Below are 113,983 nucleotides of genomic sequence, written 5' to 3'. Positions count from 1 at the left end.
CTCGGTCCCCGCGGCGTCGCGATCGGCGGGCTCGCCGCACTCGGCCTCTGCGAAGTAGCCCTGACCGGGGTGCACTCCATGGCCGGGTTCCTGCTGGTCGCCGCGCCGATGGCCGTGCTCGACGCGGCGCAACGCGCGGCCCGGGGAGCCATCATCGGCGGTGCCGTGCCGCAGGACCGGCGGGTCTACACCCGCGCGTACCTGCGATCGGTCACCAACGTGGGCATCACGGTCGGCGCCGCGGTCGCCGGCATCGGGCTCACCGTGGACACCCGGACCGCGTACCTGTCCCTGATCGTCGCGGACTCGGCGACGTTCCTGCTCGCCGCGGCCGTCCTCACGCGGCTCGCCCCGGTCGCGCGGACTCCCCGGGCCGAATCCGGGCCGCGCCTGATCGCGCTGCGCGACCGGCCGTTCCTCGCCTTCGTCGTACTGGACGGGCTGCTCGCCACGAACTTCGGCCTCTTCGAGGTGGCCCTGCCGCTGTGGATCGCCGGACGCACCGACGCGCCCCGCTGGATGATCTCGGTGGTGTTCGCGGTGAACACCGTCACCGTGGTGCTGCTCCAGGTCCGCGCGGCCCGCGGCACCGACACCCTCGCCGGGGCCGCCCACGCGTCCCGCCGGGCCGGATTCGCACTGCTCACCGCGTGCCTGATCTTTCCACTGACCGCGGGCACCCAGCACGCCCTGACCATCACGTTGCTGATCGTCGCCGCGCTGGCTCATGTCGCCGGCGAGCTGTGGTACTCGGCGGGCGGCTGGGGCATCTCGTTCGGCCTGGCACCGGACCATGCGCACGGGCAATATCAGGGAACCTACGCGATGGGCCACCAGTTCGGTCAGATGATCGCCCCCGCGGTGGTCACCACGCTCACGCTCGGCTGGGGGACGCCCGGCTGGCTGCTGCTCGGCGCCGCGTTCGCCACCGTGGGGTGCCTGGTACCTCCGGTGGTCCGGCGGGCCGTCGCGCGGGCGTCCCGGCGCTCCCCCGCCTCGGAGGAGCCGGCGCGGGTCTGACGAGACCGGATCAGGCGTTCAGCGCGCGGCGGGCTGCCAGTGTGGATCCCGTCCGGCGAAGCCGAGCGCCCGCTCGAAGTCGGAGGCGTCCTCCGGCACGGCAACGACGGGACCGAACAAACCCTCGCGCTGCGCGGCGTTCTTCGGCCGCGCCGACGCCTCCGTGAACCTCAGCACCGCCGCGGCGCTCGTCGCGTCCGGCTCGAACGGCTGGCTGGTCGCCTTGGCCAGATCCCAGCCGTGCATGACCAGTTCGTCCAGCGCGACCAGACCCGCCACGTCGCCGGGCAACGTGAAGCCACCCGCCTGTGTGAAGCCGTCCCACGCCGACTCGTCCCGCCACGCGGCGACCAGCTCATCGAGGCGCTGCGGGATCGCGGCCCGCCAGTTCGGGTCGAGCGCGGCGGCGTCCGCGCGAGGGGCCGCGCCCTCGGGCGGGGGTGTCTTACGGGCCGCCCAGGTGAACGCCAGGGACAACCCCTGCAGGTGGGCCAGCAGCGCCGCCACCGAGGTGTCCTCGCACGGCGTGGGATCGTCGAGCTGATCGTCTGCGACGCCGTCGAGCAGCGTCGCCACCTCACGTGCGGCCGGTGCCAGGTCGAGCATCGGTGCTCCCCTCCTCTGCCAGGCTGTGGTGTTCATACTGCTACACCGCCCGGGTCAGGCGATGCGGTCCGGCCGGTGTGCCCCACCGCAGTCGCATGACGAGGGCGCCGGCACGGGCGCCCTCGTCGCGTCGAACCCGTACGGGGATCTATGCCCGCTCGCAGGGGCCAGGGGCCGTGAATTCCGTGGTGCTCATATAGCTGCCGCCCGGATAGTCGGTCCACACGGCGATGTAGGAGAGACGGGCTCCCGGGCTGTCGCCGGGGATGCGCTGGATGGCGTGTGTGGTGGCGCCCCCCGCTGTCGCCGGGAGGGATTCGAGGCGGGAGGCCGTCGGGGTCGACTCCACCACGATGAGCAGCGCGGTGGTGTCCGACTGGTTGGTGATCGCCCAGTCGACGATCCACTCCGCGGTGCTGGTGTCGCAGACGGCAGAGACCGACGTGGCGAACGTCCTGGATGTGGCGGCCAGGGCCGGCGCGGCGGGCAGAACCGCCAAGGCGCCGACGGCCACGGCCGCGACGATGCGGGACCTCATCATGCTCCTTCCGAGGAGTTTGCGGCGAAAAGTGCCGCCCTCCACACAAGACGATCGGCGGCCGAAATCCAAGCCGTGCCCACGTCGTGGGCACCGCGATTGGCATCACCGAACGTCGCGACATTGGCCGTCTCACGGCCCGGCCTGCAGACGTACGGTCCGGCGTGGAAGCACCAGACCTTTGAGGAGTCCCATGCCACAGCCGACCGACCCGGGCCGTACGCGGTTCACCATCGACGACCGCGTGCTGCAGCGGGTGCCGGACTACGTGCTCGGCGTCATCGCGGTGCCCGCACTCGACGTGCCGCCCGGCCACCCGGTGTCGGAATTGCTGCTCGCCGCCGCCGAGGACGCCTTTCAGGCACGGCGCCTCGACAAGGCCGGCGTCGCGGCGCTGCCCGGGATCGCGGCCTGGCGCGACGCGTACCGGGCGGTCGGGTTGAACCCGAACCGGTTCCCCTGCGCCGCCGAGGCGATCGCCCGGCGGGTCGCGAAGGGCGACCGGCTGCCTCGGATCAACGCGCTGGTGGACCTGTGCAACGCGGTGTCGCTGGCCACCGGCCTGCCGGTCGCGAGCTGCCACGTCGGCGACGTTGCCGAGGAGCTGACGGTACGCCCTGCCGACGGCTCGGAGACGTTTCTGCCGCTCGGCCGGCCGGACGCCCCGGAGCACCCGGAGCCCGGCGAGGTGATCTTTGCCGACCGCCGTGGGCAGGCCCACTCGCGGCGCTGGAACTGGAGGCAGAGCCACGGCGTCGCCACCGGCGTCGGGCCGCATCGGCTCCTGCTCACCGTGGAGGCGGCGGATCACGCCGATGCCGCGGAGGTGGACGCGGCACTGGACTGGCTCCGCGACGCCCTGACAGCGATGGATGGCCCGCGCGTGCACCGCCTGCGCCTCGACCGCACCGTCCGCACCGGATTCCCGTTCGCCGCCGCGACCGTGGCCGCGGGCACCCTCCCGTGAGGCGGGGCGGCGCGGCGGCACCTCCGATCGGCGCGTATCTCACCGAGGGCCGGAAACCGCGCGCACCGCCGCGGCGAACGCCGCCACACCCTCACTGATCCGTTCGGCCGGCACCGCCCCGTAGCCGAGCAGGAAGGTCGGATCATCCGGCGCCGGGCCGAGGAAGAAGTCCGCCGCCGGGTGGACCAGCACCCCGCGCGCCTGCGCCTGGCGGGCGATCTCGGCGGGGTCGGCGCCACGCACCCCGCCGATGGTGGCGAGCACATGCAGGCCCGCGTCCGCTCCGCTCACCCGGACGGCGCCGCCGAACTGCCCGTGCAGGGCGTCCAGCAGGCGGCGCCGGCGTTGCCGGTACAGCCGGTCCATCCGGCCGATGTGCCAGGCGTACGAGCCGGAGGAGATGAACGTGGCCAGGGCTTCCTGGGTGACCGTGGCCGTCAGCCGATCGGTGATCCACTTCAACCCGAGGAACGGCTGCACGAGATGCGGCGGCAGGACCGCGTAACCGATCCGGATCGATGGGAACAGCGTCTTGCTGAAACTCCCCACGTACGCCACGTCGGCGTCGCCGGGGTCGGCCGCGATCGCCGGGATCCGCTCGCCGGTACGCGTGAACTCGTGGTGATAGTCGTCCTCCAGCACGGTGGCGCCGTGCGCGACCGCCCACCTCAGCAGGTCACGCCGACGCCGCGGCGACATGATGCAGCCGGTCGGGAACTGGTGCGACGGCGTCACGTAGATCAGCCGCACCCGGCCGGGTTCGTGTCCGGCCGCGCGTACGTGCCGGTCGATGTCGTCCACCCGCAGGCCCTGCTCGTCCACCGGGACGGCCACCACGGCCGCGCGGGCGTACCCGAAGATCTGCCGCAACACCATGTGGCTCGGATCCTCGATGACGATGACGTCCTCGGGCTTGACGAACAGCCGTACCAGGATGTCTATCGCCTGGGTGGCGCCGCTGGTGATCAGGATGCGGTCGGCCGGGGCGAGCAGCGCCCGGCTGCGCCGCAGCAGTGCCGTCAGCTGCGCGCGCAGCGCCGGTGAACCTTCCGCCGGGCCGTAGCCGAGCAGCGCCGCGTCGGCCCGGGTGAACGCCTCGTCCACGGATCGTCGCCACCGGGAGATCGGGAACTGCGCCAGCGCCGGTGTGCTGTGCCGGAAGTCGACCGCGTTGTCCGCCGCCCGTTGCCACGGCTGCCAGAGTGGATGGTCGGCCGGCGCGGCCACGGGTGGTTCGGGGGCCAGTGTGGACGTCCGGGTAGAGCCGGCAGGCGCCTGCCCGCCGGGCAGAGTGCTGCTGATCCGGGTGCCCGAGCCGCGCCGGCCGTCCAGCACGCCGTTGGCGCGCAGCAGCTCGTACGCGCGCAGCACCACGGTCCGGGACACATCGAGTTCGTGCGCCAGCTGCCGGCTCGGCGGCACCGGATCCCCGGGCTGCAGCTTGCCGGTGCGCACCGCGTCGACGATGTGGTCGCACAGCTGGGTCTGGAGGGGTACGGCGCTGCCACGGTCCAGGCCGATCAGGATCTGCGACGTGCCCACCGCGCAACCCTACGCATCAGGGAGCCGGGCTGGATCCCCCGCTCCCCCGGTCCGCGGTGTGCCAGTACAGCAACGGGCCGTCCGTGCCGTCGGCCACCAGAGCCCGTACGGCCGCCGCCGCTTTCGCGGTGTAGACCGGTTCGGCCGCCAGTCCGGCGTGCTCGGCCAGCCAGCCGACCGCGGCAGTCGAGTCGGTGGTGGCCACGCCGTAGCCGGGACCGAGCCAGTCGCGGCGCACGCTCAACGGTGCCAGCGGCGTACCGTCGGGCAGGTCCGCTCCGGCCCGGCGCAGCAGCCGCGCCGCGGCGGCGCCGAGCCGCCGGACCTGCGCCTGCCCCATCGGCGTCTTGTCGTTGACCAGTACGCCGACCACCTCGGTGGGCAGGCCCGCCAGGGCCAGCCCGAGCGCGAGCCCGGCCGCCGTGCCGCCGGAGCCGACCGGCAGCAGCACCCGCCGGGGCGCCGGCAGTTCGCCCTGCGCCACCTGGTCGGCGAGCTCGAACACCGCCTCGACGTAGCCGAGGCAGCCGCGCGGGCTGGAGCCGCCGATCGGGAGCAGGGCCGGCCGCCGGCCGGTCACCGCGGCCTCGGCCAGGAATCGGGCCGCGGCGACGTACCCGCCGGGAACCGTGCGGACGCGGCGGACCCGGGCGCCGGCCGCGAGCACCGCGGCGAGCTGGCGGGCGACATGCTCGTCATACGGCTGCTCCACGGCGACGACGGCCACCCGGAGATCGGCCGCGGCGGCGTACCGGGCCACGGCGACGGCGTGGTGGCTGCCCGTCCCGCCGGCGGTGACGACCGTACGCCGGCCGCGGCCGAGCAGGTCCGCGAGGGTCCACTCCAGCTTGCGGACCTTGTTGCCGCCGTAGATCGTCCCGTACCCGCTGTCGTCCTTGATCCACACCTGGGGTGCACCGGCGAGCCGCCGTACCGGGGTGGGGCCGCAGCCCAGCCGGCGAAACGGCAGCCGGGCCGCCGCGGTCGGATACCGGACGTGCAGGTACGGCGCGGTCATCCGCTCAGGGTACGGCGACCCGCGGCCCGCCGGGGTCTACGATTCGTGGGAGTGGTGCCGGCACACCCGCCACCGCTCCCGCACGGCGGTCGCCGTCGTGCCCGGTCCGGCTCGACGTCCAGCGGCATCCGCGGGAGGGCGTGGTGACCAAGCACAGTACGACACAGACCAGGGTGTGGCCGCGGCTTCGGATCGACGACTGGGCCGACACCAAGGACACAGTGCACATGTGGACCCAGATCGTCGGGAAGATCCGCATGGCGCACACACCGCCGGTCAACCACTGGTGGCACGTCACGCTCTACGTCAGCCCGCGTGGCCTGACGACCTCCACGATCCCGTACCGGGACGCGGCGTTCGACATCGAATTCGACTTCCTCGACCACCAGTTGCACCTGCGGACGACCGACGGTCGCCGCCGGCAGGTGAGGCTGGCGCCGAAGCCGGTGGCCCGCTTCTACACCGAGACCATGGACGCGCTCGCCGATCTGGGCATCCAGACCCGCATCCACGCCGCGCCCAACGAGGTGGAGCCCGCCGTACCGTTCGCCGACGACGAGCAGCACGCCTCGTACGATCCGCGCGCGGTCCAGCTGTACTGGAATCAGCTGCTGCAGGCCGGGCGCGTCATCGGGCAGTTCCGGTCCGGGTTCGTGGGCAAATCCAGCCCGGTGCACTTCTTCTGGGGTGCCATGGATCTGGCCTGCACCCGGTTCTCGGGGCGCACGGCACCGCCGCACCCCGGCGGGGTGCCGAACTGCCCCGCTCGCGTCATGCGCGAGGGCTATTCGCACGAGCTGGCGAGTTGCGGATTCTGGCCCGGCGGCGAGGAGGGCGCGTTCTACGCGTACGCCTATCCCGAGCCGCCCGGGTACGCCACCCACGCGGTCCACCCGGGCGCCGCGCGCTACCAGGGCGACGTCCGCGAGTTCCTGCTGCCGTACGAAGCCGTCGCCACGGCACGCGACCCGGACGCGACGCTCACCGACTTCCTCGACACGACGTACGGGGCCGCCGCCGACCTTGGCGGCTGGGACCGCGCCGCCCTGGAGGCCGGGCCGCCGCCGCGCGACGATCATCCCGGGTGATCGTTCCCGACGCCGGGTGATGGAGCTCGCGGCGAGCCCGAAGGCATTCGTGGCTCCGGTGGGAGAACGGCAGGGGGCGGGCCGACGGCGGCCCGGGACCGCGCCGCGCGCACCAACGGGCGCAGCACGGCACCCGATGCCGCGGCGCAGACGCCCAGCACGATCACCTCGGCGGGCCGGTGATGGCGGACGATCTGGGCCGACGTCACGAGCAGCGCCGCAAGGCAGGCGACCGCGCCGACCGCACTGTGCAGCCGGCCGGAGTCGCGGTGCGGGAAGGCGTCCGGTGGGGCGGCCGGCACGGGGTCCGGATGTTGTGCCCGGTAACCGGCCAGCATCCGGCTGGACCAGGCGCTGGGGTCGCGGCGGCCCAGGCGGTGCAGGCCGACCGCCCCGGCGGTCAGCAGCAGGGCGTACACGGCGGCGAACGTGACCTCGAACGGCATGCCGGTCACCGCCCGGACAGCTTGCCGGCGGCGGTGGCCTCGTCCGGCTCCGGCCGCTCCACCTCGGTGAACAGCATCAGTTCCGCAGCCTCTCCGTCCCGGGTGGACGGCACCGCGGCGCCGTCGGGCGCCTCCGCGCGGCCACCGCGCAGCCCTTGGAAGGCCAGCCAGAGCAGGGGCAGCACGCCACCGACGATGAACACCACGTCGCCGGGCAGGCGCAGCCACTCGAACAGCGTGTTGGTGTCGTTGGTGAGGAACTCCATCGAACGGGCCTCGAAGTAGCCGGCGTCCACGGAGTGGTAGAGCTGCAGGATGCCCAGCGGCAGCAACGTCACGAACGCCATCCAGGCCAGGCCGATGTTCAGGCTCCAGAAGCTGACCTTGACGAGCTTGTCGTTCCACCGCTGGGCGGGCACCAGGTAGCGCAGGGCGAACACGGCGAACCCGAGGGCCAGCATGCCGTAGACGCCCATCATGGCGGCGTGGCCGTGGTTGGCGGTCAGCGCCGTGCCGATCTCGTAGTAGGAGACGATCGGCAGGTTGATGAGGAAACCGAAGACGCCCGCGCCGAGGAAGTTCCAGAAGCCGACCGCGACCAGGAACATGACCGCCCAGCGGTGGGGGAACGCCGCGGCGCTGCGGGCTTCCTGGCGGGCGCCGAGGCGGATGAAGCTCCACGCCTCGACGGTCAGGAACGTCAGCGGAATCACCTCGAAGGCGGAGAAGAACGCCCCGAGCGCCAGCGTCTGGGCGGGCGCACCGCTGAAGTACCAGTGGTGGGCGGTGCCGATGACCCCGCCCGCGCTGTACAGCACGATGTCGAGGAAGATCACCGTCAGGGCGATCCGCTCGCGGACGACGCCGAGCAGGACGAAGACGTACGCGACCATGACCGTGGTGAACAGCTCCAGGAAGTCCTCCACCCACAGGTGGACGACCATGAACCGCCAGTAGTCGGTGATGACGAAGTTGTCGCTCTGGTTGGCCATGAGTCCGGTGGCGTACACCAGCGGCAGCGCGAGCGCCGCGAAGAAGAACAGCCACGGCATGTTGGCCCGGCTCTCGGTGGCCAGCCGGCCGCGCAGTCCACGCCAGAGGATCGCCACCCAGAAGACCATGCCGATGGTGAGCAGGATCTGCCACAGCTTGCCCAGGTCGAGGTACTCGAAACCCTGCATGCCCAGCCAGTGCCACGCGCCCTGCAGTCCACCGTGGATGCCGATCGCCTCGCCCGCCAGCGAGCCCACCACCACGATGGCCAGCGCGCCGAGCAGCGCGTAGGCCAGGAACGCCTGGCCTTTGGGGTCCGGCTTGCGGGTGATCATGGGTACGAGGAAGATCCCGGCGGCCAGGAACGAGGTCGACACCCACAGCAGGGCGAGCTGCACGTGCCAGGTACGCACCAGGTTGTAGGGCAGCCAGTGGTCCAACGGGATACCGAAGAAGCTGGACAGGTCGGCCCGGTAGTGCTCGGAGGCGGCCCCGACGAGTGTCTGCACCAGGAACAGCGCGGCCATGGTGAAGAAGAACCACGCGGTGGCCCGCTGGGCGCCGGTGAGCCGCACCTTCAGCGGATCGCGGAAGCGCAGTTCCTGCTGGTCACGGCCGTGCCAGCCGAGCCAGTTCCACCGGCCGAACGCGGCGAACAGCGCCCCCGTACCGCCGAGCAGCGCGATCAGGCTGAGCACGCTCCACACGACCGCGTCGGCGGTGGGCTTGTTGCCGACCAGCGGTTCCGGCGGCCAGTTGTTCGTGTAGCTGTGGTTGGTTCCGTGCCGCTGCGTGGACGCCGACCATGCGCTCCACGCGAAGTACGCGGTGAGCTGCCGTACCTGCACAGGGTTGGTGATCGCGTTGGGGCGCAGTCCGGTCTTGCCGGCCGGGTTGCCCAGCGTCTGCGCGTAATGGTCGATCAGCGTGTGGAACGCCGCCGCCTGCGCCGCGGAGATGGTCAGCGTGCCGGTGCTCGTGTCGTACCGGTTGGATTTGAAGTCGTCGCGGGTCCGCTGCGCTGCGGTGTCCGAGGCGGGTCCGCCGTAGCTGTCGCGCACCGCCAGAGCCGAGCGGCGCAGATAGTCGGCAGTGAAGTCCGGGCCGAGGTAGGCGCCGTGGCCGAAGATCGAGCCGTATTCCATCAGCCCGTTGCGCAGGAAGACCTCCTGGCCGGCCCGCACGTCGGATTCGGTGAAGACGACCTGGCCGTTGTCCGCGACGACCCGTTGCGGCACCGGCGGCCCCTGCCGGTACGCCTGGAAGCCCATGAGGACCAGGACGAAGAACCCGCACATCGAGATGAGCGCGGCGGCCTGGACCCAGCCCTTGCCGATGAGCAGCCGCCGCCGTGTCGCAGGCGCTGTCGTCGCCTCCACAGATCCCCCCGGCAAATTAGGCATATCTACATGGACCGTGCGGCACCTTCCACACCGTACATACATCATGTTCGCCGGAAACGCGATCAACTCGACCGCGTGTCGTCGATCGGATGCGCGGGGGCACCTAAGATGCGCGGATGCTCACCCGCCGCACGTCCGACTGCGCCCGGTTCGGTCACCCCGAGATCACGTTCCATCTGACCCGGGAGTCGCCGATCCCCGACATCCATCGGGTCCTCGTCGACTACTTCGAGGGCCGGGTCGCCGGCGGAACCCGATTCCGGGCCGGCGAGGGCGTCCGGCTCGGATGGGCGACGTTGCTCCTGTTCGACCGGGGCGACGGAACGCTCGGCGTCAAGGAGCGGGTCATCGCGCCCGACGTGGAGTGGACCGACTCGGTCGATCGCGCGTTGCGGGACCTGTGGTGCCAGCGCGAGATCAACGACAGTGTCGGGCTGCTCGACGAGCTCGACTTCCCGACCCAGGACGAGCTGGTGATGGCTGCCGACTGCGCGCTGGAGGCCGGGCCGGTCTTCATGGTGCGCCTCGATGACGCGTCCGAGGGCTTCTCCGGGTGGTCACTCACGTGCCCGGAGGACCACGACCACGGCCGGCGGAGCCTCGTGCCACTGATGGCGGTCGCCGCGAACCTGCCGGGCCTTGTCCAGCTGCTCGCACTGCCGCGAGGGGTGAGCGTGCTCGTGCAGTGGATCGCCAAGGCCGACATGCCGTCCGGCCAGCTGCACATCGAGCCGCACGTGTTCCGCGAGGGCCAGGTGCTGCCCGCACGGCCGGGGTCGTACCTGGCCGCGCTGCAGGCACAACCGTCGGAGTAACAGTTCCCGCGCTCGTACAGCAACAACCGGCGCACTCAACGCGTTCGGCAGCACCGGACAGCGCGCGGTCAGCGCCGCGGGTGCCGGAATGGACGACGGCTCGATCAACTCAGGTTTCGCGCAGTGTGCGCAGGGCGCTGGTGAATGCGGGCAGGTTGTCGCCGAGGCCGGCGAAGAACGCGGCGTCGCAGGCTTCGACCGCGACGACCGCCTGGTTGGCGAGGTCGCGACCGGCTTGCGTGACGGCCACCGCCCGGGCCCGCCGGTCGGTGGGATGAGCGGGCCGATGCACGAGGTCGCGGCTCTCCAACGCGCGGAGCACCTGCGAGGTCATCATCGGGTCGGTGGCGGCCATGCCGGCGAGGGTCTTCTGGGTGACCGGCCCGGACGCTTGCAGGTACGTGAGCGTAGCCAGCAGCACGAACTGCACGTGGGTGATGTCGAACGGTTTCAGGGCCGCCCGCTGTGCGGCCTGCCACCGGTTGGTGACCTGCCACATCAGCAGACCAGGGCTGTCGTCGGGGCTGTCATGCCGGGTGGCCAGACTCATGCCGGAACCGGCTGGGCCTGCATCGCGGTGTGAATACGTCGGAAGTCGTCGTCGGTGAGCCGCACGAGGCCGCGACGCAGCTGGGTGCCCCACCCGGGCTGGGCGGTCAGGCCCAGACCCAGAGTCCGGATCGGCGTCTCGATGGCGCCCGGCAGGTAGTTGACCCGGCGCCGCCACGGGTGGAACGTGCCCTCGTCCGCCTGCCAGATCTCGTCGTCGGCGACCACGCCGATCGCGGTGAACGCCTGCAGCGGTACGCCGCCGCGCAGACTCGTCCGGGGCGAGTAGTAGACGAGCCAGTCACCGGCGGCGAGCCGGGCGAGCCCGTCCCGCTTGCCGTGACCGAGCTGGGCGATACCCAACTGCGTGCCGCGCCGGACGTGGTCACGGCAGACCACACCGAGCCAGTGACTCATGCCGACACTCCCGCCGTGCGCGCTGCCGCCTCGAGCCGCGCCAGGTCGCCGCCGAGCCCGGCCGCGATGCCCTTGCCGAGCACGGCGGTCCAGAGGAACGCGAGCGGACCGGTGATCGTGACCTGCACCGCGACGACGGTGCGGCCGCGGGAATCCTCGGTCACGAGGTGCTGGAACGTCAGTCGCGCGCCCAACAGCAGGGAGACGTCGGTGAATTCACGCTCCGCAACGAGCGACGTGATGACGAACTTGGTGGCCGGGCCGCCCTTCGGCTTGAGCCGCCCGGTGGTGCCGGTCCGGAACGGTCCGTCGAGGCGCACCCACTCGGTGTCGGTGTTCCACTGCGGCCAGGTGGCGACGTCGGCCCAGCGCTCGAAGAAGGCGGCAGCGGGGACGTCGGTGGTGATTTCTGCGGTGGCGATCGTCTTCATGCCATTAGTATGCGCGCTTAGTATCTGCGCGTCAAGTCGGCTGCCCGGTGGATCCGCGGACGGGCGCGGATCCACCACGGCAGGAACACTCACTCGGCGCCGAGGCGGTCACTGTGCTTGTCGAAACCGATGTAGAGGCGCGCCGACGCATTCGACCCGAGCGAGCCCAGGGTCTCCAGCTCACGCAGCCGAAGCAGCGCCGGGTGCTGCGCGTACGCCTCAGCGGCAGCGGCCAGCCGGCGCAGCGCGTCCACCTCGGCGTCGGCCCGGATCCGCTGCGCCTCGGCATCGGCCTCGGCGGCCAGGCGGGTCGACTCGACCCGGGCCTGAGCGGCGACCCGCTCGGCGTCCGCCTTGGAGCTCGCCTCCAGCGCCTCACGCTCCGCACGGGTACGAGCCTCAACCATCTGGGCCTCCGCCATGCGCTGCGCCGTGAGAACCCGGTTCATGATCTCCTGCAGATTGCCCGGGAAGGCCAGGTCCTTCACGTCGGCCCGGATGATCCGTACGCCGTAGCCGGTGGAGATGCCCTCGACGTCTCGCAGGATGTCCTCGCTGAGCTGGTTGCGGTTGGTCAGGATCGCCTCGAGCGTCATCGACGCCAGCGAACGCCGGGCGGCGAGCTGGACGTCGCTGTAGATCCGGTCCTGATAGTCGGCGACCTGCTCCACGGCCGCCTGCGCATCGATCACCCGGAACTGCGTGATGATGTTGACCCGCACGGCGACCTTGTCGGCCGTGAGGATCTCCTGGCCCTTGATGTTCAGTTCCCGCTCGCGCACATCGATCGGCACGATCACGACACGCGGCACACGCGTACCCGGAAAGCGGCGGCGGGGAAGCTCGTAGCGGCCCGGCTCGAGCACCTGATCGAAGCGGCCGTCGACGTACCGCAGGCCACGGAATCCGCTGTGGACGATCATCTCTTCAGCTTGGGACATGATTCACCTCTGCACCGGGGTCACACCCCCCGGGATAGGACGTTGGGGCGGCCCCGGAGCGGTTCCGATGTGAAGGATCGGTCGCCGGGAGGACAACGGATCAGCGTGGTTTGATCGCCAATGCATCCGCTGCGGAAGCGCGTACTTCTGAAGCCGCCGGGGCCGCGATCAGAATCGCAAGCCCGGCCGTCGGCCGACAACCCAATATCACCGGCGGCGCTCGTCGTCCAGCTCACGAGTGGCCCACTGTGCCCAGTCCCGCTGGAGCTGATGCCACCGCAGGCCGAACTCGGCGGCGAAGCGGCCGAACGGCGGCCGGTCGCCCGGCCCGGCTTCCGACTCGGTGCGCTCGATCGCGTCGGTCAGATCGGCGATGCCCGCTTCCGCGCGTTCCACCACGTCGTCGAGCAGCGCGCGCATGTCGTCGGTGTTCAGCGCGGACAGCATGAACAGCCGCAGGATCTCCTCGCTACGCGTCGGCGAGTCCTTGCGCGCGAACATCCACTCGCGGAACTCGTCGGCACCGCGCGCGGTGATGCCGTACGTCCGGCTGCCGCGCGCACCCTCGCCGACCACCTCGATCAGCCCGTCGGCCGTCATCTTGCGCAGTTCCGGATAGATGTGGCTGTGACTGGCGTGCCACGCGTACCGGGAGAGGACCCGCTCGAACCGTTTGCTCAGGTCGTAGCCGGTCTGCGGGCGCTCGACGAGCAACCCGAGCAACGCATGGCGAAGGGACATACGCGGAGTGTATCCAGTCCACTTTCACATGTACGGATTGGCATGTCGGCTCGTACATGTCAACGTTCGGAGCATGAGCGAACAAACCCCGAGCTACCTGCAAGGAAGCCTCGCCCCGGTGCCCGACGAGATCGACGCCGTCGACCTGACCGTCGTCGGTGCGCTGCCCCGCGAGCTGACCGGCCGCTACGTCCGTAACGGCCCCAACCCCAAGCCCGGCGAGGACAGCGGGCACTGGTTCACCGGCCACGGCATGCTGCACGGCGTACGGCTGCGCGACGGCCGCGCGGAGTGGTACCGCAACCGCTGGGTGCGCACGCGGCGGCTGGAAGGCGGCCAGCCGTTCCGCGAGGACGGCAGCCGCGACCTGACGGTCGGATACGCGAACACGTCCGTCGTCGCGCACAGCAACAAGCTCTTCGCCCTGGTCGAGAGCTCCTTTCCGTACGAGGTGACGCGCGAGCTGGACACGGTCGGGCCGTGCGACTTCGAGGGCCGGCTGACGACCGCGATGACCGCCCACCCCAAGGAGGACTCGGTCACCGGCGAGCTGCACCTGTTCGGGTACGGCATCCGGCCGCCGTTCCTGACGTACCACCGGCTCTGCGCCGACGGGCAGCTGATCACGAGTTTCCCGGTCGAGGTCGGCGGGCCGACGATGATGCACGACTTCGCGATCACCGCCCACCACGTCGTCTGGCTGGACCTGCCCGTGGTGTTCCAGCCGGAACGGATCGGCATGGGCCTGCCGTTCGAATGGAGCGACGGCTATCGGCCGCGGATCGGCGTGATGTCCAAGGACGGTGGACCGGTGCGGTGGTTCGAGGTCTCGCCGTGCTACGTCTTCCACGTCGGCAACGCCCACGAGGACGCGCAGGGCCGCATCGTGCTCGACGCCGTCCGCTACAGCCGGGCCGCGTGGATGTCGGCGTGGACGACCATCGGCGGTGCGCCCGACGCCAGGCAGGCCGCCCAGTCCGGCAACAGCGTGCTGCACCGGTGGACGCTCGACCCCGCGAGCGGCCGGGTGAGCGAACAGCAGCTGGACGACCAGAACGTCGAGTTCCCCACGGTCGACGACCGGACTGTCGGCCGCCCCCACCGCTACCTGTACGCGGTCGACCGCCACACGATCGTCAAGTACGACAATGTGTCCGGCGCCGTGCAACGGCACGGGATCGGCGACGACTGGTGGGCCGGCGAGGCCGTGTTCGTGCCGGCCGATGCGGGCAGCGGCGAGGACGAGGGCTGGCTGATCTCGATCGCCACCCACACCGATCCCGCCGTGCCGTCACGGCTGCTCGTGCACGATGCCAGGGACCTGACCGCCGCGCCGGTGGCCGAGGTGCAGCTGCCCAGGCGGGTGCCCGCGGGCTTCCACGGGTCGTGGATCCCGGACGGCGAGCCGGCCTGACCGGTCAGTCCGGCGGCGCAGGAACGTCGCGATCGAACGCCCACATGCGCGTCTTCGTCTCCTCCAGAATGAGGTGCGCGATGTGCAGCACGGTCAGATCCTGGCTCGGGTCGTCGGTCGCATACCGCGGGAACACCACGGTGAACCGGTCACCCGGCCGGTAGTCGTTCGCTGCCAGATACGCGTCGAGCTGCGCGAACCCGTCCGGGACGCTTTCGCAGTCGGCGACCGTCGGGTAGCTCATCCCGTCGCCGGTGCGGACCATCAGCAGGATCGTGTACCGCGGGCGCGCCGCCTGGAGATCAACCCGGATCTGCGCGGCGAAGGCCTCACCCGCGGCGGGCCGGTCATCGGCGCGGCGCAGCGCCTGGGCCCACGCGAACGTCAGCTCGTCCTCGGCGGTCCCGGCCGGCGCGTCACCCGTCGGCCGGATCGCAGCATTGTGGCAACGTCCGTCGTCGGTGAGTTGCTTCGCTTCCGTGCCATCGGTGGGAAGCAGCCAGAGCTCGCGCAATGAGTAGTCGCAGGTCTCCGGGTCGTGCCACCACACCTTGGTGACGACGACCCATGTTCCGTCCGGCGACCACCCGCTGACGTGGTGGTTCGGCCACCCGGCGGCTCGATCGCCACGCCCCGGGGACACGCGGCGATGCGCGCCGGTGCGCAGGTCGATCACATAGACGCCGGCGTCCTCACACCCGGCCAGATCCACGGCGAGTCTCGTCCCGCACGGGGACCAGTACGCCTGGGCGGCGAGATAGAAGAACGGGAGTTTCAGCGCGAACACGTCCGACCCATCCGCGCGAGCCACGCAGAGCATGGAGGTTTCGTGCCGGTAGACGATCCATCGTCCGCCCGGGGAGACGGAGGCGAGGTCGTAGAACCCGGGCAGCGCCGTACCGTCCGGCGCGTCGGATTCGACCTCGTGCACGGTGCCCGTGTCGACGTCCACCTCGCGCCACACGAACCCGATGCCGGGCAGCCGCATCTCGAATCGCACCCTCCGGCCATCCGGGGACCAGCGAGGCGTGCCCCAGAAAACACCGTCGACGAGCTGCCGACGACGACCCGTCACGGTGTCGAGCAGGACCAGGTCGTGTACGTCGTCATCGGAGAGCTGTCCCTCGTCGTTGCGGACCGCGCGTTGGGAGACGAATTGCATCGCCAGCTCCACGGAACCCCCACCATCTGTTGGTGCTTGTCATCCCTCGTGGACGGTGATGGTAGCTTTCGCGCGCGGGTGCTGGACGCTGGCACACGTGTACCGGCCGGGCTTGTCGATCGCGAGGAGCTGGGTTTCGCCGGCGTCCAGCCGCGAGTTGTCCCCGTTCCCGCCCGGGTCCGGCGTACACATCACGGTCTGCGCGGTGCCCGACTCGTTGACGACCGTGAAGTTTTCGGTGGCAATCAGCGACAGTTTCGCCGGGGCGACCGTGGAATTGCCGGTGAAGGTCAGGGTGGGCTTCGGTGTCCCGCACCCGCTCTCACCGGCGACGGTCACCCGGAGCGCCGCGCCGTCGGCGCTCTGCACGGTGAACGTGCCGGTCTTCGGGAACTGGATGACCTGGCGTTCCTTCACGTCGAGCACGCTGGTGACGATCCCGGCGTCCGGCGTGGTCGCCAGTGCGTGGACCTCGTCGGACTTGTTGGTGACGGCCAGGAAGCCGCCGCGGCGCACGGTCAGCTTGCGGGGGCTGAACGCGTACGGTTCGGTGGACGCCTTCCCCACGATCGTCACCTTGGTGGCTTTTGTGCACTCCGGGTCGATGCCGCCGCTTTCGGAGGAGCCGTCTCGCTGCGTACCCGAGGATCCTGTCGCGGTCGTCTCGCGCGGCGTGGCCGCGCCGCTCGCCGTGGTCGGCGCGCACGCCGTGAGGGCGAGCAGGACGGCGACGGCCACGCAGCCGGTCGCCGACCACTGACCTGCCTCGAGTCTCCGGGGCACGGAAGCTCCTCTCCGTCGGGTGCCGGGCGGACCGGGCCACCGGCACGCACAAGCGTGAACCATTCGGAGCTACGGCCCGCGCCGCGCAGCGGTTCAAACCGACGGGTGGCTGTGCTGCTCCTCCTCCTCGATCCGGCCGCCGAGCTCGGTGATTCCGTACGCTCCGGCCAGCCGCTTCGCGGCGAACAGGTCGGCGGCGGCCTCAGCCCGGCGGCCCTGGAGCCGGCGCACCCGGCTGCGGTGGAGGTGGCTGACGGCCCGGCCGCTCGGATTGCCGATGTCCACCTGCGTGTCGAGGCTCCGGCCGTACCAGTCCTCGGCGCCGGTGAGTTCGCCGCGCCGCTCCCACGCCTGGCCCAGGTGGTCGTACGCCGAGGCGAGCAGGTGGGCGTCGCCGATCTTCTTGGCGATGTCCACGGCGGCCCACAGGTCGTCGATCGCCGCGTCGATGTCACCCCATTGCACCTCGAGGTAGCCGAGCGTGGTGTGGACGGCACCGAGTTCCTTGACGTCGTGGTGACGCTCGCTGATCGCCTTCGCCTGGGCGAGGTGCTGCCGTGCGTCGTCCTCCCGGTGGAAGCGGGTCCAGGCGAGATACCCCAGTTCGCGATGGGCCGACGCCTCGACCTGGGGATCGGTGTCGCGGGCTCGCGCGAGCGCCTGCGCGCACCGCCGCTCGACCGCGTCGTCCGGCGCGCCCTGCTGCCGTTCGACCCAGCCGAGGCTGAGCAGGGCGCCGGCCCATCCGTCGGTCACTGCGTGCTGCTCACACAGGGCGATGCACCGGGTCAGCAGCTCCGCGGCTTCGGCCAGGCGGCCCCGAGCGGAGGCGATGCGTCCGAGCCGGTACGCCGAGAGGGTGACGATCGGCCAGAGACCGGCCGCGGTGCCGGTCTGCCGGCTGTCCGAGAACTGTGCGGCGGCCGTGTCGTACCGGCCTGCCAGGTCGGCGACCTCGCCGAGCAGGAACGCGGCGCGGGCGTGGGCGGCAGGGTCGGTCGACGTCGCGATGCGCCGGGCCTCCCGCTCGACGACATCGGCGTATCCCCAGGTGAGCAGCGCATGCCCGGCCCACCACAGCGCCTGTGACGCGGGCTCGGTCTCGCCCGCCTCGTTCCGGTGGAAGACCTCCTCCAGGGCGGCCTCCGCGGCGGCCAGGTCGCCGGGGCGGGGCGGGCGAGGGTCCCGCGCGTAGAAGTGGGCCGCCGTACGGTGCAGCCGCGTGACGGTGTCCGCCGGGATCGCGCCCAGCACCGCACTGCGGGCGGCTTCCGCGATCCGGACGGTGTCGTTGCCGATGTCCACCTCGACCAGGAACCGCTGCGCCAGCAGGGGCACCGCGTCCTGCATCGTGCCGCCCAGTCGCGGCAGGTCGGCCCGGCGGACCGCGCGGCGCAGCACGGCGAGACGCTCCAGCGCCTCGCGCGCGCCCGGCGGCAGGTCGGCCAGCGACTGGCTGATCAGGTCGTCCACGGCCGCTTCCACCTCCGTCGAACCCAGAACCTGGTCCAGCGGGCGGTGACCGCGCACGACGAGGTCGGCGACGGTGCGCAGCGCGGCCGGCATCCCGCCGTACCGTGCTGCTGCCCGCCGCAGCAGCTGCTCGTCGGCCGACCGCAGCCCGCAGGCCTGTAACAGGTGCACAGCCGCCTCGTCGTCGAGTCCGCCGACCTTGCGTTCGACCATGGCACCGAGCGGCACCTCGATCCCGCTCGGATCGAATCGCGGGAACACGTCGCTGGTCGCCAGGATCTTCGCGGCGTTGACGCGGGTCAGCAGCCGCAGCAGGACGGTCCGCAGTGCCTCGTCGCGGATCGCGCCGTCGGCGTCCAGCCATCGCTCGACGCGATGGAGTACGACCAGGTACCGCTTGCGGTTGAGCGCGGCCATCAGCCGCTGGACGATCGCGGGCAGCGATTCGGGGTCGCGGTGGTGCCAGTGGCCTTCCAGCGCGCTGTCGCCCTGCTCGCTCAGCATGGCGTGCAGCTGGCCCAGGAACGCGCTCACCGTGTCGCGTCCCTCGGTGCAGTCGATCCAGAGGACGTCGTCGAACGTTGCCCGGTGCTCGTCGACCACTTTCGCCGCGATGGTGCGTTTGCCCCAGCCCGGCGGGCCGGTGAGCAGGAACAGGCGCTGGTGGCGGTCCGCGACGAACGACGCCAGTTCCGCGCGCAGCTCCCGCCGGTCGAGAAAGACGCCGACGCCGGGTACGCCGTCCCGGCGGGGCAGTTCCGGCGCGGAGGTGGCGGCCGCGCTGCCCGGCCCGACGAGCTGCCGGACGCGGTCGGCGACGAAACGGTACGCGTCGGCGTCACGCGTCGCGGGCTTCACGATGGACGTGTGGCTGCCGCGTACCCGGCGGGTGCGGTTCATCGGCAGCCCGAGGCTCGCGCTCAGGGTGTCGACCCAGAAGTCCGACGCGCCCAGCACCCCCCACGTCGGCAGGGACTCACGATCAGGGCCCGGCTCGGAGCCGTCGAGCACCACCCGGGTCGTGAAGAACGTGTTGAGCTGGGTGACCAGCGCACCGTGCGCGACGATGGCCCGGCCGTCCTTGGTCAGCCGGCCGGCCAGGCGCGGCACCCGCAGAGATCCGGCCTGCGGGGTCGCCATCATGATCAGGCCGGACACATACGGTGGGTGCCGGAACTCCCCGGAGTCGATCAGGAAGCGGACGGCCGCCTTGCACAACAGGCCGCCCATGCTGTGCCCGATGAGGATGATCCGCTGGTACGTGCTCGCCTGCCGCAGGACTCCGGCCAGCACCTCGGCCTCGACCGCCAGGTCGACCGAGCGCCATAACTTCACCCGGCCCCGCAGGGACACGTACTCGTAGAGTCCGACGTCGACGTCGGGGAGTTCCTGGAAGAGCAGGCGGGGGAATTCTCCCCAGGTCGGACGCGTGCCGTACCGGCGGCCGCCGAGGCCGTGGACGAACACCACAAGGGTCGCGCAGTCGGTGAGCCCGGCGTGGCGGTGCACGACGAGCGGCTCGTCGTGCAGTGCCCGGTCGGCGGGCGGCTCCGCGAATTCGTCCTGGATCAGGTCACGCATGGCGACGAGGCCCGCTATCGGCCGCTGTACGCGGGCGCCGGCCGGTTTCCAGGGGCCCACCGCGGCGCGAGCCGGGCGTACGTGTCCAGGTGGGCGCGTGCGACCACGGGCCACGCCGTACGCCGGGCAAGTCGCCGCAGTGGCGCGCGCACCGCGGCGCGGAACCCGTCGTCGTCGAGGATCCGCTCGGCCAGCCTCGCGAGTTCCACCGGCCGTCCAGGGTCGACGAGCAGTTCGTCACACACCTCCGCCAGCTCCTGAAACTTGGGCCGCCGGGACGCGACCACGATCGCACCGGCCCCGAGGGCGCGGTGCAGAATGCCGCTGGCCGAGCGGGTGTCCTCGTCGTACACGCAGAACACCACGTCGGCGGCGGCCAGAGCCGCACTCAGCACGGGCTCGGGGACCGGTTCCCGTGTCACCACGAGCTGATCGCCCACCCCGGCCCGGTGCGCCTTGTCGACGCAGGAGTCGAGGTACGCGAGCGCCTCCGGGCCGGGTTCGCGCAGGTACCCGCCGACCCACAGCCGGGCGTCCGGGCGCTCGGCGGCAATGAGGGCGAAGGCGTCGATGACCACGTCGAGGTTCTTGGAACGCCGGAGATATCCGGGAGCGACCAGCAGTGGGCGTCCGGCCGGGGCCGAGGCGACCGGGAACGTCCCCGGCGCCGGGTGCAGCGTCCCGTGCGGGATCGTCACCACCGCGTCGTCCGGCACCCCCTGCCGGACGAGGGCCTGGCGCATCGACCGGTCGTGGTGCACGACGACCAGACCCGCCCGCTCCCCGATCGCCCGCTGGTGGGCTTCGATGGATACGCCCCGCAGCGAGAACCCGCGGGACCATCCACAGCCGAGGTCGACGCTGAGGTCGGTGTGGACGGTGTGCATCGTGACCACCGTCGGTGATCCGGCGCGCGCCAGTGCGCTCAGGAGCCGGGGAAACCGCTCGTCGGCGCCGAAGATGCCGAACTCGTGCTGGATGTGGACGACGTCGGGCCGAGTCGCCGCCACCGCCCGGGCGATCTCCGACGGGTAGTCGGTGCCGTCGACCACGGCCGGGACCACCCGGAACCGCCCGTCGTCGTACGGCGCGGCCGGGCTCGGCGTGACGACGGTGACCTCGGCGTCGCCGTCCTCGGCCAGCAGTGCCGCACCGAGGTAGCTCGTGTAGCCGGCGATGCCGCAATGATCGGGGGCGAACGTCGACACCAGGGTGATGCGTGTGGCCACCACTGCAGGAGCCTCCTCGCCGACGACGGAGCGGAACAAGGCGCGCACGCAGAGTCTAAACAGGTCGCCCGAGGTCCCGCACGTAACGCGCGCGCGGGGACCGGCCGCGGCGAGCGGGATCTGCGCCAATCCGCCCGGTTGTCGAATCCGAAGAATTCTCGTTCATTTACTTGTATGGATTTAATAGCTCCGTAATGCTTCGTGCGAGAGGGCTCCCACCCCCCGAGCCCTTCCGGCAAGGAGGCCGTCATGCCCCACCTGTTCCGCATCCCCCTCGCCAGTTGCGCCCTCGGCGTTGTCGCGGCCCTGAGCATCAGCGCCCCCGCATCGGCCGACCCGGTGCCTGTGACCTGGGACTGCCAGGCCCAGCCGCCGATCGGCGGCGCGCAGCAGCTCAACCTGGACACCCCGATCACCGGCTCCGCGCCCGCGAGTGTCCCGGCCGGGTCGGACTTCGAGATCGCCGCCGAATCCTCCCCCCTGACGATCCCCACGTCGGCCGGCGGGAACACGATCCGCTACCTCAAGAACCTCCAGGTCAGGACGCCCGTACCGGCCGGGACGGCGCTGCGCGGCGTGACCCTGACCGGTGGATCCAACCTCGGCACGGGCACCCCCACGACATCCGTGAGCAACGGCGTGGTCACGGTCACCGTGCCGGGCCAGCTCGCGGCCGGCTCCACCATCCAGCTCCCGACCATCCACCTCGCCGTCACCGCGACCGCCGCGGCCGGGACCACGATCACCTCGACGCTGGCGGGCACCTCGTACGCCGATCCGGGCCTCACCTTCACCGCGAACGTGAAGATCCTCTTCAGCGGGGTCGACGTACCGGCGCGCTGCTTCACCGCACCCAGCCCGGTACTGACCACCACCACGGTCACCGGGTAGGCGCACCGGTCCGGCCGGAGCCGTCGGCGGACGCAGGACGCCGACGGCTCCGGTGCCCGGAGACGTTCGATGGTTTCGACGCGCCAGATGCGGGTAAGGCGCAGCCATGGAGCCGGTACGGGGCACGGCCGGCGCAGCGGTGACGGCGCAGAGTGGGCTGGAGATGTGGTCCGGCGCGCTGTCTCAGGACGCGGCGGACCGGCTGGCGGCCTTGATCGCGCGCGCTGCCGGCGCGCAGATCGCCATGATCCACCTGGCGGAGGGCCTGCAGCTGCGGGTGATCGGCCGGTGTGGCCTCCCGGCGGGCTTCCAGCAGATGGGATCGGCGCCGCTGGGCTCGACGCTGGCGGGTCTCGTCGTGCAGTACGACCACCCGGTGGTGATCGGCGACGTCGCCCACGACCGCCGGGTGCCGCCGGACGCACCGGCGCACACGGTCGGCATCCGCGCCTACGCCGGCTTCCCGGTACGCGACCCCGGCGGTGAGCTGGTCGGCGTGTGCGGGGTGGGCGACTTCCGGCCACGGGAATGGGCCGCCAACGAGCTGGCCGGGGTCGACGCGGGGGCGCAGGCATGCACCACGCTCGTGAACGAGCAACGCGGCCGGCGGACCAGCGAACTGCAACGCGTGTTCCTGGATGCGCTGCTGAACAGCCTCGACACCGGGGTCGCCGCCTGCGACCGGCAGGGCCGGCTGGTGGTGGTCAACCGGTCCCTGCGCGCCACCCTCGGCGTGCAACCGGGCGAGGACCTGCGCGAGCAGTGGGTGCCCCGGCTTCCGATCTCGCACCCGGACGGACGGCCGGTGTCCGCCGAGGAACTGCCGCTGCTGCGTGCCACGGCCGGCGGGCATGTCCGCGGCGTGGAACAGGTCGTCGACCTGCCCGGCGACGGCCGGCGGTTGTACCGGGTAAACGCCCACCCCATCCACACCGGCGACGGCGAGCTCCTCGGCGCGGTGTCGGCGTTCCACGACATCACCGCGCAGCGCCGCGGCGAACGCCTGCACGACGCCGAACTCACCGTGGCCCGGGTACTCGCGAACGCCGCCGATCTCGAACAGGCCGCTCCCCGGGTGCTCGAAGCGGTCACCAACGGGCTGGGGTGGCCGTACGCCGAACTCTGGCAGGTCGACGTGCGCAAGCAGGAACTGCGGGCCGCGGCAACGCACCGCGCACCGGGCTTCACCGAACCGCTGCCGGTGCCGGACCGCCTGTACCGGAATCAAGGGCTGGCGGGGGCAGCCTGGCAGCGCGGCGAACCGATCGTCGTCACCGACGTGCACGCCCCCGGCAGCCCGGTCGCCGCCCGTACCGTCGCGGCCGGGAGGCTGCGCGCCGCCCTCGCCGTGCCGGTGCTCAGCGGCGAGACGGTGCTGGCCGTGATGAACCTGTTCACCGACGCCGCCGAGGACCCCGAGACAGACCTGCTGGCCCTGCTGACCGGCGTCGCCGCCCAGATGGGCCAGTTCCTCGAACGCCACCGCGCGGAGCGGCTCCAACGGGCACTGGCCGACAGCAAGGACGAGTACCTCAACCTCGTCGGCCACGAACTGCGCAGCCCCGTGACCATCATCGCGTCCTACCTCGACCTGATCGCCGACACCGAACCCGACGCCAAGCTCACCGACATCCTGCCCATGATCGACGCGATGCGGCGTGGCAGCGACCGGCTCCGCCGGCTCGTCGGCGCGTTGCTGGATCTGTCCGCGCTGGACTCCGGACACGCCCGGATCCAGCCGGTGGACACCGACGTCACCGCGCTGGTCTCCGCCGCCATCCGCGAAACCGAGCCCACCGCCACCGCCAAGCAGCTCACGCTGACCACCGACATCCCCGAGCGGCTACCGGCGTACGCGGATCCCGCCCGGCTGACCCAGCTCGTACGCATCCTGCTCGACAATGCGGTGACCTACACCCCGGCCGGCGGGCGGATCGACGTCCGCGCCAACGCCACCGATGGCGACACGAACATCGAGGTCAGCGACACCGGCGTCGGTGTGCCCGTCCATGAACGGCCGCGCATCTTCGACCGCTTCCACCGCGGCGCCATCACCCTCGAACAATCGATTCCCGGGGCCGGCCTCGGCCCGTCGCTCGCCCAGATGATCGCCGAACGCCACCACGGCCACATCACGGTGGCCCCCAATCACCACCGTCCGGGCACCACGTTCCACGTCCGCCTCCCCCGGCAGCCCTCCCCCTAACCCGCGTAGCCCCGCCTGGTCAGTGATCGGAGCGGCGGTGGTGGGACAGTGCGGCGTGATGGTGGCCGCCGGGATGAGTGGCCGGGTCGGTGTGCACGGTGACCCCGGTCAGCCGGGGTACCGCGTGGACGAGCTGGTGCTCGGCGTCCGCGGCGATCTCGTGTGCCTCGATCAGGGTCAGGCCGGCGTCGACCACGAGTTCCGCCTCGGCGTGCAGCCGATGCCCGATCCAGCGCATCCGGACGGCGGTGACGTCGCGTACGCCCGGGACGGCGCGCAGGGTCGTTTCGGCCTGGTCGATCAGGTCGGGGTCGACCGCGTCCATCAGCCGCCGGTACACCTGCCGGGCCGCGTCCTTGAGCACGACAGCGATCGCGACGGTGATGCCGAGCCCGACGACGGGATCGGCCCACCACCAGCCCAGCGCCGCACCCCCGGCGCCGGCCAGCACGGCCAGGGAGGTGAACCCGTCGGTACGTGCGTGCAGCCCGTCGGCGACCAGCGCGGCCGAGCCGATCCGCCGGCCCACAGTGATGCGGTACCGCGCGACCAGCTCGTTCCCGGCGAATCCGACGAGCGCGGCCGCGGCGACCCAGCCGAGCCCGTCGACCGGTTGCGGGTGCAGCAGCCGCCGCACGGCTTCCCACCCGGCCAGTGCGGCGGACACGGCGATCGTGACCACGATGACGATGCCCGCCAGGTCCTCCGCGCGGCCGTACCCGTACGTGTAGCGGCGATCTGCCGTGCGGCGCCCGAGCAGGAACGCGATGCCCAGCGGCACCGCGGTCAGCGCGTCCGCCACGTTGTGCAGGGTGTCCCCGAGCAGCGCCACCGACCCCGACCACACCGCCACGACCCCCTGGACGGCCGCGGTCGCGCCCAGTACGAGCAAGGAGATCCACAACGCGCGCAGTCCCGCGGCGGACGTCTCCAACGCCGTATCGATCTTGTCGGCGGTGTCGTGCGAATGCGGTCGCAGCACGTGCGCCACCCGCCCCCACCGGCCGTGCGAGTGGTGGTGCCCGTCGTCGTGCTCGTGGTGTGGCTGCACCCGACCACGGTAGGCGACAACAGGCGTGTGCCTCTACGTTGTAGATGCCGCTGACCTGCAACAACACCTCTGCCGCAGCCCACGCGGGCCCCTGCCGCACGGCTGTGCCACCCCCCGCGCGACCCGCCGTGGCCAGGGTCAGCCGCCGGTGATGACCCCGTCGAACTCGAAGACGGGATTGGGTACGTCGTGTCCGTGCGCATCGGTGATCGTGGCCAGGCCGATGATCTTGGAGGGGCCACCGGCGACGTACGTGGCGTCGGTGTGGACCGTGACCTCGAACTTGGCGGCGTCCTGGTGATGGCCGTGGTTGTCGGTGAAGCTCATCATGCAGATCCAGTTCGGTCCGGCGCCGGTGTCGGCGATCTTCGGGCCGCCCTTGTCGCAGCCGGTGGTGGCGCCGATCGACGCCGTGGTGACGCCGGGGATGCCGAGGATGCCGGCCTGCTGCACGTACAGGTTGGCGAAGGTCGGCGCGAGCGCCTGCTCCAGGCCGGCCTTGGTGATCTCGGGGTGGCCGGCGGCGATGGTGCCGACAATGCCGGCGGCGGCCGCGGACACCAGGGCGGTCCGGGTGATGATCGGTCGCATGTCAGCCTCCGGTGATGTCGCGGCGGCGCAGGGACAGGTACGCCCCGGCGAGGCAGATGAGGGTCCAGGCGGCGCTGACAGCGAGCCCGGTGGTCAGCGGCCCGGTGAACGGGTGCTGGGCGAACAGGCCGTGCCACGCCTCGAACGGCGTGGTCAGCAGCAGCTTGCGGGTCAGGTCGAGGCCGCTGACGCTGCCCAGCAGCTGCATGGCGAAGCCGATCACGACCGGCGCGGCGATGCCGAAGGCGGAATTGCGGGTACGCGCGGACAGCAGCAGCGCGAGAGCGGTGAACCCGACCATCGGCGGGATGGCGGTGGCCCAGGCGGCCAGGACCAGCCGCAGCGCGGAGGCGGCGGCGATGCGCTGTCCGGACAGGCCGGTCAACGGCTGGCTGCCGATGATGAGCAGGCTGGAGACGACGGTGCTCGCCGCGAAGACGGCCAGCAGCAGCAGGTTGTAACCGAGCGCGGTGAGTGTCTTGGCCCAGAAGACCTGGGTACGGCTGACCGAGCGGGTCAGGATCGTCTTCCAGGTGCCGTGCTGGTCCTCGCTGGCGAAGACGTCACCGGCGACGACCGCGGCCAGCAGCGGCAGCACCCACTGCGCGGCCCAGGCGAGCATGAGCAGCGGCATCGCGTAGCCGCTGAGGTGGATGAGCCGCCCGTAGATGGTGTCGGACGGCGGCTGCTCCTGGCCGTTGAGCACGGCCACCACCGCGGGCGGGATGACCAGGGCAGCGGCGAGCAGGGCGCGGCTGCGGATCTGGGCGGCAAGTTTGACCAGTTCCCAGCGCAGCGCGGCACCGAGTCCCGGGCGGCGGGTCGTCGGTTCGAGGGCGGTCGCCGCCGCGGTGGTGGTGGTGGTGACGGTCATGGGCGGGCTCCGGTGGTGGCCAATTCGGCGGCGGGCTGGTCGGTGTCGGGTTCGGTGAGCATGAAGAACAGCGCTTCCAAGGGGGTCTCCCGGCGGGCGAGGGCCCGCAGCGCGATGCCGCCGCCGACGACCTCGGCGACCAGCGCATCGATCTCGGCCTGCGGGCCACGCACGGCCAGGCCGGCATCGGCCGGGTTGACCTCCAGCCCGCGGGCGGTGGCCAGCTGCGCGGTCCGGTCGTCGTCGGTGGTGTGCAGGTGGTGGGCCTGTTCGGGGGCGCGTTCCCGCAGCGCGGTGATGGAGCCGTGGTAGACCACACTGCCGGTTCGCATGATGGTGACGTCGTCGCAGACGTCCTCGACCTCGGCCATGTCGTGACTGGACAGCAGCACGGTCAGGCCGCTCGTCGCGAGCCGCTTGATCAGGGCGCGCATGTCACGGATGCCTGCCGGGTCCAGGCCGTTTGCGGGTTCGTCGAGTACGAGCAGCCGCGGGTCGCGCAGCAGTGCGGCGGCGACACCGAGACGCTGACGCATCCCGAACGAGTAGCCACCGACCTTGTCGTACCGGCGTGCGGTCAGGTCGACGGTTTCCAGGACCTCGTCGATGCGGCTCCCGCTGACCCCGCCGTCGAGGCCCGCGAGGAGCTGGAGGTTCTTGCGGCCGGTCAGTCCGGGGTAGAACTTCGGGCTCTCGATGAACCCGGCGACCCCGTCCAGGGTGCGGATGCCGTCGCGCGACCAGCTACGGCCGAGGATGCTCAGGGTGCCGGAGTCGGGGCGGATCAGCCCGAACAGCATCCGCAGGAACGTGGTCTTGCCGGCCCCGTTCGGGCCCAGCACCCCGTACACCTCACCCTGGCCGACCTGAAGGCTGAGCCGGTCGACCGCGGTGAGCGTGCCGTACGTCTTCGTCAGGCCGACCGCGTCGACCGCCAGCGCATCGCTCATGTCCGGCGACGCTAAAGATCGCGCATGAAAGCCACATGAAGGCTCACCCGCCGGTGTCCGGGGTCCGGCCTCGGGTCAGGGCGAGTGCCGCGCCCGCGGCCAGGAGCACGGCGAGCGCCGCGAAACCGTACGCGAGCCCGGCGAGCGACGCGACCGCGGCGACCAGCAGCGGGCCGCCGGCGTCGCCCAGTTCGCGGCCCAGCTCGGCGGCGCCCATCGTCTGACCCAGACGCGCGGGCGGGGTGCGCGACGCCAGCGCCGCGAAGCCCAGCGGGGTGACGAGACCGGTGCCCACCCCGATGAGGGCCGCCCCGGCGAGCACCCCTGCCAGTCCCGGCAGGGTCGCGGCGGCCAGGCCCGCGGCGGCGATCGCCAGGCCCGCGGTGAGGCCGGCGCGGGCCGTCAGCCGCCCGTCGTCCAGGGCGCGCCCGGCGCGGGGCTGCACGAGCGCGGCGCACGCGGCCAGGACGGACACGGCGGCGCCGGTGGCGATCGTGCCCAGCCCGGCCGCCCGCCCGGAGACGGGCAGGAACCCCACGCCGACCGACAAGGCCGCAGTCGCGCCGGCCAGCGCCGCGGTGGGTCCGAGGAAGGCCGGATCGGCCAGCCGCCGGGCCAGGTCGAGGACCGTCTGGCGGGATCTGGGCAGCGGCGGCACGACGGGTACGGCCAGCAGCGCCCAGCCGGCCACCGCCGCGCCGAGCAGCGTGAGCACCACGAACAGCAGCCGCAGCCCACCGGCCCACGCCAGCACCCCGCCGAGCAGCGGCCCGAGCGTGTAGCCGATCGACTTCCAGAAGCCGTACGAGCCGAACGCCCGGCCGTGTTTGGCGGCCGGGTTCAGCCGGGCGAGCAGCGCCGACGCCGCGGGCGAGAACGCCGAGGCGGCGGCACCCTGGCCGAGCCGGGCCGCCCACAGCCAACCGGGACTGTCCGCCAGCACGTACGCGGCGGAGGCGAGCGCGAACGCGACGAGCCCGCCGAGCATGACCGGGCGGGCGCCGACCCGGTCGGCGAGGCTGCCGAAGACCGGCTTGAGCAGCACCTCGGCTCCGTCGTACAGGGCGAGCAGGCCGCCGAGCATCAGCAGTGAGGTGACCGCGTCGCCGGTGTGCCCGCCGAGGTTCGCCGCGACGGCGTGCGCGCCGAAGGCCGTGGTGAACCCGGCCGCGTAGAGCGGCCACATCTGCCGGCGCGACGCCGGTGCGATGTCGTTCACCGCCGCGGTGCGGAGACGGCGGTCCCGCGGCGGTGCCGCAGCCGCAGCCACAGCAGGGCGAGCACGGCCACGGCCGCGGCGGCGAGAACGTACGGCTGGTAGCGGTGCACGACGGCGGTGATCTCCTGCCAGTGGTCGCCGGCCGCGTAGCCGACCGTGGCCCAGACACCGACCCAGGCGGCCGCGCCGATCGCATTGAACAACAGGAACCGGGGCCACGGCATCCCGGTGGCGCCGGCGACGATGCCGTTGAGCTGGCGTAACCCTTCCACGAAGCGGGCACCCGCGACGACTTTGGGGCCGTGTCGGCCCATGAAGTCCTCCACCCGGGCGAACCGGGCCGGCGTCAGGCCCACCAGCCGGCCCCAGCGCAGCACGAGGCGCCGCCCACCGGCGAGGCCGATCAGGTAGCCGAGGCTGTCACCGATCACCGCGGCCGCGAACGCCACGACCGCGACCACGACGATGTTGAGCTGGCCGTGGCCGGCCGCGCCCGCACCCGCGATGATCGCTGTTTCGCCGGGCGCCGGGATCCCGAAGCCCTCCACGAACACCGCCGCGGCCACCCCCGGGTAGCCGTACCGGGTCGCCAGCGCGGACACGGCCAGAAGCGACGACACACCCACACGTTCCCCCCGGCGACGACGGGCAATCCCGCGCGGCCCGATCAGTCACCCCCGCACGGTAGGTGCGCCACCATGAAAGGCAGATGAACGTCGCAGACCGGCATGATGCACTGACCGGACAACGCCGGATCCGGGGAGGGAGCTGCGGTGCGGGTGCTGGTGGTCGAGGACGAACCCCGCCTGGCCGACCTGCTCGCCCGCGGGCTGCGCGAGGCCGGCCACACCACCGACGTACGCCACACCGGCGGCGAGGGGCTGCTGGCCGCGACCGGCGGCGACTACGACACCGTGGTGCTCGACGTGATGCTGCCCGGCCTCGACGGGCACACGGTCTGCCGGAAACTGCGTGACCGGGGCGTACGCGTACCGGTGCTCATGCTCACCGCCCGCGGCCAGATACCGGACCGGGTGGCCGGCCTGGACGCGGGCGCGGACGACTACCTGCCGAAGCCGTTCTCGTTCGACGAACTGCTCGCCCGGCTGCGTGCGCTGCACCGCCGCGCCGCCGACCGGGCCGCCCCCGTCCTGCAGGCCGGTGATCTGCGCCTGGACATCGTGGCCCGACGGGCGTTGCGCAACGACACCGAGATCGACCTGTCGGCCCGCGAGTTCGACATCCTCGCCCTGCTCATGAGCCGGGCCGGGCAGTGCGTCACCCGGTACCAGATCCTCGACGAGGTCTGGGACGGCGAGACCGACCTGCGCTCCAACGTCATCGACGTGTACATCGCCAGCCTGCGCGCCAAGGTCGACAAGCCGTTCGCCCGGCACGCCATCACCACCCTGCGCGGCGCCGGTTACCGGCTCGAACCCGACGGCGGCTGACCCATGACCCACCCCGCCCGCCCGTACGGGCTGCGCCGCCTCCCACTGCGGGTCCGGCTGGTCGCCGGGTTCGCCACCGCCATGCTCGTCGTGCTCGCCGCCGCCGGCGCATTCGTCTACCTGCGCGTGCGCTACGCCCTCGACCTTCGCCTCAACGAAGACCTCACCGCCCAGGCCGACCAGCTGGCGGACTCGGTCGCGCGCGGCGGCCCGCCGGCGGTCACACCCGGCACGGAATTCCAGCTGCTGGATGCCACGAACCACATCGTCGCGGCCAGCACCGGCCTCACCGGGGCCTCGCTGCTGAGCGCCGGCCAGGCCAACGCCGCCCGCGCCCACGCGGTACGCGCCGACCGCGGACCCCTGTTCCCCATCCGCCCGAAGACCCTGCGCCTGTACGCCGTTCCCCTCCCGTCCGCTCCCGCCCACGGCGCGGTCGTCGGCGTCGTCGCCGTACGCCGCGACCAACGCGACGAGGCCCTGCGCGAACTCATCGGGCAGCTCGCCCTGGCCAACCTCGCCGCCCTGGCGATCGCGTCCGTGGTCGGCTACCGGCTCACCCGGGCCGCCCTCGCACCGGTCGAGCGGTACCGCACCGAGGCCGCCCGGATCGCCGCCGGAGCCACGGGGCTGCGTCTCGACGTACCCGAACGCACCGACGACGAGATCACCCGGCTCGGCCGGACCCTCAACCAGATGCTTGCCGCGCTCGAAACGGCCCTCGACCGCGAACGCCGGTTCGTCCACGACGCCAGTCACGAGCTGCGCACCCCGGTCACGCTCATCAGCGCCGAGATCGAACTGGCGCTGCGCCGGGAGCGCACCGCCGACGAGCTCGAGGAGACCCTGCGCCACGTGGCCACCGATGCCGCCCGGCTCCGCGACCTCGCGGAAAATCTGCTCACGGTCGGTGTCCAGCCACCGCCCTCGGCCGATGACAGCGCCGATCTGGCGGCCCTGGCCGACAGCCTCGCCGCGCGCTACCCGCACACCCGCACCGAGCACCACGAACCCGCAGTCGCGGTCGGCGACCCGACGCGCGTGCGGCAGGTGCTGACCAATCTGCTCGACAACGCCGCCCGCCACGGGCGGCCGCCGGTCACCGTCGCGACCGGACGGCTCGGCGCTGTGGCGTACCTCAGCGTGCACGACCAGGGGCCCGGCATGGAGGCGGCGTTCCTGGCCCGGGCCACCGACCGGTTCGCCCGCGCCGACAACGCCCGCACCACGCCGGGTACCGGTCTCGGCCTGGCAGTCGTGGACGCCATCGTCACCGCCCATCACGGCCGGCTGCGCCTGTGCAGCAACGGCGTCCACCAGCACGGCAACGACGAGGCACAGTTCCCGGCGACCTGTGCGCACGACGGTGACGGCACCACCATCACCGTGCTCCTGCCCGCGCGCTGAGACGGCCGGCGCGATCAGGCTTCAGCCTGCAACGCTCGAACCGATGCTGTCGTCTTCCAGGTCGAGTACTTTATCTGATACAGTACCGGCCGTGGTTGAGAACAATCGAGGCGACACCGCCGACGTGCTCGGGGCCGACCTGCTACGCGGTCACACCGACACGATCGTCCTGTCGGTACTGCACCGCGACGACAGCTACGGGTTCGAGATCTTCAAACGGATCCGGGACGCCACCGGCGGGCGGCACGAGATCAAGGAAGCAACGCTGTACGCGACGTACCGGCGGCTCACGAAGGACGGCCTCATCGAGGCCTACTGGGGCGACGAGAGCCAAGGCGGCCGGCGCAAGTACTACCGCATCACCGACGCCGGCCGCGCGGTGTACCGCCGCAACGTGGCGGCGTGGGCACTCACCCGCGACCTCATCGACTCCCTGCTCGACCTGGACCGGCCCGCCGGTCTCGCCGACGCGGCAACCGGAAGGCGGTCATCGTGACAACTCTCCCCACCGACACCACGGGCGGCTCCGACATGGACGTCCACCGGCTGCTCGACCAGGCGTTCGCGGGCGTCGAGATGACCCCCGAACACCAGGACCTGAAGGAGGAGGTGCGGGCCAACCTGGTCGCCCGCGTCGCCGAGCTCCAGGAAGGTGGCCTGCCCGGGGGCCGGGCCGCGCACCTGGCCGTCGAGGAGCTCGGCGACGTCCGGGCGATCGTCGACGGCGCCGAACCCGCCGGCCGCACCGCGGCGCACACGCCGTGGGGGCAACGGGTCCGGCCACAGCCCGGCTTCGTCCTGCGCACGGTGGCGCTGTCCGTGCTCGGCGTGGCGGGGCTGGCGGTGCTGGCGCTCGCGGCCACGATCGTCGCCGTACCCATCGGCGGGGAAATCGCCGCGGCGTTCGTCGTCGCGGTGGCCGCGGGCGCGCTCACCGCCGACGCGCTGCGCCAGGAGACGACCGGCAACCATCCGATGCCCGCGGGCCGCGCCGCCGCGTACGGAACGGGTGTGCTGCTGGCGACGGCCGGGCTGGGCGGCGGGTGGCTCTACCTGCGCGGCGCCGGCCTTGGCTGGCTGATCGGCGGCGCGGCGCTGATGGCGGTGGCCGTCGGGCTGTTGAGCCACCTGGGCGCCACGCAGACCAACCGGCACAAGGAATGGGTGGTGCGGATGCACGAGTCGCACGCCGCCGTCGGCGACCGGTTCACCGAGGACCCGTCGGCCGCCGCACGCTTCGGCATCTACACCGTCGTCAACTGGCTGCTCGCCATCGCGGGGTTCGTGGTGCTGACGCTGACCGTCGGGTGGGCCTGGTCGTGGCTCGCGATCGTCGGCGGCCTGGTGGTCATGATGCTCATGGTCGCCCGCATGCTGTTCATTCCGAGGGCCTGAGAATTTGTCTCGACATGGTGGACATGACCGTCCTCATTGGAGATAGCGTTGTTCGTCAACAGGTGACCGCTTCGACCTGGGGGAGCCGTGCGCCCGGCCGGGTGCACGGCGTTCCCGTGAGGGGTGAGTTCCATGCCCGTGACGGACAAGGCACCGAGCCTGGCGGATCTGCTGGCCTGGCTGGAGCAGCTGCGCGATTCCGGACAGGTCGTCCACGACGACAAGCAGCAGTGCTGGCATGTACTGGGCCATCCGGAGGTGAGGGAGGTGCTGGCCGAGCCCGGCACCTTCTCCTCGGACCTGAGCAATCTGATGCCGCCGCAGGAGGACTTCGCGGTGTTCGCCCAAGGCAACTTCGTCCGGATGGATCCGCCCCGGCACCGCAAGCTGCGCGGCCTGGTCAGCCAGGCGTTCACGCCGAGGGTGGTGGCCGCGTTGGAGCCCAGGATCGCCGAGGTCACCACCGGGCTGCTCGACGCGACGGACGGCGCCACCCGAGTGGACCTCATCGAGCAGCTTGCGTACCCGTTGCCGGTGATCGTGATTGCGGAGCTGCTCGGGATCCCGACGTCCGACCGGCCGGTGTTCCGCCGGTGGGCGGACGCGCTGTTCGACCGCGCCGACGTCGATCCGGAGCAGTCGCTGCAGGATGCCCGGTCGCAGGCCATGGCGACCGCCGGCCCCGTCATGCGTGACATGAACACCTACCTGCTGGGGCACATCCGCGCGCGGCGGCACCACCTGGGCACCGACCTGACGAGCGAGCTGATCCAGGCCGAGGTCGACGGGGAACGTCTGGACGACGGGGAGATCATCGGCTTCGTCGGCCTGCTTCTGATCGCGGGGCACATCACCACGACCGCGACGCTCGGCAACGCCATACTGTCCTTCGATGAGTGCCCCGACGCGGCCGCCGCGGTGCGGGCCGATCCGGGTCTGCTGCCCGGCGCGATCGAGGAGGTGCTGCGGTACCGGACGCCGTTCCCGCGGCTGGTCCGGCTGACGACCCGCGACGTCCGGGTCGGCGACGTGGAGATTCCCGCGGGCGCGGTGGTGCAGCCGTGGCTCGCGGCGGCCAACCGCGACGCGCGGGTGTTCGCCCGCCCGGACCGGTTCGACATTCACCGCGCCCGGAATCCGCATCTCGCCTTCGGCCAGGGCATCCACTTCTGCATCGGGGCGCCGCTGGCCCGGCTCGAGGCCCGGGTCGCGCTGAGCATCATGCTCCAGCGCTACCGGGACATCACGGTCGCGCCGGACGAGCCGGTCGAGGTACGCAACCCCTGGCTGATGGTGAGCGTGAACCGGCTGCCGGTGGACCTGCGCGCGAGGTGAGCCACCGCGCTCAACCTGTCACAACCCGCCATCTGACGGATCGCCGGCGTTCACATTCATTGACTTCGATGTACCCCAGGACCCCATCCCGGAGGTGAGTGATGCCACCCATCGGACGCCGCGGCCTCGCGCTGGCCCTGCTGGCCGGCGCAGCCCTGGCCGCGCCCGCCGCACCGGCAGCGGGCGCCGCGCCGGTCAAGAAGCTGCTCGTCGTGGGCATGGACGGGCTCAACTGGGACAGTGTCGCCGCGGCGAACGCCCCTAACCTGCACGACCTGGCGGCACAGGGCCTGCTGGGCCGCAGCCTCGTGCAGTGCCCGTCGGTGGCCGACTCGTCCAGCGGGCCCGGCTGGTCCACCATCGCCACCGGGGTGTGGCCGGATCGGCACGGCGTGCGGAACAACACGTTCGTCGGCAAGCAGTACGGCACGTACCCCGACTTCCTGACCCGGCTGGAACGGGCCGACCCGGCGTACGCCACCTATTCGGCGGTCGACTGGGCTCCCCTGCACAACCAGGGGACGTTCTCGTCCGCCATCGACACCCGGGTGACCTTCGACGGCGACGCGAACGGCTACCCGGCCGAGGACGAACGGACCACCGCGGACGCGGCCGCCCGGCTGGCCGCCGGCGGCCCGGACGCTTCGTTCGTCTACCTCGGCAACACCGACGTGGTGGCCCACGCCTCCGGGACCGGCGCGGCGTACCAGGCCGCCATCGAGAAGCAGGATCAGCAGCTGGGACGGATGCTCACCGCGGTGCGCTCCCGGCCCACCTACGGCCAGGAGGACTGGCTGATCATGGTGACCACCGATCACGGTCACCGGGTCCCGCAGGGCGGCCACGGCGGCTGCGGCATCGACGAGCGCGGGACCTTCGTCCTGGCGGCCGGTTCCGGGATCAGCGCCGGGTCGCGTCCGATCGACGTACGCCAGGTGGACGTCGCCGCGTCCGCGCTGGCGCATTTCGGCGTGGCCACCACTCTGGACGGCAAGAGCGTCCGGGTACGCTCCACCGACCCGTTCGACGGCCTCACCCTGCGTACGCGGGTGGACGAGACCGGCATCCCGGCGACGCTGGCGGGCTGGACGCCGACGGCGCCGGCGGGCTGGTCGGTGATCCGCAGCGCCATGCCCGCCGGCGGGGTCACCGAGTGGCGCGGCTGGTCGTTCACTACGGACGAATTCTGGAGCCGTGCACAGAGCGGTCAGGAGCGCGAGAACGCCCTGCGTACCCGGGGCGTGTTCGCCGTCGCCGACAGCGACGAGTTCGCCGACAAGTCGGGCGGCACCAGCTTCGACTCCACTCTCGTCTCCCCGGCGTACCCGGTGACCGCGGGCAGCACGGTCCGGGTGAACTACGTGACGCACTACCGGCAGGAAGGCAGCCAGAAGGGCGACGTCCTCGTCTCGTTCGACGGCGGCCCGGATCAGCTGGTGAAGCGGTACGTCGCGGACAGCCGCGCCACGGTCGAGTCGCTGCCGGTGACGGTCCCCGCTGCCGCCGCCACGATGACCGTGAAGTTCCGCTACTACGACGCCAGCAACAACTGGTACTGGGTCGTCGACGACCTGCGGGTCGGCTGACGGGCCGGCCGCTAGTCGGCCACACCGGTTCGGAAGTAGTGGCCCGCGCCCAGGTCCGCGATGAGTCCGGCGCGGGCCGGGCGCCAGTCCAGCAGCTGCCGCGTCAGCGCGGATGACGTCGGGTTGTCCAGCTGCACGAACGCCGCCAGAAACCCGAAGTACCCGGCGGCGTGCTCGGGGCTGATGCTGCGCACGGGCACGTCGAGGTGCCGGCCGATCGTCGCGGCGATGTCCGCGAACGCGACGCCTTCGTCATCGACCGCGTGCAGGCGGGTACCCGCGGGGGCGTTCTCGAGCGCGAGCCGGTAGAGGCGAGCCGCGTCGAGCGTGTGCACGGCCGGCCAGCGGTTGGCTCCGTCGCCCACGTACGCGGCGTACCCGTGGGTGCGGGCCATGGCGATGACGGCCGGGATGAATCCGTGGTGGTCGAGCGAGCTGTGCACCGTGGGCGTCAGGCGGACGACGGAGGACCGTACGCCGCGCTCAGCGAGGTCGATCACGTAGTTCTCCGCGTCGATGCGGTAGCCGCCCGCGATCACGTCGCGCTCCGTGCCCGCGCGGCCGAGATCGCCCAGGCGGGCCAGCATCGCCGTGCCCGACGTGCCGACGAACGGCTTGCCCGAGCCCTCCAGCGCGCCCGCGATCGCCGTGATCGCGGACAGGTCGGCGTCGGCCGCGCCGGAAAGATCCCCGGACTGCATGAGGTCGTGCCGGAATGCCAGGTGAATGACGCCGTCGGCGGCGCTCGCCTCCTCGTGCAGGCCGTCGACGTCGCTCAGGTCTCCGCGCCGGACCTGGCCGCCGAGCTTCTCGATCGCGGCGGCGGCCGCGTCCGAGCGGGCCAGGCCGACGACCTGGTGCCCGGCGGTGAGCAGTTCCGGCAGCACCGCCGAGCCGAGGTGCCCCGAGGCACCGGTGACGAACACCCGCATGGTGATCCCCTCCAGAAGGACGATGTCATCTTGTGACATCACCTTACCCTCGTGATGTCACCGTGCGACATAGGCGAACGGCGGATGATGTCGCCCTGTGACATCGGCTAGGATCACGCGCATGGCACGGTGGCGACCCGGAGCTCGTGGCCGCCTCGAGGCGGCGGCGTTCGACCTGTTCGCCGAGCGCGGCTTCGACCAGACGACCGTCCTCGACATCGCCACACGCGCCGACCTGGACAAGCGCACCTTCTACCGGCTGTTCGGCGACAAGCGCGAGGTCCTGTTCAGCGGTGGAAAGGACCTGGAGGACCTCCTGGTGCGCGCCGTCGCGGACCATCCGGATGCCGCCGATGATCCGCTCGGTGCCGTTGTCGCCGCTCTCGACCGGGCGGCCCGCGAGATGTTCGCCGACCGGCTGGAGTTCGCCCGCCGACGTCAGACGATCATCGAGGGCAGCCCCGAGCTCGTGGAACGCGAGCTGCTGAAGATGGCCTCGCTGACCGGCGCGCTCACCGACGCCCTCGGCGCCAGGGGCGTGAGCCGGACGCTGGCGGCCCTGGCCGCCGGGTCCGGAGTCACCGTGTTCCGGGTCGCGTTCGCCCGGTGGGTCACACCGGACAACCAGGCGTCCTTGGCCGACCTGATCGCCGCGACCGCGCACGACCTACGCGCCGTCGCCACACACGACTGAAGGTCGCGCCCCGCGTGAGAGCGGAAGTTCCCCAGCGGATGGCAGACGAGGTGGTGCCCGCGGAGGGGTTCGAACCCCGAGCCTCCGGTGTGACGCAGCAACGCTCCGACGAAAGGATTCGAACCTTCACCTGTACGCATTAACAGTGCGCTGCCCTGCCAATTGGGCGACGCCGGAATGGGTCCGGGCGCGGCTCGGTGCGCCGCGTCCCGGCCTGTGCCCTGAGCAGGATTCGAACCTGCGACCCCCTGATTCGTAGTCAGGTGCGCTGTCCACTGCGCCACCAGGGCTTGAGTCCCGCCGGCAGGAGTCGAACCTGCTGTCTCCTCGATATCAGCGAGGCGCCTCTACCACGCAGGCCGCGGCGGGAAGGCTGAGCTGGGAGCCCAGGATTCGAACCTGGACGAGCTGCTTCAGAGGCAACCATGCTGCCGTTACATCAGCTCCCATCGGTGTGAGCGGTACCGGGGACTCGAACCCCGTCTACGCCTGCTTGGAAGGCAGGTGCCTTACCTGTTGGGCGAGTACCGCGAACGCGCCGAAGCGCGAGTAAGTCATACGAGACCGGAGTCCCGTCATGCCATCCACTGTGGAATTCTCAAATTTCGTCACCGCCGGCATGGCCGGGGAATCGCACGGGCGGCAGGAATCGAACCCGCAACACACGGTGTTGGAAGCCGCTGCTCTACCTGGTTGAGCTACACCCATAGGAAGAATGAAAAGAAAGCCGCCCGGTCCCGACTGGGAGGGCGGCGCGGCGGACACTGCGGCTCAGCGTCGCTTACGCCCTGATCCCAGGCGAGATTGAATGCTTGCGTACGGATCGGCAGCCCGCCAGTGTGCGGGCACGGCATTCACGTCGCGCAGCACGGAGTGCTGCTGATCAATCGAGGGGTGCCACGACATCGGAGGCTCCTTTCCGTTTCCCGGCGTTGGTCTTGCTCGGTGATGAAGACAGTAGGGGGATCACGCGGCGGCGGCAATCGCATTTCCGATCTGCGTTCGAATCCAGACGTGCGCGGCGTACTCGTCGTCACCGTCGCCGGCTCGACCGCGGGGTAGTCTCCCCCGACGGCAGCGTGTCCGTCAGCCGGAGCAGAGGAGCACCGTGACCACCTTGACGCGCGGCCGGATCGCCGTGTTCTTCGCCGGGTTCATCGCGCTGTGGGTGATGGCGTGGCTCGTGGCCCAGGCGGCCGGGTGGACCGGTGCCACGGCGTACTGGGCGGCCGCCAAGGTGGCGGTCTGGATGGTGTATCCGGCCGCGTTCTGGAGGGCGCCGCTGCGGGAGCAGCTGGCATTCATCGGCCTGCGCCGACGCGACCTTCGGCGTGGCCTGCTGTGGGGTGCCGGCGCAGCCGCGGTCTGGGTGGGACTGGCGATCGCGGTCGCGCCGTTGCGCGGACAGCACCTCGCCCCCGTGCCACCGGCGGCGGACTTCCTGTACGCGGTCCTGCTCACGCCCGTGTGCGAGGAATGGCTCTACCGCGGTTACCTGCTGCCGACCATCACCGGCACCGGCGTCCTGTTCTGGCGGGCCAATCTGGTGACCTCGGTGCTGTTCGTCGCGGTCCACCTCGTCGGCTGGGCGTTCCAGGGCACGCTGCCGGCGAACGCCCTGTCGGTCTACCCGGTGTCGATCCTCGTGCTCAGCCTGGTGCTCGGCTACCTGCGCCACCGGACCGGATCGTTGCTGGCCCCGATCCTGCTGCATGTGGGCAACAACGCGGTGAACCTCTGGTGGCGGTGACCGGCCCGAACGCCGGTCAGGCCGGGACGGACCGTTTGACCTCGAGGTTGTGGAAACGGGGCCCGCTCGAACACAGCGCCGCCATCTTCTCGGCGAACTCACTGGTCTCGGGCAGTGCGCTGTTGGCCATGGCGTCCTCGTACGAGGCGAACTCCACGATGGTCAGGAAGCGTTTCGGGTTGTCCCGATCCTGGGTGACCGTGAGCCGGAAGCCCTCCGGTGCGTCCCCCAGCCCGGCCATCCGGGAATCCCCGAGAGCGAACATCTCATCCGGCCGGTCGGTCTCGTACTCGATGATCTGAACAAAGCTCATCCAAGCCTCCCGGGCCTCAGAATGGGATGCCTGAAGCTATCAGTCCATCCTGGTCCCTCGACAGCACACGACACCTGATGAACCCGATCGAATGACGGCGCCGCCACGGGACCGAGCAGCACCGCGTCTGCCTATGCTTTGGGCCATGACCATTCAGCGGATGGACAATGTCGGCATCGTCGTCGACGACCTCGACGCCGCCGTCGCGTTCTTCACCGAGCTCGGCATGGAGCTGGAAGGCACGGCACAGATCGAAGGCGGCTTTGCGGACCGCACCGTCGGACTCGACGGCGTCCGCAGCGACATCGCGATGATGCGTACGCCGGATGGCCACGGCAAGCTGGAACTGGCGAAGTACCACTCCCCCGCGGTGCTCGGTACGGGGTTGCCGGGGCCGCCGCCCAACACGCTGGGTCTGCATCGTGTCATGTTCGCCGTCGACGACATCGACGACACCGTCGCCCGTCTCCGCACCCACGGCGCCGAACTGCTCGGCGAGGTGGCGCAGTACGAAAGCATCTTCCGCCTCTGTTACCTCCGTGGCCCCGCGGGCATCATCGTCGCCCTGGCCGAGCAGATCGGCTGACGCGATCGTCCGTTTCGCGTGAGGGTGGTCATATCTGCTGGACGCTTGCGCGCCCCCGGCTGCTAGCGTCGGTGCCAGGTCATGAGCGCCAGCGTGAAGCCCCGGCTTGCTGGCCGGCAACCCTCCTCCGCGGTGGGGTGCCCCGGGTGAGGACCGGGCACGGAGCACGTTCCGTGCAAGCGTGGCCTGGCCCCCAGGTCATCACCGACCCAGGAGAGCCATGTCTTCTCACCGTTGTGCCGCGAGCGTGCGGGTGCTGACCCGCCGCCGCCACGTCGACATGATGCGAATCTGCAGCGCCGCGTGTCGCTCCGGCGCCACGCGATAACGGCACCCGTTTCGCCGCGCATCGTCCGTCGGACGCGCGCGCCACCGAACCACCCCTCATCTCAGGAGACCCCTGTGCGATTTCTGCCTGCCCTCACCCGGGCCGCCGCCCTCGGCGCCGTCGCGATCCTCGGCGCCACCCTGCTCACCGCCTGCGGCGACGACGCGTCGTCCGGCTCGGCCGCCAACCCGTACGGTCTGTTGCAGCCCGGTGTGCTGCGGGCCGGCACCCTCACCGACGCCCCGCCGAACGTCTATCTCAAGGACGGGAAGTTCACCGGCTTCGACAACGACCTGCTCGCCGCGGTCGCCGGAAAGATCGGCCTGAAGGTCGAATTCGTCGGCACCGACTTCTCCGCGCTGCTGTCGCAGGTGAACAACCACAAGTTCGATGTGGGCAGTTCCTCGATCACCGTGACCGAGGCGCGCAAGAAGACGGTGGACTTCGGCAACGGCTACGACTTCGGCTACTTCGGACTCGACGTGCCTTCGGACTCCCCGATCACCGGCTTCGACGGGCTTTCCGGCAAGCGGGTCGTGGTGGTGCAGGGCACAGTCCAGGACGACTACGCCACGGGCAAGGGCCTGAACCCGGTACGGGTGCCCGACTACAACGGCGCCGTCAACCAGCTCAAGGCCGGCACCGCCGACGCCTGGATCGCCCCCGCCGAGATCGGCGAGAAGTCGGCCGCGGACAGCGGATCCAAGATCAAGGTGGCGGCCAAGCAGCTCAGCCCCGCACCGACCGCGTACGCGGTGGCGAAGGGCAACGACGCGCTGCGCGCGGCGTTGAACACCGGGCTGGACCAGGTCATCGCGGACGGCGCGTGGAACCGGTTGCAGGCGCAGTACTACCCCGGCCGCCCGATCCCTGCCGGCTTCACGCCCGGCAGCGGCACGGCACCGCGCGCGTCCGCATCAGCGGCGTCCTGACCGGTGCCGGAGCAGAGGGGGGGCGGTGACCGCCGATGGAATCGGTGAACACGCTGTGGGAGACGTTCTTCGACTGGCCGTCGATGCGGGCCGCGCTGCCCGAGATGGTGACCGTCGGGCTGCGCAACACGCTGATCCTGGCGGTCAGCGCCGCCCTGCTCGGCTCGGTGCTGGGTCTGCTGCTGGCGGTCGCCGGGATCTCGCGGACCCGCTGGCTGCGCTGGCCCGCACGCCTCTACACCGACGTGTTCCGGGGGCTGCCGGCCGCGGCGACGATCCTGCTGATCGGCGTCGGGCTGGCACCGCTGGGCATGCGGATCTGGGGGCCTGACCCGTACCCGCTGGGCATCCTGGCGCTGTCGTTGATCGCGGCGGCGTACATCGGTGAGATCTTCCGGTCCGGCATCCAGTCCGTGGAGGCCGCCCAGCTCGAAGGGGCCCGCGCGCTGGGCTTCTCCTGGGCCGAGTCGATGCGGCTGGTGATCGTCCCGCAGGGGGTCCGCCGCGTGCTGCCGGCGTGGGTGAACCAGCTGATCGCCCTGATCAAGGACTCCAGCCTGGTCTACTTCCTCGGCCTGGTGGCCAGCCAGCGGGAACTGTTCCGGATCGGGCAGGACCACGCGGCCACCACCGGCAACGAGTCCGCGCTGCTGCTGGCGGGCCTGTTCTATCTCGTGCTGACCGTGCCGCTGACGCACGCCGTCAACTGGATCGACCGGCGGCTGCGGCACGGCCGGCCGGCATCCGTGCCCGCCGACCAGGACGACGATTCGGTGCTGTCCGGTGTGGGCGGTGCGCGGTGACCAACCTCGGCGGCGCGACGGGCTCCGTCAGCCTGAGCCTGCGCGACATCCATCTGGCGTTCGGGCCGCACCGGGTCCTGCGGGGCGTGCGTCTCGACGTGGCCTGCGGACAGACCGCGTGTGTCATCGGGCCGTCCGGCTCGGGAAAGTCGACGCTGCTGCGTACGATCAACCGGCTCATCGAACCGGACCGCGGTGACGTGCTGCTCGACGGGCGCAGCGTGCTCCACGACGACCCGGACCACCTGCGCCGGCGCATCGGCATGGTGTTCCAGCAGTTCAACCTGTTCCCGCACATGAGCGTGCAACGCAACATCACGCTCGCGCTGCGCCGTATCCAGGGGCTCTCCGAGGACGAGGCGGCGGCGGTCGCCCGTACGCAGCTTGAGCTCGTCGGGCTCGCGGCCAAGGCGGACGCCCGGCCGGCGCATCTGTCCGGCGGGCAGCAGCAGCGCGTCGCGATCGCCCGCGCGCTGGCGTTGCAGCCGCAGGTGATGCTGTTCGACGAGGCCACCTCCGCGCTCGACCCCGAGCTGGTCAAAGGCGTGCTGGGTCTGATGGCCGAACTGGCGGCCGAAGGAATGACCATGGTCGTGGTCACCCACGAGATGGGGTTCGCCCGCCGGGTCGCGGACACCGTGGCATTCATGGACCGCGGGGTGGTGCGGGAAGCCGGTGCACCCGCCGCGATGTTCGAAAACCCCACGGATGACCGGCTGCGCAGGTTCCTGTCCCAGGTGCTGTGATCAGGAACCGTCGCCCGCCCGCCCGGCCACGGTCACCGCCGCGCAGTCGTGCCGCCTCCGCGGACTCACTGGATCGTGATCGGTACGAGCGCCAGCTCGTCGAGGTTCGCACCGTCACGCCACACCAGGTCGACGAACCAGATGTTGCCGGGCTGGCTCGGAGTCACCGCGGGGGCGATGAAGTCGAGCCGCCCGGCTTTCGGGTCGATCGACGCCTGGAGATACAGCGACGGCGCGTGCCCCATGCCGGTCGAATGACCCATCCACAACTCGATGGATCGGACCTGGTCGGCGTATGCGGTGTCGAAGCACCAGGACACGTGCACCGTGTCGCCCGGCCGGACGACCGACGGGGAGATCTGCGTGTGGGTGAGAACGATGTCTTGCAGCGGCGGTGTGGCGGCGAGCGCCCGGCCCGGGGCGATGAACCCCAGCAGCGTCACGGCGCACAGCACGGCGAAAGCCTTCCGGACGCGAGTCACGGCAAGTCCCCCATTGTCGACGCGATGGGCGCGGCGGTTGCGCGCCTCTGACATCCATCCTGTCGGGTGTGGATGGACTGCGGGCGAACGCCGTTTTACAAGGTTTGTTGCGAGACACCTGCGGTCGCCGCGGCGTCTCGCGAGCCTCCGGAGAGCACCCGCCGGCGGCGGGCCGGCAGCCCGAGCGTCGGGTGGGCGACTCCCCAGGCAGCACCCTTGCAGACAAGCTCCTTGTAGAGGGCGGCGAGCCGCCCGGTCAGCACGGTCGGCACGGCGCGGTCGTCGGCGCTGACGTACTGGATCAGCCCGTTGCTGCGTCCCAGTGAGATGCACTGGTTGACGTAGCGGATGGGGGTGTGGGGAATCTTCGCGCCGGTCAGGCGCGCCGCGATCGCGTCGGCCGCCTGCCATGCCGTCGGAACTCCGGACGCGCAGGACATGCGCAGCGGCTTGTTCCCCGGGCCCATCGCCATGGCCGCGTCGCCGACGGCGTACACGTCCGGGTGGGAGACCGAGCGCATGGTCCGGTCGACCACGATCTGGCCGGTGCCGTTGAGCTCCAGCGTGGTCTCCTGCGCGATCGGGTGGACCTGGAAGCCGGTGGTCCACACCGTGACCGCGGCCGGGATGGCCGCGCCGTCGGCGGTGACGACACGGCCGGCTTCGACGGCCGTGACGGCGGCCTGTTCGCGTACGGTGATCCGGAGCTTGCCGAAGACCGTCCGCAGGTGTCCGCGGCCCTTGGGCGACAGCCAGTCGCCGAGCTCGCCGCGGGCGATGAGGGTGACATCGAGATCGGGACGCGTCTCGGCGATCTCGCTCGCGGCTTCCAATCCGGTGAGACCGGCACCGACGACGGCGACGGTCTGCCCGGCGTCGAGGCGGGCCAGGCGCTCGCGTAGCCGCAGCGCGCCGGGCCGCCCGGCGATCTCGAACGCGTGCGCGGCGGCGCCCGGGACGCCGTGGGTGTGCCAGTGGCTGCCGAGGGCGTACACGAGCGTGTCGTAGCCGAGTTCGTCGGTGCCGTTCGCACCGGCGACCGCGACGGTTTTGCGGTCGACGTCGACGCCGGTGACCGTCGCGCACCTCAGTTCCACGCCGGTGCCCGCGAACATCTCGCTGAACGGACGGGGCCGCAGGTTCCGGCCGGTCGCCAGCTCGTGCATGCGGACCCGTTCGACGAAGTCGGGCTCGGCGTTGACCAGGGTGATGGTCACGTCGTCACGGCGCAGCCGCTTGGCGAGGCGGCCGGCCGCGACGGCTCCGGCGTATCCGGCTCCGAGAACGATGATGCGATGCGGCATGTCGTTGCTCCTGTCTCACGCGGGTGTGCCCCTTGAACCGGGCAGCCGACCGTTTCCTGACAGGGACGTGCGGTGAAGCACGTCACCGACGGTCAGAACGCCCGCAACAGGGGCTCGCCGGGATCGGCGACGGCCCAGTGCGCGGTCGCGCGGACGAGTTTGTCGGGGTTGACCTGGCTGCGGACCGCCGCGATGCCGTCCGCCGTGAGCTCCAGGCAGATGACGCCGACGACCCGCCCGTCGACGACGGCCACGACGGCCGGGTCGCCGTTCGCGGTCCAGGCGTACAACTCGGGTGTGCCGCCGGCCAGGGCGCGCTTGGCCTCGCCGGGTTTGAACAGGCCCCGCAGGAACTTCGCGACCGCGACGGCGCCCTGGAATGCCTTGGCGCGGGCGGGCACCTTCCCGCCGCCGTCGCCGATCGAGACGGCGTCGTCGGTGAGCAGGCGCACGAGCGGTTCGGTCCGGCCGCTGGCGGCCGCCGCCAGGAATTCCTCGACGATCCGCCGGGCCGCGGACTCGTCGATCGCGGTGCGGGCCTTGCCGTCCGACACATGCTGCTTGGCGCGGTGGAAGATCTGCTGGCTGGCCGCTTCGGTGATGTCGAGGATCTCGGCGATCTCCCGGTGCGGGTAGGCGAACGCCTCCCGCAGCACGTACACCGCGCGCTCGGTGGTGGAGAGCCGCTCCATCAGCGTGAGGACCGCGTACGACACCGATTCGCGCTGCTCGGCGGTCTCGGCGGGCCCGAGCATCGGGTCGCCGGCGAGCAACGGTTCGGGCAGCCACTGGCCCACGTAGATCTCGCGGCGCGCCCGCGCGGAGGCGAGCTGGTTGAGGCACAGGTTGGTGAGGACCTTGGCCAGCCAGGCTTCGGGAACCTCGATGCGGTCGACGTCGGTGGCGTGCCAGCGCAGGAATGTCTCCTGTACGACGTCCTCGGCTTCGGCGGCCGAACCGAGCAGTCGGTAGGCGATGGCCTCCAGGCGCGGCCTGGCGGCCTCGAACCGGTCGACGTCGTTCCCGGCCAGCGGCATGGTCCGATACTAGTCAGGACCGGCCCTCCGCCGATCGGCCTTCACCGCACAACGGTCGTATCAATCGTCGCCGCGGAGCAGTTTGCTCAGTCGTCGCGGAGCAGTTTGCTCAGTCGTCGCCGCGGAGCAGTTTGCGGACGCCGACGAGCATCCGGAACACGTCCAGGCGGCCGTCGAGGAACCCCCGGCGATAGTCGACCCCGGTCGCCGGATCCGCCGCCTTGGCCGCGTCCCGTTGCCCTTCGAGAGCGTCGGTGCGGCCGGCGCTGTACGCCAGCAGCGCCTCGTCCATAACCACTCCTCATCGCCGGTCCGCGCGACAATGTCGCACTCCGCGCACACCCGTGGCAGTGGCTGTCCATCCGACCGCACCCCCACCGATCCGTCAGCCGATACACGGTGGGTGAGCGCTCGGGAGGTCTGAGTGACAGTCGACGCGGGAATTGGCCCGTGATGCCGGACAGGCCAGGCTTCGGGTGATATCGCTGGTTTTCCCGGTAACGCACCGCCTCGGATCCGGCAGGACCTGTGCGGTTGCCGGATCCGAGGCGGGCGCCGGACGGGCCGCGGGGGTGGCAGCCCGTCCGGCGTCCTGGGTCAGGGCAGCGGCGGGCCGACCCGGTTGAGCCAGATGCCGTCGTCCATGCCGACGACCACGGCGCGGACCCAACGGCGGCCGGCACCACCACGCGCCTCATGAACCATCAGACCGTCTCTCCTTGTGATCACTCCCGCACACCCGGTGCGGATACGTCGACGCTAATCGATGTCTGACCACTGTGGAGGGACAAAATCACCATCGCGGACCTTGCTGATCCGTACGTTTCAGAGGTTCGCGAACGTCGCCAGGACGGGTGCGTGGTCGGAGGCCGGGGCGTCGTGGCGAGCCGCCGGGTCGCCGGGGTCGATCGATGCCAGCGGCGTGCCGATGATCGCGTGCGCGGTGACCGCGGTGAGCGGGGACACGACGGCGTGGGACACGAGAATGTGGTCGATGAGTTCCTTGCGGCCGCTGTTGATCCGGGAGTAGTCCTGCCCCGGGGGCATCAGCGGGGCGAGGTTCCACATCCGCTGCTGGTCGCCGCGGTCGGGCTGGTCGAAACCGCGGGTGCCGATCTCGGAGCCGGGCGGGCCGAGCAGCAGTTGAGTGGTGGCCGCCTGCGGTGTGTCGTTGAGGTCCCCGGTCAGGACCACCGGATGCTCGCCCGGCCCGTTCAACGCGCCCGTCAGGGCGACGCGCAGGGAGGCGGCCTCCGCGGCCCGGCGGGTGATGGCGTACGCGGCGTAGCGGGCACGTTCGTCCTCGTCGCGGGGGTTGAACCGGCCACCGGGGAACGTCAGCAACTTCGACTTGAGATGGGTGGTGATCAGCCGCACCGGCACCCCGGTGTCGGCCGTGACGGAGATCGCGACCGCCCCTCGGCCCATGTGCCCCAGCGTGGCGCCCTGATCGTCGGCCTGCACCGGCCGCAGCAACGGCGGGAAAGCGGTGATCTCGACGGGGTCGCTGATCGGGCGGGTGCTCAGCCAGGCCACCCGGATCCCCCGGTCGTCGGGGTGGGTGGAGACCTGGGCGTGCCAGGTGCCGTGCAAAAGGGCCGTCAGGTCGTCGAGCGCGGCCGGGTCACCGATCTCCTGGACGGCCACCACGTCCGGCGCCTGACCGTTGATCATCGCTGCCAGTCCGTCGAGCTTCGCCTCGTACGCGGCCGCGGTGCTCGGCCCGCCGGGTTGACCGGCACGGAACAGGTTCTCCACGTTCCATGTCATCACCTTGAACATGAGCACCCCCGACGACCGCTCGGAACCGGAGGCGGACGCCCTCCGCGCCGCTCAGCCGGATACGCCTCCAGTATCGGCGGCACACCCCGGAACACGCTCTGTCACATGGGCGACACGCTTCGGCGTTCCGTACGGGTGACCGGCGCGGACATCAGTGCGCGGATCGGCCGGACAGTGCGGTCTCGATGACGTCCGCGGTGGCGGCGGCGATCTGCTCGTGGCCGGCCGCGTTCGGATGGTCGCCGTCGTCGGAGAGGTAGTGCGTCTCGTCGTAGGCGTAGTCGGGCCCCTTGAACGCCGCCCGCAGGTCGACATAGGCGGAGCCGGTCGCGGTCGCCACCGACCTGATGGCCGCGTTGATCGCGTCGGTCAAGGCCTGAGCCGTCGCGACGTAGGCATCGCCCTGCGCGGCCGCGTAGGTGCCGCCGAGCCAGACGCTCCAGTAGTCCAGCAGCACGACCAGCACCGGCGCACCACCGGTCAGCTCGTGCACCCGGGCGACGATCCTCGTGAGGTTCTCCTCGACCTGCGGGATCTCGGCGGTGTAGCAGGACAGGTCGGTGCCGCAGTTTTCCGTGTACGCCACGTCGTTCGCGCCGACCTCGATCTCCACGGCGTCCGCGTCGCCGACGTGCCGGCCCGCGGCGCCGTCGGCGTCGAGCTGGTGCAGCACGTCGCTGCTGGTGTAGCCGCCGACGGCGTCGTTCGTGGCGGTCACCCGGTAGCCGGACGTGCCGCTGACGGATTCGGCCGTGAGTGGCGGGTACGGGGTGCAGTCGCAGTTCGTGCCGCGCGGCACGGAGTCGCCCAGCGCGACGATCCCGTGGTGCCCGGCCTGGGTCGCGGTCGATGCCGGGCCGCCGGTCGCCCGGCCGCAGCCCGCCACCATCGCGAGCAGAACCGTGACCGCCAACGCCACGCCACCGCGCATCATCGCCCCAGCGTGGCGGGGCGCCGCGGGCCGGGCATCACCCGCGCTGGGTGAAGCTGCCCGCGGGCGCTCACTCCGGCGTTCCGTACTGGCGTGCCAGCCGGTCGATGCGACGGTCAGGGACTATCCACAGGATCGACACGGTGACGTAGCACGCCAGGGCGATCGCCACTCCGACGTGCCCGTTCGGGTCGATCAGCAGGGCGCTCAGGATGCCGGTCACGTACAGCAGCGGGGAGATCTTGCCCTTGAGGTCGACGCCGATGGCCTGCCGCAGCGGCGACTCCGGCCCCTCCTGCCGGATGATGATCCGCTGCAGGACGAAGTACGCAATGGCCGCGCAGAGCAGGTTGAGGCCGTAGATGATCACCGGGGTGCGCGCGAACGTCGACTGGTCGAGCCACGCGGTCGTGAACGGGAACAACGACAGGCAGAACAGCAGGCCCAGGTTCCCCCACATCACGCCGCCGCTGACCTGGCGGACAAGCTGGAACGTGTGGTGGTGGTTGTTCCAGTAGATGCCCACGTACACGAAGCTGAGCAGATAGGTGAGCAAGCCGACGCCCGCGGAGTGGAGGAGGTCGGCCAGCTCGTGCTGCGTCGGCACCTTCAACTCCAGCACCATGATCGTGATAATGATGGCCAGCACGCCATCGCTGAATGCCTCAAGTCGACTGGTCTTCACGATCAGAACCTAGAGCGCCGGCCTCGAATCCGGTGGATGGCCCGGGATGCGTGTCGCGACCCGCGGCCCGGGCAGCACGCGCCGCAGCCGGGCCACTGCCTCGGCAACCGTCGCCGGGTCGGTGGTGTGGCACAGCCGGAACCAGCCGGGCTCCGGACTGTGGAAGACCGCGCCGGGCAACAGGTTGATCCGGCCCGAGGTGAACAGACGCTGCCACAGCCGGTGCTCCGCGTCCGGGGTGGCCTCCTCCAACCAGCCCCGCAGGTCGGTCCAGATCGAGAAACCCGCGTCGGCCGGCCGGAACGGCACACCCGCGCCGGTCAGGTGCGCGGCCGCCGCAGCGTACGAGGCGGCGAGCCGTTCCCGGCCGACGGTCAGGAACTGTTCCACCCAGTCGTCGGCGGCCAGCAGCTCCGTCACCAGCCACTGGGTGTCGGTGGACACCGGCGCGAAGTACGCGAGTTCCCGGGCCGCCGCCCGCGCCTCCGGCTGCCGGGTGTGCAGCACACCGACCTTGAGCCCGGGCAGGCCGAGGTCCTTGGCGAACCCCCACACCGCGTGCACGCGGTGCGGGTCCAGCAGGCCCGACGCGGCGTCGCGGGCGCTGACGAAGGCGGGACCGGTGAACGCGCAGTGTGCGTACACCTCGTCGGCGACCAGGTCGAGGTCGAGTGCCGCGCAGGCCGAGGCGTACGCGCGCAGCTCGGTGTCGCGATACACCAGCCCGAGCGGATTGTGCGGGGAGGTGAGCACCAACGCGCGTACGGTGGCGCCGCCGGCGCGCGCCCGCCGGACCGTGTCGACGACCGCCGCCGCATCCGGCAGCGGCGCCCCGCCGAGCGGCGGCACCGGCAACAACCGCGCGCCGGAACGGCCGGTGAGGTCCGTGTCCAGCGCTCCGTAGTACGGCACCGGCACGGCCAGCGACTCGCCCGGATCGCACAGCACCGACGCGATGACGTCCAGGGCCGCCGTCGCCCCGCTGACCACGATCAGGTCCTCGGGGTCGACCGCGGCGCCGCTGCGGCCCAGGAACCGGGCCACCTGTGAGCGCAGCGCCGCGGTGCCGTGCAGCGGCGCGTACCGGATGTGGGCGGCGCCCACGGCGCGCGCGGCCCGCAGCCGGGGCGCCAGCAGATCCCACACCAGGCGGTTCTCGGCCGTGCCGACGTTGACGTATCCGTCCGGGTTGGACACCGGATCGTACGGGTCGGCCTCGGCGGTGAAGTGGGCGGAGGCGATCACCGGCGACCCGGCCACCAGCCGCGCGGCCTGCCGCGACACCATCAGTGCCCGGCCGGGCCGGGCTGGAACATCCCCGGCGCCAACCCGAGTCCCAGCGAGGCGTCCAGGACCGCGCCGTGCAGGATGGCGGCCGGTTCCGTACACAGCCAGGCGACGAGGGCCGCGACTTCATCGGGTTGAATGAGCCGCCGCTTGGGCAGCGCGGCCAGCAACGCCGCCCGCGCGGCGCCGTCCAGCCGGCCCAGCACGCTCGCCTCGAGCATCGGCGTCTCGACCGCGCCCGGGCAGATGGCGAACACGTCCACCGGGGTGTGTGCCAACTCCACCGCGAGCTGGCGGCTCAGGTGCACCAGCGCCGCCTTGCTCATGCCGTCGGCCGGATCGAAGGTCGGGAAGGACGCCACTCCACCGCCGACGCTGGCCACGTTGACGATCTTCCCGTAGCCGCGTTCCAGCATGCCCGGCACCAGTTGCTGGATGAGCCACAGCGGCCCCACGCTGTTGATCTGGAGCATCGCCGCCGACCGTCGATGCGCCGCCCCGGGCTCGTAGTCGATCACCGTGGCCGAGCCCACCGCGGCGTTGTTGACCAGGACGTCCACCGGGCCCGGCAGGTTCCGCAGCAACCGCTGATGGCTGTCCCAGTCACCCTGGCCGAACGCGAACGCGCTCACCTCGATGCCGTCCGCGGCGAGCTCGTCGACCAGATCCCGGGCCCGGTCCGCGCCGCGCAGGTACGTGAACCAGACGGTGTCCCCGCCGCGGGCGAAGCGGTCGACGATGCGCCGGCCGATCCCGCTGGAACCACCGGTGATCAGAACGCCCCTGCCGCTCATGACCGGCCCGCCCGTCTCCCCCCGAGGTCGCCGAGAACGCATCGACCGCGCCGTACCGCCGGACTACTCGCCGACCAGGCCCTTGACGGCGAACGCCTCCCAGGCGCCCGGTTCGTCCAGAACACCGGTCGAGCGACACAACCGCACCGTGGCCGATGCGGTCTGCCGCATCTGCGGCACGCCGCCATAGCAGTCGTCGACCACGACATCGGCCTCGGCGCCGCTGAGCCCAGCCAGGACCAGCGACCGCCGGACCGGTCCGCCGTCCCAGCGCAGGCAGTCCTCGATCAGCTCGGGCAGGGCGACGGCGGCCCGGGCCCGCGTCGGCGCATCGAGATGGGTCCACAGATGCCGGAAGAACCCCGCGAAATAGCGATGGTGGCGTCCCTCGTCGCGCGCGTGGTCGCGGGCCAGGTCACGGACGGTCGTCATCACGGTCGGGTCGGCGGGCAGCTCGTTGAGCACCGCGGTGATCAGCGTCTCGAACACCACGACCTGCAGCAGCTGAGCGAGCACCGCGGCACCGGGCAACAGGCGGGCCGCGGTCGCGTCGAGCCGGTCGGCGAATCCGCCGAAGTCCCAGTCGGGCACGGTGATCCCGGTGGCCGCCTCGACCTGCCGCGCCAGGTCCAGGCTGTACAGCGAGTGGTACCCCTCGTCGCAGTACACCTTGAACGCGTCCATCCGTAGCTGCGCGTCGACCGGCACACCGATCCGGTCGTTCGCGATCCGTTCGGCGCCGCGGTTGACGACCCGGGTCTCCAGGTGAGTGGTGGCGATCAGGAACTGGTAGAGGTGCCGGACGGTCAGCGTCTCGCACTGCCCCGGGGCCCGCTCCCGCACCAGGTCGTGCTCCAGGTACGGCACGAGCGACGCCGGGAAGAACACCTTCGCGTGGTCGCGTTCGTCGGCGAAGGTGCGGCGTATCCCGGCTCGCACACCGGCGGCGTCGTACCAGTCGGCGAACGGGTCCATCGCATCGCCCCCCTCGTCGACAACGACACAGAGTCGATGCTAGGCGGCAACCGGGCAAGGTCACCACCGCTCCTGTGACGTCCGCGATGCCGTCCCGAACCGGATGACAACCGAAAAAGCCTGACCTTTACCTCGCGGTCCGCCGATCTGTGCATCCGGGGACGCCCGAGGCGGCGTTCCCATCGATCTTCCGACGCGTCACGTCCGGCGTCGTGGTGAGAACAGGGATGGGGAGGTTGTCGTGCCGATCACGGCCGCGACGCGACAGTGGGTTGCCGACCGCAGTGTGCGCGCAAAAGTAGGAACGGCCGTGGCGGTGATCGCCTCGGTCGCGGCCGGGGTCGGCGTGCTGTCCGTGCTGAGCATCGGGGATGTCAACGGCCGGGTGGAGGCGATGCACGCGCGTACCGTGCCGCAGCTGGAGGCCGTCAGCGACATCCGGGGCGCCCAGGCGCAGATCAACGACGGCGCCGTCAAGTCGTTCGTCGCCGCGAGCGACCGCACCCAGGCCGCGGCCGCCCAGCAGCAGGTGACCGCCGGTGAGACCGCGATGAACGCGGCGATCGCCCGGCTGCAGGCTTCAGCGGGTGACGAGGCTGACCGAAACAGATCCGCCAAGCTCGCCGCCGACTGGAAGAGCTTCGACGCCGGGATGCGGGTGTCCCTGCTGGGCCAGTCCGCGTCCGGGGGCACGCCGGTGTCCAGCGCGGAGCTGGGCGCGCTGGCCAAGAGCATCAACGACCTCACCACCCAGATGGCCGCGGACGCGCACGAGCAGGCCCGGTCGGCGGCGGCCGAGGTGAGCGCGGCCTACCACCGTGCGGTGGCCGTGATCGTCGGGCTGCTCGTGATCGGGCTGGTGTGCGGGCTGCTCGTCGCCGAGGCGGTCACCCGCGCAATCAAGCACCGGGTGGGCGCGGTCGGGCGGATCGTACGGGCGATGGCCGACGGTGACCTGACCCAGACCGTGCCGGTGACCTCCCGCGACGAGCTCGGAGTGATGTCCGGCGACGTCAACCGGGCCCTCGGCGAGGTGCGCAAGACCGTGGCGACCATGGCCGCCGGCGCCGACACGCTGGCCGCCGGTTCGGCGCAGCTGTCGGCCAGCAGCGATCAAGTCGTCGCGAACGCCGAGCAGGCCAGCGGCCTGGCACTGGGTGCCGCCGCCACCGCCGAACAGCTCTCGGCCAACGTCACCACCGCGGCGAGCGCCTCCGTGGAGATGAGCGCGTCGATCGGGGAGATCGCCCGCAACGCCGGTGACGTCGCGGCCATCGCCTCCCGGGCGGTCGAGGTCGCCGCCGACACCAACAACGTCATCACCCGGCTGGGCGACTCGTCCGCCGAGATCGGCAACGTCGTCAAGGTGATCACCTCCATCGCCGAGCAGACGAACCTGCTCGCCCTGAATGCCACCATCGAGGCCGCCCGCGCCGGCGACGCCGGCAAGGGATTCGCCGTGGTCGCCGGGGAGGTCAAGGACCTCGCGCAGGAGACGGCCCGGGCCACCGACGACATCGCCCGGCGGATCGCCGCGATCCAGACCGACACCCAGGGCGCCGTCGCCGCGATCGCCGAGATCGGCGCCATCATCGCGAAGATCAACGACTATCAAGGGTCGATCTCCACCGCGGTCGACGAACAGACCGCGACCACCGGCGAGATGAACCGGAACATGACCGAGGCCGCCACGGGCAGCACCGATATCGCCGGCACCATCGCGGACGCGGCCCGCGCCGCCGAGGACGCCACCGTCGGCATCGCCGACACCCGGCAGGCCGCGGCCAACCTGGCCACCATCTCCGCCGAATTCCGGCAGCTGGTCAGCCGGTTCCGCTACTAGCGGGTGCGGCCTCACCAACCGGCCCGCCGGCGCAGCCGCCACGGCCTGCCGTCCGGGTCGTAGACCAGCCGGTACAGCGGCACCGCCCACATCCGGGTCCGGGCCGGCAGCCGCTCGGGCCGGTGCGGCCGCAGGCGGCCCGGCGGTCGCCGGCCCACCCGCCCGCCGTCATGCCACGACTGCAACGCGTCGGCGGCATGACGGAACGCCGTGACCGCCTGCCGGGGATCGATCAGGTCAGCATCGTCCCCGGCAGAGCGGTCCAGGTGCTCGCGCATGAGCCGCAGGCGCAGCTCGCGGGCGAACACCCGGGCCCCGTCCCCGCCGCCACCGGGATCGGTGGGTTCGCGCGGGTCCAGCTCGGTGTCCAGGACCGCGCAGGACAGCTCGCTGTCGTGCGACCACGACCGCAGGTTGAGGTTGTCGCTGCCGACACTCGACCAGGTGTCGTCGACCACGCACACCTTGGCGTGCACGTACACCGGTGTTCCCGCGTGATTCTCCACATCGAACACGTGCACCCGGTCGGGCGCCGCCTCCCGGCACACCTGCACCGCCCGAACCCGCCCCACCTGGTTCGGCGGCAACGCGAACCGGCCGTCCACGTCGGCGTGCCGCGGGACCACCACCACCAGGTGCAGGCCCGGATTCTCCCGCAACGCCGCCGCGAACAGGCCCGCCACCTCGGCCGACCACAGGTACTGGTCCTCGACGTAGATCAGCGAACGGGCCCGGCGCACCGCCTTGCGGTAGGCGCGGGCGATCGAACGCTCGCCGTCCGGGGCGAACGGATACGGCGGATGCTTGTTCGCGTACGTCCGCAGCACCTGCACCAGGTGCGGCCCGGCCGGCGGCGGATCAGGCGGGCACGGCGGCAGGTCCCCGACCTCCAGGTCAGCGCCGAGGAACCGGTCCCGCAGATACGCCAGCGGCCGGCGGGCATCCAGCGTGGTCTTGTCCAGCCACCGCTCCCGGAAACACTGGTCGAGAACACCCACGACCGGGCCGCGCAGCATCAGCTGCACGTCGTGCCAGGGCGGGTGCGCGCCGTACTGATGCGCCATCCGCACCGCCTGCGGATCGCCGTGATGCCCGGCGTCGTCCCGCCGGCTGTGACACAGATCGATGCCGCCGGCGAACGCCACGTCCCGCTCCGGGTCCCGCGGGTGCCGCGCCACGATCAGCTTCTGGTGGTGCGACCCTCCGGCACGGACACGCTGATCCAGCAGAACCTCTCCCCCGGCCTGCTCGATGTCCTCGCCCAGGTGGCGGTTCTCCATCTCGCTGTACCGGAACGCGTCCAGGTGCGAACGCCATACCAGGCCCTTGACGACGACACCCCGCTCCGCGGCCGCCACCAGCAGCTCACGGATCGTCGGTCCGGCACCGGTCAGCCGCTGATCCGGGTCGCCCCGCCAGTCGGTGAAGAACAGGTAGTCGCCCGCCGACAGGGCGGCGACCTCCTCGGCGAGGCGACCGAAGTACGCGGATCCGTGCACGAGCGGCTCCACGCGGTTCCCCGCACACCACGGGGGCAGGCTCGTCGCCGGGTTCCCGCGTTCGCGGTCGGTGAGAAACCAGTCGTCGATTCGCATGAGTGCACTCCGGGGCATGGATGTCACACCCGTCGTGCCCACTCGGCGCTGAGCTCAACCGTGCGCCTCACCCACGGTTTGACCGCGGGCACCGGGGGCACCAACAAGAGAACGCGCCGGCCTCGACCGGATGGGCCGAAGCCCGGCCGGCCCCGGCCCCGGCCGGGCCCGAACAGGAAGGAACACATGGTGAGCACTGTTACCGAGTCCGTTGACGTCAACGTGCCGGTACGCACCGCGTACAACCAGTGGACCCAATTCGAGGACTTTCCCCACTTCATGAGCGGGGTGGACGAGATCCGCCAGCTCGACGACACCACCACGCACTGGAAGACCACCATCGACGGCGTGAAACGGGAGTTCGACGCCCGCATCACCGAGCAGTTGCCCGACGAGCGGGTGGCCTGGACGTCCGTGGACGGCAGCCGGCAGGCCGGCGTCGTGACGTTCCACCGGCTCGACCCGACCCAGACGCGGGTGACGGTCCAGATGGAGTTCGAGCCCGACGGCTTCGTCGAGCAGGCCGGCGCCACGCTCGGCTTCCTCGACCGTCAGGTCAAGGGAGACCTGAAGCGGTTCAAGGAGTTCATCGAGGGTCGTAGTGGCGTCGAGACCGGCGCGTGGCGCGGCGAGGTCCCCCGCCCTCAGCCCTGACACGTGCTGGGCTGAGCCCCTGGCCGATGCGTGTTCGTGACGAGCAAGCGCATCGGCCAGGCCAGGGGCCCGAAGCACGCTCAGCGGCCCCGCAGCGGTGCGCCGACCTCGTGCAGGTGCCGCAACGCCTGACGGTACGACTCCAGCAGGCTCGTCGACTCGTACGCCACGCCGATCTCCGCGCAGTACGCCGCGACGATCGGCTGCGCCTTGCGCAGGTTCGGTGTCGGCATCGCCGGGAACAGGTGATGCTCGATCTGATAGTTCAGACCACCCAGCGCGACATCCACGAGCCGGCCCCCGGTCACGTTGCGTGAGGTCAGCACCTGCTTACGCAGGAAGTCCTCGGTGCCGTCCGGATGCGGCATGCCCTTGTGATTCGGGGCGAACGTCATGCCCAGATAGACGCCGAACAACGCCTGGTGCACCACGAAGAACCCGAGCGCCTGCGCCGGCGACAGCACCAGCAACAACGCGCCCAGATAGCACACCACGTGCACCACCAGCAGGAACGCCTCCAAGCCGCGACGTTTCATGTCACCGCGGATCAACGCCTTGACACTGGACACCTTCAGATCGATGCCCAGCAACGTCAGCAACGGGAAGAACAGTCCCGCCTGATGCCGGGCGATGAAACCCTTCAGCCCGCGCCGCCCCCAGGCCGACTCGGTGGCCCAGATCAACACCTCAGGTGCCACGTCAGGGTCGAGCTCATCGTGGTTCGGGTTGTTGTGATGGCGGGTGTGCTTGTCCATCCACCAGCCGTAACTCATCCCGACGCCGAGGTTGCCCGCGATCCGTCCGGCGATCTCGCCGGCCCGCCGCGTCTGGAAGACCTGACGGTGGGCGAGATCGTGCGCCACCAACGCCACCTGGGCGAACGTCACCGCCAGGAACGCGGCGACCACCAGCGTCCACCAGCTCGGCCCGACCAGCGCGAACGCCGTCCAGCCGCCCACCAGCGCCAGGGACGTGGCGGTCAGCCGTACCGCGTAGTGGGCCGGCCGGCGCTCCAGCAGCCCGGCCCGGGTCACCCGCCGGTTCAGTTCGGCGAAGTCGCTTCCGGTCGTCGGCCGTGCCAGCTCCGTCGTTGTCGTCATGCCCTCCAGACTCGCGGCCGGCCGCGGACCGGTCAGGAGTGTCAGACCCCCACGGATGGTGGTGCTAGCACCCCCGCGCGACCAGCGCGGATGTGCACACCGTGACCGTCAGGGACAATGGCGAACCATGACGACACGGTGGTGGATACGCAACGGCCTACGTGCCGTCGCCGGTGGCGGCTACGCGGCCGGTCTCGCGATCACCAATCTGCTGCTGCTCGCGCTGGCGCTGGTCGCGCTCGTGCTCGTCCCCGTACCGTTTCTCGGCCTGGCCCTGCTGCCGTGGGTGATGTCCCTGGTGCGGATGCGGGCGGGCCTGGAGCGGCGCCTGGCCGGACGCGCCGGTGTCGCCATCGCGCGCCCGTACCAGCCGCGCCCACCGCGGGCCCTGCCCGGCGGCTGGCAGCGCTTCCGGTGGGTCGTCACGGACCCGGCCACCTGGCGGGACCTGGCCTGGCTCGTACCCGGCGCGATCGTCGGAGCCGGGCTCGGCCTGCTCGCCATGGCCGTCCCGCTGTACGGCCTGCAGGGCCTCTCGCTGCTCCCGCTCTGGCTGTACCTGGGCGTCGACTGGTACGGCTACGGCGTCTTCTGGCCGATCGCGAGCGTTTCGCAGGGACTGCTCTCGATCCCGCAGGGTGCGGTGTTCCTGGCGCTCGGGCTCGGCGTCGCGCCGTGGCTGATGATGGTAAACGCCCGGTTCAGCAAGCTGCTGCTGGCCCCGACGAAGGCCGCCGAGCTGCGGCTGCGGGTCGCCCAGCTGACGGTCACCCGCGCCGACACCGTGGACGCGCAGGCCGCCGAGCTGCGGCGGATCGAGCGGGACCTGCACGACGGCGCGCAGGCCCGGCTGGTGTCGCTGGGCATGACGATCGGCCTCGCCGAACAGATGCTCGAACGCGATCCCGCCGCGGCCCGCAAACTGCTCACCGAGGCCCGCGAGGTCAGCGGCGCCGCCCTGCTGGAACTGCGCAACCTGGTCCGCGGCATCCACCCGCCGGTGCTGGCGGAACGCGGCCTCGACGGCGCGGTCCGCGCGCTGGCGATGAGCCTGCCGATGTCGATCTCCGTCGAACTGGACCTGCCCGGACGCCCGGAGACCCCGGTCGAGTCCGCCGCGTACTTCGCCGTGGCGGAGGCCCTGGCCAACGTGGTCCGGCACAGCGGCGCAGGCACCGCGCAGGTGTCGATCCGGTACGCCGGAGGGCTGCTGGCGCTCATCGTGTGCGACGACGGCACCGGCGGCGCGGACCCGCACCGGGGTACCGGCCTGCGGGGCATCCAACGTCGTCTGGCAGCCTTCGATGGCACCATGTCGTTGTCCTCCCCTCCGGGCGGACCGACGCTCGTCACGATGGAGCTGCCGTGCGTGTTGTCCTCGCCGAAGACCTCGCCTTACTCCGGGACGGCCTGACCCGGCTGCTGGAGGCGTTCGAGTTCGAGGTGGTCGAGGCGGTCGACAACGGCCCGGATCTGCTCCCGTCCCTGCTGCGGCACCGCCCGGATGTCGCCGTCGTCGACGTGCGGCTGCCACCCACGTTCACCGATGAAGGACTGCAGGCGGCGATCGCCGCCCGGACCGAGGTGCCCGGCCTGCCGATCCTGGTGCTCTCCCAGCACGTCGAACCGCTGTACGCCCGCGAGCTGCTCAGCGACCGCAACGGCGGGGTCGGATACCTGCTCAAGGACCGGGTCTCGAACGTCGCCCAGTTCGTCGACGCGGTGCGTCGCGTCGCCGACGGCGGCACCGCGATGGACCCGGAGGTGGTGTCGCAGCTGCTTGCCCGCCGGGAGCCACTGGCCGTGCTGACCGCCCGCGAACGCGAGGTGCTCGGCGAGATGGCGGAAGGCCGGTCGAACGCGGCCATCGCGGCGACGCTGTTCATCACGGAGAAGGCCGTCAGCAAACACATCAACAACATCTTCACGAAGCTGGAGATGCCGCCGTCGGACGACGACAACCGGCGGGTGCTGGCCGTCCTCACCTACCTCAATGCCTAGACCTGGCGGCCCGTCGTTTGCGGCCTGGCTCTACCGTTGGCCCAGATCAGAACAGGGTGGGGAGGCGGCATGCTCCGGCGCATGACACTCATCTCGTTCCTGCTGCTGCCCCTCGCCGCGTGCGGCCATTCCGCCGACACCGGCCGGCCGGCGCCGCGCCGGGCAGCACCCAGGTGGTGGGCACCGCGCCGGCCGCCTCGACCGCACCTAGCGCCGCACCGGCCGGGCAGCCGTCCGCATCGACGCCCGCTGCGGGTCCTTCGACGGCCGGGTCCGAGCAGCTCACCGGCGTTCAGCACGCGTACCTCAAGGCGGCCGACCCGGCGAAGGGCACGATCACCTTCGACCTGGTCGAATGGTTCGAGGGCAAGGCAGCGGCCGACGCCTGCAAGGCGGACGGCGTCGAGCCGGCCGAGAACGACTGGTGCACCGGCTGGTACATCCGCAACAACAACAAGAAACTGCGCACTTACCCGGTGGCCCCGGGTGCGAACCTGCGGGTCGTCGGCACCACCGGGACGGACCTCGTGAACGCCGACCTCACGAAGTTCCGGGCGACGCTGCTGCAGACCGGCCGGGTCTTCGTCTTCACCGTCAAGGCGGGCCAGATCACCAAGGCGGACGAGGTCTACACGCCCTGACCCCCGACAAACGCCCGGCCGGGCTCGGGTGAGCTCGCGGACGGCTCATCACCCGCGCGTGGCGGAGCGACGCACCGCGCCGGGCGCGGTGGCGCGGCGTGCTGCCCGGCGCAGCATCGCCCGCACGACGGCCGGGTGGACCAGCTTGACGACGGCGAGGTAGATCCGCCGGGCGCCGGTGCGGACGGCCGCGGTCGTGGCGACGGTGACGGTCGTGCCACCGCCGTCCGGCTCGACCAGCACACTGGCCCGGAAATCCAGATGCGGGGCGTCCGTACCGAGCAGCACCTCGTTCGTCGTCTGCCGCAGGGGCGCGAACGCGCTGCGGTCCCCCCGCTCGATGCCGAGGAGCGGCACCAGCCGGTTGCGCAGGCGCATCAGGGCCAGCACCGGGGCGGGCGGGTCCTGGAACACCGCGTCGACCCACTCCAGAGGCAGCACCGACGTGCCGGGCGGCATGCGCACCGCGTACGCATCGGCGAGGTCACGCCGCCCGGGCCAGGCGTGCAGCAGCCGCGCCTCGGGCGGGACGGGCACGGCACGCACCCGGCAGGTCTCGGACGCCGCGGCCAGCCGGGCCCGCAGCGGATACCGGTACGGGCTGCGCACCGCCCCGGTGAGCGCGTGTTCGGCGTTGTCCAGCAGATGCTCCAGCACGGTGTCGTGCAGCGTGCGGACCAGCAGCGGCCACAGCAGCCGCATCGAGCCGGTGAGCCGGCCCGCCAGCCGGTGCCGCAGGACGCTGGTGTCCGGCCCGGTCGGCTCCACCTCCAGCACGTGCGTTCCCACGATGCCGGTCGGCGCGACGAAGGTGAACTCGACACGGCGGCCGGGCTCGTAGCCGGTGACGCGGTACCGGATGGAACCGTGGCCGCCGCTCGCGCCGACGCCCAGGGGACGGTCGAACCGCATGGGCGGCCAGGTGGGCGAGGGCCACAGCGGATCGTCGGTCGCGCCGGCTCGGTCGAGCAGACGCCCGATCTCCTCGGCCGGGACGGGGAACTCTCGCTCGTGGACATTGCTGATCTGGACCATGACCACCTCCGTACGGTGCCGTATGGCGACTTCCGTACGGTAGCGTATGGGAATGCCGGACCGACAGACCAACCGCCTCACCGCCGACGACTGGGCCGCCGCAGCACTCGACGCGATGGCGCGCGGCGGGCTCGGCGCGATCGCCGTGGAGCCGATCGCCGCCCGCCTGGGCGCCACCAAGGGCAGCTTCTACTGGCACTTCGCGAACCGGGATGCCCTGATCACCGCCGCGCTGGACCGCTGGGAGTCCGAGCACACCGAGGCCGTGATCCGGCTCGTCGACGCCGAGCCGGATCCCCGTGAACGGCTCCGGCTGCTGTTCCTCACCGTCATGGAGGCGACGGCGCACGACACCGTCGAGGTCTCCCTGCTCTCCACCGCCGACCACCCGCTCGTGGCGCCGGCGCTGGCACGGGTCACCCAGCGGCGGATGGAGTACACCGCCGGCCTGTTCGCCGGCCTCGGATTCGATGCCTCCGAGGCAGCGGCGCGGGGCCTGCTCGCCTTCAGCACGTACCTGGGCCACGTGCAGCTCGCCCATGCGATGCCGCATCTCGTGCCGGGCACCGCAGCCGCCCGCCGCGACTACGTCGACCACGTCATCACGCTGCTCACCGCCCGGTGAGCCGGGGCATGCGGTGAGCAGGGGTATGCCGTGAGCAGCGGCACACCGCGCCGAGCATCCTAGGAGACTGGCCTGCATCGTCTCCCGCGGCGGGACGGTGCCCGAATAACGCTGGCCAACTTCTTCAGCTTTCAGGACCCCCGCCGATGGGAGGAGGCGAACCGGACTGGGGGTGGGAACTTGATCAACAGCGCGACCAGCGCCGAGCAACTGTCTGCTGCCCTGCTCGAGATCGAGGACCGCAGGATCGGGAACGCCGAGGAAGCCCTCGCGCTCGTCACCGAGTTCGAGGCCCGGGCCGTGGAACTCGGCGACGACACCCTCGTCTGGCGCGCCCGCGTGTGCCGCGCGTACCTGCTCATGCGCGCCGGCGACGTTGCGGGGGGCGCCCGGCGGCTCGACGACGGCTACGCCTGGGCGGTCGAGCACGGCGACCGTCTGTTGCAGGCCCGCGTCCACGTGACCTGGTCGTACGTCCAGCGGTTGCGCGGCGACTTCGCCAAGAGTCTGGAACACGCGCTGAGTTCGGTCGAGCTGCTCGACGAGACCGCCACGCCGTACATGCGGGTGCGGCACCACATGAAGCTGGCCGACGCCCTCGCGGACAGCGGCGCGTTGGACGCGGCCCGGCCCCGGTTCCGGCAGACCGAGGAGCTGGCCCGCGAGCTGGGCCTGTGGGAGCCGCTCACGGACGTGCTCAACAACTGGGCGTACTCGGAGTATCTCGCCGGGGAATTCGTGCGCGCCCAGGAGGTCGCTCTGCGGCTGCAGGAACACGCCGAGGCACACGGGATCGAACTCGCCACGTTCACGCTGGACACGATCGGCGCGATCCAGATCAGCAACGGCCTGTACGCCGAAGCCGAACAGACCGCGCTGGCGTGCATCGACCTGCACCGGACGGGCCATTACGACGGCGCCGAATACCTGGCCGAGTACCTGCTCACCCTGGCTCGCGCCCAGCGCGGGATGGGTGCCACCGACCGGGCCCAGACGAGTCTGGACCAGTCCCGCGCGCTGTGCGTCGAGCGGGAGCTGCACGAGGTGATGGTCCGGGTGCTCCAGGAGCAGGCCGAGCTGCACGCGGCGCGCGGCGAGATCGCCGAGGCGTTCGCGATGCACAAGAAGTTCCACGACGCGTACGAGAGACTGCGCTCGAAGCAGAACGAGGCCCAGGCACAGAACATCTTCGAGACCGCCGAGGTCCGTGAGGAGGCCGAGCGCTTCCGCGAGCAGGCCCGGCGCGACCCGCTGACCGGCCTGTTCAACCGCCGGTACGTCGACGAGGAACTGCCCGCCCTGATCGCCTCGGACCCCGAGCTCACCGTGGCCATCGTCGACCTGGACCACTTCAAGCGGGTCAACGACGAACTCTCCCACGACGTCGGCGACCAGGTGCTCGTCCAGGTCGCGAAGCTGCTGGAGACGGAGCTGGCCGCCGCCGTACCGGACGGGTTCGTCGCCCGGCTCGGCGGCGAGGAATTCCTGCTGGTCCTGCCGGCCACCACCGTCGCCGCCGCGACGAAACACCTCGACGGGATCCGCCGGACCGTCCGCGCGTACGCATGGTCCGGGATGACCGGCACGCTACCCGTGACGATCAGCATCGGCGTGGCCGGCGTGGACGAGGCCCCCGACCGCTGCCAGCCGACGCTGCTGTCCGCGGCGGACCGCAACCTCTACATCGCCAAGCACGCCGGACGCGACCGCGTCGCCTCCAGCAAGTCGCCCAAGGGCCGCAAGCGCACCTACCGCGACCTCGACGCGGCCTGATTCCGCCGCGCGGAGTCTCCCCGCTCGTACGGCAACCGCCACGGCGCCAGGACGATCCGGATCGCAGGGCGATGGCAACGTTCCTGCACCCTGCGGCCGGTATCCATATGCCGTGACCCGCAAAAAGGCAGACGTTTCCGATGCCGCCGCACACCGCTGGTACCTCGCGGTCGGCGTGCTCGTCGTGCTGGTCGGCACGGTGCTCGACCTGCAGGTGCGCCTCTGGTTGTACATGGCCGTAGCGGTGTCGGTCATGGGGGCCGTCGCGGTCGGCGTACGCCGGCACCGGCCGACCTGGACCGCGCCGTGGTGGCTGATGGTCTCGGCGGTGGCGTCGTCGTTGCTGGCCAACGCCGGGTGGGCGATGAACCTCACGCCGGCCGGGGTGCCGCGGTTCCCGTCGTTCGGTGATCTGTTCTACGCCCTCATGCTGGTGCTGCTGGTCCTGAGCAACTACTGGTGGGTCCGTCCCGGGCAGCGCCGCGGCGGCGCCGTGGAGGCCGCCATCGTGACGCTGGGCGGTGGGGCACTCTCCTGGACGATCGTCATCGAGCCGTTGCTGTTCAACGGCCGGTTCAGTGGGCTGCGGCTGGCCAGCTACCTCTGCTACGCCGCGATCGACCTGGTCTTCATCGTGCTGACCATGCGTGTCGTGGTGGTCTCGCGGGTGCGCACGCCCGCGTACCGGCTGATGGTCGCCGCCAGCGGCCTGCTGGTCATGACCAACACCGTGAACTTCGCCGGGCTGCTGAACGGCACGGACCTCGACCGGCTGGTCGCGCTCGGCTGGCTGGGCTCCTACCTGCTCATCGGCAGTGCGGCGCTGCACCCCTCGATGGCCGCCAGCACCGGCACGGTCACCCGCAACCCCGCACCGACATCGCGGGGGCGGCTCCTGCTCTACGTCACGCTGATCCTGGCCATCGGCGCGCTGACGGTCACCAGCCTGGCGACCGACGTCGGCGGTAACTCGCCACGCACGATCGGGCTCGTGCTGCTCGGCGGCGCGATGTCGATCCTGCTCATCGTGCGGATGTCGCAGCTCGCCGCACTGCTCGGACGCCGTTCGCGGTCGGACGGCCTCACCGGGCTCGGCAACCGGGCCCGGTTGCAGGACGACCTGGACACCGTCGGCCGCCGCGACCAGGTGCTGCTGCTGGTCGACCTCGACGGGTTCCGGGACCTCAACGACAGCTTCGGCGACCGGATCGGCGACGCGGTCCTCGTGGAGACCGCCCGCCGGCTCCGCGCGGTCCTGCCCGACCGGGCCACCGTGGTCCGTATCAGCGGCGACGAGTTCGCCGTTCTCGCCGACGCCCGCGACGGCTCCGACGGCGCCTGCGTCGCCCAGAACATCCTCGACGGGCTGCACCGGCCGTACCGGCTGCCGGGCATCCCGGCCCGGCGCATCGCCGCCAGCATCGGCGTCGTGCCGCTGGACGCGAACAGCCCGCGCCGGCACGCGCTGCGCGACGCCGACCTGGCGTTGCGCAGTGCCCGGCTGGCCGGCGGGCAGCAGTACGCCGTCTACGACGCCGCCGTGCACGCCGAACGACTCGCCAACACCCAGCTCGTGGCCGACCTGCACCGGGCCCTCGAGGACGGGGAGTTCACCGTCCACTACCAGCCCATCGTGGCGCTGGACACCAGTGAGATCGTCGAAGCCGAGGCGTTGCTGCGCTGGACCCGCGCCGACGGCACCTCCATCTCGCCCGGACAGTTCATCCCGCTCGCCGAGCAGAGCGGCGCGATCGTCGCCATCGGATCCTGGGTGCTGGCCCAGGTCTGCGCGGACCTGCGGGCGCTGCACCGCGAGCACGGGCTGTCCGTGACCGTGAACGTCTCCGCCCAGCAGCTGCGCGATCCGAAGTTCGCCGAGCACGTACTGGAGCTGCTGGAACGCAATGACGTACCGGGTTCGGCGCTGATCGTCGAGATCACCGAGACGGTGCTCGTCACGTCGGTCGTCGACGCCGCCACCGTCACCGAGCAGCTGCAGATCCTGCGCGATCACCAGGTACGCATCGCCATCGACGACTTCGGCACCGGGTACTCGTCGCTGGCCTACCTGCGCCAGTTGCCCGTCGACATCCTCAAGATGGACGGTTCCTTCACCGCGCTGCAGATCGAGGAGGGCACCGAACGCGACCTTGCGTTCATCCGCGCGATCGTCGAGCTGAGCCACAACCTCGGGCTGCAGACCATCGCCGAGGCGGTGGAGACCGGCGCCCAGGCCGACCGGCTCCGGGAGCTCGGCTGCGACCTGGCGCAGGGCTACCACTTCGCCCGGCCCGCACCGGTCGCCGCCCTGCACAAGGTCATGAGCGAACGCCGCGACCCGGTCGCCGCCACGAAGCTGAGCCCTGCCGACCGGCGGTGAAATTCCGGCGAACGGCGGAGTACACAATGACACGATGATCGACATGCGATCCCAGCAGCAGCGAGAGCTGCATCCCCGCTATCCGGTACGGACCGCGCGCCTGCGGCTGCGCCCCCTGGGCACCGACGATGCCGACGCCCTGCTGGTCTACCGAAGCCGGCCGGACATCTGCCGGTACGTACCGTTCGAACCGATGGACCACCGGGCGATCACGGACCGGCTGGCGACAGTGTGGGACACCACCGCCCTGACCGACGAGGGACAGGCCCTGACGCTGGGCGTCGAACTGGCCACCGGCGGCGCCCTGATCGGCGATGTCGTCCTGTTCTGGCACAGCCGGGAACACCTGGGCGGGGAGATCGGGTACGTCCTCAACCCCGAGCACGCCGGGCACGGCTACGCCACCGAGGCGGCACATGCGATGCTGCGCCTGGGCTTCGAGGAGCTGGGTCTGCACCGCATCGTCGCGCGCATCGACGAGCGCAACGACGCATCCGCGAACGTCGCCCGCAGGCTGGGGATGCGGCAGGAGGCCCGCCTCGTACACAACGAGCTTTTCAAGGGCGAGTGGAGTACGGAGCTGGACTTCGCGATGCTCGCCGAGGAGTGGCCCGCCCACCGCGAACTCCCGGCGAACCGGCGCTGACCTGGCCGCCGCCGCGGCGGGGGTAGCGTGAGAACCGGACCCATCCATCCCCGATGTGGGAGGTTCCGATGCCTCGAAACCACATGCACGATCGCCGTTCACTCGTTCGGTCGGTGGTCCTGGTCGCCGCCGTGACGCTCGCACCGGTCCTGCTGGCACCGCCCGCCGCGGCCGCCGCCGGGCCGCCTGCCGCGGCCGCTCAGGTCCAGGCCGAGGTGTCCGTGCATCCGGACACGATCCACCCGGGTGGCCACGTCGTCATCACCGGCGTCGTCCCGGCCGGCGGGCCACAGTCATGCCCGGCCGGGAACGCTGCCGTCCCGACCTCCACGGCGGCGCTGTTCCCACCGGACGGATTCGGCCCGGAGGCGCCGCGCAACCATTCCGGCCACTTCAGCATCGCGTACGTGGTGCCGGCCTCGACGCCGCCCGGCACGTACGTGATCGGCGTGCGCTGTGGCGGCGGCAACGTCGGGATCTCAGCCGACCTGCGGGTCGTCTGACGGTCCGAACCTGCCTCCACGCTCAGGCTCGCAGAGCCCGCACTGCGGTGGACGACGTCGTGACCAACGCCGGCCGGGCCGGCAGAAGCAATGTCGTCACGCCCAGCGATTCATTCATCGCTGCGAGTTCGTACTCGTGCAGCCAATCGGCGGGGTTCCTGACCCCTCGGACAATCACACAGCTTCCGTCGCGTCGGCAGTAATCCACGGTCAATCCGTGCCAGGCAGCCACCGAAACGTTCTCCCAGTCCGCTGGGAGCAAGTGCTGGATCTCCGCGGCCCGTACGGCGGTCGGCTGGGACGGTTGTTTGTCGTCGTTGACGGCTACCAGGACGGTGACGTGGTCAAACATGCGCCGCGACCGGTCGACGACGTCGAAGTGGCCCGGCGTGAAGGGATCGAACGTCCCGGGATAGACCGCTCGGCGCCGGACGTCCCGCGCCGCACTGTCGAAGCTCATGGATGCACGGTAGATCGGGCGGGGGCGGGCCGGACTGTGATGTGAAGCGATCGACACCGCCCTTGCGCGGCGGCGCGGCCGTCGGTTTGGCTCGGGGCTTGGCGCTCATCGCGTACGACCACGCCGATGCCGACGCTATTGAGGCGACCCGTCATCTGGGCGACGACGCAGTCGGCGCGTGGCGGGAGGCGATCGCCCGGCATCCGGATCCGCGGCCGGGCTCCGCGCCGCCGCACGGACCGCAACTCACCCGGTGATCGATGCCCTCGATCTGCTGGTGCTGCGCACGCCGTAATCTCGGGTGGATTGCCGCTACGACGATGGAGCCGGCCCGTGACAGGCGCTGACCTGCCGATCATGTCCTTCGAGTCGATGTCCGCCTGGCGAACGTGGCTCGACACGGAGCACGGCTCCGCGGCCGGCGTGTGGCTGAAGATCGCGAAGAAGGACGCCGGGTTCGCCAGCGTCAGCTACGGTGACGCGCTGTCCGTGGCCCTGTGTTATGGCTGGATCGACGGCCAGAAGAGGTCGTTCGATGACGCCTGGTGGCTGCAACGGTTCACCCCGCGCAAGTCCGGCAGCAGATGGTCGAAGATCAATCGGCAGAAGGCGCAGGAGCTGATCGACGGCGGCCTGATGCGCCCTGCCGGTCAACGCGAGGTGGACGCCGCGCTGGCGGACGGCCGCTGGGCGGCCGCCTACGACGGCTCGCGGACCGCGACGGTGCCGGACGACCTGGCGGCCGCGCTCGCCGGCAACGAGGCCGCCGCGGCCTTCTTCGCCACCCTGGACGGGCGCAACCGGTACGCGATCCTCTACCGCGTACAGGAGGCCAAGAGGCCCGAGACCCGGGCCCGGCGCATCGATACGTTCGTCACCATGCTCGCCAACGGCGAGAAGATCTATTGACGACAGGTCAGGGGCGCAGGTAGACACCGTCTACCACCGTGCGGTAGACAGTGTCTATGCACGACGACGAGGGGCTACGAGCCCGCCTGATCCGGATCGGCGGCGAACTGGTCGACCGCGACGGGCCGTCCGCGGTGTCCTTGCGCGAGATCGCCCGAAGCGCCGGGGTCTCGCACGGTGCACCACGCCGCTACTTCCCCACCCACCTCGAGCTGCTGTCGGCCATCGCCCGCGAGGGATACGCCGACCTCACCGCCGCGGCGAACGCCGCCCTGGCCGACACGTCCGGCGCCCCCCGCGCCCGGATCGCCACGCTCGCCCACATGTACCTGGATTTCGCCGCCACCCACCGCGGCCGCTACGAGCTGATGTTCCGCCACGACCTGCTGGCCAGCGACCATCTGCGGCTCCGCGACACGAGCCTGCCGCTGTTCCAGCTGCTCACCGGCCTCGTCGCGCAGGCCCGGCCGCAATCCCACCCGCCCGCCGAGGTCGTCGCGGGCGCACTCTGGGCCAACCTGCACGGCATCGCACAACTGTCGCAGTGGGGCAGCCTCCCCCTCGCCACCGGCACCGCCGAACCCGATGCGTTGCTCGACGCCGCGCTCGCCGCCCATCTGGGACCCGCCGCATGACCGCCACCCCACCGATGTACGCGCTGACCCAGCACACTCTCGGCCGGTACCTACGGCGCCACTGGCGACCGACCGTCACCGGGCTCCAGCACCTGCCCGGCACCGGCGGAGCGATACTGGCGGCCAACCACCTGTCCGTGGCCGACCAGTTGTTCCTCGGCGTGCTCACGCCCCGTCATGTCGCCTTCTGGGCCAAAGCCGAGTACTTCCGTGCACCCGGGCTGCGAGGCCGGCTGACCCGGCGCGTCGTCACCGGCATGGGCGCCATCCCGGTCGAACGCGGCGGGGGCCGCGCCGCCCTCACCGCGTTCGACGCCGCCATTCCCGTGCTGCGCCGCGGTGGCCTGGTCGCCGTCTTCCCCGAGGGCACCCGCTCACCCGACGGACGGCTCTACCGCGGCCGCACCGGCGTGGTCCGGCTCGCCCACCGGGCCGCCGTACCGATCATCCCGGTCGGCATCCGCGGCACGGACCGGCTGCGCCCACCCGGCGCCCGGCTCCCCCGCCGCCATCCGATCAGCATCACGTTCGGACCCGCGATCGAAGTGCACATCGCCGAACCGGCGGACATCCGCAGGGTCACCGACACCCTCATGGACGCCATCCAAGCTCTCAGCACCCAGCAGTACGTCCCCCACTACGCCCGCACCTGACGCCGACGGCCGAGGCATCATGCCCGTCAGGCCGCATGCTCGCCCCGCATGACGGGGTGCTGCGATCATGGGTGGGTGCTGGACCCCGCCTCCTCGGCCACCGAATCCGCAGGGCCCCACGAGGGCTCCTTGAGCTCGCCGCCACTGTTCGCCGCATTGGCCCGGGCGCGAACCGTTCTGATCGCCGGAGCAGGCGGCGGCTTCGACGTGTACGCAGGGCTGCCGCTGGCGATCGCTCTGTGGCAGTCCGGCGTCACGGTGCACCTGGCCAATCTGTCGTTCACCCCGTTGGAACTGCTCGACCTCGAGGCGTGGCTGACCGAGAACGTCGCGACGGTCACGCCGGACACCGCCGGACCCGACGAGTATTTCCCCGAACGTACGCTTGCGCGGTGGCTGGCCACCCAGGGTCTGCCGTCAACCGTGTACGCCTTGCCGAAGGTCGGTGTGCAGCCGCTCCGCGCCGCCTACCGGCACCTGGCCGAGCACCTCGACATCGACGCGTTGGTGCTGGTCGACGGCGGCACCGACATCCTGCTCCGAGGCGACGAAGCCGACCTGGGCACACCGGTCGAGGACATCACGAGCCTCGCCGCGGCCGCCGCCCTGGACACCCCGGTCAAACTCGTGTGCAGCCTCGGGTTCGGAATCGACGCCTACCATGGCGTCAACCACAGCCAGGTACTGGAGAATCTGGCAGCGCTCGACCGCGCCGGGGGCTACCTCGGCGCCCTGTCGATCCCCGGCACCAGCCGAGAAGCCGTGATGTACCGCGACGCCGTCGCCCACGCACAGGCGGCCACCGCGCTACGACCCAGCATCGTCAACGGCCAGATCGCCGCCGCCACCCGGGGTGCTTTCGGCGACGTTCAATTCACCCGGCGCACCACCGGCAGCACACTGTTCGTCAATCCGCTGATGGCGATCTATTTCACCGTCGACCTCGCCGCCCTCGCCGCCAGGTGTCTCTACCTCGATCGGATCGAGAACACCCTCGGCATGCGGCAGGTCGCCGGCCGCATCGAAGCGTTCCGCAACGAGATCACACCCCGCATTCCCCGCGCCTTCCCGCACTGAGACAGCCCAAGCAACGCCGGCCCCCGGGACGTGACCTCACCAGGTGGTCTGCACCGTCCGCTTGGCGCCGTTCGCCCCGGTCAGGGTGACCCGCACACCGGAGGCGGGATCGGTCACCTGCTGGCCGGCCGTGGTCAGTGTGGCGTTGTCCAGCTCGGCGTCGGCGAGACCGCAGCCGTCCACGGGGCTGCCCGGCTGGGCGTCGAGGACCGTGACCGGGTTGTTCCCGCCGCCGACGCTGGCGTCCACCGCGTAGACCAGGACACCCGGGTGCAGGCACGGCGACGCCACGTCGAGGCTGTCGGCCTGGCGGTTCTCCACCACGATGGCGCGTTGCGCGGACACCTTCACCACGGCGGCCTTCAGGCCGGTGGCAGTGCCCAGCGGGGTGAGCGTCACCTTGCGGGCGCCGTGGGCGGTGGCGCAGGAGATCTGGGTATCGTCGAGCCAGCCCATCTTCCACTTGTGCCAGGCCAGGTGGTCCGGCGCCGGGCCGCTGATCAGGCCCATGAGGTCCCAGCCGCCGACCGGCCGGTGCAGGTCGGGCCACCCGGCCCCGTACGTGTAGAGGTCCGGCAGGCCGAACACGTGCCCGGTCTCGTGGTTGAGAACTTTGTATCCCCAGCTGTCCACGTCGGCGCCGAGGGTCACGCCGTGGCGCAGCTCCACGCCGTCGGCGGACAGGCCCCACCCGGGGTCGGCGATGAACGCGGGCGAGTTGGCGATCACCGTGGCGGAGCGGGGCGACACCACGTAGACGAGGTCGAACTGGGCGAAGTCCACTGCGCCGTCGCTCGCCGTCACCGCGTCCTGCATGTAGGCGCGGTGGGCCGCGAACGAGGCGTTGAAGCCCGCGTAGGCGCTCTGCGGCTGCGGCATCCGCGCCCAAGCAGTGGTGAACGTGGGCACCAGCGTGGCCCGGCCGTACGACGCGGTCCGCAGCCAGTCACCCGGTGCGGTGGCGAACATGTCGCGCCGCTTGGCGAGCTCCTTCGCGCCGCCCGGGGCGTCGGAGAAGTCCACGAAGAGGAACACCGCCCGCAGCGCGCCCTGCGGCGCGAGCCACCGGTGGTAGTCGGTGGGGCCTTCCTGCTCATTGCCGATCCCCGGTGACGCCGGCAGGCGGCAGTCGCCCGCCGAGGCCGCCGAGGCCGGTACGGGACCTGCCACCAGCCCGGCCACCACAGTCGCCGCAACGCCGACCACGGCCAGCAGTGCACGCCGAAGATCCCCGCGTCGCCTCATCCCTGTCCCCATCCCCATGAACGCCGTGGGCGCCCGACACGACGCCGCTCATCCGCTGTAGACGACCGCCGTCGTCGTCGCGGCGCTCAGCATAGGGCAATGAGCGAAGCCTCATGGTCCCGTGGGCCTGACATCACGACACCTGTCGGGAAACCTGCTCTCCCGCAGGAGCGGGCCTGCCGGGGTCTGGAAGGATCGACAGTAGACGGACAAATCGATGCGGTCCCGCATGCCCGCGGAGACGAAGACCAGGGCCTCGCCGGCGCCGGGAGACAACCTCCGGCCCGCGGCTACCTGGGCGGGTGCGGCGGCCGCGGACAGGAGAGCCATGCGCGAGGACTTCCACGACGAACTCGCCCGGGTCGCCGGCGCCCTGGTCACGATGGCCAAGGCCGTACGGGAGGCGATGCGGCAGGCCAGCGCCGCCCTGCTGGCCGCCGATCACACGATGGCGCGGCAGGTGACCGTCCGCGATGCCGAGATCGATGTGCTCTATCGGGTGGTCGAGGACCGGGTGTACGAACTGGTCGCCCGCCAGCAGCCGGTCGCCGGTGAGCTGCGGATGGTGCTGACCGCGCTGCAGGTGGCCGCCGACCTGGAACGCATGGGTGATCTCGCCGTACATGTGGCCCGCGCCGCGCTGCGCCGGCACCCGGCGCCCGCGGTGGTGCCGGAGCTGGCCGATCTGTTCCGCACGATGGGAACGGTGGCCGACGGGCTGGCCAGCAAGATCGTGTCGGCGCTGGCCGACCGTGACGCGGTCCTGGCCGCCCAGCTCGACCGCGACGACGACGCCATGGATCACCTGCACCGGCGGCTGTTCGCGGTCATGCTCAGTCCGGAGTGGCCGCTGGGCGTGGAGGCCGCCATCGACGGCGCGCTGCTGGGCCGCTACTACGAGCGGTACGCCGACCACGCCGTCAACATCGGGCGTCACGTGGTGTTCCTGGTCACCGGCAAGAACGACTGAGCGGGCGATCGACACCCACCGCCGGGCGATCCGCCGCCGCGGGTGTCGGGGCCGTGGTAGCCTCCGGCCGACGTAAACGGACATACCTGGCGTGTTTCGGGAGTGCGTCATGACATACACCGTGGACTTCACCACCGTTTCGACCGTCGGCCTGGAATCGTCGCCGGTCGCGGACGCACTGGCCGGCCTGCGGGCGAACGAGGCCCGCTATTTCAAGAACAAGTACGACCACGACTTCGCTGTGGAGCCGGCGAGCAACGCCCAGACGACCATCGACTGGGTGCACCGGATCCTCAAGGAGGAACGCGACATCGTCATCGCGTCCCGCCCTCTGGAGGCCACCGCGTTCCAGGTCGAGGACATCCGCATGGCCTACGTCTTCTACGAGAGCGGGCTGTCGATCAACGTGATGTACACGATCGACGGGCCCACGAAGCGGGCGGTCGGATTCAAGCTTTCCGACGGGATGGAAGTTCCCGAGGAGCTCGCCTCGCGGTTCAAGTTCGCGAGGCAGAAGTCGAAGCTGGCCGGGACGATTCGCGGTTCCTACTTCACCATCAAGAACGAGTACTGACGCCGGTTCGGCGACTACTGACGCCGGTTCGGCGACGCCCGAGCAGGCCGTGGGAACGGGTTGCACGAAGAATCCCGGTCCCCCCGTGCGGTGCAGAGGGGCCGGGATCCTGGAATTCGCGTGCGGTGTCCGGGTGGATCAGGCGATGAACTTGGCGGAGCGCCGCCGCGCCACCAGCACGTACGCGACAACACCCGCCGCCACGAGCAGTACGCCGACGACCGCGATGGTCACGACATTGGCGCCGGTCAGCGCCAAGCCGCCGCCGGAGCCGTTGTCCGCCTTGCCGGCGGCGTTCGCGGTGCCGGTGTCCGTGCCGCCGGTCCCGGTGCCGGTCGCAGCGCCCGCACCGGTGGCAGTACCCGTGGCCGTTGCGGCGCCCGTGCCGGTGCCGGTGCCGGTGCCGGTGCCGGTGCCGGTGCCGGAACCCGAGCCCGTGCTCGTGCCGGTAGCGGTGCCGGTGCCCGTACCGGTGCCTGTGGTGCCCGTTGCGGTTCCGGCGTTGCCCGGGGCCTCGCCCGCGTTCACGACGATCTCCGCGGTGTCGTCGGCGACGTTGGTGTCCGTGCCGTTCTGACCGCCCAGCTGCCAGTAGTAGTTGGTCTTCACGGTGCCCTTCGTCTCGCCCTTGCGGTCGATCCGGAGGTCGAACTCCCAGTCCTGGCTCGTGTTCGCCTTGAGTACGTGCTCCAGCGACCTGTCGAGGAAGCACACGTACTGCGCCGCGCCGGGCTCCGAGCTTCCCGGGCCACCGTTGTGCATGGGGGCGCAGTTCTTGGGCGGGGAGACGACCGTGGTGCCCGGTGGCACGGTGACCAGCGTGTCGGATCGCAGGCTGGGAATGGCGCCGTTCCAGAAGCTGGCCGACGCGGGTCCCATGTTCTGCTCGCTGATCTTCAGCTTGACCGTGGCCCCGACCGCGCCGCGCACCGTCGCGCCGACCGCCTTCAGGTTGAGCGGGTTGTTGCCCGTGATCTCGACCTTCGTGTGCGTGTGGCGGATGTCGTCGGCCGCGCCGGTCGCCGTGGCCACCGCCTCCGAGGTGGCCTGCAGTGCGAGCTTGCCGTCCACGCCGCGCGTGCGGTGGTGGTTGCGCCACAGCGGGAGGCGGGACGCCACCTCCTCGGCGGTGTACCACGTGGACTCGGCGGACAGGTGGCTCGGCGCGAACGTGTCTGCGCCGATCTCGTACTGCATCTGCGGCTGGATCGCGTACTGCTTCGCCGGTGCGATCTCGGTGTCGAACTCGCAGAAGGCGTCCCGAGCGGCGTAGTAGCAGTTCTCGAAGGTCTTGACCGGCTTCATGCCGTACTGCCACGACAGGAACAGGTAGGACTTGGGCACCGCGGCGGTGGCCGGGTTGCCCACCGAGATCGCGTCCGTGATCGTGCCGCCGGGCCCGGCCGTCATGGTCGTGTCCGGTCCGGCGACGAGCGCCGCCGTGGCGGGGGCTGCTGCCGCCGCCGACGATGCGCCGACGGCGAGCCCGATGAACCCGACGGCGCCGATGCCCCGGATCCACGGCCGGAAACGATTTCTTGCCACGCTGTCCCCCACTCAGTTGATCGAGAATCTGGCGCAGCATAGGAGCGCCGACATCGATCAGCAAGCATGCACAGAGACAACGAAACCGGCCAATATGGATCGCCCAAGGGGAGATAGAGGACATTTGGGATCGTAACGATTTGCATCGATGCGGGATTGCGCGGGAGAAAGCGCGACAGACGGCGGGCCGACGCCGATTCGGCGACCCCGGCTTCGCCACCCCATGTTCATAATCATCGATTTAGATGACCTCGTGGCCGGCGGCACGACCGGCCGGTCAGGAGGCTCTCCGATGCGCAGATCCCGAATTCTCGTCACGGCCGCCGTCCTTGCGACGCTCGCCACCACAGGCACGACCATGCGTACGGACCATGCCGCCTGGGCGGCCGGACCGGACGCCCAGGTGTCGCAGACGACCACCGTAGGGCTGCACAACACGTACGATCCGGCCACGTTCTCCTATCTCGCGCAGGCGCTGGACGAGCACCCCGGGATGATCGAACTGGACGTGTGGGACGACATCGTCACCCGCGAGTGGAAGGTCAGCCACAACAAGCCGCTCGGCAACGCCAACAACTGCGTCGCGGCGACCAACGCCACCCAGTTGTACACCGGCAGCACCAACAAGAACCTCGAGTACTGCCTGGACGACATCCGGATCTGGCTGGCCGCGCACCCCGGCACGGGCCCACTGATCGTGAAACTCGAACTCAAGGCGGGATTCAGCAGCCGGACCGGGCTGGGCCCGGCCCAGCTCGACGCGGCCATCGCCGCGCACCTCGGGTCTGCCGTGTTCACACCCGCGGACCTGCTCGGCGACCACCCATCGCTGGACGCCGCCGCCCGCGCCAACGCCTGGCCGACCCGGGAGCGGCTCGCCGGCAAGGTGATCATCGAGGTCATCCCGGGCACGGTCGAGGAGAGCAACCCCACCGACACCCTGTGGACCGACGTCGAGTACGCCCAGTACCTCAAAAGCCTCGCCGCCTCGGGCACCCTGTCGCGCGCCCAGATCTTCCCGTCGGTGCACAACGCCCAGACCGGTGACCCACGCACCCGCTACTCCGACCCGAGCCTGCGGCCCTGGTTCGTCGTCTTCGACGGCGACGCCACCCGCTACCTCAGCGGCGACATCGACACCGCCTGGTACGACACCAACCACTACCTGCTGATCATGACGGACGCGCAGAACGTACCCCCCGCCGTACCGGCCGGGGACGCATCGGCCGCGCAGGCCCGCGTGTCCGCCCTGGCCGCCGCGCACGCCAGCGTCGCCTCCAGCGACTGGTCCGCCCTGCCGGCGGTCGTGGCGCTGCTCGACGACCGCGGCTGAACCGGCGCGTACCTTCCGCCCGCGGCTGTGCCCCTTCGCCGTTCCGCAGAGGGCCACAGCCGCGGTGGTGCGCCGTCAGTGTCCCGTCGGGTAGGGATGTGCTGCCGCGTTCGCCAGGGCCACGAACGCGGGCAGGTTGAGGTTCCAGAAGCCGGACATGCACGAGTAGCGCGGGAAGAAGCCGCTGCACCCGGACGTGTTCGGACCCACCTCGATCGTGTAGCCGGGGACGCCCCGCGTGCCGTAGATCCAGTCGTCGGTCGCCCCGGGCGCGAAGTAGTTCAGGCCGCCGTCACCATGCACGACGTCGTAATGGTTGCCCTGGCTCATGGCCGTGGCGATGGTCCGGAGGTCGTCGTTGTTCGGCGCGAGCGTGTTGGTCCACCCGTACGGATAGATGTCGAGCTCGGCGTAGCTGTGCAGGGTGACGAACGTGCCGGTCGTGTCGGTGGTCGCCGGTGAGAAGTCGGCGCTGGGCTTGGTGTCGCGGTAGATGCCGGCCAGGAAGTCCTGGATGCCCTGCGTCTCCGGCTCACTGGCCGCGCTCGCGCCCGGATACGTCTCGCTGCACTTGGTGCCCTGGTTGACGTCCCAGTGGTAGCTCGAATTGCGGTTGAGATCGACGCCGCGGCCGGTGCCGGAGCATCCATTGTCGTGGGCGTTCTTGCGCTGGGACACGGGCCGGTTCGAGTTCGACGACACGATGTCGACGCCGTCCGGGTTGGCGATCGGGATGACCCACAGCTCGGTGGTGTCCATCAGCCGCGTCACGTCGGCATTCGTGCCGTAGTTGTTCACCAGGTAGTCGATCCACATGTACGCCAGTTCGCCGGTCGCCAGCTCGCGGGCGTGCATCTGGGCCATGAGCGTGAACTTCGGCTTCGTGCCGGTGCTGGTGATCGCACAGTCGCCGGCCTTGATCCTGGTGATGCACAGGGCCTGGATGTCGTGGCCGCCCCGGCCCTGGGTCTTCAGCCACGACTGGCCGATGCTGCGCAGCACGACCAGGTCGGGGTGAGCCGAGGCGACCTGCTGATTGTGGGCCTCGTGCCCGGCCGCGGTGTGGTAGCCGCCGTAGTACGTCCCGGCCGCCGCCCGCAACGACTCCGCGACCGGCTGGTAGAGGGGGCCGGCGTAGCGCACCGTCAGGCCGCGGTGCCGCAGCCGCTGGGCGTCCGCGGCGGTCGCCAGGATCGGTACGCCGGGGGTCGCCGGCCCTTCCAGCACGTCGTAGCCGCGCCGGGTGAGATCGGCGGCCAGGCCGGCCGCGGTGGTGGACGGCGAGGTGACGTCGTAGTACGCCGGTTCGGAGGTGTCCGGCGTGGCCGCGGCGGCGGTGCCGGGCACCGCCAGCCCGGCGCCGAGCAGGGGCAACAGGACTGCCGTGGCGGCGGCGAGCAATCCGCGAAGCCGCGACCGGCGGGCGAGCGCAAACCTGGTCATCGGTACCTCGATCATGGGTGGCCCGGCGTCACCGTGCACCGGGACGTTGAGTATCCACAATCATCGATGCGCCCGTCCCCGTCAACATTTGTAATCATGGCGAGCACGCCAGGGTGTCGAACACGGCTGCGGTCTGGTCGGCCCACGCGGCGAGCGCAGCGGCATCGCACCGCTTCGGATCATGCCACCATTCGACCACGAATGCGCCGCCCGCAATGTCGTAACACACCTCGACGGGATGGCGCCCGACCGGCACGGGGTCGAGATTCATCCGGGACAGGGGCAGCCTCGACGCGCTGACCGTCCCACCCATGGCCGCCTGCGCGGTGACCAGGACGCTGGGCTCGGGCAGATCACGGAGACACTCGGCGGCCGGGCCGTGGAGGTGGCGAAGCACGCCGTAGCCCAGGCCGTGCCGGGGAACGGTCCGCCAGGACCGCCGGGCGGCGTCGAGCGCATCCTCCGCTGCGGTGACCGTCACCGGGTAGATCGCCGAGTACGGTCCCACCGACCGATCGAGGTTCATCGCCGGGCTCGCGCGCCGGACGTCGCCCAGGACGTCCACGGTCATCGTGGTGCGCCCGCTGATCCGGTGCCAGGCCGAGGTCATCGCGGCGAGCAGGATCTCCACCCACTTGGCCTGCGTGCGACGCCGGAGGGCTTTCAGCGGTGCGGCCTCACCGGCGCGCCGAAACACCTGCCACGGACCTCGGCGATCCGGCACGGACAGCCCGTCGGGTGCGACATCGAGGGTCGCCGTCCAGTGGTCCAGCTCGGCGAGCAGGCTCCGATCGTTCACCAGGCCCTGCGTGTGCCAGGCCCATTGCGCCCACGGCGTCGCTTCCGGCAACGTCACCGCATTGCCGGTGACAACATGACGGTACGCCGTGGTGAGCTCCTCGGTCAGGATCCGTATCGAGGTCTGATCCACCCGGTTCACGACCAGGGTGAGGAAGACGTCAGCGCCCGTCTCCACGAACGCCGTCGTGTCGACGACACTCAGCACCTCCGCGGCGGTCGTCGAGCCGTCGGCCGTGACCGTCGGCAGGTTCTCCGGCGGCTCGCCCCTTTCCTGGCGCCATACCCCGTGCGATGCGACCGGCACCAGGCTCAACACGTCATGCCGGGCGACAACGGCCGCGACGGCCCGCCGTACGCTCGGTCGATCCGTGTCCGACGCGAGCCGGAACACCACCGGCAGCCCGCGATGCCCGTGGGCCCGCAGATGCACGAGCTGGGTCGGTGTCACGGGGACGTCCCGGTCGTCCGACGCCTGCGCGCCCGGCGTCGACCGGGGTTTCACATGAGCGAGCAGCGAGGTGAACGTCGGATTGTCGAACAGGTCCTTCGGGCGCAGGTCGATGCCCTGTGTGCGGGCCCGTGACGCGAACCTGGTGGCCATCACCGAGTCGCCGCCCTGCTGAAAGAAGCTGTCGTCCGGTGCGACGTGGTCGACTCCGAGCGTCTCGCGCCACAGCCGGGTGAGCATCTCGCGGACGTCTCCCGAAGCCGGTGGGCCGGGTTCCACGACGGCGGACGCGCGGGGTTCGAGCCAATGACGTGTGCGCTGGAACGGATAGCCCGGGAGGGAGACGCGCCTCGCGTCCGGGCCACCCGGTACGGATGGCGGATCAACCGCGCCTTGCCCCGAATCCAGCAGGCCGGACGCTTCCGCGGTCGTCGATGCCGACACCGCGAAGCGATGGTCGAACTGCTGTCTGCCCACCACGAGGGTGTGCGCCACGTCCGCCAACGGGACCTCCGGATTGCCCCGCAGGTGGGCGGCGAGTGCGTGGCGCATGTCCGCGAGGGCGTCCGGGTTCCGGGCGCTGAGCAACAGCACACTCGGTCGTTCGTCCGCAGGCCGCTCCGGCGGCTGTGGTGCTTCCGCGACGACCACGTGGGCGTTGGTGCCGCCCACGCCCAGTGAGGTCACCCCAGCGACCTTTGGCCGTCGCGCCCAGCTCGCTCCCTCCGCCTGGACGAGGAACGGCGAGTCGTCGAGACCCAGTTCCGGATTGGGTGCGGTGAAATGTGCGGTACCGGGAATCCAACCGTTCTCCAGCGCGAGCACGGTCTTGATGAGCCCGGCGATCCCGGAGGCGGCTTCCAGGTGGCCGATGTTGCCTTTGACCGAACCGACCAGGCACTTCTCGGCCGTCGGCAGGGCACCCCGGAGCGCTGCCATCTCCACCGGATCTCCGAGCGCGGTACCCGTACCGTGCGCTTCGACGTATCCGATGTCCCGGGGTTCGACGTCGGCCACCGCGAGCGCCTCGGAGACCACCGCGGACTGCATCCGCACACTCGGCGCCGAGAACCCCATCTTCAGCGCACCGTCGTTGTTCACGGCACTGCCACGGATGACCGCACGGATGTTGTCCGTGTCCCCCAGCGCATCCGACAGCCGTTTGAGCACGACCGCGCCGCCGCCGCTGCCGAAGACCGTGCCGTTTGCGGCCGCGTCGAAGGGCCGGCAGTGACCGTCCGCGGACATCACGGACTCGATGTCGTACACGTAGCCGACCCGGTGCGGCACCTTCACCGCCATTCCCCCGGCCAACGCCATGTCACATTCGCCGGACAGCAGGCTCTGACACGCCAGGTGCACCGCGACCAGCGAGCTCGAACAGGCGGTCTGCACCGTGAACGCGGGGCCGTGGAGATTCAGGGTGTGTGCCACCCGGGTGGCGAAGAAGTTGTTGTCCGCCAGCGACAGTGTTTCCACGACGGCCATGGACGTTCCCGCGCCCAGGAACTCCCGCCCGTCGTGCCGGGACAACAGGTTGTAGTGCAGGTAGCCGGTGAAGGAGCCCGCACCGAACACGCCGATCGCGCCGTCGAACCCGCCCGGCGTGTACGCCGCGTCCTCCAGGGCGTGCCAGCAGCTTTCGAGGAACAGTCGCTGCTGCGGATCGAGCGCCGCGGCCGTGGCCGGCGCGAAACCGAAGAACTCCGCGTCGAAATCGGCGAATCCGGCGAGCGTGGCCGCCCTGCGCACGTAGTCAGGGCTGCGCAGCAGGCGTTCGGGAACGCCGTTGGCCCGCAGCTCCGCGTCGTCGAGGTCGTCCAGGCAATCCCGGCCCGCCACGAGGTTCGCCCAGTACTCGGTGACGTTGCCGGCCTTCGGGAAGCGGCCTGCCATCCCGATGACCGCGATGGATTCCACGGCGTCCGGGCCCGGGCTCATGAGCGCCTCCGTGCGGCGCGGTGCTCCGCCATGCGGGTGGCCCGCAGGCGGGCACGGTCCGCGGCGGCCGTTTCCGGGTCACCGGTGGTGTCCCTGAGTTCGTTGATCACGTCGTCCGCCAGGTCTGCAACGGTGTGGCCGCCGAGCAGCCGGGCGACCGGGACGTTCACCCCGAAGTCCTCCTGAATCGCGTTCTTGATCTGCACCGCGGCCAGCGAGTCCATCCCGGCGTGCACCAACGGCCGGTCGGCGGGCAGCTCGCCCGGCGCGAACCCGAGCACCGCTGCGGCACGGAGGAGCACCTGTTCACCGACGATCCGCCGGCGTTCCCGGTCACCGAGGTCGGCCAGCGCGCCGACGGAGAACCGTACGGTGGTGTGGAAGTGGCCGAAGTAGTCCGACCTGGCGATGTGCGGGTACGCCGCCGCCAGCCCTGCCCTGTCGAGGTGTGCCACGCTGACCTGGGCGATGTCTCTCGCGAGGATCTCCGCGAGAACGTCCATGCCGGTGCTGGTCGGTATCCCGGCAACGCCGGCCACCTGCTTCTCCGTCGCGGAGCCGCTCTGCGCCCAACGACCCCAGTTGACCGTGATCGCCCGGACACCTTCGCCACGCAGCCGTGCTCCGTACGCGTCGAGCCACGCGTTTGCCGCGGCGTGGGCGGCCTGTCCGGGAGCGCCGACCACCGACGCCAGCGACGAGTACGTCACCCACCAGTCGAGTGGCCGGTCACCGACAGCGGCCCGCATCCGCTGGGCGCCGAGGACCTTCGGATGCCACACGCGCTGGATCCGGTCGGCGTCGAGGTCCTCCAGCAGACCGTCGTCGAGCACACCGGCGGCGTGGACGATGCCGCACAGGCGGTGCCCCCTGCTTTCCGCGAGCGCGACCGCCCGATCGGCGGTGTCGGTGATGTCGCCGGTGAGCACCAGCGCGTTGGCGACAGCGACATCCGGACCCGACCGGCCGCACAGGACGATGGAGCCCGCGCCCTGATCGGCGAGCCACTGCGCGGTCCGCAACCCGAGGCCCCGGGTGCCGCCGGTCACGACGTACGCGCCGTCCGGGCGGACCAGCGCGGAATCCGTGCGCGCCGGCGGTCCGACGGGCCGGAACCGGGCGGCCCGCCGGACACCACCTCGGTGGCTGACCTCGTCCTGGGTGGTCGATGCGACGTCCGCAGTCCCGTCCGGGTCGTCCGCCACCGACAGCGGCAGCTCCGGGTGCTCGTGCCGGAGCGTACGCACCAGGCCGAGCAGCGCGGCGTGATCCGGGTTCGCCGCGTCGACCACGACGACCGTGCGGTGGTACGGCGGCCCGGCGGCGAGCGTCTCCCGGATCGTCGTCGCGAAGTCGAGCACGAGCCGCGGGCCGTCCACTCCGTCCGGTATCCGGATCACCCGGTCGGCCCGGCCGCCGGACGGCGGCGCATCGACCCACTCCACGGCGTACAACAGGTCTTCCCAGGGCGGGCGGTCGTCGAGGTGCGTCAACCGCACGCCGTCGAGCGCCGCGATCCACTCCCCGGACTTCTCGTACACGTCGACGGTCGCGAGCACGTCGCCGTCGTCGGCAGGCTTGACGCTCGCCCGGCAGATCAGGTCGTCGCCGAGTGACCGCCGCGCCCGGACACCGCCGATCCCCACCGGCACGACGGTCCCGGTGGTGTCCCCGGCCACGGTCGCGGCGATGCCGTGCAGGCACGCGTCGAGCATCGCCGGATGCACCGTGAACCGGCCGTCTCGGGGCAGTTCAGCGGGCCAGGACACCCGGGACCACTCGCCGGCCGTACCGGTCATCGCGGCGAACGCGGGGCCGTGGTCCTGCCCGGCCGAGCGCAGCCGCTGATAGGCCGGCCCGGCGGCGTCCCACTCCGTCACGGGTTCCACGTCGTCGTCGGCCCGGCGAGCCGTACGCCGGACGGTTGCGGTGGCGAACGCGGTCGCCGCCCCGGCGATCTCCACGGTCGCGGTGTCGCCCGACAGGGACAAGGTGGTCGTCAGCGTCACCGGCCGCGACAACGGCACGAGGCGCCGGAACTCCAGATCCGCGACGTGGATCGCCGAGATCGGCACGTCCCACGCGGCGCGGGCGGCCGAGAGGATGATCTCGACCATGGCCGAACCCGGCAGCACCGGCCGGCCGTTCACCCGGTGGTCGGCGAGCCACGGCAACGCGTCGAGATCGACCGTGGTCTGCCAGATGTGCCGGCCGGGAAGCGCGACGTGCGCTCCGAGCAGCGGATGCCGGTCGTCGCCGCGCCGGACCACCGCCTTGTACCGCTTCCGGTTCCAGGACATCGTCGGCAGCTCGGACAGCCGGCCGCCGGAATGCACGGTCTCCCACGCGACCGATATCCCGCGGCAGTGGGCGTGGCCGACGTTGGACAGCAGCGCCGCCTGCGCCGGCTGGTCACGCCGGAGCGAACCGAGCACGACGGTGTCCGTCACCCCGGAGTCTGCGAGCGTGTCCGACATGGCGGACAGCACCACGGGATGGGGGGAGATCTCGAGGAAACACCGGTGCCCGTCCGCCGCCGCGGCCTGCACGGCCTGGGTGAACCGTACGGGTCTGCGCAGGTTGTCCGCCCAGTAGCGCGCATCGAACGGCGGCGGGACGTCCGGCAGGGCCGTGCCGTAGCACGGCACCGTCGGGTCCCGGGTCTCGATGCCGGCGAGGCTCGCGGTCAGCTCGCCGACGATCGCGTCGACCTGCCGGCTGTGCGCGGCGAACCGCACGCCGGGCACCCAGTGCGCCGTGATCCCGTCGGATTCGCAGCACGCGAGGAACCGTTCGACGTCCGCCGAGCGGCCGGAAACCACGCAGGCCCGGGTCGAGCTGTGCACTGCCAGGTCCAGGACACCGTCGTGGCCGATCCTGCGCAGCACCGTGGCCGCGGGCAGTTCCACCAGCGCGATGGCGCCGTGACCGGCAAGCCGTCGTTCGATCAACGCCGAACGCCGGCAGCTCACCCGCACTCCGTCCGCAGGTGACAGCGCGCCCGCCACGACCGCTGCGGCGACCTCGCCGATCGAGTGCCCGATGACCGCCGCCGGTGCGATCCCGTAGTGCCGCCATGTCCGCGCCAGCCCCACCTGGGTGGCGAACAGCGCGGGCTGCACCAACGCCATGTCGGCCGCACCCAGGTCCGTACCCGTCAACAGCTCGGACAGCGCCCGGCCGCACTCCTCGACGAACACGTCGTCCAGCTCGTCGACCAGACCGGCGAACGCCGGTTCGGCTGCCATCAGGTCCCGGCCCATGCCGGTCCACTGCGAACCGTGGCCCGAGAACACGAACACCGCACCGGACGGTGGTGACGCCGCGGTGCCGCGGGCGTGATCGCCGCGGCGCAGCCGGTCGATCAGTTGCTCCCGGCCGTCGGCGACCACGGTCAACCGCTCGTGCAGATGGGACCGGCGCCGGGCGAGCGTGTAGCCGACGTCCGTCAACGGCACCGCGGCGCCCTCGTTCTCCAACCACCGGGCCAGGCGTTGCGCGTGGGATTCCAGCGACTCGGGCGAGCGGGCGGACAGCGGGAACAGGCCGGTCATGTCATCTCCTCGGCCACGTCCGCGTACCAGTCCAGGATGGGCATGAGCTCCTCGGCGGATGCCGACGGCAGCGGGAACACGCACCGGGACACGCCGGCCTCGCGGTACCCGCCGAGGATCTCCTCATCGGCCGGTGCGCCGAACACCGTGACCGGCACCGACATCCGTCCGGCCATCGAGGCCCGGTCCCGCAACTCGGCCACGTCATCGGCGAAGCCGTCCCCGAGCAGCGCATGCCAGGGCATCCATTCGGCCTGAAGTTCCAGCACCCGTTCGACGGCGCGGGGTCCGTTGCCGCCGTACAGGATGGGCGGATGGGGGCGCTGCACCGGTTTGGGCACCGACCACAGCGGATCGAACTTCACGAACCGCCCGGCGAACGACGCCTCGTGTTCCGTCCAGATGCGTTTCATCACCGCCACGTGCTCCACCAGCCGCGCGGTACGGGTCCGCGGGTCGGCACCGTGGTTCAGCATCTCCTCGCGGTTCCAGCCGGTGCCGACGCCGAACAGGAACCGGCCACCGGACACGACGTCGATGCTGGCCACCTGCTTGGCCAACTGGATCGGGTCGCGGATCGGCACCTGGCAGATGCCCGTGCCGAGCCGCAGCCGGGTGGTGGCCGCGGCGGCGACGGCCAGCGTGATGAACGGGTCGACGCCTTGCATCGCCTCCGGCGGGAACTCCACACCGCCCGGGTGCGGGCTGGCCATGCTCACCGGCACGTGGGTGTGCTCGGGCACGAAGAACGACTCGAAGCCGCGGTCCTCGGCCGCCTTGGCCGCCGACGCCGCGTCCAGGGAGAAGTCGGTGACCAGCATCATCACACCGAAATCCATGGCGGAACCTCATGTTCTCGGTTGGCGGAGAACGGCGTGCGCGTTCGCGCCGCCGAATCCGAAGGAACTGACCCCGATCAGCGCGTCGCCGCCCGGGGGCACGACGGTGGGCGTGTCCGCCACGGCGAGCCCCAGCCGGTCGAAGGCGATGTGCGGGTTCGGGTTGCGGTAGTGCAGCGTCGGCGGGATGTGTCCGTGTTCGAGCGACAGCACCGCCTTGACCAGACCCGCGAGGCCCGCGGCCGCCTCCAGGTGGCCGAGGTTCGACTTGACCGACCCGATCAGCAGCGGGCGGGCCCGGTCTTTCCCCAGTACGGTCCCCAGCGCGGTCGCCTCGATCGGGTCGCCGAGTGGTGTCCCGGTGCCGTGCGCCTCGACGTAGCAGACGGACTCGTGCGGGATACCACGGTAGATCCCCGCCAGCAGGTCCCGCTGCGCCATCGGATTGGGCGCCATCAGGCCGTTCGACTGCCCGTCCTGGTTGATCGCACTGGCGACGACCGTGGCGTACGCGCCGTCCGCGTCCTCTCGCCGTCGCAGCACGACCGCGACACAGCCTTCGCTGCGGACGTACCCGTCCGCGGCGGCGTCGAACGGACGACACCGGCCGCCGGACGCCATCGCACCCGAACGGTCGAAGTTCACGGTGACCGCCGGGGACAGGATCAGGTTCACCCCCGCCACGATCGCCAGGTCGCACTCCCCCGCGTCCAGGCTGCGTTTCGCCAGGTGCAGAGCCACCAGCGACGACGAGCAGGCGGTGTCCACGGTCAGGCTCGGCCCGCGCAGGTCGAGCACGTACGACAGCCGGTTGGCGAGAATGCTCGCCGCCACGCCGGTGCCGGTCCATCCGCTGACGGCCGCCGGGTCGGCCAGCCGTTCCCGTCCGTAGTCGTTGGTGGACGCGCCGACGAAGACCCCGGTCCGGCTGGCGGCCAGGCCGGTCGGCGGGATGCCCGCGTGTTCCAGCGCCTCCCACATCACTTCGAGCAGAATGCGCTGTTGCGGATCCATCTCGGTGGCTTCCCGGGGCGAGATCCCGAAGAACTCCGCGTCGAAGTCGTAGACGTGGCTGAGGAAGCCGCCCGCCGTGGTGGTCCCGTCCGGGACGGCGTACGACTCCCATCGGTCGGGCGGTACTTCGGTGACGACGTCTCCACCGGCCATCAGCAACCGCCAGAGTTCCGCCGGTGAGTCGACGCCGCCGGGCAGGCGGCAGCCGATGCCGACGACGGCGACCTCCGCCTGCGACGGTGTGGCCGTCGCCGCCGGCGCCGCGTGGTCACGGGACAGGGAGTCGGCGAGCCGGCGCAGCGTCGGCTGCTGCCACAGGGCGATCGGCTCGACCGGGCGGTCCAGCAGGTCCTCGAGCTCACCGGCGATCCCCACGGCGTCGCGGGAACTGATGCCGTAGTCGGCGAACGGCCGATCGGGGTCGATCTCCGCGGGTGACGTGCCGACATGCGCCGCGAGCCGTTCGGTCAGCCACCGTCGCACGTCATCCATGGCCGTACTCCCCGCGCTCGAACCGGATCCGGCATTCCTGCCGGCGGGTCTTGCCGCTCGAGGTGATCGGCACGGTGCCGCGCCGGAGCAGGGCGACGGTGTGGACGCGTACGTCGTGACGGTCCGAGACGCCGGCGCGCACCGCCGCACGGATCGCCTCGACGTCCGCGGCGACCGCCGGCGACCGTGGTTCGGCCACCACGACGAGATGCTCGGCGTCGTCGATCTCCGAGGCGAACGCGACGACCCTGTCTCTGCGCAGGCCGGGGCACGCCTCCTCGACGGTGGCCTCGATGTCCGCCGGATAGTGGTTACGGCCGTCGATGATGATCAGGTCGCGGAGCCGGCCCGTGACGTACAACCGGCCGTCCAGCAGGAACCCGAGGTCTCCGGTACGCAGCCATCCGTCGTCCCCGAACGTCTCGGCGGACCGCTCCGGCCGCCCCCAGTACCCGGCGCAGACGTTGTCGCCGCGTACCCGGATCTCACCGGGGGCGTCCGTCGGGGCACCGGTCGACGGGTGCACGATCCGGACTTCCTGCTGGATCGGCCGGCCCGAACTGACGATCAGCCGCGCCTCGGGGTCGGTCACGTCCACCTTCCGGATCCGGCCGGCGGACAGCTCATCCCGGTCGAACGCGCCGACGTGCAGCGGCTGCCCCGGCTCGTGCGCGGTGACCGCCAGGGTCGCCTCGGCCAGGCCGTACCCGGTGCAGTGCGCTTCGGGGCGGAACCCGTTGGCCTGGAAGGCTTCGGTGAACCGGGTCACGCTCCGGTGCCGGACGGGCTCCGACCCGTTGCCCAGTGTGCGCAGCGCGGACAGGTCCAGGCCCGCCCGGCGCTGCGGCCCGACGCGGTCGACGCACAGGTCGAGACCGAAGTTCGGTGACATGGTGTGCGTGGCGCGCTGTGTCGTGAGCAGCTCCAGCCAGCGCCGAGGTTGCTGGATGAACGCCAACGGCGCGAAGCACGTCACCGGGACCGTGCGGACCAGCGGCAGGATGACCGAGATCATGAGGCCCATGTCGTGGAAGAACGGAAGCCAGCTCACCATCCGCGAGGACTCGTCCGTCGGCAGCCAGGCCGCCAGCTGGGCGGCACCGGCCGCCACATTGCGGTGCGTGACCCGTACACCGGCCGGTGTTCTGGTCGATCCCGACGTGTACTGCAGGTAGGCCACGGCGTCGCCGTCCGGTGGATCGGGCGGTGCCGGGCGGGGGCCGGGGTCGATCCGGTCGACCGGCACGACCTCCTTGGGCAGCGCCGCCAACCGGGGCGAGGCAAGCAACTCCCGCACCGCATCGGCGTGTCCGCTGCTGGTCAGCACGATCTCGGGCGTGCAGTCGGCGATCACGTTGAGCAGCCGGTCGGCCGGCCGGAACGGTTCGGGGGCGAACAGCGGCACCCCGATCACGCCGGCGCGCAGGCAGCCGAGGAACGCGGTGACGTAGTCGGCGTCGTGTCCGCAGAGGATCGCGGCACGCTCGCCCGGCCGGGTGTGCTCCCGCAGGCAGGCCGCCACCGCGGCGCTGCGGTCGGCCAGGGTGCCATAGGTCAGGTCGCGCGGCACGCCGCCCCGGTCGGTGGAGTAGTCGACGAACGTCATGGCGATCCGGTCCGGTCGCGCCTCGGCGGTGCTGATCACGGCGGATGCGGGACCCGGCGCTTCGTGGTTCACGGCGCCTCCGGCGACGTCACGGCAGTTCCCCGTCCGACTCCAGCCACTGCTCGAACGCCGCGAGATCCGGCAGGATCACGGTCGAGCACGCCAGCACCGCGAGTGTCTGGCGCATCTCGGTGACCGCGACGACCGTACGGCCGGCCAGGTACGCGCGTTGCATCTCCGCCGCGGTGCCCATGCTCGGCTCCCGGCCGGGCAGCCACGCCACGCACACGTCGGAGGCGGCGGCGACGTCGGTCAGCTTGTGGAAACCGTCGATCAGGCTGAGCACGGCGGGATCGAGCCTGTCGCGCCGTATGACCGGCTGATCGGCGAGAGCCGCGTGGGCCGGGCGGATCCGGCTCTCGTCGGTGGCGAACCAGCCGATGAGGAATTCGACGGGATCGTTGACGACGGCGTCCGGCCGGTGTCGTTTGATCACTTCGTGAAGCTGTTGCCGGTAGTCCTGGTCGGCCAGTTCGGCCCCGGACCGAGCCCCTTGCATGAGCCCGGCCAGGAAGAACGATCCGGTGTTCATTCGTCCTCCACGGAGTATTCCGGAACCACGATGTCCTGCGGTGCCATCGCGGCGTAGATCTCGGCGGCGCCGAGCAGGTATTCGGTCAGCTCGTCCGGGCTACTGGCGACGGACGCGCAGATGCCGGTCAGGTCGCGCTGGAATTCTTCGGTCCCGGCGTGACTCACCACCCCCTGGTTGTCCTTGGTGATGAGGCTGTCGCGGTCCACCAGCGATTCGCGCGGCCGCCCACTGAACGGGAGCACCAACTCGCGCATGCGCCCACTGTCGCGATCGATGCTCCGGATCGACAGATTGTTCTGCTCGGCGTGCAGCAGCAGCCGGCGTACGAGCCCGTGCGGCGGCGGGAAGGCCGGCAGCATCGACCCGGGGCGAAACGTGAACGCGCGGAAGGTCACGTACCGGCCGCGTCGCGGGCTGAACCGGCTGTATTCGCTGTGCAGGCCGCCGTTCGCGGGGGTCCACGTCAGTCTGAGTTTCGACGGCCTCGGCTGACCGCCCGCGGTCGTCCGGAACGGGAACGCGTCCTGCGTCGCGGTCACGACACCGTCGACCCCTGCGGCCCGCCTCAGCACCACCGGCGCGCGGTGCAGCAGGTACGGATCGAGCACGACCATGCCATCGGTCTGGGGGTACACCGCGGCGACATGCCGGCCGGAGAACAGCAGGGTGGCTTTGACCCCGTTGCGTTCCTGAACCCGCTGTGCGACCTCGAACGACTGCCACGCACATCCCATGCCCAGCCTGTTGGGTGGAATACCTTTGCCGTAGTACTCGTGAAATTGGGCGGCGCTGCAGTACGGAATGTCGAACAGTACATCTTCCTGCGTCGCCGCGAACGAGGACGCAACAGTGTCGACGGTTTCGATCATGCACCCAGCTCCCTTGAATTCCGATTCTCGACGCCAGGCTGCCGCGAGTTCCTCATAGGAACTCAAGAGAAGGTTTCGGAAATCTTCGTCAGTGCGCGTACGCCATACAGATCCGCACGTTCGCCTCGTCAATGCGGTCGCGTCATCGGGACCGATTCCATGCCCACCCGCAGGACTCGCAGTAACCTATCGCGCGGTGTCACGCGCGGTCCATGGTGGAGACGCAGCACCACCCTCAGGCGTGAATTCCGCGGCCACCCGCCGTCCGCCGTGGACCCATAGAGCCCCGAATTCATGTACATGTCACTAAAGTTCCCTTACCAAGACGAAGAGTCGATCCGCCGGACATTCATGAGCTCGACGTCTGCGAATGTTGCACTGCGTGACTCCGCCGGGCGGTGCCCACGAATGGGGCTGCCGCAGAAAGCCCGGATCACGGGACTTGTGGCCGTGCCGATTTCGGGACGTGCTTCCCTGCTCCGGGGCCCGCGCCGCGGCGCAGGATCGTACGCATGATCTCTGTTGTGCTCGGCTTCACCGGCGGGGCCCTGCTCCTCGCCGGCGCGTTGATGATCGCCCAAGGGCTGATCGGACGCCGCAGTGTCACCCGGGAACTGGCGCGGCAACGCATCAGCTTCCCGGTCCGGGACGCGCTGCCGATCAGCCTGGCCCGCTATGCAGGCCAGGCGGTGCACACGGGCGCCGAGGCGCGGGCCTTCTCCGAGCTGATCGGCGTCCATGTCGCCAAGGCCACGGGTGGCCGCACGTACGCGGAGATCGCGGACGAATGGCAGGCCGGAGGGCGTGCCGACGATCGGCTGGCCCGGTTGCGGGAGACCGCGTTCATGGGGCAGAGCCTGCGCGGTGCCCTGCTCGGCGCGTATCAGGCATGGCAGGTCACCCTGCTCGTCGTCGGCCTGGGTGCACTGTTCATGGCCATCGGCGTGGCGTTCGCCGCCCTGGCCCTGCAGATGCCATGAACGGGCCGCCGAGCGGCACCCGGGAGGCCGCCGGGGATCCGGTGATCCTTCAGGGCGGCATGGGGGTCGGGGTCTCCGGGTGGCGGCTGGCCCGGGCCGTGGCGAGCACCGGCCAGCTCGGCGTGGTGTCCGGCGTGGCCCTGGACGCGCTGCTCGCCCGGCGGTTGCAGGAGGGCGACGCGGACGGGTGCCTGCGCCGGGCGCTGGCGCATTTTCCGGTCCCCGCACTGGTCCGCCGGGTGCTGCAACGCTATTTCGTGGCCGGTGGGATATCGGACACGACGCCGTACCGGCCGGTGCCGCGGCTGGGCCTGCGTTCCCGCCGGGCGGCGCAGGAACTCGCGGTGCTCGGCAACTTCGCCGAGGTGTTCCTCGCCAAGGAGGGGCACCGCGGGCCGGTCGGCGTGAACTACCTCGAGAAGATCCAGATGGCCACGCCGGCCGCGGTCTACGGGGCGATGCTGGCCGGCGTCGACTACGTGCTGATGGGGGCGGGCCTGCCGACCGAGATACCGGGCCTGCTCGACGCGCTGGCCGCCCACCGTCCGGTGCGGCTGTCGGTGGCGGTGCAGACCGCCGCGACGGACGGGCGCTTCCAGGTCGCCCTCGATCCGCCGACGCTGCTGGGCACGGCGATGCAGCCGCTGCGGCGCCCCCGGCTGCTGGCCATCGTCTCGTCCGCCACGCTCGCGGTCTATCTCGCCCGCGACGACACGACCCGGCCCGACGGTTTCGTGGTCGAGACACCGGTCGCGGGCGGCCACAGCGCTCGCCCGCGAGGTCCGCTGACCGTCAGCGCCGACGGGGAGCCGGTGTACGGTCCGCGTGATCGGGTGGATCTGGCGAGGATCGCCGCCCTGGGGCTGCCTTACTGGATCGCCGGTGGCCGGTGCGGCCCGCAGCATCTCGCCGCCGCGCGGGCGGCCGGAGCCGCCGGGGTGCAGATCGGTACGGCGTTCGCGCTGTGCCGCGAGTCCGGGCTCGACCCCACGCTGCGGCGGAGCCTGATCCGTGAGGCACTGCGCGGCGACCTGGTGGTGCGAAACCATGCCGGGGCGTCGCCGACCGGCTTCCCGTTCAAGATGGCGCATCTGGCCGGCACCGCCGCCGACGAGCACGTGTACGCGGACCGGCCTCGGCTCTGCGACCTCGGCTACCTCCGTGTCCCGTTCCAGCGATCGGACGGCAGAGTCGGATACCGCTGTCCCGCGGAACCGGTCGGCGAGTACCTGCGCAAGGGCGGGCTGATCGAGGACACCGTGGGCAGCCGGTGCCTGTGCAACGGCCTCGTCGCCGGGATCGGCCTGGGTCAGCGGCGAGCCGACGGTTCCGTGGAGCCGCCCCTGCTGACCCTGGGCCAGGATCTCACGTTCCTGCCGGAACTGGCCGGGACCGGCGACGACTACGATGCCCGCGACGTCGTCGACCACCTGCTCGGCACCCGGTGAGAGTCATTGGTACGGGTCGGTGATCACGAGGTTTCCCGGGCATCGTCGAGCAGAGCGTCGAGGGCCGCCTTCGCGTCAGCGACGCTGGCTCCCGTCGCCGCACGCCACGTCTTCAGCGCGGTGATGCGGTCGCCGGCGCGGGCCTGGGCGACGGCGATCCTGGCGTACGGCGGCTGGCCGGGCAGCCGGGCGGGGATGGGCCGGGGGCGCGGCTCCCCGTCCCGGCCGCTCGGATCGTGTTCGTCGAGCTCGCTGTGCAGCCCGTACATCGGGCCGCGGCCCACCGGCGGCGCGGTACGCACCGCGGTCAACTCCCAGCCGGCCTCGACCTCGCCGGCGTCGTTCTCCCGGGAGATCCCCAGCAGCGCCGGGTCGTCCAGCAGCTGGCAGACGTTGTAGATGATCTCGTGCTGCATCGTGCGCACCACATCGGTCAGGTCGTCGAGGTCGACCCCGCAGGCCAGGATCCGGTGCAGGGCGGCAGCGGTGGCATGGGCCGGGACGGACCCGCGCGGGGTGCCGCGAAGCCAGGACTCAACCCACGACGGGTAACCGTCGGCCCACTCGTCCTCGTCGACCACCAGGGCCCACAGATCCGTCAGGAACAGCTCGCGGCTCCGGGCGGACAGGTCGTCGTCAAGGTCATCGCTTCGTGGCACGGAAGGATCGTGACACAGCGGATCAACGCGGCAGCGACGATCGTCGGAGGACCACGGGAGAATTTGCATGTTCAGGACGACAGGTATTCAAGTTCTTCGATCGTTGTGAGACTTTCTCGCATGAATCCTGTGACCCGACGGGAGTTCCTGGCCGGCTCGGCCGCCGTGGCGGCGGGGGTGCTCCTCACCCCGTCCGCGGCGCAAGGCGACACCCAGCTGCCCGACCCGGCCGACTCCGGCATCGACCACATCGTGGTCGTCATGATGGAGAATCGATCATTCGACCACTACCTCGGCTGGCTGCCCGGCGCCGACGGCATCCAGGCAGGCCTGAGCTACACCGACGCGGCCGGCACCGCACACCCCACCCACCACCTGCTCTCGCCGAACGGCTGCGGGTTCCACGACCCGGACCATTCGTACGACGGCGGACGCGTCGAGTTCAACGACGGCGCCTGCGACGGCTGGCTGCGTGCCGGCTCCAACGACCTGCTCTCCATCGGCTACTACGAGCAGGCCGACCTGGGCTTCTACGGCAAGGCCGCGCCGCAGTGGACGGTGTGCGACCGGTATTTCGCGGCGATGATGGCGCCGACCTACCCCAACCGGTTCTTCCTGCACTCGGCGACCACCGACCGGACCACCACCTCGATCGACCGGATCGCCACCATGCCGGCCATCTGGGACCGGCTCGCCGCGGCTCGTGTGAGTGGCCGCTACTACTACAGCGACGTCCCGTTCACCGCGCTGTGGGGCACCCGGTATCTGGGCATCAGCCGGCGTATCGGCGACTTCTACACCGCCGCCGCAGCGGGCACCCTGCCCGCGGTGAGCTTCGTCGAGCCGGCGTTCCTGGGCGAGGCCGTCCCCGGCCTGGCCGAGGACGAACACCCCCTGGCCGACATCCGGCTCGGCCAGGCTTTTCTCGGCAGGGTGCACGACGCGGTGGTGACCTCGCCCAACTGGGAGCGGACGGTGCTGGTCATCACGTACGACGAGTGGGGCGGATTCTTCGACCACGTGCCGCCGCCGGTCGGCGAGGACCCCAATCCGGAGCTCGGCACGGGCCTGCGCGGCTTCCGGGTGCCGTGCACCGTCATCTCCCCCCGCGCACGCCGTGGCCACGTGGACCACGGCCTGTACGACCACACCTCGATCCTCAAGATGATCGAATGGCGGTTCGGCCTCGCGCCGCTGACCGTCCGGGATGCGGCGGCCAACAACCTCGCGCAGGTCCTCGACTTCGACGCGCCGCCCGACACCCGCGCCGAGCGGTACAACGTGCGCCAGCCGATCACTCTCGGCTGTCTCGTGCCGCAACACACCCACAGCGGCGACGACTGGCCCGAACTGCAGAAACTCGCTCAGCAGCGCGGCTTCCCGATCTGACAGGTCCCCGGCTCTGGCCCTGGCCCTGGCCCTGGCCCCGGCCCCGGCCCCGGCCCCGGCCCCGGCGCGATCGTGCGCCGGGGCCTTCGCCTGGCCGATTCCGTCAGGCGCGGGCGGTGTGTCGCCCGAACTCGGATCGGGACAACGGTGGCCCGAGCCGGTTCACGTAGATCGCGTTGTCGGTACCTCGGACGAACAGGTGCAGGACGCCCTCGTACACCCCGGCGCCGGGACCGGACGGGGTCGCGCCCCCACCCGGCACCTGCGACCACCCGGACCACGCGCTCGCCAACGAGTTGAGGTAGATCGCATTGTCCGTGCCGCGGACGAACACGCCGAGCTCACCGCGGTACACCACGGCGGCCGGCGATGACGGCGTACGGCCGCCGCCGGGGACCTGCGCCCACCCGGACCAGCTGGACGCCAGCCGGTTCACGTAGATCGCGTTGTCGGTGCCTTGAACGATCAGATACAGCGTGTTCTGGTAGACCGTGGCCGCGGGCCCGGACGGCGTCGCGCCGCCGCCGACCACCTCCGACCAACCGCTCCACGTGCTGTTCGAGAGCCGGTTGACGTAGATCCGGTTGTCGGTGCCCTGGACGAACAGATACAGCGTGCTCTGGTAGATCGTCGCCGTCGGCGCGCCGTGGGTGGCACCGCCGCCGGGGACCTGGGACCAGCCGGACCACGAGGTGCCGTTGAGCCGGTTGACGTAGATCCGGTCGTCCGTGCCGCGGACGAACAGGTTGAGCTGCGACTGGTACACCACAGCGGCGGGGCCGGAGGTGGTGAGACCCCCACCCGGCACCTCGGCCCAGCCGGACCAGAGCGCCCCGTTGGAACGCTGCAGGTAGATCCGGTTGTCCGTGCCCCGGACGAACAGGTACTGGATGTCGTTGTAACTGACGGTTGCGGGTGAGTCATTCGTCGCGCCGCCGCCGGGAACCTGCGACCAGCCCGACCAGCCCGGCGGCAACGCCGCCCGGGCCGCGGTCGGCTGCCCCCCGACGAGCGCCATCGCCGCCACGATCGCCACGATGCCCGCGACGGCGGCGCGGACGAACCGTCGGCCGGCACCACCCCGGGCCTCCTGAGCCATCACTTGTCTCTCCTCGTCATCAGTCGCGCACATTCGGCACGCCTGACATCGACCCTAGTCAATCAATATGACCACAATGGAGGGACGTGATGACAACCCGTGAAACCTTGCTTGCCCGAACCGGACACCCCGGCGGCGACGCCCCTCGGCCATCCGGGCGAGACCTGGGTGCAGCGATCGGGGCAACGCCGCGGAGCCCGCGGTATGTCGCTTATGCGGGTGGGTGACCCGGCCCCCACGGGTACCCGACGGGCCCGGCGTGCATCGGCACCGCCGGGGGCGGCTTGCTCACGAAGTAGTCGCGGCCCGAGCGCGAGATCGTGAGCGTCACCAGCGCGGCCACCGACACCAGCGCGACAGCGGCGCCGCCCCACGAGACATCGTGGCTCAGAATCGCGATCAGCAGCGTCAGGCCGCCGAACAGGGCGGTGAGCGGCAGGATCACGAGACTCACGATCCAGGCCCACAACCGGCCCCGCCGCACCTGGTAGGCGAGCACCAGGAGGAACACCCCGAAAATCAGCACGAACGAGTTCAGCAGGAGGAACACCCCGCGGGCGCCCGGAGTCCATCCACGCTGACCCAGGGTGACCACGACGCCGTACGCCACCCGGCCGGTGATCAGCACGCCGACGACGGCGAGCAGGCTCGCGCCGATCTCCACCACCTGCGGCCGGCGTCGCTGCTGGCCGGCAGATGTGTCCCCGTACGACATCGGCGAATCCCCTCACGGCGTCGAGATGATCGTCGCGCCATCCTAGGGGGCTGGACGGGGCGGCGCCTATGGCCGGACCCACCGGGTCGTGCTCACCGTGGACGTACTCACCCGGCACGGGCCGCCGCGGACCGCGCGCATGTCGGGAACGCGCACGCGCCTCCGCAGGAAATGCGCATTTGCCGACGACACGGAGCCGTGCGGTGCCGCTTCCGGCAGGGTGCTGCACGAGCTCGACGTCCAGGACCTGGGCGCGCCGCCAGACCCGGGGGCCGTGGACCGGGCGGCAACCGGGGCCGTGCACGTGGCCGGCACGTCAACGACTCGACGCGGGTCAGGCCGCCACCCCGGACGGCAGGACGTGGCGCAGCGGCGAACGCTTCGGGCGGTGCCGCCACTCGCGGGGATAACCCAGCGAGACCTCCTCGAAGCGCACCCCGTCGTGCCAGGTCGTACGCGGGATGTGCAAGTGCCCGTACACCACGGCCGCGGCGCGGAAGCGCCGGTGCCAGTCCGCCGTGCGCACCGTCCCGCACCACTGCGCGAACGCCGGGTAGCGCAGGACCGCCGTCGGCTGCCGGACCAGCGGATAGTGGTTGACCAGTACGGTCGGCATACCCGGGTCACACCCGGCGAGGCGGTCCTCGGTGTAGGCGACGCGCGCGGCACACCACTGGTCCCGGCTCGGGTACGGATCGGGATGCAGGAAGAACTCGTCCGTACAGACGACCCCCGCGTCCTCGGCGGCCTGCATCGACGCCTCGCGGGTCCGGGTGCCGGGTGCGAGGAAGGAATAGTCGTAGCCGACGAACAACGGCGCGATGGTGAGGGGCCCGCCGGGCCCCTCCCACACCGGGTACGGGTCCTCGGGGGTGAGCACGCCCAGACCCCGGCACATGTCCACCAGGTGTTGGTACCGGGCGACGCCGCGCAGGCGCACCGGGTCGTCGCGCATGGTCCACAACTCGTGGTTGCCGGGAGTCCAGATCACCCGGGCGAACCGGCCGGCGAGCAGCCGCAGCGCCCACTCCACATCCGCCGGGTACTCGGCGACGTCACCGGCCACGATCAACCAGTCCTCGGGCGAGCCGGGACGCAGGTCCTCCACGACGGCCCGGTTCTCGGCGTGGGAGATGTGCAGGTCGCTGACGGCCAGCAGCGTTCCGTCGGTCATGAAAGCAGTCACCTTTCGGCCGGAGCGATACGGCTCAGTATCGCCCGCGCAGGGGCACGATGAGATCCCCGAATCGTGCTCGCGAACCGCTATTCGCGCTTTCCGCCACCCCTATTCTTCGACCGGACCGTTCCCTCTCACCCGCCGTCCCGGCCGGTCGCCCAGGGCGTGCCACACCGCCGTGGACTGCACTTTCCGTCACCCCGGCACGAGTCCGCGGACGATTCCGGCACCGCCGCGCGCCGGCAACCCGCCCCTGGGTCCATGGAGTTCGCCCTTAGCCGATTCCCGGGGCACCCGTGGATGCATCGCCATGACTTCCTCGCCCCCGATCGACATCGATACTGTCGATGCGTCATCAGGACGGGCGACGTCGTTCATTCCGCGTCCATCCCCGACAAGCGCGGAGGACGTCATGATCGAGTCAATTCTGCCCACGGCCGTCGCCGCCGTCGACACGTTCGTGGACCCGCCCGGCGCGACGCTCCATCAGGAGGAGGAACCACTCGTCAGCCAGGCCGTACACAAACGCCGGGCGGAGTTCACCACCGGCCGCTGGTGCGCCCGCCAGGCCATGGCGCGACTGGGCCGTCCGCTGATTCCCATCCTGAGCGGGGCCTGCGGCGAGCCGCAGTGGCCGGCCGGGCTGGTCGGCAGCATCACCCACTGCGCCGGCTATCGCTGCGCGGTGGTCGCCGAGACCACGCAGGTCACCACCGTGGGGATCGACGCCGAGCCGAACGAGCCGCTGCACCACGGCATCCTGGCCGCCATCTCGGTGCCCGAGGAGGTGCCCCGCATCGAGGCGCTGCGCCACGACCATCCGGACGTGAGCTGGGACCGGCTGCTGTTCAGCGCCAAGGAGTCGGTCTACAAGGCATGGTTCCCGCTGACCGCGCGCTGGCTCGACTTCCAGGACGCGAGTCTGGTCATCAACCCGGTCGACGGCACGTTCAACGCCCGGCTGCGGGTGACCGGGCCTCGGGTGCACGGCCGCAAGCTCAGCGGCTTCGCCGGTCGCTGGCTCGTCGACCAGGGGCTGATCGTCACCGCGATCACGATCCCGGAACCGGCGCCGGCGGCGGCCGCGCCGGTCGAGGCGCCCGCACAGCTCTGAACCATCGCGCGAAGGTCAGATGCCGGCGGTGAAGTTCACCGGCAGATGCGTGGGCAGATCGGTGCGCCGGCTCACGTTGAGCTTGCGGTAGATCCGGGTCAGGTGCTGCTCCACCGTACTGATGGTGATGAACAGTTTCTTGGAGATCTCGCGGTTCGTGTACCCGTCCGCGGCCAGGCCCGCCACCCGCCGTTCCGCCTCGCTGAGCACGGCGGCGCTGCCCGGCAGGGCCACCGGCGGGGGCTTCTCCACCTCGCCGCCAGGCTCCGGCGAGAGCCCGGTGAACAGTCGCTGTGACTCGCACCGCTCCGCCAGCGCCTGAGCCCGGCGGGCCACCATGCCGGCCCGGCGCGGCTCACCGAGTTCCTGGTACGCGTCGTTGAGGTCGACCAGCGCCCGGCCCAGCTCGTACTCGTCACCGCTGAGCAGGTCTGCGGCCTGGCGCAGCAGCAGCGGCCGGTGCCGCACCTCGCTGGTTGCGGCGAGCAGCCGCATCGCCATGCCCTGGACCCGGGTGTCGTGCTCGCCGCACCGCCTGAGCTGGTCGTCGATCAGCTTGCGGGCCGGTTGCGGCCGGCCCAGACGCAGCATCGTCTCGGCCACCTCGACCCGCCACGGCGCCAGGCCGGGCACGTCCATCTGCCAGCTGCCGGCGAGCTCGCCGCACCGTGCGAAGTCGCGCTGGGCCAGCACGAGCTGCCCGATGGCGCTGCTGTAGCGGCCCCGGGCGATCAGGTAGGGCAGGCCGTACCGGGTGTGGAACATCTCCTCCGGCACCGGCTGGTCGAGCTGCTCCCGGGCCAGGTCGTGGCGGCCCATCGCGGTCGCGGCAGTGATCAGTACGGAGACCGGCGCCCCGATCGCCACGCCCCAGCTGCTCGGCGGCATGGTGTCCAGGGCGAACTGGGCGTGCCGCAGCGCGGCCGGCAGGTCGCCGAGCCGCAGCGCCATCTCGCCGCGCAGGGCGGCGAGACGGGCCAGCCGGCTGGGCGCGCGGCGGGTGACCGCCTCCTCCATGAACAGGTCGCACCAGGGGACCGCTCGTGCGGTCCAGCCGCCGTAGACGAGGGCGAGCAGGGCACTTTCCACAGTGTCCAGGCTCATCTCGTCCAGCTGGGAATTGTGCAGGATCCGGTCCACGGCACCGGCGATGTGCTCGACGGGACCGCGGGTGAGCACGGTGGCCAGCGCGTTCGCCGCTTCGAGCCGGTGGCTGGCGGCGACCGTCGACGTCGCGGGCGGGTCCGGCGGCGGCTGGCGCAGCAGGGCCGAAAACCGCGGGTAGGTCGCGCGCAGCAGCGGCCGGGCGACCGTCAGCTCGGTCACGCTCTCCCGGTCGAGCTCGCCGGTCGCCGTGTTGACGTGCTCGAAGACCGCCTTCGCCTCGACGAACTGGCCGTTCCACAGCAACGCCTTGGCCAGCGCCATGGCGTCCGCGGGCCGCAGGAAACCGTGGTGCAGCGCCGCGGTCAGCGAGGGCAGGTAGTCGGTCGAGGTGCTCGGGTTGATCCGCCAGGAGGCCCGCAGCATCGTCGTCATGATCTTGGCGCGGTGCCGATTGTCGTCACACGCGCGCCACGCGAAATCGAGGTACCGGACCGCGGCGTCCACCCGGCCCTCGCGCAGGGCCTGCCGGGCGGCGTCCTCCAGGATCGGAAGCACCCACGACCCCTCCGGCTGCCCGGCACCGACCAACTGGTCGGCGACCACGCGGCTGGTCGCCCCGTCGTGGTAGGCGAGCAGTGCGGCCCGTCGGTGCAACTCCTGCCGTTCGGTGGGCTCGATCTCGGTGAGCACCGCGGCGTGCGCCAACGGATGCCGGAAGTCGCCGTGGTGCAGCAGCCCTGCCGCGGTGAGCATCCGGACCGCGCGCGCCACCGAGGCGCCGTCGATCTGCAGCAGCTTGTCGTGCAGATTCGGCCCGGGAAGAACCGCGACCGCGTGGGCCACCCGGGCCACGCACGGGTCGATCCGGCGCAGGCAGGCCACCACAGCCTCGGCGTAACGACCACCGGTCACCGGCTCCCCGTCCGCCGCGCCACCCTCGCGGACGTCCGCCAGCAGGCCGCCGACCAGCACCGGGTTGCCGCCGGAAAGCTGGTGCCAGCGGGCTGCCACGCGCAGGGCGTCACGCTCGGGCAGCGCGGTGGCAGCCATCATGCGTACGCCGTCGGCCGACAGCGTGGACAGCGTGACGGACGCGCCGTGCGGTGAACGGCCCAGCGCCTCCAATTCCAGCAGCGAGTCACCCGGCTGCCCGTTGGCGGCATGGCTGAACAGCGTCATCATCGGCACGAACCGTGCCCGCCGCGCCAGATAGGACAGGCAGACCAGGGACGCCGGATCGGCGTGGTCGATGTCGTCGACGACGATGGCCAGCGGATAGCGCTGCGCGAGCTCCAGCAGCATCGCGCAGAGCGCGTGCACGAGCTGCGGTTCGAGTTGCGCACCGCCGTCCGCGCCGGTGACGATGCTGTGCGCTCCCTCGACCAGGAGGTCCATCGCCCGCTGGCGTTCCGCCGTGACCAGCGGCGCGTCCATCAGCAGCTGGGTGAGCACGCCGAGCGGCAGGTTCCGCTCGGCGCGCGTGCCGGTGGCTGTGATGGCCAGGCCGTTCAGGTCGACGGCCCGCTCCGCGAACGTGTCGAGCAGAGCAGTCTTGCCGGTGCCGACGACGCCGGTGACGATCGCGGCCTTGCCTTTGCCCGCGACGGCCGAGGCCAGCAGGCCCTCCAGCATGGACAGTTCGTCGCCGCGTTCCACCAACCCCATGATCATCCCCCATTTGGTGTTTCTGCCCGCGACGCTACGGCCGGGCGCTGTCGGCCCGTTATCGAACGCCCATCACGCCGGCACAGCCGTCCGAGGACCGGGCGGCCGGCGCGCGGGCTGCGGCCGCTTGCACCGCGGCCAGGCCGGCCCGGCGTACGTCCGGATCGATGCCCACGCCCCACCGCGTCCGCCCGTCGGCCTGCAGCTCGGCGTAGACCGTGACGCCGGCGGGGCCGGCCGGGCCGGACGCGAGGTGATGTACCGACCGCAGGTCGATCCGGCACCCGGCGAGATCCCGTTTCAGCCGCTCCAGATCGTGTGCGTGCGCGCCGATGGCGAAGCCGGCACCGTCGATGTGCAGCACGGTAGGCGCGGGCGCCGGCAGCGGCGCGGACGGCGACTGACGCGCGAGGTACTCCCGGGTGAACAGCTCGGTGAGGCGGTCCGGGCCGATCTCGCCGCCCTCGGCGTCGGCCTCGGCCTGCACCAGCGCCGCGAAGTCGATCTGCAGTTCCCGGGGCAGGTTCAGGCCGAGGCGGGTGTTGATCACGTACGCCACCCCGCCCTTGCCCGACTGGGCGTTGATGCGCACCACGGTCTCGTAGGTGCGGCCGATGTCGCGCGGGTCGACCGGCAGGTACGGGATCTCCCAGCGGCCCTCGTCGGCCGGCACCCCGGTCCGCGCAGCGGTCCGCTTCTGCTCGTCGAAACCCTTCTTGATGGCATCCTGATGGGAGCCGGAGAACGCGGTGTGGACCAGGTCCCCGCCGTACGGGTGCCGCGGATGGACCGGCAGCTCGGTGCAGCGCTCCACGACCTGCCGCGCCCCGTTGACGTCGGAGAAGTCGACGCCCGGGTCGATGCCCTGGCTGAACAGGTTGAGCCCCAGCGTGACCAGGTCGACGTTGCCGGCCCGCTCGCCGTTGCCGAACAGGCATCCCTCGATGCGCTGCGCGCCGGCCAGCACGGCCATCTCGGCCGCAGCCACGCCGGTGCCGCGATCGTTGTGCGGGTGCACCGACAGACAGATGTGCTCGCGGCGGCTCAGCCGGGTGTGCATCCACTCGATCTGGTCGGCGAAGACATTCGGCGTGGCGCGTTCCACCGTGGTCGGGAAGTTGAGGACGATCGGCCGGTCCGGGCCGGGCTGCCACACGTCCATCACCGCCTCGCAGACCTCCAGGGAGAAGTCGAGTTCGGTGTCGTTGAACAGCTCCGAGGAGTACTGGAAGCCCAGGTCGCAATCGGCCAGTGTGCGCTCGGCGTACCGGAGCATGAGCCGGGTGCCGCGCACCGCCAGCTCCTTGCACTGACCCCGGTCCATCCCGAACACCATCCGGCGGAACAGCGGCGAGGTGGCGTTGTAGAGATGGATGGTCGCGCTCGGCGCCCCCGCGAGGCTTTCCACGGTACGGCGGATCAGGTCGTCGCGTGCCTGCACGAGCACCGAGATCCGCACGTCGTCAGGGATCAGGTCCTGTTCGATCAGCTGTCGCAGGAAGTCGTGGTCGTCGCGGCTGGCGACCGGGAAGCCGACCTCGATCTCCCGGTAGCCCATCCGGATCAGCAGATCGAACATCTCCCGCTTGCGTTGCGGGTCCATCGGGTTCAGCAGCGACTGGTTGCCGTCGCGCAGGTCGGTGGAGAGCCACCGCGGCGCCGCGGTGATCCGCCGGTCCGGCCAGGTACGCCCGGGGTTGGGCACCGGAACGGCCGGCGCGTACCGGCCGACGGCGCGTTGAAACGCGGTCACGATCGCTTCCTCCCGACTTCGCGGCCGGCTTCGCGCAGCCGCGTGCCGTCGGCGCCATCGTCCGGGACCGCGTTATCGCCACACGCTCGACCGGCTATCGAGACGCGGGACGGTCCCGGATATCGTCGCCTGCGGACATCGATAGCGGCGTGATTGCACCAGGCCATAGCATCGTCGGCATCGAGGTGGGATCAGTCGCCTGGATCTCCGGCAGAAGGTGTCGGAGAATTAACTGCACTTTCATTGGAGGGTCATCAGTTCATGCTTCTCGTCAACTCCCGTCGCAACGCCCGTGTCGCCCTCGCCGTTGTCGCGGGTATCGCCTTCGCGGTGATGGCGGCGGGTGTCGCTGCCGCGTCGGCCGCCAATCAGGCCGGCACCAAGCATGGAGCGGTTCAGGTGGTCATCCCGTCCTCGTTGGCGGCCGAGCTGGAGGATCGCGACAGCCAGCCCTGGACGTGAGCGTTCTCGTGGGGGGCTGAAAGGGAACGCCGTTGCCGCATTTCGCGGCGACGGCGTTGTTCGTTTCTGGGGACCTGAGGGCGTCAGACCTGTACCGGCCCGCTCTGCGCAAGATCGCCGGCCGCCTCGTACGCCTGGGTCAGCATGCTCAGCACACGTTCCTCGTGGGCAGGGGCCTGGATACTGCGGAACATCGTCAGTGCCCGGTACAGATGCGCGACCGCCTCCCGCGGCGCGTGCGTGGCCAGGGCGAGCTCGCCCAGGCCGTGCTCCACCCGGGCCGCGACCAGCCGGTCGCCGTTCGTTTCGGTGAGGACGCGCGCGTCGGTCAGCGCCTCCTTCGCCCGGACGTAGTCGCCGACCCGCAGCGAGGCCATTCCCAGGCCGTGCATCATGTACGCCTCCCCGATCGGGTCGCCCAGATCGCGGACCGCCACCAGTGCCTCGCCGAACACGGCCGCCGCCTCGGCCGGCTGGCCGGCCTGCAGGTGGGCGTTGCCCAGCCGGTGCAGGGCCTGCGCCTCGGTCCGGCGGCTGCCCGCCTTACGGCTCATTTCCAGGGCCTGAGCCAGGATCAGCTTCGCGCCGTCCGGGTCGCCGCGCTCGAGCGCGATCTGGGCCATGTTCTGCAACACGTACGCCGCGTCCACAGGGTCGATGTCCCGCAGCACGTCCAGGGCCATCTGGTAGCGGCGGACCGCCTCGGGCAGGTCACCGTCCATCTGCTCGAGATAGGCGATGTTGCGGTTCACCGTCGCCAGGCCGTGTTCCTCGCCGAACGCCCGGAACAGGTCGCCGGCCTGGTCGAGCTGCTGGCGGGCGAAGGCGAACCGGCGCTCCACGATGCCCAGCGCCCCCATCGACGAGAGCACCACGGCCTGGCCCAGTTCGTCTCCGGCCTGTCGCGCGGCATCGAGCGCGATCCTGTGCGTGCTGCGCCAGTCGTCGAGGTAGGCCCGCGACTCGAACAGGGTCACCGCGGTCACCGCCAGGTCCCAGCACAGCTGCACCGCGCCGATCGTGGCTGCCTGGCTCACCGCCGCGACGATCGACTGCCGTTCCCGCTCGAACCAGGCCAGCGGCTCGGCGAGGCGTCGCGCGGTGGCCCGGGACGGCAGCTTCCAGCGCTGTCCCGAGCCGTGCACCTGGCGGTTGCCGTCGCCGTACAACAGCTTGTGTGCCTGTTCGGCGAGGAAGAGCAGGCCGCCGATGACCCGCTCCCGGGCCGCGTTGCGCTCCTGCGGCGACTCCTCCACGGCCAGCCGCTCGCGGGCGAACACCCGGATCAGCTCGTGGAAACGGTACTGGCTTCGTGGGCCCTGCTCGTCCCCGGCGATCTCCACGAGCTGGGCGTCGGCCAGCTCGTCGAGCAGGTCGTGGGCGTCGCGCAGCGACCGGTCGAGCAGCGCGGCGCACATCCAGCCGGAGAAGACCGGGAAGTCCAGCGCAGCCAGCAGCCGGAACAGTCTGCGGGCGTCGTCGCTGATGTTGCCGTACGTGATGGCGATGTTGACCCGGATGCCCATCGCACCGTGCTTGAGCTCGTCGAGCCGGCGCGACTCGCTGGCCAGCCGGTCGGCGAGCTGCTCGACGCTCCAGTGCGGGCGTGCCGCGAGGCGGGCACCCGCGATGCGCAGCGCGAGCGGGAGCCGTCCGCACAGTTCGGTCAGTTCGGCGGACGCGTCCGTCTCGGCACGGATCCGGCTTTCGCCGGCGATGCGGGAGAGCAGCTCGATGCACTGCCGCGGTTCCAGCACGTCGATGTCGACGTGCATGGCGCCGGGCAGCCCGCCGAGCCGGCCGCGACTGGTGACGATGACCGCGGTACGGGGGCTGCCGGGCAGCAGGGGCAGCACATGCTCCTCGGCGCCGGCGTTGTCGAGCACGACCAGCACCCGGCGGTCGGAGAGCAGGCCGCGGTACATCTCGGCGCGTTCCTCCAGCCCGTCCGGGATGGACGTGCCGGGCACGCCCAGCGTGCGCAGGAAACGTTCCAGGATCCGCATCGGACCGACGTAGTCGGCTTTCCAGCCGTGCAGGTCGGCGAAGAGCTGCCCGTCCGGGTAACGCGACGCCAGCCGGTGCGCGACGTGCACGCCGAGCGTGGTCTTGCCCACGCCCAGCTTGCCGGTCACCACCATGATCGGTACGGCCAGTTGCCGGGGATTCTCCGCCGCCCGGGCCAGTTCCCTGTCGATGACCTCGATCTGCTGCTCACGGCCGGTGAAATCGGCGATGTCGGTGGGCAGCATGCGGGGTGGGCTCACCTGGCTGCGGGCATGCGGGCCGGAGTCGGACACCGCAAGCACCTCACCCACGACCGCTTCCGTCTCGGGCGCCGGTGCCGCGCTCACCACGGTCTCCCGGGGCAGCGGGAGAGCGAGGCCGGACTCCGAGGTCAGGATCGACCGTTCCAGGTGTTGCAGCCACTCGCTGGGCTCCAGGCCGAGCTCGTCGATCAGCGTGCGCCGGGCCGCACGGTACGCCTCCAGCGCCTCGGCCTGCCGCCCGGAGCGGTAGAGCGCCAGCATGAGTTGTCCGCGCAGGCGCTCGCGCAGCGGGTGGGCGGCGACCAACCCGACCAGTTCGGCGATCACCTCGCGGTGGCGGCCGAGTTCGAGCTCGTACTCGATGCAGTCCTCGTTGACGGTGAGCCGGCGCTCGGCGAAGTGGTTGGCGGCGGTGCGCAGCGGACCGCTGTCCAGACCCTCCAGTGCCGGGCCGCGCCACAGTGCCAGCGCCTCCCGGTACCGCTCCACCGACTCCTCTTTGCGCCCGGCGTTGCTGCCTGCGCGGGCCTCGGCGATCAGGCGTTCGTAGCGCTGCAGATCGACCGCGACGCCAGCTTGGGCCAGCACGTATCCCTGGTTGCGAGTGGCGATCGCGTCCGCCCGGCCGTACGCGGTGAACAACCGGCGCAGGCCCGAGACGCAGATCTGCACCTGGGCGCGCGCGCTGGCGGGCCGCTGCTCCCCGTAGATCGCCGTCATGAGGCGGCCGACCGAGACCACCTTCCCGGCGTCGAGCACCAGGCTGGCCAGCACGATCTGCTGCCGGTTCCCGGCGACGTCCATCCGCCGGCCGTCGACCACGGTCTCCAGCGGGCCCAGGACCCTGAACTCCAGCGGGATCAGATCGGCCATCGGCGTTCGGCGTGAGTCGTGCAGATGACCCACCGACCTGGGCCATCGATGGGCGTCATCGTGCTGACAGATCCGACAGGCGCGTCTCCAGGATCGTTTATTCGCATTTTTCGCCCCCATGTTCGTGATGAGGCCACGAAGACCCCGCGCGGAGAGGCTACCTCGCGCCGAACCGTGTCCAAGATGGTGATCGATACTGCCCGGTCGGGCCATTGACAGGAAACCTTCCTGTGGCCCATGGACATTCATCATGATTCGTGGAGATGTGCCGGAAACAGTTTCGGTCCCTATCGAAGAAATAGGTCGACGGTGGTCGAAACGGGCGACCTCACCTGCCGCGCCGCCACTGCCACCAACGCGACGGCGACCGGACGCTGATCCCGCCGAACAAGGCATACGCCCGGACCTCCACGAACGGCGCACCCGGGATCGGGTCGTGCCGCAGCCGGCACTGCCGTTCGCCGACGACGGTGAAACCGCTCATCCGGACGTCCGCGCCCGGCGGCACCACCACGTGCACCCGCCCGCAGATCGCCAACACGTCGAGCACCAGGTACGGCTGCTGGAACAGGGCGTCCTGCAACTCCACCCGGCACTCGCCGAAGATCGCCCGCGCCTCGACCACCGGCGGCACCACCCAGCGGCCCCGGCGGGTCTCGTCGCCGAACACCGCGGACACCCGATCCGGCGGCGGCACCTGCGGATACGGGGCCGGCATCGCCGGCGCGTACGGGGGCGGCACCACCGGCAGCCAGTCGGTCGGCGGCTCGGCGTAGGCGACCGGCAGGTCCGCGACGATCTCGTCGAGGTCAGCGCGGGTGCGCGCGGCGTACGCCCGGGCGCAACGCTCGCCGTACTCGTCGAGCAGGAGCCGCCCGTCGGTGAGGGCCTGGCCGAGGAACTCCACGACCTGCTCCCGCTCCTGGTTCGAGACGAGCCACCTACTCGGATCGGTCATGACCGCGGGGCGTCCCCGCCGACCGGCGCAGCATTCACCCTCACCCTCCCATCTGACATGGACGGCCGACGATTCAGCAAGCCTCGCCGCACTCCCCCGATTCCATTCAGGGGTGCACTCACGTCAACCCCTCAATGGGCACCGGGAGTGGCGACAGCCAATGGCTTTAGGGGTACGACTACCCAGCGTGGCCCCCTAGCCTTCCGGTGGGCCGACGCCCTGGACACGGGCCGGGTCGGGTCGGTCGTGAAACCGCAGCACTACGGGGAGACGATTTCGGTGAACACATTGGAAGGAACTCTGCTGCCGAAGGGCTCGCGGTCGTCGTGCGGCACGCGACGAAATGCATCGCCCGGCTTCTCGTGGAACGCCGACGACGTCGCGGTCGAGTCCGTGCCGATCAATTCGCTGCTGCCGGCCGATTCGCCCCGGCTCAGCGGCGAGGACGCCGAGCACGTCCGCACGCTGGCGGAGACCGAGACACCGCTGCCGCCGATCACCGTGCACCGCGACACCAGGCGGGTCATCGACGGCATGCACCGCCTGCGGGCCGCCATCCGGCGCGGGCACGCGGACATCGCAGTACGCTTCTTCGACGGTTCCGCAGAGGACGCGTTCGTCCTCGGCGTACGCCTCAACGTCGGGCACGGCCTCCCGCTGACCCGGGCGGACCGGACCGCAGCCGCCAAGCGCATCATCGCCCAGCACGTGACGTGGTCGGACCGCCTGATCGCCTCGGTGGCCGGCCTGTCCGCGGGCACCATCCGCACGCTGCGCAAGGAGGCCGGGGACACGGACACCGCCGTCGCCCGGATGGGCCGCGACGGCCGGGTACGCCCGACCGACGCCGCCGCCGGACGACTCGCGGCGAGCCGGGTGGTCGCCGAGCAGCCCGGTGCCTCGCTGCGGGAGATCGCCCGTAAGGCGGGCGTCTCGCTGGGCACCGCCCGCGACGTACGCGAGCGGATGCAGCACGGGCAGGACCCGCTGCCGCCGATGCAGCGCACCACGATCCGCCTCGCGGCCGACGACGAGCAGGCGCCGGGGCGGTACGACAACCGCAGCGACGACCACCCGATCCACGCACTTCGCGGTGGCCGGGACACCCCGCGGTGGGAGCTCACCAACCGCTACGCCGGCCCGGACGCGGACGACCAGATCCCGGACGTACCCGAGCTGCTCAACAGCCTGGTCCGGGACCCGTCGCTGCGGTTCACCGAGTCCGGGCGCCGGCTGATCCGCTGGCTGTCCGCACTGAGTGTGGCGCTGCCCACCTGGAACGAAGTGGTGCCGACCGTGCCCTCGCACTCGGCATACATGGTGGCCGACCTGGCCCGTAAGTGCGCGCTGGAGTGGTCGAACTTCGCCTACGAACTGTCCAAGGCCACCGACATGGCCTGATTCTGCGGCAAGAACTCTGGCCCGGCGCCCACGCGCCGGGCCAGAGTCCGTCATGAGGGATCTCCCGGCTACTTGGTGGCGGCGGCCGGCTCGGAAGCCGTCTGCGCCGGGGGTTTCGGCGGGGTCGGCGCGTCGGCAGGCCCGGGCTCCACCGGCTCCGAGCGTCGCGACGGCCACCACGACTTCTTGCCGATGCTGAGGATCGACGCCGGCACCAGCACGGTTCGTACCAGCAGCGTGTCGATCAGGACGCCCAGCGCGACCGCGCTGCCCACCTCGGTGAGCTCGACGCTGGGCAGCTGCGCGAGCGCGGCGAACGTGGCGGCGAGCACGACACCGGCGGCCGTGATGACACCACCCGTGACGCTCAGCCCGCGCAGGGTGCCCTGCCGGGTGCCGAGCTTGTGCGACTCCTCCCGGATCCGGGCGGCCAGGAAGATGTTGTAGTCGATGCCGAGCGCGACCAGGAACACGAAGATGTAGATCGGGATGCTGGGGTCGATGCCGGCGAACCCGAACGCCCCACGCCAGAGCAGGCTCGACAGGCCGAACGCGGCGGCGAGACTGAGCGCGGTGGTGATCACCAGCAGCAGCGGCGCCACCACGGCCCGTAGCAGCAGGCCGATGACAATCAGGATGACCAGCAGCACGAGCGGGACGATCAGGTACGCGTCGTGCCGGGCCTGCACCGACGAGTCGTACTGGACCGCCGGGTAGCCGCCGACGAGAGCCTGCGGGGCGGTGCCGGCCAGCCGCGTACGCAGATCCTTGATGGTGTCCCAGGCCTTGTCGCCGAACGGTGAGACCGACAGGACCACCGACTGGCTGTCATACCCCTGCACCTTCGGCCCGGCCTCCACCGAGCTGATGTTCGCGGTGCCCCGCACCGTGGTCGTGACCGCTGCCGTCTCGTCCGGCGGCGACAGCACCACGAGCGGGAAGCTGATGCCGACCGGGAAGTGCTGGCTGATCATCCGGGTGCCGACCACGCTGCCCGGATTGCCCTTCACGTTGTTCACCGGGTCACTGGTGAACTTCAGCGACAACAGCCCGGCGCACGCCGCCACCAGCAGCACCACCGCACCCCAGGCCACCGGGCCGGGACGGCGGGCCACGCCGTTGCCGATCCGGGACCAGAAGCGCGAGGCGTCCAGCCCGGCCTGACCCTCCCGCGGGATCCGCGGCCAGAACGCCGCACGGCCCAGGAGCAGCAGCAGCGCCGGGTAGAACGTGACCTCGGCGACCAGGGCGGCAACGACCCCGATGACCCCGATCGGGCCCAGGCCGCGGACCGCGCCCGAACCGGCCGCCAGCAGGCAGACCATGGCGGCGATGACCGTGCCCGCGGAGGCGAGCAGCGTCGGCATCGTCCGGCGCAGCGCCACGCTCATCGCTTCCTCGGGCAGCGCGTGCGCGGCCAGCTCTTCGCGATAGCGGTGGGTGAGCAGCAGCGCGTAGTCACTGGCCGCGCCGAAGACCAGCACGACCAGGATGGACGTGGACAGCGAGCTGACGGTCACGCCGGCGCCGGCCAGCCCGCGTGCGGCGGCCTCGGCGACGACCACCGCGCCGCCCGCGCTGATCAGCGGCAGAAGCCAGAGCACCGGGCTGCGGTAGACCAGCAGCAGGACGATTCCCACCACGATCACGGCGGTCAGCAGCAGGCCGGTCTGGGTCTCCTGGCCGCTGTCCGCCGTGGACGCGGCTCCGCCGGTCACCGCGACCTGCAGGCCGGACGAGCCGGTCGTGGTTTTCAGCGAGTCCCGGACCGCCTTCACGGCCGCGGTGTCGTCCGCGGAGAGCTGCTGCTGCGCGGCGGTGACCGAGGTGGCGAACACCGCGGCCTGCTTGTCGTCGGAGACCGTGACCTCACCCGGGGCGGCCAGCCCGGTCACCTTGCCGACCAGGTCGCCGATCGCGGTCCGCGCCGCGGTGATCGTCGCCGAGTCCCGCTCGGTCAGGCCGCTCGGCCGGGACATGATGATGATCATGTCGTCGGTCTGCGGGTGGCCGGTGCCGCCTTGGGCCGCTTCCTGAAGCTGGGCGACCTTGGTCGAGGACGCCGAGTGCGGCAGGTACGCCGCGGGCGTGTCGTTGGTGACCTTGGAGAGCTCACCGGCCGCCTGGGAGAGCAGCACCATCATCGCGAGCCAGAGCAGCACCACCGGCCAGCGCAGCCGGCGCAGCCACACGGCGAACCTATCGGTCGCACGGCGTCGCCGGCGAGTGAACAGAGGCATGGGAGGACTCCTCCATCGAATACTGATTTCGGCGTTCGCCGTCACGGCAAAGGAACGCAGCCGATGGTCGCCGAATTCGGCTATCGACTCGCTTGACGAATGGGTACACCCTTGGCGAGAGCCGTGCAACCGTGCATTGTTTGTCGGGAAAGGAGGAGCGCAGCGCCCCGCCAGGCCGCGGACACGCGCTCCGAGCTGCGGATTCGAGTTCCAAGTCGACACTTTTTCCGACACCGTGACGGCCGGGCAACGCGTTCGGAAGTGGGTGAAAGAGGGGTCGGGAGTGGGGTTAGGCCCACCACTCAGGGGGCTTGACCGGATGCCCGGCGAACCGCTGCGCGCCGTACCTTTGGGTGCTGCCTGGGGAAGACCCGGGGCGGCTGGCACAATGGACGGCGCAGTGGAGAGGGACAGCCGAATGGGATCGCTCGTGAGAAGCGCGTGGCGTTGGTGCGCCGAGGCCGCGCTCGGGTTGTACCGCTCGTCCGTCCTGACCGTGCTCGCCCTTCCGCTGCCCCTGGTCGCCGCCCCGGTCGGGTATTACGGCGCCCTGCTCGCCTCGTCGTGGACCGCGGGCTGGCACGGCCCCCTGCCACTGCGCGTGCTCGCCGCGATCGGCGAGACACTGGTGGTGATCATGTGGATCGCCGCGGCCGTCTGGATGCTGCACCTGCTGACCAGCCGGCCCCTGGCGCAGGCCACCCGGCGCGTGGCGCGGCGCTGGCTCGGCCTGGACGTCACGGTCACCTACCGGCCGCCGGTGACCGTCACGCGGATGGTGACCGGCTACTGGTGGGACGGCCGGGAGTACCACAAATCCGAACGGGAGGCGCAGCGCCGGGCCCGGATGCACGCCCGCTTCCACGATCCGCAGGTGCACTGGGACGGTGTGTGGTGCCTGATCGCCGCCGTGACCGTGCTCCCGGTGGCGTCTCTGCCCCTGCTCGCCCTGGCCGAGGGCGTCTACCTGGTCCTCACCCCCGGCCTGCTGCCGTACGGCGTGGGTGCGATCGTCGCCGCCCTGGTCGCCGCCCCGTTCGCCTGGCGCATCCTGCGGCCCGTGGCCTCCCGGTTCCTGGGCATCGCCCCGAGTTCACCGCTGAGCCGCCGGGTCGAGCAGCTGGAGAACATCCGCGCCGACCAGACCCAGTCGCAGGCCGCCGAGCTGGAGCGCATCGAGCGTGGCCTGCACGACGGCACCCAGGCCCGGCTGGTCGCGCTGGGCATGGCCATGCAGGCCGCGGAGCACCTGATCAGCAAGGATCCCGAGGCGGCCCGCAAGATTCTCTTCGACGCCCGGGAGACCTCGAAGACCGCGCTGACCGAGCTGCGGTCACTGGTCCGTGGGATCAATCCCCCGGTGCTCGCCGAGCGGGGCCTGGTCGACGCGGTCCGCGCCCTGGCCCTGGACGCGCCGCTGCCGGTCACCGTGCACAGCACGGTCACCGCCCGGCCGGAACGCCCGGTCGAGGCGGCCTTCTACTTCGCGATCGCCGAGCTGCTGGCGAACGCGGCAAAGTACTCTCGCGCCAACTACGTGACCATCGAACTCGACTACCAAGGGCGGACACTGACCGTGAACGTGACCGACGACGGGATCGGCGGGGCGGCCCCCTCGCCCGGCTCCGGGCTGGCCGGCATCGAGCGCCGGATGAGCGCGTTCGACGGCCGGCTGACGATCGACAGCCCGGCCGGCGGACCGACCCGTATCACCGTGGCGGCACCGTGCGCATTGTCGTAGCCGAAGACCTGTTCCTGCTGCGGGACGGGCTGGTGCGGCTCGTCGAGGCGTACGGGCACTCCGTGATCGCCGCGGTCGACAACGGGCCCGCCACCCTGGCCGCCCTGCTCACCGAACGGCCCGACGTGGCGATCGTCGACGTCCGGCTGCCACCGACCTTCTCCGACGAGGGGATGAAGGCGGCGCTCGCCGCCCGCCAGCAGATCCCGGGGCTGCCGGTGCTCATCCTCTCGCAGCACGTCGAGCAGCTCTACGCGCGGGAACTGCTCGCGGACGGTCACGGCGGCGTCGGCTACCAGCTCAAGGACCGTGTGCTCGACGCCGACCAGTTCATGGACGCGCTCGGGCGGGTCGCCGACGGCGGCACATCCCTCGACCCGACCGTGGTCGCGAAGCTGCTCGGCCGCCCGGCCCGCGCCGACCCGCTGGCCGCCCTCAGCGAGCGGGAACGCTCGGTGCTGGCCCTGATGGCCGAGGGACTGTCCAACGCCGCCATCGCGGGCCGGCTGTTCCTCAGCGAGGGCGCGATCAGCAAGTACACCACCACGATCTTCGCGAAGCTCGGCCTGGCCAACGACGAGGACACCAACCGCCGCGTCCGGGCGGTCCTCGCGTACCTGGACGCAGGCCCGCAAAGTGGGGCTGGACCCACCCCGCAG

101 protein-coding genes, 6 tRNA genes and 1 riboswitch (2 of these 108 running past the window's edge) are annotated in these 113,983 nt (G+C 71.1%); of the genes, 45 read left to right on the top strand and 62 right to left on the bottom strand.

The features are described 5' to 3' along the window. Window positions 1-1,020, top strand: the 3' portion of a protein-coding gene (locus ACMCNK_RS02475; protein WP_412734737.1) for an MFS transporter. 210 nt of this gene lie to the left of the window's left edge; the window shows 1,020 of its 1,230 coding nt (coding positions 211-1,230); its start codon lies off the left edge, out of view; its stop codon occupies window positions 1,018-1,020. An 18-nt stretch (window positions 1,021-1,038) separates the two neighbouring features. Here the strand turns inward: ACMCNK_RS02475 and ACMCNK_RS02470 are convergent, their stop codons facing one another. Together ACMCNK_RS02470 and ACMCNK_RS02465 are read right to left on the bottom strand one after the other, a co-directional pair. Further along, window positions 1,039-1,626 carry a TIGR03086 family metal-binding protein gene (locus tag ACMCNK_RS02470; RefSeq protein ID WP_412734736.1) on the bottom strand — a complete coding sequence of 196 codons (588 nt, stop codon included), beginning with the start codon at window positions 1,624-1,626 and terminating at the stop codon, window positions 1,039-1,041. Between the two features lie 148 nt (window positions 1,627-1,774). After that, window positions 1,775-2,164 (bottom strand): hypothetical protein, encoded by a 390-nt coding sequence (locus ACMCNK_RS02465; protein WP_412734735.1) that lies wholly within the window; start codon window positions 2,162-2,164, stop codon window positions 1,775-1,777. 193 nt (window positions 2,165-2,357) lie between these two features. Between ACMCNK_RS02465 and ACMCNK_RS02460 the strand changes: the two genes are divergently transcribed. Then, window positions 2,358-3,131 (top strand): B3/4 domain-containing protein, encoded by a 774-nt coding sequence (locus ACMCNK_RS02460; RefSeq protein ID WP_412734734.1) that lies wholly within the window; start codon window positions 2,358-2,360, stop codon window positions 3,129-3,131. Between the two features lie 39 nt (window positions 3,132-3,170). Here the strand turns inward: ACMCNK_RS02460 and ACMCNK_RS02455 are convergent, their stop codons facing one another. Together ACMCNK_RS02455 and ACMCNK_RS02450 are read right to left on the bottom strand one after the other, a co-directional pair. Next, entirely contained in the window at window positions 3,171-4,673 is a 1,503-nt protein-coding gene (locus ACMCNK_RS02455) for a PLP-dependent aminotransferase family protein (protein WP_412734733.1), read from the bottom strand. Between the two features lie 16 nt (window positions 4,674-4,689). Further along, window positions 4,690-5,691 carry a pyridoxal-phosphate dependent enzyme gene (locus ACMCNK_RS02450; protein WP_412734732.1) on the bottom strand — a complete coding sequence of 334 codons (1,002 nt, stop codon included), beginning with the start codon at window positions 5,689-5,691 and terminating at the stop codon, window positions 4,690-4,692. Window positions 5,692-5,834: 143 nt separating this feature from the next. On the opposite strand from ACMCNK_RS02450, the gene ACMCNK_RS02445 reads away from it, so the two are divergent. After that, window positions 5,835-6,779: a DUF5996 family protein gene (locus ACMCNK_RS02445; protein WP_412734731.1), complete on the top strand. Its 945-nt coding sequence runs from the start codon at window positions 5,835-5,837 to the stop codon at window positions 6,777-6,779. Here the strand turns inward: ACMCNK_RS02445 and ACMCNK_RS02440 are convergent. Both ACMCNK_RS02440 and ACMCNK_RS02435 read right to left on the bottom strand, forming a co-directional pair. After that, on the bottom strand, window positions 6,767-7,225 hold the full coding sequence (locus tag ACMCNK_RS02440; RefSeq protein WP_412734730.1) for a hypothetical protein: 459 nt from the start codon (window positions 7,223-7,225) through the stop codon (window positions 6,767-6,769). The genes ACMCNK_RS02445 and ACMCNK_RS02440 overlap by 13 nt on opposite strands. Window positions 7,226-7,230: 5 nt before the next feature. Beyond that, entirely contained in the window at window positions 7,231-9,597 is a 2,367-nt protein-coding gene (locus ACMCNK_RS02435) for a nitric-oxide reductase large subunit (protein WP_412734729.1), read from the bottom strand. Between the two features lie 140 nt (window positions 9,598-9,737). Here ACMCNK_RS02435 and ACMCNK_RS02430 point away from each other — a divergent pair, with 140 nt between their 5' ends. Continuing rightward, the gene (locus ACMCNK_RS02430; RefSeq protein WP_412734728.1) at window positions 9,738-10,436 is read left to right on the top strand and encodes a hypothetical protein; all 699 of its coding nucleotides are present in this window, start codon (window positions 9,738-9,740) and stop codon (window positions 10,434-10,436) included. Between the two features lie 109 nt (window positions 10,437-10,545). On the opposite strand, the gene ACMCNK_RS02425 is transcribed toward ACMCNK_RS02430, so the two are convergent. The 5 genes from ACMCNK_RS02425 to ACMCNK_RS02405 all read right to left on the bottom strand — a co-directional run bounded on the left by ACMCNK_RS02425 (window position 10,546) and on the right by ACMCNK_RS02405 (window position 13,515). Then, entirely contained in the window at window positions 10,546-10,986 is a 441-nt protein-coding gene (locus tag ACMCNK_RS02425; RefSeq protein WP_412734727.1) for a MarR family winged helix-turn-helix transcriptional regulator, read from the bottom strand. Further along, a complete protein-coding gene (locus tag ACMCNK_RS02420; RefSeq protein WP_412734726.1) occupies window positions 10,983-11,402 on the bottom strand; it encodes an EVE domain-containing protein in 420 nt (139 codons plus the stop codon). The genes ACMCNK_RS02425 and ACMCNK_RS02420 overlap by 4 nt, the downstream gene beginning before the upstream one ends. Further along, entirely contained in the window at window positions 11,399-11,833 is a 435-nt protein-coding gene (locus ACMCNK_RS02415; protein WP_412734725.1) for a hypothetical protein, read from the bottom strand. The genes ACMCNK_RS02420 and ACMCNK_RS02415 overlap by 4 nt, the downstream gene beginning before the upstream one ends. Window positions 11,834-11,922: 89 nt before the next feature. Beyond that, complete coding sequence (locus ACMCNK_RS02410; RefSeq protein ID WP_412734724.1) at window positions 11,923-12,774, bottom strand: SPFH domain-containing protein; 852 nt, start codon at window positions 12,772-12,774, stop codon at window positions 11,923-11,925. A 207-nt stretch (window positions 12,775-12,981) separates the two neighbouring features. Further along, a complete protein-coding gene (locus ACMCNK_RS02405) occupies window positions 12,982-13,515 on the bottom strand; it encodes a PadR family transcriptional regulator (protein ID WP_412734723.1) in 534 nt (177 codons plus the stop codon). 73 nt (window positions 13,516-13,588) lie between these two features. Here ACMCNK_RS02405 and ACMCNK_RS02400 point away from each other — a divergent pair, with 73 nt between their 5' ends. Then, complete coding sequence (locus ACMCNK_RS02400) at window positions 13,589-14,929, top strand: carotenoid oxygenase family protein (protein ID WP_412734722.1); 1,341 nt, start codon at window positions 13,589-13,591, stop codon at window positions 14,927-14,929. 4 nt (window positions 14,930-14,933) lie between these two features. Here the strand turns inward: ACMCNK_RS02400 and ACMCNK_RS02395 are convergent, their stop codons facing one another. From ACMCNK_RS02395 to ACMCNK_RS02380, 4 genes are all read right to left on the bottom strand, one after another. Further along, window positions 14,934-16,091: a TolB family protein gene (locus tag ACMCNK_RS02395; protein ID WP_412734721.1), complete on the bottom strand. Its 1,158-nt coding sequence runs from the start codon at window positions 16,089-16,091 to the stop codon at window positions 14,934-14,936. Between the two features lie 39 nt (window positions 16,092-16,130). Beyond that, window positions 16,131-16,874: a hypothetical protein gene (locus tag ACMCNK_RS02390; RefSeq protein WP_412734720.1), complete on the bottom strand. Its 744-nt coding sequence runs from the start codon at window positions 16,872-16,874 to the stop codon at window positions 16,131-16,133. A gap of 93 nt (window positions 16,875-16,967) precedes the next feature. Beyond that, window positions 16,968-19,928 carry an NB-ARC domain-containing protein gene (locus ACMCNK_RS02385; RefSeq protein ID WP_412734719.1) on the bottom strand — a complete coding sequence of 987 codons (2,961 nt, stop codon included), beginning with the start codon at window positions 19,926-19,928 and terminating at the stop codon, window positions 16,968-16,970. A 14-nt stretch (window positions 19,929-19,942) separates the two neighbouring features. Then, window positions 19,943-21,205, bottom strand: a complete 1,263-nt coding sequence (locus tag ACMCNK_RS02380; protein WP_412734718.1) for a glycosyltransferase — start codon at window positions 21,203-21,205, stop codon at window positions 19,943-19,945. A 201-nt stretch (window positions 21,206-21,406) separates the two neighbouring features. Between ACMCNK_RS02380 and ACMCNK_RS02375 the strand changes: the two genes are divergently transcribed. Continuing rightward, on the top strand, window positions 21,407-22,048 hold the full coding sequence (locus ACMCNK_RS02375; RefSeq protein WP_412734717.1) for a cyclodehydratase: 642 nt from the start codon (window positions 21,407-21,409) through the stop codon (window positions 22,046-22,048). Between the two features lie 106 nt (window positions 22,049-22,154). After that, window positions 22,155-24,254 (top strand): GAF domain-containing protein, encoded by a 2,100-nt coding sequence (locus tag ACMCNK_RS02370; protein ID WP_412734716.1) that lies wholly within the window; start codon window positions 22,155-22,157, stop codon window positions 24,252-24,254. Window positions 24,255-24,273: 19 nt separating this feature from the next. Here ACMCNK_RS02370 and ACMCNK_RS02365 read toward each other — a convergent pair whose 3' ends face one another. The 6 genes from ACMCNK_RS02365 to ACMCNK_RS02340 form a co-directional block, all read right to left on the bottom strand. Further along, a complete protein-coding gene (locus ACMCNK_RS02365) occupies window positions 24,274-25,305 on the bottom strand; it encodes a cation diffusion facilitator family transporter (protein ID WP_412734715.1) in 1,032 nt (343 codons plus the stop codon). A 138-nt stretch (window positions 25,306-25,443) separates the two neighbouring features. Continuing rightward, window positions 25,444-25,896 (bottom strand): hypothetical protein, encoded by a 453-nt coding sequence (locus tag ACMCNK_RS02360; RefSeq protein ID WP_412734714.1) that lies wholly within the window; start codon window positions 25,894-25,896, stop codon window positions 25,444-25,446. Between the two features lies 1 nt (window position 25,897). Next, entirely contained in the window at window positions 25,898-26,770 is an 873-nt protein-coding gene (locus ACMCNK_RS02355) for an ABC transporter permease (RefSeq protein ID WP_412734713.1), read from the bottom strand. Then, complete coding sequence (locus tag ACMCNK_RS02350) at window positions 26,767-27,720, bottom strand: ABC transporter ATP-binding protein (protein ID WP_412734712.1); 954 nt, start codon at window positions 27,718-27,720, stop codon at window positions 26,767-26,769. Before ACMCNK_RS02350 ends, ACMCNK_RS02355 begins: the two co-directional genes overlap by 4 nt. 43 nt (window positions 27,721-27,763) lie before the next feature. Continuing rightward, window positions 27,764-28,939, bottom strand: coding sequence for an MFS transporter (locus ACMCNK_RS02345; protein WP_412734711.1), 1,176 nt, complete (start codon window positions 28,937-28,939; stop codon window positions 27,764-27,766). After that, entirely contained in the window at window positions 28,936-29,559 is a 624-nt protein-coding gene (locus ACMCNK_RS02340) for a DedA family protein (protein ID WP_412734710.1), read from the bottom strand. The genes ACMCNK_RS02345 and ACMCNK_RS02340 overlap by 4 nt, the downstream gene beginning before the upstream one ends. 153 nt (window positions 29,560-29,712) lie before the next feature. On the opposite strand from ACMCNK_RS02340, the gene ACMCNK_RS02335 reads away from it, so the two are divergent. The 6 genes from ACMCNK_RS02335 to ACMCNK_RS02310 all read left to right on the top strand — a co-directional run bounded on the left by ACMCNK_RS02335 (window position 29,713) and on the right by ACMCNK_RS02310 (window position 36,113). Then, entirely contained in the window at window positions 29,713-30,390 is a 678-nt protein-coding gene (locus tag ACMCNK_RS02335) for a response regulator (RefSeq protein WP_412734709.1), read from the top strand. Window positions 30,391-30,393: 3 nt separating this feature from the next. Continuing rightward, window positions 30,394-31,797, top strand: a complete 1,404-nt coding sequence (locus ACMCNK_RS02330; RefSeq protein ID WP_412734708.1) for an ATP-binding protein — start codon at window positions 30,394-30,396, stop codon at window positions 31,795-31,797. A 91-nt stretch (window positions 31,798-31,888) separates the two neighbouring features. After that, window positions 31,889-32,293, top strand: a complete 405-nt coding sequence (locus ACMCNK_RS02325; protein ID WP_412734707.1) for a PadR family transcriptional regulator — start codon at window positions 31,889-31,891, stop codon at window positions 32,291-32,293. Further along, on the top strand, window positions 32,290-33,192 hold the full coding sequence (locus ACMCNK_RS02320) for a permease prefix domain 1-containing protein (protein ID WP_412734706.1): 903 nt from the start codon (window positions 32,290-32,292) through the stop codon (window positions 33,190-33,192). Before ACMCNK_RS02325 ends, ACMCNK_RS02320 begins: the two co-directional genes overlap by 4 nt. Window positions 33,193-33,324: 132 nt before the next feature. After that, complete coding sequence (locus tag ACMCNK_RS02315; protein WP_412734705.1) at window positions 33,325-34,527, top strand: cytochrome P450; 1,203 nt, start codon at window positions 33,325-33,327, stop codon at window positions 34,525-34,527. Window positions 34,528-34,628: 101 nt separating this feature from the next. Continuing rightward, the gene (locus tag ACMCNK_RS02310; protein ID WP_412734704.1) at window positions 34,629-36,113 is read left to right on the top strand and encodes an alkaline phosphatase family protein; all 1,485 of its coding nucleotides are present in this window, start codon (window positions 34,629-34,631) and stop codon (window positions 36,111-36,113) included. A gap of 11 nt (window positions 36,114-36,124) precedes the next feature. Here the strand turns inward: ACMCNK_RS02310 and ACMCNK_RS02305 are convergent, their stop codons facing one another. After that, entirely contained in the window at window positions 36,125-37,084 is a 960-nt protein-coding gene (locus ACMCNK_RS02305) for an SDR family oxidoreductase (protein ID WP_412734703.1), read from the bottom strand. A gap of 82 nt (window positions 37,085-37,166) precedes the next feature. Between ACMCNK_RS02305 and ACMCNK_RS02300 the strand changes: the two genes are divergently transcribed. Then, window positions 37,167-37,739 carry a TetR family transcriptional regulator gene (locus tag ACMCNK_RS02300; protein WP_412734702.1) on the top strand — a complete coding sequence of 191 codons (573 nt, stop codon included), beginning with the start codon at window positions 37,167-37,169 and terminating at the stop codon, window positions 37,737-37,739. Between the two features lie 103 nt (window positions 37,740-37,842). Here ACMCNK_RS02300 and ACMCNK_RS02295 read toward each other — a convergent pair. From ACMCNK_RS02295 to ACMCNK_RS02270, 6 genes are all read right to left on the bottom strand, one after another. After that, window positions 37,843-37,916, bottom strand: a tRNA-Asn gene (locus tag ACMCNK_RS02295). Window positions 37,917-37,956: 40 nt separating this feature from the next. After that, window positions 37,957-38,029 (bottom strand) — tRNA-Arg (locus ACMCNK_RS02290). Between the two features lie 5 nt (window positions 38,030-38,034). Beyond that, window positions 38,035-38,108, bottom strand: a tRNA-Ile gene (locus tag ACMCNK_RS02285). A gap of 9 nt (window positions 38,109-38,117) precedes the next feature. Next, window positions 38,118-38,188: transfer RNA gene (locus ACMCNK_RS02280), tRNA-Gln, on the bottom strand. An 8-nt stretch (window positions 38,189-38,196) separates the two neighbouring features. Continuing rightward, window positions 38,197-38,270: transfer RNA gene (locus ACMCNK_RS02275), tRNA-Gly, on the bottom strand. 103 nt (window positions 38,271-38,373) lie between these two features. After that, window positions 38,374-38,447 (bottom strand) — tRNA-Trp (locus ACMCNK_RS02270). Between the two features lie 400 nt (window positions 38,448-38,847). On the opposite strand from ACMCNK_RS02270, the gene ACMCNK_RS02265 reads away from it, so the two are divergent. Then, window positions 38,848-39,489, top strand: coding sequence for a CPBP family intramembrane glutamic endopeptidase (locus ACMCNK_RS02265; protein ID WP_412734701.1), 642 nt, complete (start codon window positions 38,848-38,850; stop codon window positions 39,487-39,489). A gap of 16 nt (window positions 39,490-39,505) precedes the next feature. Here the strand turns inward: ACMCNK_RS02265 and ACMCNK_RS02260 are convergent, their stop codons facing one another. Further along, window positions 39,506-39,802, bottom strand: coding sequence for a hypothetical protein (locus ACMCNK_RS02260; RefSeq protein ID WP_412734700.1), 297 nt, complete (start codon window positions 39,800-39,802; stop codon window positions 39,506-39,508). 145 nt (window positions 39,803-39,947) lie between these two features. Between ACMCNK_RS02260 and ACMCNK_RS02255 the strand changes: the two genes are divergently transcribed. From ACMCNK_RS02255 to ACMCNK_RS02240, 4 genes are all read left to right on the top strand, one after another. Continuing rightward, on the top strand, window positions 39,948-40,388 hold the full coding sequence (locus ACMCNK_RS02255) for a VOC family protein (RefSeq protein WP_412734699.1): 441 nt from the start codon (window positions 39,948-39,950) through the stop codon (window positions 40,386-40,388). Between the two features lie 77 nt (window positions 40,389-40,465). Beyond that, window positions 40,466-40,576, top strand: a riboswitch (SAM riboswitch). 214 nt (window positions 40,577-40,790) lie between these two features. Continuing rightward, window positions 40,791-41,648 (top strand): ABC transporter substrate-binding protein, encoded by an 858-nt coding sequence (locus ACMCNK_RS02250; RefSeq protein ID WP_412734698.1) that lies wholly within the window; start codon window positions 40,791-40,793, stop codon window positions 41,646-41,648. Window positions 41,649-41,683: 35 nt separating this feature from the next. Further along, on the top strand, window positions 41,684-42,451 hold the full coding sequence (locus tag ACMCNK_RS02245; protein WP_412734697.1) for an amino acid ABC transporter permease: 768 nt from the start codon (window positions 41,684-41,686) through the stop codon (window positions 42,449-42,451). Further along, window positions 42,448-43,197: an amino acid ABC transporter ATP-binding protein gene (locus ACMCNK_RS02240; protein ID WP_412734696.1), complete on the top strand. Its 750-nt coding sequence runs from the start codon at window positions 42,448-42,450 to the stop codon at window positions 43,195-43,197. The genes ACMCNK_RS02245 and ACMCNK_RS02240 overlap by 4 nt, the downstream gene beginning before the upstream one ends. A gap of 65 nt (window positions 43,198-43,262) precedes the next feature. On the opposite strand, the gene ACMCNK_RS02235 is transcribed toward ACMCNK_RS02240, so the two are convergent. The 10 genes from ACMCNK_RS02235 to ACMCNK_RS02190 form a co-directional block, all read right to left on the bottom strand. Continuing rightward, entirely contained in the window at window positions 43,263-43,679 is a 417-nt protein-coding gene (locus tag ACMCNK_RS02235; RefSeq protein WP_412734695.1) for a hypothetical protein, read from the bottom strand. Window positions 43,680-43,774: 95 nt separating this feature from the next. After that, the gene (locus tag ACMCNK_RS02230) at window positions 43,775-44,983 is read right to left on the bottom strand and encodes an NAD(P)/FAD-dependent oxidoreductase (protein WP_412734694.1); all 1,209 of its coding nucleotides are present in this window, start codon (window positions 44,981-44,983) and stop codon (window positions 43,775-43,777) included. Between the two features lie 92 nt (window positions 44,984-45,075). Further along, window positions 45,076-46,020 carry an RNA polymerase sigma-70 factor gene (locus tag ACMCNK_RS02225; RefSeq protein ID WP_412734693.1) on the bottom strand — a complete coding sequence of 315 codons (945 nt, stop codon included), beginning with the start codon at window positions 46,018-46,020 and terminating at the stop codon, window positions 45,076-45,078. A 109-nt stretch (window positions 46,021-46,129) separates the two neighbouring features. Then, entirely contained in the window at window positions 46,130-46,312 is a 183-nt protein-coding gene (locus ACMCNK_RS02220; RefSeq protein ID WP_412734692.1) for a hypothetical protein, read from the bottom strand. A gap of 533 nt (window positions 46,313-46,845) precedes the next feature. Further along, entirely contained in the window at window positions 46,846-47,790 is a 945-nt protein-coding gene (locus tag ACMCNK_RS02215) for an endonuclease/exonuclease/phosphatase family protein (protein ID WP_412734691.1), read from the bottom strand. A gap of 163 nt (window positions 47,791-47,953) precedes the next feature. Then, a complete protein-coding gene (locus ACMCNK_RS02210; protein WP_412734690.1) occupies window positions 47,954-48,736 on the bottom strand; it encodes an SGNH/GDSL hydrolase family protein in 783 nt (260 codons plus the stop codon). A 67-nt stretch (window positions 48,737-48,803) separates the two neighbouring features. Further along, the gene (locus ACMCNK_RS02205; protein ID WP_412734689.1) at window positions 48,804-49,418 is read right to left on the bottom strand and encodes a TMEM175 family protein; all 615 of its coding nucleotides are present in this window, start codon (window positions 49,416-49,418) and stop codon (window positions 48,804-48,806) included. A 9-nt stretch (window positions 49,419-49,427) separates the two neighbouring features. Further along, complete coding sequence (locus ACMCNK_RS02200; RefSeq protein WP_412734688.1) at window positions 49,428-50,705, bottom strand: aminotransferase class I/II-fold pyridoxal phosphate-dependent enzyme; 1,278 nt, start codon at window positions 50,703-50,705, stop codon at window positions 49,428-49,430. Further along, the gene (locus ACMCNK_RS02195; protein WP_412734687.1) at window positions 50,705-51,499 is read right to left on the bottom strand and encodes an SDR family NAD(P)-dependent oxidoreductase; all 795 of its coding nucleotides are present in this window, start codon (window positions 51,497-51,499) and stop codon (window positions 50,705-50,707) included. Before ACMCNK_RS02195 ends, ACMCNK_RS02200 begins: the two co-directional genes overlap by 1 nt. A gap of 63 nt (window positions 51,500-51,562) precedes the next feature. Next, window positions 51,563-52,474: a diiron oxygenase gene (locus ACMCNK_RS02190; RefSeq protein ID WP_412734686.1), complete on the bottom strand. Its 912-nt coding sequence runs from the start codon at window positions 52,472-52,474 to the stop codon at window positions 51,563-51,565. Between the two features lie 241 nt (window positions 52,475-52,715). On the opposite strand from ACMCNK_RS02190, the gene ACMCNK_RS02185 reads away from it, so the two are divergent. Next, window positions 52,716-54,317 (top strand): methyl-accepting chemotaxis protein, encoded by a 1,602-nt coding sequence (locus ACMCNK_RS02185; RefSeq protein WP_412734685.1) that lies wholly within the window; start codon window positions 52,716-52,718, stop codon window positions 54,315-54,317. An 11-nt stretch (window positions 54,318-54,328) separates the two neighbouring features. On the opposite strand, the gene ACMCNK_RS02180 is transcribed toward ACMCNK_RS02185, so the two are convergent. After that, a complete protein-coding gene (locus ACMCNK_RS02180) occupies window positions 54,329-55,912 on the bottom strand; it encodes a phospholipase D family protein (RefSeq protein ID WP_412734684.1) in 1,584 nt (527 codons plus the stop codon). Window positions 55,913-56,101: 189 nt separating this feature from the next. On the opposite strand from ACMCNK_RS02180, the gene ACMCNK_RS02175 reads away from it, so the two are divergent. Continuing rightward, window positions 56,102-56,566: an SRPBCC family protein gene (locus ACMCNK_RS02175; protein ID WP_412734683.1), complete on the top strand. Its 465-nt coding sequence runs from the start codon at window positions 56,102-56,104 to the stop codon at window positions 56,564-56,566. 80 nt (window positions 56,567-56,646) lie between these two features. Here the strand turns inward: ACMCNK_RS02175 and ACMCNK_RS02170 are convergent, their stop codons facing one another. Further along, window positions 56,647-57,666, bottom strand: a complete 1,020-nt coding sequence (locus ACMCNK_RS02170; protein ID WP_412734682.1) for a fatty acid desaturase family protein — start codon at window positions 57,664-57,666, stop codon at window positions 56,647-56,649. 127 nt (window positions 57,667-57,793) lie between these two features. On the opposite strand from ACMCNK_RS02170, the gene ACMCNK_RS02165 reads away from it, so the two are divergent. From ACMCNK_RS02165 to ACMCNK_RS02155, 3 genes are all read left to right on the top strand, one after another. Next, a complete protein-coding gene (locus ACMCNK_RS02165) occupies window positions 57,794-59,080 on the top strand; it encodes a sensor histidine kinase (RefSeq protein WP_412734681.1) in 1,287 nt (428 codons plus the stop codon). Continuing rightward, entirely contained in the window at window positions 59,032-59,667 is a 636-nt protein-coding gene (locus tag ACMCNK_RS02160) for a LuxR C-terminal-related transcriptional regulator (RefSeq protein WP_412734680.1), read from the top strand. Before ACMCNK_RS02165 ends, ACMCNK_RS02160 begins: the two co-directional genes overlap by 49 nt. Before the next feature lie 119 nt (window positions 59,668-59,786). Further along, entirely contained in the window at window positions 59,787-60,308 is a 522-nt protein-coding gene (locus ACMCNK_RS02155; protein ID WP_412734679.1) for a hypothetical protein, read from the top strand. A 48-nt stretch (window positions 60,309-60,356) separates the two neighbouring features. Here ACMCNK_RS02155 and ACMCNK_RS02150 read toward each other — a convergent pair whose 3' ends face one another. Then, window positions 60,357-61,343 carry a DUF2867 domain-containing protein gene (locus ACMCNK_RS02150; protein ID WP_412734678.1) on the bottom strand — a complete coding sequence of 329 codons (987 nt, stop codon included), beginning with the start codon at window positions 61,341-61,343 and terminating at the stop codon, window positions 60,357-60,359. Window positions 61,344-61,395: 52 nt separating this feature from the next. On the opposite strand from ACMCNK_RS02150, the gene ACMCNK_RS02145 reads away from it, so the two are divergent. From ACMCNK_RS02145 to ACMCNK_RS02125, 5 genes are all read left to right on the top strand, one after another. Further along, on the top strand, window positions 61,396-61,968 hold the full coding sequence (locus ACMCNK_RS02145; protein WP_412734677.1) for a TetR/AcrR family transcriptional regulator: 573 nt from the start codon (window positions 61,396-61,398) through the stop codon (window positions 61,966-61,968). A gap of 180 nt (window positions 61,969-62,148) precedes the next feature. Further along, window positions 62,149-63,741 (top strand): diguanylate cyclase, encoded by a 1,593-nt coding sequence (locus ACMCNK_RS02140; RefSeq protein WP_412734676.1) that lies wholly within the window; start codon window positions 62,149-62,151, stop codon window positions 63,739-63,741. 112 nt (window positions 63,742-63,853) lie between these two features. Next, window positions 63,854-66,121, top strand: coding sequence for a putative bifunctional diguanylate cyclase/phosphodiesterase (locus ACMCNK_RS02135; protein ID WP_412734675.1), 2,268 nt, complete (start codon window positions 63,854-63,856; stop codon window positions 66,119-66,121). Between the two features lie 34 nt (window positions 66,122-66,155). Continuing rightward, complete coding sequence (locus ACMCNK_RS02130; RefSeq protein WP_412734674.1) at window positions 66,156-66,767, top strand: GNAT family N-acetyltransferase; 612 nt, start codon at window positions 66,156-66,158, stop codon at window positions 66,765-66,767. Between the two features lie 131 nt (window positions 66,768-66,898). Further along, entirely contained in the window at window positions 66,899-67,270 is a 372-nt protein-coding gene (locus ACMCNK_RS02125; protein WP_412734673.1) for a hypothetical protein, read from the top strand. 22 nt (window positions 67,271-67,292) lie between these two features. Here ACMCNK_RS02125 and coaD read toward each other — a convergent pair whose 3' ends face one another. After that, complete coding sequence (gene coaD / locus ACMCNK_RS02120; protein WP_412734672.1) at window positions 67,293-67,730, bottom strand: pantetheine-phosphate adenylyltransferase; 438 nt, start codon at window positions 67,728-67,730, stop codon at window positions 67,293-67,295. Between the two features lie 98 nt (window positions 67,731-67,828). On the opposite strand from coaD, the gene ACMCNK_RS02115 reads away from it, so the two are divergent. The 5 genes from ACMCNK_RS02115 to ACMCNK_RS02095 all read left to right on the top strand — a co-directional run bounded on the left by ACMCNK_RS02115 (window position 67,829) and on the right by ACMCNK_RS02095 (window position 71,004). Beyond that, a complete protein-coding gene (locus ACMCNK_RS02115; RefSeq protein WP_412734671.1) occupies window positions 67,829-67,987 on the top strand; it encodes a hypothetical protein in 159 nt (52 codons plus the stop codon). A gap of 76 nt (window positions 67,988-68,063) precedes the next feature. Beyond that, entirely contained in the window at window positions 68,064-68,639 is a 576-nt protein-coding gene (locus ACMCNK_RS02110; RefSeq protein ID WP_412734670.1) for a YdeI/OmpD-associated family protein, read from the top strand. A 56-nt stretch (window positions 68,640-68,695) separates the two neighbouring features. Then, window positions 68,696-69,274: a TetR/AcrR family transcriptional regulator gene (locus tag ACMCNK_RS02105; RefSeq protein WP_412734669.1), complete on the top strand. Its 579-nt coding sequence runs from the start codon at window positions 68,696-68,698 to the stop codon at window positions 69,272-69,274. After that, window positions 69,271-69,927, top strand: a complete 657-nt coding sequence (locus ACMCNK_RS02100) for a lysophospholipid acyltransferase family protein (protein WP_412734668.1) — start codon at window positions 69,271-69,273, stop codon at window positions 69,925-69,927. The genes ACMCNK_RS02105 and ACMCNK_RS02100 overlap by 4 nt, the downstream gene beginning before the upstream one ends. 75 nt (window positions 69,928-70,002) lie before the next feature. Beyond that, entirely contained in the window at window positions 70,003-71,004 is a 1,002-nt protein-coding gene (locus ACMCNK_RS02095) for a DUF1152 domain-containing protein (RefSeq protein WP_412734667.1), read from the top strand. A gap of 36 nt (window positions 71,005-71,040) precedes the next feature. On the opposite strand, the gene ACMCNK_RS02090 is transcribed toward ACMCNK_RS02095, so the two are convergent. After that, complete coding sequence (locus ACMCNK_RS02090) at window positions 71,041-72,249, bottom strand: M6 family metalloprotease domain-containing protein (protein ID WP_412734666.1); 1,209 nt, start codon at window positions 72,247-72,249, stop codon at window positions 71,041-71,043. Between the two features lie 328 nt (window positions 72,250-72,577). Here ACMCNK_RS02090 and phoU point away from each other — a divergent pair, with 328 nt between their 5' ends. Both phoU and ACMCNK_RS02080 read left to right on the top strand, forming a co-directional pair. Further along, entirely contained in the window at window positions 72,578-73,219 is a 642-nt protein-coding gene (gene phoU / locus ACMCNK_RS02085) for a phosphate signaling complex protein PhoU (protein ID WP_412734665.1), read from the top strand. 109 nt (window positions 73,220-73,328) lie between these two features. Then, window positions 73,329-73,793 carry a phage tail protein gene (locus ACMCNK_RS02080; protein ID WP_412734664.1) on the top strand — a complete coding sequence of 155 codons (465 nt, stop codon included), beginning with the start codon at window positions 73,329-73,331 and terminating at the stop codon, window positions 73,791-73,793. 138 nt (window positions 73,794-73,931) lie between these two features. On the opposite strand, the gene ACMCNK_RS02075 is transcribed toward ACMCNK_RS02080, so the two are convergent. Further along, complete coding sequence (locus ACMCNK_RS02075) at window positions 73,932-75,338, bottom strand: hypothetical protein (RefSeq protein ID WP_412734663.1); 1,407 nt, start codon at window positions 75,336-75,338, stop codon at window positions 73,932-73,934. Window positions 75,339-75,630: 292 nt separating this feature from the next. Here ACMCNK_RS02075 and ACMCNK_RS02070 point away from each other — a divergent pair, with 292 nt between their 5' ends. Beyond that, a complete protein-coding gene (locus ACMCNK_RS02070) occupies window positions 75,631-76,671 on the top strand; it encodes a phosphatidylinositol-specific phospholipase C domain-containing protein (RefSeq protein WP_412734662.1) in 1,041 nt (346 codons plus the stop codon). A 75-nt stretch (window positions 76,672-76,746) separates the two neighbouring features. On the opposite strand, the gene ACMCNK_RS02065 is transcribed toward ACMCNK_RS02070, so the two are convergent. From ACMCNK_RS02065 to ACMCNK_RS02030, 8 genes are all read right to left on the bottom strand, one after another. After that, complete coding sequence (locus ACMCNK_RS02065) at window positions 76,747-78,114, bottom strand: M14 family zinc carboxypeptidase (protein ID WP_412734661.1); 1,368 nt, start codon at window positions 78,112-78,114, stop codon at window positions 76,747-76,749. 94 nt (window positions 78,115-78,208) lie between these two features. Beyond that, a complete protein-coding gene (locus ACMCNK_RS02060; protein WP_412734660.1) occupies window positions 78,209-81,304 on the bottom strand; it encodes a beta-ketoacyl synthase N-terminal-like domain-containing protein in 3,096 nt (1,031 codons plus the stop codon). Further along, a complete protein-coding gene (locus tag ACMCNK_RS02055; protein WP_412734659.1) occupies window positions 81,301-84,858 on the bottom strand; it encodes an SDR family NAD(P)-dependent oxidoreductase in 3,558 nt (1,185 codons plus the stop codon). Before ACMCNK_RS02055 ends, ACMCNK_RS02060 begins: the two co-directional genes overlap by 4 nt. Next, entirely contained in the window at window positions 84,855-85,697 is an 843-nt protein-coding gene (locus ACMCNK_RS02050) for an LLM class F420-dependent oxidoreductase (RefSeq protein WP_412734658.1), read from the bottom strand. Before ACMCNK_RS02050 ends, ACMCNK_RS02055 begins: the two co-directional genes overlap by 4 nt. Window positions 85,698-85,706: 9 nt before the next feature. After that, window positions 85,707-87,203 (bottom strand): beta-ketoacyl synthase N-terminal-like domain-containing protein, encoded by a 1,497-nt coding sequence (locus ACMCNK_RS02045; protein ID WP_412734657.1) that lies wholly within the window; start codon window positions 87,201-87,203, stop codon window positions 85,707-85,709. Continuing rightward, window positions 87,196-88,881, bottom strand: a complete 1,686-nt coding sequence (locus tag ACMCNK_RS02040) for a fatty acyl-AMP ligase (RefSeq protein WP_412734656.1) — start codon at window positions 88,879-88,881, stop codon at window positions 87,196-87,198. Before ACMCNK_RS02040 ends, ACMCNK_RS02045 begins: the two co-directional genes overlap by 8 nt. 16 nt (window positions 88,882-88,897) lie before the next feature. Then, window positions 88,898-89,401 carry a hypothetical protein gene (locus ACMCNK_RS02035; RefSeq protein ID WP_412734655.1) on the bottom strand — a complete coding sequence of 168 codons (504 nt, stop codon included), beginning with the start codon at window positions 89,399-89,401 and terminating at the stop codon, window positions 88,898-88,900. Continuing rightward, window positions 89,398-90,273, bottom strand: coding sequence for a hypothetical protein (locus ACMCNK_RS02030; protein ID WP_412734654.1), 876 nt, complete (start codon window positions 90,271-90,273; stop codon window positions 89,398-89,400). Before ACMCNK_RS02030 ends, ACMCNK_RS02035 begins: the two co-directional genes overlap by 4 nt. A 512-nt stretch (window positions 90,274-90,785) precedes the next feature. On the opposite strand from ACMCNK_RS02030, the gene ACMCNK_RS02025 reads away from it, so the two are divergent. After that, a complete protein-coding gene (locus ACMCNK_RS02025) occupies window positions 90,786-91,253 on the top strand; it encodes a hypothetical protein (RefSeq protein WP_412734653.1) in 468 nt (155 codons plus the stop codon). Continuing rightward, a complete protein-coding gene (locus tag ACMCNK_RS02020; RefSeq protein WP_412734652.1) occupies window positions 91,250-92,701 on the top strand; it encodes a nitronate monooxygenase in 1,452 nt (483 codons plus the stop codon). The genes ACMCNK_RS02025 and ACMCNK_RS02020 overlap by 4 nt, the downstream gene beginning before the upstream one ends. 23 nt (window positions 92,702-92,724) lie before the next feature. On the opposite strand, the gene ACMCNK_RS02015 is transcribed toward ACMCNK_RS02020, so the two are convergent. After that, window positions 92,725-93,360: a hypothetical protein gene (locus tag ACMCNK_RS02015; RefSeq protein WP_412734651.1), complete on the bottom strand. Its 636-nt coding sequence runs from the start codon at window positions 93,358-93,360 to the stop codon at window positions 92,725-92,727. A 120-nt stretch (window positions 93,361-93,480) separates the two neighbouring features. Here ACMCNK_RS02015 and ACMCNK_RS02010 point away from each other — a divergent pair, with 120 nt between their 5' ends. Continuing rightward, window positions 93,481-94,749 carry an alkaline phosphatase family protein gene (locus ACMCNK_RS02010; protein ID WP_412734650.1) on the top strand — a complete coding sequence of 423 codons (1,269 nt, stop codon included), beginning with the start codon at window positions 93,481-93,483 and terminating at the stop codon, window positions 94,747-94,749. 103 nt (window positions 94,750-94,852) lie between these two features. Here ACMCNK_RS02010 and ACMCNK_RS02005 read toward each other — a convergent pair whose 3' ends face one another. The 3 genes from ACMCNK_RS02005 to ACMCNK_RS01995 form a co-directional block, all read right to left on the bottom strand. Continuing rightward, window positions 94,853-95,851 (bottom strand): hypothetical protein, encoded by a 999-nt coding sequence (locus tag ACMCNK_RS02005; protein ID WP_412734649.1) that lies wholly within the window; start codon window positions 95,849-95,851, stop codon window positions 94,853-94,855. Window positions 95,852-96,059: 208 nt separating this feature from the next. Beyond that, window positions 96,060-96,563, bottom strand: coding sequence for a hypothetical protein (locus ACMCNK_RS02000; RefSeq protein ID WP_412734648.1), 504 nt, complete (start codon window positions 96,561-96,563; stop codon window positions 96,060-96,062). 334 nt (window positions 96,564-96,897) lie between these two features. Continuing rightward, window positions 96,898-97,737: a metallophosphoesterase family protein gene (locus tag ACMCNK_RS01995; RefSeq protein ID WP_412734647.1), complete on the bottom strand. Its 840-nt coding sequence runs from the start codon at window positions 97,735-97,737 to the stop codon at window positions 96,898-96,900. Between the two features lie 415 nt (window positions 97,738-98,152). Between ACMCNK_RS01995 and ACMCNK_RS01990 the strand changes: the two genes are divergently transcribed. Beyond that, window positions 98,153-98,854 carry a 4'-phosphopantetheinyl transferase family protein gene (locus ACMCNK_RS01990; protein WP_412734646.1) on the top strand — a complete coding sequence of 234 codons (702 nt, stop codon included), beginning with the start codon at window positions 98,153-98,155 and terminating at the stop codon, window positions 98,852-98,854. 15 nt (window positions 98,855-98,869) lie between these two features. On the opposite strand, the gene ACMCNK_RS01985 is transcribed toward ACMCNK_RS01990, so the two are convergent. Together ACMCNK_RS01985 and ACMCNK_RS01980 are read right to left on the bottom strand one after the other, a co-directional pair. Then, a complete protein-coding gene (locus ACMCNK_RS01985; RefSeq protein ID WP_412734645.1) occupies window positions 98,870-101,632 on the bottom strand; it encodes an AAA family ATPase in 2,763 nt (920 codons plus the stop codon). 52 nt (window positions 101,633-101,684) lie between these two features. Next, a complete protein-coding gene (locus tag ACMCNK_RS01980) occupies window positions 101,685-103,379 on the bottom strand; it encodes a 2-isopropylmalate synthase (RefSeq protein WP_412734644.1) in 1,695 nt (564 codons plus the stop codon). A 261-nt stretch (window positions 103,380-103,640) separates the two neighbouring features. On the opposite strand from ACMCNK_RS01980, the gene ACMCNK_RS01975 reads away from it, so the two are divergent. Next, window positions 103,641-103,841 carry a hypothetical protein gene (locus ACMCNK_RS01975; RefSeq protein WP_412734643.1) on the top strand — a complete coding sequence of 67 codons (201 nt, stop codon included), beginning with the start codon at window positions 103,641-103,643 and terminating at the stop codon, window positions 103,839-103,841. Between the two features lie 83 nt (window positions 103,842-103,924). On the opposite strand, the gene ACMCNK_RS01970 is transcribed toward ACMCNK_RS01975, so the two are convergent. Together ACMCNK_RS01970 and ACMCNK_RS01965 are read right to left on the bottom strand one after the other, a co-directional pair. Beyond that, the gene (locus ACMCNK_RS01970) at window positions 103,925-106,984 is read right to left on the bottom strand and encodes an AfsR/SARP family transcriptional regulator (RefSeq protein ID WP_412734642.1); all 3,060 of its coding nucleotides are present in this window, start codon (window positions 106,982-106,984) and stop codon (window positions 103,925-103,927) included. A gap of 328 nt (window positions 106,985-107,312) precedes the next feature. Continuing rightward, entirely contained in the window at window positions 107,313-107,942 is a 630-nt protein-coding gene (locus ACMCNK_RS01965; RefSeq protein ID WP_412734641.1) for a DUF1707 domain-containing protein, read from the bottom strand. Window positions 107,943-108,221: 279 nt separating this feature from the next. Here ACMCNK_RS01965 and ACMCNK_RS01960 point away from each other — a divergent pair, with 279 nt between their 5' ends. Further along, window positions 108,222-109,343, top strand: a complete 1,122-nt coding sequence (locus tag ACMCNK_RS01960; protein ID WP_412734640.1) for a transcriptional regulator protein — start codon at window positions 108,222-108,224, stop codon at window positions 109,341-109,343. A gap of 68 nt (window positions 109,344-109,411) precedes the next feature. On the opposite strand, the gene ACMCNK_RS01955 is transcribed toward ACMCNK_RS01960, so the two are convergent. After that, window positions 109,412-111,583 (bottom strand): MMPL family transporter, encoded by a 2,172-nt coding sequence (locus ACMCNK_RS01955; RefSeq protein ID WP_412734639.1) that lies wholly within the window; start codon window positions 111,581-111,583, stop codon window positions 109,412-109,414. Between the two features lie 430 nt (window positions 111,584-112,013). Between ACMCNK_RS01955 and ACMCNK_RS01950 the strand changes: the two genes are divergently transcribed. Continuing rightward, entirely contained in the window at window positions 112,014-113,324 is a 1,311-nt protein-coding gene (locus ACMCNK_RS01950) for a sensor histidine kinase (RefSeq protein WP_412734638.1), read from the top strand. Beyond that, a protein-coding gene (locus tag ACMCNK_RS01945) for a LuxR C-terminal-related transcriptional regulator (protein WP_412734637.1) crosses the window boundary here: on the top strand, window positions 113,309-113,983 show its 5' portion. Its footprint extends 9 nt past the window's final position; only the first 675 of its 684 coding nucleotides appear in the window; the start codon lies at window positions 113,309-113,311; its stop codon lies off the right edge, out of view. Before ACMCNK_RS01950 ends, ACMCNK_RS01945 begins: the two co-directional genes overlap by 16 nt.

The sequence above is a fragment of the Krasilnikovia sp. MM14-A1259 genome (assembly GCF_047159535.1).
Taxonomy (GTDB): domain Bacteria; phylum Actinomycetota; class Actinomycetes; order Mycobacteriales; family Micromonosporaceae; genus Actinoplanes.
This window is presented reverse-complemented; position numbering and strand designations above follow the sequence as displayed.

Coding starts and splice junctions, on each gene's coding strand:
- ACMCNK_RS02470 (WP_412734736.1), bottom strand. CDS start 1,626: ATGCTCGACCTGGCACCGGCCGCACGTGAGGTGGCGACGCTGCTCGAC.
- ACMCNK_RS02465 (WP_412734735.1), bottom strand. CDS start 2,164: ATGAGGTCCCGCATCGTCGCGGCCGTGGCCGTCGGCGCCTTGGCGGTT.
- ACMCNK_RS02460 (WP_412734734.1), top strand. CDS start 2,358: ATGCCACAGCCGACCGACCCGGGCCGTACGCGGTTCACCATCGACGAC.
- ACMCNK_RS02450 (WP_412734732.1), bottom strand. CDS start 5,691: ATGACCGCGCCGTACCTGCACGTCCGGTATCCGACCGCGGCGGCCCGG.
- ACMCNK_RS02440 (WP_412734730.1), bottom strand. CDS start 7,225: ATGCCGTTCGAGGTCACGTTCGCCGCCGTGTACGCCCTGCTGCTGACC.
- ACMCNK_RS02430 (WP_412734728.1), top strand. CDS start 9,738: ATGCTCACCCGCCGCACGTCCGACTGCGCCCGGTTCGGTCACCCCGAG.
- ACMCNK_RS02425 (WP_412734727.1), bottom strand. CDS start 10,986: ATGAGTCTGGCCACCCGGCATGACAGCCCCGACGACAGCCCTGGTCTG.
- ACMCNK_RS02420 (WP_412734726.1), bottom strand. CDS start 11,402: ATGAGTCACTGGCTCGGTGTGGTCTGCCGTGACCACGTCCGGCGCGGC.
- ACMCNK_RS02415 (WP_412734725.1), bottom strand. CDS start 11,833: ATGAAGACGATCGCCACCGCAGAAATCACCACCGACGTCCCCGCTGCC.
- ACMCNK_RS02410 (WP_412734724.1), bottom strand. CDS start 12,774: ATGTCCCAAGCTGAAGAGATGATCGTCCACAGCGGATTCCGTGGCCTG.
- ACMCNK_RS02405 (WP_412734723.1), bottom strand. CDS start 13,515: ATGTCCCTTCGCCATGCGTTGCTCGGGTTGCTCGTCGAGCGCCCGCAG.
- ACMCNK_RS02400 (WP_412734722.1), top strand. CDS start 13,589: ATGAGCGAACAAACCCCGAGCTACCTGCAAGGAAGCCTCGCCCCGGTG.
- ACMCNK_RS02395 (WP_412734721.1), bottom strand. CDS start 16,091: ATGCAATTCGTCTCCCAACGCGCGGTCCGCAACGACGAGGGACAGCTC.
- ACMCNK_RS02385 (WP_412734719.1), bottom strand. CDS start 19,928: ATGCGTGACCTGATCCAGGACGAATTCGCGGAGCCGCCCGCCGACCGG.
- ACMCNK_RS02375 (WP_412734717.1), top strand. CDS start 21,407: ATGCCCCACCTGTTCCGCATCCCCCTCGCCAGTTGCGCCCTCGGCGTT.
- ACMCNK_RS02370 (WP_412734716.1), top strand. CDS start 22,155: ATGGAGCCGGTACGGGGCACGGCCGGCGCAGCGGTGACGGCGCAGAGT.
- ACMCNK_RS02360 (WP_412734714.1), bottom strand. CDS start 25,896: ATGCGACCGATCATCACCCGGACCGCCCTGGTGTCCGCGGCCGCCGCC.
- ACMCNK_RS02355 (WP_412734713.1), bottom strand. CDS start 26,770: ATGACCGTCACCACCACCACCACCGCGGCGGCGACCGCCCTCGAACCG.
- ACMCNK_RS02350 (WP_412734712.1), bottom strand. CDS start 27,720: ATGAGCGATGCGCTGGCGGTCGACGCGGTCGGCCTGACGAAGACGTAC.
- ACMCNK_RS02330 (WP_412734708.1), top strand. CDS start 30,394: ATGACCCACCCCGCCCGCCCGTACGGGCTGCGCCGCCTCCCACTGCGG.
- ACMCNK_RS02315 (WP_412734705.1), top strand. CDS start 33,325: ATGCCCGTGACGGACAAGGCACCGAGCCTGGCGGATCTGCTGGCCTGG.
- ACMCNK_RS02310 (WP_412734704.1), top strand. CDS start 34,629: ATGCCACCCATCGGACGCCGCGGCCTCGCGCTGGCCCTGCTGGCCGGC.
- ACMCNK_RS02305 (WP_412734703.1), bottom strand. CDS start 37,084: ATGTCACAAGATGACATCGTCCTTCTGGAGGGGATCACCATGCGGGTG.
- ACMCNK_RS02300 (WP_412734702.1), top strand. CDS start 37,167: ATGGCACGGTGGCGACCCGGAGCTCGTGGCCGCCTCGAGGCGGCGGCG.
- ACMCNK_RS02260 (WP_412734700.1), bottom strand. CDS start 39,802: ATGAGCTTTGTTCAGATCATCGAGTACGAGACCGACCGGCCGGATGAG.
- ACMCNK_RS02255 (WP_412734699.1), top strand. CDS start 39,948: ATGACCATTCAGCGGATGGACAATGTCGGCATCGTCGTCGACGACCTC.
- ACMCNK_RS02245 (WP_412734697.1), top strand. CDS start 41,684: ATGGAATCGGTGAACACGCTGTGGGAGACGTTCTTCGACTGGCCGTCG.
- ACMCNK_RS02230 (WP_412734694.1), bottom strand. CDS start 44,983: ATGCCGCATCGCATCATCGTTCTCGGAGCCGGATACGCCGGAGCCGTC.
- ACMCNK_RS02225 (WP_412734693.1), bottom strand. CDS start 46,020: ATGCCGCTGGCCGGGAACGACGTCGACCGGTTCGAGGCCGCCAGGCCG.
- ACMCNK_RS02220 (WP_412734692.1), bottom strand. CDS start 46,312: ATGGACGAGGCGCTGCTGGCGTACAGCGCCGGCCGCACCGACGCTCTC.
- ACMCNK_RS02215 (WP_412734691.1), bottom strand. CDS start 47,790: ATGACATGGAACGTGGAGAACCTGTTCCGTGCCGGTCAACCCGGCGGG.
- ACMCNK_RS02210 (WP_412734690.1), bottom strand. CDS start 48,736: ATGATGCGCGGTGGCGTGGCGTTGGCGGTCACGGTTCTGCTCGCGATG.
- ACMCNK_RS02200 (WP_412734688.1), bottom strand. CDS start 50,705: ATGGTGTCGCGGCAGGCCGCGCGGCTGGTGGCCGGGTCGCCGGTGATC.
- ACMCNK_RS02195 (WP_412734687.1), bottom strand. CDS start 51,499: ATGAGCGGCAGGGGCGTTCTGATCACCGGTGGTTCCAGCGGGATCGGC.
- ACMCNK_RS02190 (WP_412734686.1), bottom strand. CDS start 52,474: ATGGACCCGTTCGCCGACTGGTACGACGCCGCCGGTGTGCGAGCCGGG.
- ACMCNK_RS02180 (WP_412734684.1), bottom strand. CDS start 55,912: ATGCGAATCGACGACTGGTTTCTCACCGACCGCGAACGCGGGAACCCG.
- ACMCNK_RS02170 (WP_412734682.1), bottom strand. CDS start 57,666: ATGACGACAACGACGGAGCTGGCACGGCCGACGACCGGAAGCGACTTC.
- ACMCNK_RS02165 (WP_412734681.1), top strand. CDS start 57,794: ATGACGACACGGTGGTGGATACGCAACGGCCTACGTGCCGTCGCCGGT.
- ACMCNK_RS02150 (WP_412734678.1), bottom strand. CDS start 61,343: ATGGTCCAGATCAGCAATGTCCACGAGCGAGAGTTCCCCGTCCCGGCC.
- ACMCNK_RS02145 (WP_412734677.1), top strand. CDS start 61,396: ATGCCGGACCGACAGACCAACCGCCTCACCGCCGACGACTGGGCCGCC.
- ACMCNK_RS02130 (WP_412734674.1), top strand. CDS start 66,156: ATGATCGACATGCGATCCCAGCAGCAGCGAGAGCTGCATCCCCGCTAT.
- coaD (WP_412734672.1), bottom strand. CDS start 67,730: ATGAGCTTCGACAGTGCGGCGCGGGACGTCCGGCGCCGAGCGGTCTAT.
- ACMCNK_RS02105 (WP_412734669.1), top strand. CDS start 68,696: ATGCACGACGACGAGGGGCTACGAGCCCGCCTGATCCGGATCGGCGGC.
- ACMCNK_RS02100 (WP_412734668.1), top strand. CDS start 69,271: ATGACCGCCACCCCACCGATGTACGCGCTGACCCAGCACACTCTCGGC.
- ACMCNK_RS02090 (WP_412734666.1), bottom strand. CDS start 72,249: ATGAGGCGACGCGGGGATCTTCGGCGTGCACTGCTGGCCGTGGTCGGC.
- phoU (WP_412734665.1), top strand. CDS start 72,578: ATGCGCGAGGACTTCCACGACGAACTCGCCCGGGTCGCCGGCGCCCTG.
- ACMCNK_RS02080 (WP_412734664.1), top strand. CDS start 73,329: ATGACATACACCGTGGACTTCACCACCGTTTCGACCGTCGGCCTGGAA.
- ACMCNK_RS02070 (WP_412734662.1), top strand. CDS start 75,631: ATGCGCAGATCCCGAATTCTCGTCACGGCCGCCGTCCTTGCGACGCTC.
- ACMCNK_RS02065 (WP_412734661.1), bottom strand. CDS start 78,114: ATGACCAGGTTTGCGCTCGCCCGCCGGTCGCGGCTTCGCGGATTGCTC.
- ACMCNK_RS02060 (WP_412734660.1), bottom strand. CDS start 81,304: ATGAGCCCGGGCCCGGACGCCGTGGAATCCATCGCGGTCATCGGGATG.
- ACMCNK_RS02055 (WP_412734659.1), bottom strand. CDS start 84,858: ATGACCGGCCTGTTCCCGCTGTCCGCCCGCTCGCCCGAGTCGCTGGAA.
- ACMCNK_RS02050 (WP_412734658.1), bottom strand. CDS start 85,697: ATGGATTTCGGTGTGATGATGCTGGTCACCGACTTCTCCCTGGACGCG.
- ACMCNK_RS02045 (WP_412734657.1), bottom strand. CDS start 87,203: ATGGATGACGTGCGACGGTGGCTGACCGAACGGCTCGCGGCGCATGTC.
- ACMCNK_RS02035 (WP_412734655.1), bottom strand. CDS start 89,401: ATGAACACCGGATCGTTCTTCCTGGCCGGGCTCATGCAAGGGGCTCGG.
- ACMCNK_RS02030 (WP_412734654.1), bottom strand. CDS start 90,273: ATGATCGAAACCGTCGACACTGTTGCGTCCTCGTTCGCGGCGACGCAG.
- ACMCNK_RS02025 (WP_412734653.1), top strand. CDS start 90,786: ATGATCTCTGTTGTGCTCGGCTTCACCGGCGGGGCCCTGCTCCTCGCC.
- ACMCNK_RS02020 (WP_412734652.1), top strand. CDS start 91,250: ATGAACGGGCCGCCGAGCGGCACCCGGGAGGCCGCCGGGGATCCGGTG.
- ACMCNK_RS02010 (WP_412734650.1), top strand. CDS start 93,481: ATGAATCCTGTGACCCGACGGGAGTTCCTGGCCGGCTCGGCCGCCGTG.
- ACMCNK_RS02000 (WP_412734648.1), bottom strand. CDS start 96,563: ATGTCGTACGGGGACACATCTGCCGGCCAGCAGCGACGCCGGCCGCAG.
- ACMCNK_RS01995 (WP_412734647.1), bottom strand. CDS start 97,737: ATGACCGACGGAACGCTGCTGGCCGTCAGCGACCTGCACATCTCCCAC.
- ACMCNK_RS01990 (WP_412734646.1), top strand. CDS start 98,153: ATGATCGAGTCAATTCTGCCCACGGCCGTCGCCGCCGTCGACACGTTC.
- ACMCNK_RS01985 (WP_412734645.1), bottom strand. CDS start 101,632: ATGATCATGGGGTTGGTGGAACGCGGCGACGAACTGTCCATGCTGGAG.
- ACMCNK_RS01975 (WP_412734643.1), top strand. CDS start 103,641: ATGCTTCTCGTCAACTCCCGTCGCAACGCCCGTGTCGCCCTCGCCGTT.
- ACMCNK_RS01970 (WP_412734642.1), bottom strand. CDS start 106,984: ATGGCCGATCTGATCCCGCTGGAGTTCAGGGTCCTGGGCCCGCTGGAG.
- ACMCNK_RS01965 (WP_412734641.1), bottom strand. CDS start 107,942: ATGACCGATCCGAGTAGGTGGCTCGTCTCGAACCAGGAGCGGGAGCAG.
- ACMCNK_RS01955 (WP_412734639.1), bottom strand. CDS start 111,583: ATGCCTCTGTTCACTCGCCGGCGACGCCGTGCGACCGATAGGTTCGCC.